This window comes from Dongia deserti, assembly GCF_003574735.1.
Classification (GTDB): Bacteria; Pseudomonadota; Alphaproteobacteria; order Dongiales; family Dongiaceae; genus Dongia_A; species Dongia_A deserti.
Genome location: NZ_QORW01000007.1, coordinates 1 through 110,437 on the forward strand (window position 1 = coordinate 1; position 110,437 = coordinate 110,437).

The following is a 110,437-nucleotide window of genomic DNA, read 5'->3' on the forward strand; positions in this document are numbered from 1 at the left end:
CGATGGAAGTGCACCTGATCGCGCCGATCGCGATGGACGAGGGCCTGCGCTTCGCGATCCGCGAAGGCGGCCGAACCGTCGGCGCCGGCGTCGTCGCCAGCATCATAGAGTAAAGGGCCTAGGGCCGAAGGATCTGAACAATGGATAACCAAAATATCCGCATCCGACTGAAGGCGTTCGACCATCGCGTCCTCGATCAGTCGACCAACGAGATCGTGACGACGGCGAAACGCACCGGCGCTCAGGTCCGCGGCCCGATTCCGCTGCCGACCCGGATCGAGCGGTTCACCGTGAATCGCTCGCCGCACGTCGACAAGAAGAGCCGCGAGCAGTTCGAGATCCGCACCCACAAGCGCCTGCTGGACATCGTCGACCCGACACCGCAGACCGTGGACGCGCTGATGAAGCTCGACCTCGCCGCGGGCGTCGATGTCGAGATCAAACTGAAGAACTAAGGGGCGGCTTCGATGCGTACCGGATTGATCGCCCAGAAGATGGGCATGACCAGGATCTTCGCGGAGGACGGCAGCCACGTGCCCGTCACCGTGCTGAAGGTCGACACCTGCCAAGTCGTCGATGTTCGCACCGAGGACAAGCATGGCTACAACGCCGTGCAGCTCGGAGTCGGCAAGGCGAAGGTGAAGAACGTCTCCAAAGCCGAGCGCGGCCGCTTCGCGAAGTCGAAGGTCGAGCCAAAGGCCAAGGTGGCGGAGTTCCGCGTGTCGAAGGACGCGCTGCTCGAGGTCGGCGCCGAGCTGTCGGTCACGCACTTCGTGCCCGGCCAGTTCGTCGACGTCGTGGGCACCACCATCGGCAAGGGCTTTGCCGGCTCCATGAAGCGTTGGAATTTCCGTGGCTTGCGCGCAACCCACGGCGTCTCGATCTCGCATCGCAGCCACGGTTCGACCGGCAACCGCCAGGATCCCGGCCGCACCTTCCCCGGCAAGAAGATGGCCGGTCACCTGGGTGTCGAGCGCGTGACGACGCAGAACCTGGCTGTCGTTTCGACCGACGAGGCCGAGGGCCTGATCTTGATCAAGGGCGCGGTGCCGGGTCACGACGGCGGCTATGTGCTGATCAGCGATGCGGTGAAGCGCCAAGCGCCGAAGGGCCTGCCGTTCCCGGCGGCGCTCAAGGCCAAGGCTGAAGCGGCGGCCTAAGGACAAGGACGAGCAGTCATGAAACTGAAGGTCACGGACATCAGCAACAAGGCGGTCGGCGAGGTCGAGATCGACGACGCCGTGTTCGCCGACATTTTCGGCCGCACCGTGCGCAAGGACATCCTGGCGCGCGCCGTCAACTGGCAGCTCGCGAAGCGCCGGGCCGGCACGCACAAGACCAAGGAGATCGGCGAGATCTCCGGCACGACCAAGAAGCCGTACAGCCAGAAGGGCACGGGCAACGCCCGCCAGGGTTCGCTGCGCTCGCCGCAGTTCCGCGGCGGTGCGACCATCTTCGGTCCCGTCGTGCGCAGCCACGCGCACGACCTGCCGAAGAAGGTGCGTAAGCTGGCGCTGAAGCACGCGCTCTCGGCCAAGCACAAGGACGGCAAGCTCATCGTTTGGGGCGAGACCAAGGCCAACGGCAAGACCAAGGAGCTGGTCGGCCAGTTCAAGAAGCTGGGCTGGAACTCCGTCCTGGTGATCGACGGCCCCGAGGTGAATGAGCAGTTCGCCAGGGCCGCGCGCAACATCCCGAACGTGGATGTGCTGCCGCAGCAGGGCGCCAATGTGTATGACATCCTCCGCCGCGACACCCTGGTCCTGACCAAGGGCGCGATGGAGCATCTGGTGGAGCGACTGAAATGAGCCGCGCGCGTCCGATGAAGAAGCCGGTCGTCAACCTGAGCCAAGCGGAGATGTACGACATCATCCGCCGGCCGGTGGTGACCGAGAAGAGCACGATGGGCTCCCAGTACAACCAGGTCACGTTCCGGGTTCCGCTCGATGCGACCAAGCCGGAGATCAAGGCGGCGGTCGAGGGCGTGTTCAAGGTGAAGGTGACCGCGGTGAATACCCTGCGCAGCCAAGGCAAAGTCAAGCGTTTCCGCGGCTTTATCGGCAAGCGCAATGACACCAAGAAGGCAGTCGTGACTCTGGCCCAGGGCCAGACCATCGACGTCACGACGGGAGTGTAAGCGATGGCTTTGAAGACTTTTAAGCCGACCTCCGCGGGCATCCGCCACGTCATCATCGTGGACCGGTCGGACCTGCACAAGGGCAAGCCGGTCAAGGAGCTGACCGAGGGCCTGAAGAAGAGCGGCGGCCGCAACAACTACGGCCGGCTGACCGCCTTCCGGAAGGGCGGCGGTCACAAGCGCCGCTATCGCCTGATCGACTTCAAGCGCCGCAAGTTCGACGTGGCGGCGACGGTCGAGCGCCTGGAATACGATCCCAACCGCACGGCCTTCATCGCGCTGGTGAAGTACGAGGATGGCGAGCTCAGCTACATCCTGGCGCCGCAGCGTTTGAAGGCGGGCGACGTGGTCGTCTCCGGCGAGCGTGTGGACGTGAAGCCGGGCAACGCGATGCCTCTGAAGAGCATCCCGGTCGGCACGATCGTGCACAATGTCGAGCTGAAGCCCGGCAAGGGCGGCCAGATGGCCCGCGCCGCCGGCGCCTTCGTCCAGCTCGTGGGCCGCGACCAGGGCAAGGCGCTGCTGCGCATGTCCTCGGGCGAAGTGCGCATGGTGCAGGCGGACTGCATGGCGACAATCGGCGCCGTCAGCAATCCGGACAACCAGAACACCACGCTCGGCAAGGCTGGCCGCGCGCGCTGGTTGGGCATCCGCCCGTCGACCCGCGGCATCGCCATGAACCCGGTCGATCACCCGCACGGTGGCCGCACCAACGGCGGCATGCACTGGGTCACGCCCTGGGGCATTTCGACCAAGGGGAAGAAGACTCGTCGTAACAAGAAGACGGACGGCCAGATCCTGCGCCGCCGTCACGCGAGCAAGTAAGGAGATCACTCGATGGCTCGCTCGGTTTGGAAAGGTCCGTTCGTGGATGGCTATCTGCTGAAGAAGGCGGAAGCTTCGCGCGGTTCGGGCCGCAATGAAGTGATCAAGACCTGGTCGCGGCGCTCGACGATCCTGCCGCAGTTCGTGGGTCTGACGTTCGGCGTGCATAACGGCCAGAAGTTCCTGCCCGTGCTGGTGACCGAGAACATGATCGGCCACAAGTTCGGCGAGTTCGCGCCCACGCGCACGTTCACCGGCCATTCCGCCGACCGCAAGGCGAGGAGGGAGTAGCCATGAGCAAGGCAAAGACGCCGCGCGCGCTCAAGAACACGGAAGCGATGGCCAGCGCTTCGGTCATCCAGGTCAGTCCGCGCAAGGTCAACCTGGTTGCGCAGATGATCCGCGGCCTCGGCGCGCAGCCGGCGCTGTCGGCGCTGACGTTCTCGAAGCGCCGCGCCGCCAACGACGTGAAGAAGGTGCTGCAGGCGGCGATCGCGAATGCGGAGAACAACCATTCGCTCGACGTCGACCGCTTGGTGGTGGCCGAGGCATATGTGGGCCGCAGCCTGAAGCTGAAGCGCTTCCATGCCCGTGCCCGCGGCCGCGGCGCGCGCGTCACCAAGACCTGGAGCAACATCACCGTGGTCGTGCGCGAACGTGCCGATCAGGAGGAGAAGGCGTAATGGGACAGAAGGTCAATCCGATCGGCCTGCGCGTCGGCATCAATCGCACCTGGGATTCACGCTGGTTCGCGGGTCGCGATTTCGCCAACCTGCTGCACGAGGACCTGAAGCTTAAGAAGTATCTGGCGGAGCGTCTGGGACAAGCCGGCGTGTCGCGGATCGTGATCGAGCGTCCGGCCAAGAAGGCGCGCGTCACGATCCACACCGCGCGCCCGGGCGTCGTCATTGGCAAGAAGGGAGCCGACATCGAAAAGCTGCGCGCCGACCTCGCCAAGATGACCGGCTCGGAGGTGAGTCTCAACATCGTCGAGATCCGCAAGCCCGAGATCGACGCCAAGCTGATCGCCGACAACATCGGGCAGCAGCTGGAGCGTCGCGTCGCCTTCCGTCGCGCCATGAAGCGCGCGGTCCAGTCGGCGATGCGCCTCGGCGCCCTCGGCATCCGCATCAACTGCTCCGGCCGGTTGGGCGGGGCGGAAATCGCCCGCATGGAGTGGTACCGCGAAGGCCGCGTGCCGCTGCATACGCTGCGCGCCGAGATCGATTTCGGTGAATCGACGGCCAAGACGACCTACGGCACCTGCGGCGTGAAGGTCTGGGTGTTCAAGGGTGAGATCATGGCTCACGACCCGATGGCCCTCGACAAGCGGGCCATGGAGCATCAGGCGGCGCGCTGAGGCGCATCGCCGAAGAATAAGGACGAAGGAACATGCTTTCGCCAAAGCGAACCAAATTCCGCAAGGCGCACAAGGGCCGCATCCACGGCGATGCCAAGGGCGGCACCACGCTGAACTTCGGCGCCTATGGTCTGAAGGCGGTGGAGCCGGCCCGCATCACCGCGCGCCAGATCGAGGCCGCCCGCCGCGCCATCACGCGTCACATGAAGCGCGTCGGCAAGGTGTGGATCCGGATCTTCCCGGATGTGCCCGTCAGCCGCAAGCCGGCCGAAGTGCGCATGGGCTCGGGCAAGGGCACGCCGGAATACTGGGTCTGCCGCGTGCATCCCGGCCGCATCATGTTCGAGATGGACGGCGTTCCCAAGGCGCTGGCGCACGAGGCGTTCGCGCTGGCGGCCGCCAAGCTGCCGATCAAGACGCGCGTCGTCGGCCGATTGGGCGATGAATAGGGCGCAGGAGAATTGAAGATGGGTGCGGAAGAACTGCGCATGAAGACCGAGGATCAGCTGAAGACTGACCTCGCGAGCCTGAAGAAGGAGGCCTTCAACCTGCGTTTCCAGCAGGCCAACGGCCAGCTTGAGAACACCGCGCGCGTGCGCACGGTGCGGCGCGACATCGCGCGCATCATGACCTTCCTGGGCCAGAAAGCCGCCGCGGCGGCCGGCACCTCGAAGCCGGCGGCCGAGGCCAAGCCGGCGCCGAAGGCGAAGGCCAAGGCCAAGGTGAAGAAAGCGGCGAAGCCGAAGGCTGAAGCCAAGGCGAAGAAGCCGAAGACCGAGACGCCGAAGGCCAAGAAGGCGGCGGCCAAGAAGACCGCGAAGGCGAAGGCCTGAGCGAAGGAAAGGGATTAGGAGCGAGACATGCCTCGGCGAGTGTTGCAAGGCACCGTGGTCAGCGACAAGAACGACAAGACCGTGATCGTCTCGGTCGAGCGTCGCGTCATGCACCCGGTCTATAAGAAGTTCATCCGTCGTTCAAAGCGCTATGCGGCGCACGACGAGGGCAATGTTCACAAGATCGGCGATACGGTTTTCATCCGTGAGTGCGCGCCGATTTCCAAGAGAAAGCGCTGGGAAGTGGTGTCGGAAGACGCTGCTGCCGGCCATTAAAGAAGAAGAAAGGGTCCGGCCATGATCCAGATGCAGACGAACCTGGATGTCGCCGATAATTCGGGCGCGCGCAGGGTGCAGTGCATCAAGGTGCTGGGCGGTTCGAAGCGCCGCACCGCGAGCGTAGGCGACGTCATCGTCGTCTCGATCAAGGAGGCGATCCCGCGCGGCAAGGTGAAGAAGGGCGACGTTCACCAGGCGGTGATCGTCCGCACGGCGAAGGAGATCCGGCGCGCCGACGGCACGTCGATCCGTTTCGACCGCAACGCGGCCGTGCTGATCAACAAGCAGGGCGAGCCGATCGGGACCCGTATTTTCGGCCCCGTGACGCGCGAGCTGCGCGCCAAGAAGTTCATGAAGATCATCTCGCTCGCGCCGGAAGTGCTGTAGGCCGAGACGGGAAAGGACCAGGTCATGGCGACGAAGTTGAAAGTGAAGAAGGGCGACAAGGTGGTTGTGATCACCGGTCGCGACAAGGGCAAGCAGGGCGAGATCCTGAAGGTCTTCCGTGAGGAGAACCGCGTGATCGTGCAGGGCATCAACATGGCCCAGCGGCATCAGCGCCAGACGATGCAGCAGGAAGGCGGCATCGTCCGGAAGGAGCTCCCGATCCACGCCTCGAACGTGGCGCTGATCGACCCCAAGACCGACAGGCCCACGCGTGTCGGCTACAAGATGGACGGCGAGCGCAAGATCCGCGTCGCGCGCCGCTCCGGCGAAGCTTTGGATTGAGGGAGAGGCCGATGGCTGCCCGTTTAAAAGAGCACTACGAAAAGGTCGTGCGTCCCGCGCTGATCGAGGAGTTCAAGTACCAGAACCAGCTCGAGGCACCGCGCCTGGACAAGATCGTGATCAACATGGGTGTCGGCGAGGCGACCTCCGACTCCAAGAAGATCAATGCCGCGGTGGCGGAACTGGCCGCGATCGCCGGCCAGAAGCCGGTGATCACCAAGGCGCGCAAGTCGATTGCCACGTTCAAGCTGCGCGAAGGCATGAATATCGGCTGTAAGGTCACCCTGCGACGCGAGCGGATGTACGAGTTCCTCGATCGCCTGGTCAACATCGCGCTGCCGCGCGTCCGCGACTTCCGCGGCGTCAGCGGCAAGAGCTTCGACGGCCGCGGCAACTATACCCTGGGCCTCAAGGAGCAGCTGGTGTTCCCGGAGATCGACTACGACAAGGTCGACAAGGTTCGCGGCATGGACATCGTGATCTGCACGACTGCAAAGACTGACGCCGAGGCGAAGGCGTTGCTGAAGGGCTTCCAGATGCCCTTCGTGGCCTGAGCCTTAGAGGAGAGGACGAGATGGCAAAGACCAGCTCAATCGAACGCAACAAGAAGCGCGAGCGCCTGGCGAAGCAATACGCCGCCAAGCGCGCGAAGCTGAAGGCGATCGCGGACAATGACAACCTGGCGATGGAGGACCGCTTCGCGGCCCGTCTGAAGCTGGCTGAAATGCCGCGCAATTCGTCGAAGGTGCGCATCAAACATCGCTGTGACCTGACGGGCCGCTCGCGCTCGGTCTACCGCAAGTTCCGCTTGTCGCGCATCGCGCTGCGGGAACTGGCCTCGACCGGCCAGATCCCGGGCATGGTCAAGGCAAGCTGGTAAGGAGGATCGGACCGATGCCATTGAGCGATCCGTTGGGAGATATGCTGACCCGCATCCGGAATGCCCAGAAGGCGGGCATGTCCAGCTGCACGACGCCCGCTTCGAGGCTGCGCGCGAACGTGCTCGAGGTGCTGAAGCGGGAAGGCTATATCCGTCACTACACCGTCGATCAGACCAATCCGGGCGGCGCGATTACTATCGAGCTCAAGTATCACGAGGGCTCGCCGGTGATCCGCGAGATTCATCGCGTGTCGAAGCCGGGCCGCCGGGTCTATTCGAAGATCGCGGACCTTCCGCGCTACTACAACGGGCTTGGTATTTCGATCCTGTCGACCCCGCGGGGCGTGATGTCGGAGAACGACGCGCGTTCGGCGAACGTCGGCGGCGAAGTGCTGTGCCGCGTGTTCTAAGAGGAACGAGATGTCCCGCGTAGGCAAGAACCCGGTCACCATTCCGCAGGGCGTCACAGTCGACGTCGCCGGCGGCGTCGCGACCGTGAAGGGCAAGCTCGGCACGCTGAAGCTGCCGATCACCAAGGAAGTCGATGTCTCGGTCGAGGACGGCAAGGTTTGGGTGAAGCCGGTGGCTGACACCACTCCGTCGCGCGTCCTGTGGGGCACCACCCGCGCCAATCTGCGCAACATGGTCGAGGGCGTCAGCAAGGGCTACAGCAAGAATCTGGAAATCAACGGCGTCGGCTATCGCGCTGCGGTCCAGGGCAAGAACCTGCAGCTCCAGATGGGTTACAGCCACGACGTGAGCTATCCGATTCCGGAGGGCATCACGATCAAGTGCGAGAAGCCGACCGCGATCACGATCAGCGGTTTCGACAAGCAGAAGGTCGGCCAGGTGGCCGCCGAGATCCGTGCCGTGCGTCCGCCGGAGCCGTACAAGGGCAAGGGCATCAAGTACGACACCGAGACCATCCTGCGCAAGGAAGGCAAGAAGAAGTAAGGAATGGCCATGGCTAAGGCAAACAAGCTGTTCGAGCGGCGTCAGAATCGCGTCCGTGCGGCACTCCGGCAGAAGGCCTCGGACCGGCCGCGCCTGTCGGTGTTCCGCTCCTCGATGCACATCTATGTGCAGATTATCGACGACGCGCAGGGCACGACTCTCGCCGCGGCCTCGACGCTCGACAAGGAGCTGAAAGGCAAGCTGAAGACCGGCGCCAATCTCGATGCGGCGAAGGAAGTCGGCAAGCTGATCGCCGCGCGGGCCACTGCGAAGGGCGTCAAAACCGTGGCGTTCGACCGCGGCGGTTACAAGTATCACGGCCGCATCAAGGCGCTGGCCGACGCCGCCCGCGAAGGCGGCTTGGCGTTCTAAGCGCCGATCCAGGAAGGATGTAGCTTTATGGCAAAGGCAGAAAGAAGAGAACGGCGCGGCGATCGGGATCGGGAGCGCGAGCGCTCGGCCGAACCGGAGCTGATCGAGAAGCTGGTCGGCATCAATCGCGTCGCCAAGGTGGTGAAGGGCGGCAAGCGCTTCGGCTTCGCGGCGATCGTGGTGGTCGGCGACGGCAAGGGCCGCGTCGGTCACGGATCCGGCAAGGCGCGCGAAGTGCCCGAGGCCATCCGCAAGGCAACCGAGCACGCCAAGCGGCAGATGATCCGCGTTCCGCTGCGGGAGGGCCGCACCCTCCATCATGACGTGGTCGGCCACTATGGCGCCGGTAATGTGGTGATGCGCGCTGCGGATGCGGGCACCGGCATCATCGCCGGCGGCCCGGTGCGCGCGATCTGCGAGGCGCTCGGCATCCACGACGTGGTGGCGAAGTCCGTCGGCACCTCCAACCCGCACAACATGATCAAGGCGGCGTTCGACGCCCTGTCGCGCAGCAACTCGCCCCGTTCGGTGGCAGCGCGCCGCGGCAAGAAGGTCAGCGAGATTATCGGCAAGCGCGGCGCGGACGCCGAGGTGCGCGAGTAGGATGAGGCGAACATGTCCGGCAAATTGAAGATCACCCAGATCGGCAGCCCGATCGGCCGCAAACCCGGCCAGCGCGACACCCTGAGGGGTCTCGGTCTCGACAAGATGCACCGCAGCAACGAGGTGGACGACACGCCGTCGATCCGCGGCATGCTGCGCAAGGTCGGTCATCTGGTGCGGATCGAACCAGCGAAGTAACGAACCCATGCCGCAGCTGCGGCGTGAGAGGATAAGATCATGAAACTCAATCAGCTTTCCGACAATCCGGGCGCCCGCAAGAGCCGCATTCGCATCGGCCGCGGCATCGGCTCGGGCAAGGGCAAGACCGGCGGCCGCGGCGGCAAGGGCCAGACCGCGCGCAGTGGCGTCGCCATCAAGGGGTTCGAGGGCGGCCAGATGCCGCTCTTCCGGCGCCTGCCGAAGAAGGGCTTCAACAACATCTTCCGCGCCGATCTGGTGGAAGTGAATCTTGGCCGCCTGCAGGCGGCGATCGAAGCCAAGCGCCTCGACGTGAGCAAGACTGTGAGCGGTGCCGATCTGGTCGCCGCCGGCCTCGTCAGCCGGGTGCGGGACGGCGTGCGCCTGCTGGGCAAGGGCGAGCTCAAGACCAAGGTGACCATCGAGGTGGCGGGTGCCTCCAAGTCGGCGGTCGCGGCGGTCGAAAAGCTGGGCGGCTCTGTTATCGTGACGGCGCCCAAGCCCAAGAAGGAAGAAACCAAGGGGAAGGCCAAGGCCTAAGGGCCGCGCGCTAGCGGTTACCCCATAGGTTTACCTGGGCTTGGAGTAGGCGGGCCGGAGATACCATATAGACTGCGGACCGCATTAAAGGAGTTTGCCCAATATGGCATCGGCCGCGGAACAACTGGCCTCCAGTATCAATTTCGGCGCGCTTTCCAAGGCCACCGAGCTCAAGCAGCGGATCTGGTACACGCTCGGCATCCTGATCGTGGCCCGGATCGGCACCTACATCCCGCTGCCGGGCATCGATCCGGTCGCGTTCCAGGCGATCTTCGAGCAGCATTCGGGCGGTGTGCTCGGCATGGTGGACATGTTCGCCGGCGGCGCGATCAGCCGCATGACCGTGTTCGCCCTTGGCATCATGCCCTACATCTCCGCCTCAATTATTATGCAGCTCCTGACCTCCGTCTCGCCGACGCTGGAGCAATGGAAGAAAGAGGGCGAGAGCGGCCGCCGCAAGATCAACCAATGGACCCGCTACGGCACCCTGGCGCTGGCCCTGGCCCAGTCCCTCGGCATCGCTAACGGCCTGCAGAATATGTCAGGCCCGAGCGGCGGCGCCGTGATCGACCCAGGCGTCTTTTTCATTTTCACCACGGTCGTGACGCTGACCTGCGGGACGATGATCCTGATGTGGCTGGGCGAGCAGATCACCGCCCGCGGCATCGGCAACGGCATCTCGCTCATCATCTTCGCGGGCATCGTCGCGCGCCTGCCGAGCGCGTTGGCCCAGGTTTTCGAGCAATTGCGCGCCGGATCGATCAGCCCGATCCTGGTCCTCGCCATCGCGGTGGGTGCGGTCGCGGTCATCACCTTTGTGGTGTTCTTCGAGCGCGCGCAGCGGCGCTTGATCGTCCAGTATCCTAAGCGCCAAGTCGGCAATCGCATGTTCGGCGGCGAATCCTCGCATCTGCCGCTGAAGCTCAACATGTCGGGCGTTATCCCGCCGATCTTCGCATCGTCGATCCTGCTGCTGCCGCTGACAGTCGCCAGCTTCTATTCCAACCAGGCGAACCTGCCGGAGTGGGTGCAGACCCTGATCCGCTGGTTCAGCCACGGCCAGCCGCTCTATATCGGCATGTATATGGCGCTGATCGTATTCTTCGCGTTCTTCTATACGGCCATCGTCTTCAATCCGGACGAAACGGCGGAGAACCTGAAGAAGAACGGCGGCTTCCTGCCGGGCATCCGTCCGGGCAAGAACACCTCGGAATATCTGGATTACGTGCTGACGCGGCTGACGGTCCTGGGCGCGGCCTATCTGTCCTTCGTCTGCGTGTTGCCCGAGATCCTGATCTCGCAATACTCGGTGCCGTTCTATTTCGGCGGCACCTCGCTCCTGATCGTCGTGTCGGTTACGATGGACACCGTGTCGCAAGTGCATTCGCACCTGTTGGCGCATCGGTATGAAGGTCTCATCAAGAAAGCCAGGCTGAAAGGACGTCGGGGGTGAAGCTAATCCTGTTGGGGCCGCCAGGGGCGGGCAAGGGGACACAGGCAAAGCGACTTTATGACCGGCACAAGCTGGTGCAGCTTTCGACCGGCGACATGCTGCGGGCGGAGGTCGCTTCCGGCAGCGAACTGGGCAAAGAGGCCAAGCGGGTGATGGAGGCCGGCCAGCTGGTCTCGGACGAGATCGTCATCAACATCATCGACAAGCGGATTGACGCGCCGGACTGCAAGTCCGGCTTCGTGCTGGATGGTTTCCCGCGCACGGAAAAGCAGGCGATCGCCCTCGACGAGATGCTGACCAGGAAGGGTGGCAAGATCGACGGGGTGATCGAGCTGGCGGTGGATGAGGACGCGCTGGTTGAGCGCATCTCCGGCCGTTTCGCCTGCGCCAAGTGCGGCGCCGGCTACCACGACAAGTTCCAGCGGCCGAAGAAGGAAGGCGTGTGCGATGTGTGCGGCAGCACGGAGTTCACCCGCCGCAAGGACGACAATGCGGAGACGGTGAAGGCGCGGCTCAAGGCCTATCATGAACAGACCGCGCCGATCCTGCCGTACTACCGGAAGAAAGGGCTGCTGCAGCGCGTGGACGGCATGGCCGACCCCGATGCGGTCACCCAGGAGATCGAGAGAGTGCTTTCTCGGATCCGGCCTTAAGCTGCTGATTTTTCAGGCGAAACCGAGCTGGCATGAATTCGGCTTTCGCCATTGACGAGGGGGCGAATCGCAATATAATGCGCGCCTTCTCGATCGCCGGGGGCGACCGGGCCGACTGGCTTTGCCCTGATCGAACAAGAGCTTAGCTTTAAGGAGCAGCATCGTGGCGCGTATTGCGGGCGTCAACATTCCGACGCAGAAGCGGGTGATTATCGCCCTGACCTACATCACCGGCATTGGCCAAGCCAAAGCCAAAGAAATCGTCGCGAAGGTCGGTATTCCGGTCGAGCGGCGCGTGTCGCAACTGACCGACGCCGAGGTGGTTCGCATCCGTGAAGTCATCGACCAGGACTACACGGTTGAAGGCGACCTGCGGCGCGAAACGGCGATGAACATCAAGCGCCTGATGGATCTCGGCTGCTATCGGGGCCTGCGCCACCGCAAGGGCTTGCCGGTCCGCGGGCAGCGCACGCACACCAACGCGCGCACCCGCAAGGGTCCGGCCAAGGCGATCGCTGGCAAGAAGAAGACGGCGTAAGGCCCACTCAAGGAAACGGAACGGATTATGGCGAAGGCACCAGCAGCGGCATCGGGCGCGAGCGCCCCGGCGGGTCGCGTGAAGCGCCGCGAGCGCAAGAACATCAGCTCCGGCGTCGCGCACGTGAACGCGAGCTTCAACAACACGATGATCACCATCACCGACGACCAGGGCAACACCATCGCCTGGTCCTCGGCCGGTGCGCTGGGCTTCAAGGGCTCGCGCAAGTCGACGCCGTACGCCGCTCAGGTTGCCGCCGACGCGGCCGCCAAGAAGGCCTCCGAACACGGCGTGAAGATCCTGGAGGTCGAGGTGAAGGGACCCGGCGCCGGCCGCGAGTCCGCGCTGCGCGCGTTGCAGGCTGCCGGCTTCACTATCACGTCGATCCGCGACGTGACGCCGATCCCGCACAACGGATGCCGTCCGCCCAAGCGGCGCCGCGTCTGATTGGGTTTGCTGCCCGGCCCCGACGGGGCCGGAGCTTTATCCGGCCACCAGCGGGCTCGCGCCCCGCGCATGAATGTAACCGGCTGGCCGGTGCCTGAGTATCGAGGTTGAACCGGGCGAGAGCGATTGAATGGCTGCTCGCCCCTGATGCATGAAAGTCGAAAGCCGTGATTCAGAAGAACTGGACCGAACTGATTAAGGCCAACAAGAAGATCGATGGCGGCCACGACGCGAAGCGTTTCGCGACCGTGGTGGCCGAGCCGCTGGAGCGCGGCTTCGGTCTGACGTTGGGCAACGCCCTGCGCCGCATCCTGCTGTCGTCGCTGCAGGGTGCCGCCGTGACCGCCGTCCACATCGACGGCGTGCTGCACGAGTTCTCGTCGATCCCGGGCGTGCGCGAGGACGTGACGGACATCGTCCTCAACATCAAGCAGATCGCGCTGCGCATGGGCGGCGACGGGCCGAAGCGCATGCGCCTGCGCGCCCAAGGCCCGGGCGAAGTGAAGGCCGGCCAGATCGAGACCGGCCACGACATCGAGATCCTCAATCCGGACCTCGTGCTGTGCACGCTCGACCAGGGCGCGACGCTCAATGTCGAGTTCACGGTCAACAACGGCAAGGGCTATGTCGCGGCCTCGCAGAACCGTCCGGAAGACGCGCCGATCGGCCTCATCCCGGTCGATGCTATCTTCTCGCCGGTGCGCAAGGTTTCGTACAAGGTCGAGAACAGCCGCGTCGGCCAGGTGACCGATTATGACAAGCTGTCGATGCAATTGGAGACCAACGGCGCGGTGACGCCGGAGGATTCGCTTGCCATCGCCTCGCGCATCCTGCAGGAGCAGCTGCAGCTCTTCATCAACTTCGAAGAGCCGTCTGCCGCGAGCGAAGAGGCGAAGACGGTTGAGCCGCCGTTCAACAAGAACCTGCTGCGCAAGGTGGACGAGCTGGAGCTGTCGGTCCGCTCGGCCAACTGCCTCAAGAACGACAACATCGTCTATATCGGCGATCTGGTGCAGAAGACCGAGGCGGAGATGCTGCGCACGCCGAATTTCGGCCGCAAGTCGCTGAACGAGATCAAGGAAGTGCTGGCCCAGATGGGCCTCCATCTCGGCATGGAGATTCCGAACTGGCCGCCTGAGAATATCGAAGAGCTGGCGAAGCGGCTGGACGAGCCGTTCTAAGCCAAGGCGTTTGAACATCGGGCCATGGTGGCCCACCCTGTCGTTCATGGTGCCCGGTCGCTGAGATTGGGCGCTGCGGCGGCGAGGGATCGCAACCGGTTTTTCGCGGACCTGATGATCGGGCGAGCGAAGCCAAGAGGAGAGGAGAGCCGCTATGCGTCACGCCGTTGCCGGCCGCAAGCTGAACCGCACATCATCGCACCGAAAGGCGATGTTCAACAACCTGGCTGCTGCGCTGGTGAAGCACGAGCAGATCAAGACCACGCTTCCCAAGGCGAAGGATCTGCGTCCGATCGTCGAGAAGCTGGTGACGCTGGGCAAGAAGGGCGGGCTTTCAGCCCGCAGGCAGATCCTCGCCTCGATCAAGGACGAGAAGTTGGCGGACAAGCTGCTGACCACGCTCGCCGACCGATATAAGACCCGCGCCGGCGGCTACACCCGCGTGCTGAAGGCGGGCTTCCGCTATGGCGACATGGCCTCGATGGCGATCATCGAGTTCGTCGACCGAGATCCGGCTGCCAAGGGGCAGGATTCCGGCCCGAGCCAGCAGAAGGCGGAAGAGGCCGAGGGCGAGGCTGCTACGGCTTAAGGCCCGGTGGGATAGACCACGCAAAAAGGGGCAGCCTTGTCGGCTGCCCTTTTTGCTACCATGTTGCTGCCATGAGAGCGGTTCTTCTCCCTCCCGCTGTAGGGCGGGTTGCCGCATATGAAGAGCGCGCTGTGATCCCCTCCCCAGTTTGGGGAGGAGAATGATGCTCTGGAGTGACTGAATGCGGTTTTGGATTGCGCGGATCGGTCTCGTTATAGCTGCCTTCATCGCCGCCCCGGCGATGGCGCAGGATGCCGTTCCGACTTCGACCCAGCAAATCAACCTGACGTTCGCGCCCGTGGTGAAGATGGTGGCGCCAGCGGTGGTCAACATCTACACCAAGAAGGTCGTGCGGCAGCAGGCGCTGTCGCCGTTCTTCGATGATCCGTTCTTCAAGCAGTTTTTCGGCGACCAGTTCAATTTTGGCCGCTCGCGCGAGCGCATTGAAAATGCGCTCGGCTCCGGCGTGATCGTGCAGGCGGACGGCCTCGTCGTTACCAACAACCACGTGATCGACGGCGCGGACGAGATTCGCGTCGTGCTCAATGACGGCCGCGAGTTCGAAGCCAAGCTGGTCTCGCAGGAGGAGCAGATGGATCTGGCGCTGCTCCGCATGGAAAGCAAGGGCGCCAAGCTGCCGACGCTGGCCTTCCGCGATTCCGACGACCTCGAGGTCGGCGATCTGGTGCTGGCGATCGGCAATCCGTTCGGCGTGGGACAAACAGTCACCAGCGGGATCGTGTCCGGCCTCGCTCGCACGCGCACCGGCATCAATGATTTCGGCTTCTTCATTCAGACCGACGCCGCGATCAATCCCGGCAATTCCGGGGGCGCGTTGGTGACGACGGACGGCAAGCTGGTCGGCATCAACACGGCGATCTTTTCCAAGACCGGCGGATCGATCGGCATCGGCTTTGCCATTCCCTCCAACATCGTGCGCGCCGTCGTCGATGCGGAAGCCCAGGGCGGCAAGCTGGTGCGGCCGTGGCTCGGCGTGACCGGCGAGGCCTTGAGCGCCGAGATCGCGGAAAGCCTTGGCTTCGATCGGCCGGGCGGCGTGGTGGTGAAGGAACTCTTCCCCGGCGGGCCGGCGGACGAGGCCGGCATCAAGCCGGGCGACGTGCTGCTGGCCATCAACGGCCGCGACGTGTTGGACCCACAGGGCATGGCGTTCCGGCTCGCGACGTTGCGCATCGGCGACGAGGCGACGGTGACAGTCGTCCGTAAGGGCAAGCCGATGGCGTTGGCAGTGCAGCTCACGCCGGCGCCGCGCGAACCGGAGCCGGACGAAACAGTGCTGGACGGAGATCATCCTCTGACCGGCGCGCGCGTTGCCAATCTCTCCCCCGCCCTCGGAGAGGAGCTTTCGGTCAACGGTTGGAGAGGCGTCGTCGTCACAGGACTGAAGCGCGGTTCGTTCGCGCGCAACCTCGGCATCCGGCCGGGTGACATCATCGCGCGCATCAATGGCGTGCAGATCCAAAACGTCAAGCAGTTGCGCCAGCTGGTGTCGGCCGAGCAGGACAAGTGGGCGCTAACGGTCGAGCGCGACGGCAAGGTCAAGACCGTCACGGTGCGATAGGGAGAACCAGGAGAATGTCGGGCCTGTTCGAAGCGCAAGCGCCGCGGCCACTGGCCGACCGCCTGCGTCCGCAGCGCCTGGAGGAGATCGTCGGGCAGGATCACCTGATCGGGCCAAATGCGCCGATTGGGCGCATGGTGGCGGCCGGGCAGATTTCCTCGATGATCCTGTGGGGGCCGCCGGGCTGCGGAAAGACCACGCTCGCGCGGCTGATCGCGGAAAAGGTCGAGCTGCATTTCGAGATGCTGTCGGCGATCTTCTCCGGCGTCGCGGACCTGCGCAAGATCTTCGACGCGGCGAAGCAGCGACGCATGATGGGCCGCGGCACGTTGCTGTTCATCGACGAGATTCATCGCTTCAACCGCAGCCAGCAGGACGGCTTCCTGCCGCATGTCGAGGACGGCACCATCGTGCTGGTCGGCGCGACGACGGAGAATCCATCGTTCGAGCTGAATGCCGCGCTGCTGTCGCGCTGCCAGGTGTTCGTGCTCAACCGGCTGCACGAGACCGACCTCGAGACATTGCTGAAGCGCGCCGAAGAATTGATGGGTTTTGCGCTCCCCCTGAATGGCGAAGCGCGCACTGCACTCATCGCGATGGCGGATGGCGATGGGCGCTATCTGCTCAATATGGCAGAAGAACTGTTCCGTCTGCCGCCTGACTTGATCCTGGATCCTGCTGCCCTCGCCAAGGCCGTGCAGAAGCGCGCGCCGCTCTACGACAAGGCGCAGGAAGGCCACTACAATCTCATCTCCGCGCTACACAAGTCGCTGCGTGGATCCGATACGGACGCCGCGCTCTATTGGCTGGCGCGCATGCTGGTTGGCGGCGAAGACCCGAAATATATCGCGCGCCGGCTGGTGCGCTTCGCGGTCGAGGATGTGGGCTTGGCCGATCCGCAGGCGCTCACGCAAGCTTTGGCGGCGTGGGATGCCTATGATCGCCTGGGCTCGCCGGAGGGTGAGCTAGCGATTGCGCAATGCGTCATCTATCTAGGGACGGCGCCCAAGTCCAATGCCGCCTACGAAGCTTTGAGCGGCGCCAATGAGGCCGCACGCAAGACCGGATCGCTGATGCCGCCGAAGCATATCTTGAATGCGCCGACCCGGCTCATGAAGGAACTGGGTTATAGTAAAGGCTACGCGTACGACCACGACACGGCCGAAGGCTTCTCAGGCCAGAACTACTTCCCGGAGGGAATGGCCCGCCAGCGCTTCTACAGGCCCGTGGAGCGGGGCTTCGAGCGGGACATCCTGAAGCGCATCGAATACTGGGACCGCCTGCGCGCGAAGAAGGGGCACGGGGAGCCCCAGGACTGATTTGGGGCCCGATTTTCGGGCCTATCCGGCTTCTTCTCCGTCATGCGAGAAATGCAGAATTGGCGGCTGTGGCATGCGCCGTTTGGACTTGTCCCGTTACAATGCCCTCGTTAGGGTCGCCGCTTGTGGCTGGACCAAAGCGGATGGGGCCAGTCGCAAACGGAAACCACAATTCAGGGTTCGGGGATGAAGGACTATCTGTCGCCGGAGCGCCAAAAGGCTGCGTTGCTCACCATCGATGCTCAACGCGATTTCATTCTTCCAGGTGCACCGGCCACAGTGAGCGGAAGTAGCGCGGCCGCACCCCAGATGCGCCACCTGGTAGAAGCCTTCCGCGCACACCACGCGCCCATCATTCATATGGTACGGCTCTATCGCTGCAACGGCTCGAACGTCGATCTGTGCCACCGCGCGCTCATCGAAGCCGGCCAGCGTATTGTCATGCCGGGCACCCTCGGCGCCGAACTCATCGACGATCTGAAACCGACATGCGGGCTGCGCTTGCAGCCCGATCTGCTTCTGGACGGCAAGCTGCAGGAGATCGGCCCGAAAGAGTGGATCTGCTACAAGCCGCGACTTTCGGCATTTTTCCAGACCCCGGTCGAAGAGCATTTGAAGTCCCTCGATATTTCCACCATCGTCATTTGCGGCACCGATTTCCCGGCTTCTCCACGCTCCACCGTCTACGCCGCCGCCAATCGTGATTTCCGGCTTGTCCTTGCCACCGACGCCATTTCGGGCGCGACGGACGCAGGGCTCGATGAGATGGCGCAGATCGGCGCCTATCTGATGCCGACCGACCAGTTGTTGGAATGGCTCCCCCGCAACCGGGCCGCGGCTTGATTCCACCCGCCGTTCGTGCTGTCTCACGCCCATGAGCGGCGTGCAGCAAATCGAAGTCAGACAAGAGGATGCCGACCAGCGGCTAGACCGCTGGTTCAAGCGGCACTTCCCGGCGCTTGGCCACGGCCGACTGGAAAAGCTGCTGCGCACGGGGCAGATCCGGCTCGACGGCAAGCGTGCCAAGGCCGCCGACCGCATCGAAGCGGGGCAGGTGGTGCGTGTTCCGCCGCTGGGCGAGGCCACCGAAAGGCCCAAGCAGCCGCAGCAGCGTCGAGCCAGCGCGGCGGATGATCGCTGGGCGAAAACGCTGCAGAAGGCCGTGCTCTACAAAGACGACGACGTGCTGGTAATCGACAAGCCAGCGGGGCTTGCGGTGCAGGGCGGCACCAGTCTTTCCACCAGCGTCGACGACCTCCTGGATGCGTTGCAGTTCGATGCCAAGGAGCGGCCGCGCCTGGTCCACCGCCTCGACCGTGACACCAGCGGTGTGCTGGCACTGGCGCGCAATGCCAAGGCGGCGCAGCGTCTGACCGAATCCTTCCGTCACAAGGATGCGCGCAAGGTCTATTGGGCTGTCGTCGTCGGCGTGCCGGAGGTGCGCGGCGGCCGCATCGACGCGCCGCTGCAGAAGGCCGGCGGCAAGGGCGCCGAGCGCGTGCATGTCGATGAGGAAGGCAAGCGTGCGGTCACCGAATTCGCGGTCATCGAGCGCGCGGGCAAGAAGGCGGCCTGGCTGGCGCTGATGCCGGTGACGGGCCGGACCCACCAGCTGCGCGCCCATTGCGTCGCGCTGGGGACGCCGATCCTGGGCGATGGCAAATATGCGGGTGCCGCTGCGTTTCTCGCGAAAGAGAATCTGGCGCGGCAGCTCCATCTCCACGCGCGGCGGCTGCGCATTCCGCACCCGACCGGCAAGGGCTGGATCGATGTGACCGCGCCCTTGCCGGAGCATATGCGCAAGACCTGGTCCTTCTTCGGCTTCGCCGCGAAGCCGGAGAAGGACCCGTTCGGCGAGCGAAACACGTGACGTGATGCTCAGCGACATCCCACATCGTCTGTTCGTGTTCGACTGCGACGGCACGCTGGTCGACAGCCAGCACAACATCGTCGCGGCGATGGCGGCGGCCTGGGCACGCTATGACCTGCCGGCGCCGGCCGCCGGCGATGTGCGACGCATCGTCGGTCTGACGCTGGAGATCGCGATCGCGCGCCTGCTGCCCGAGGGAGACGACGTCAAGCATCGCGCGCTGGCGGCGACCTACCGCGAGATCGTGCACGAGCTGCGCATGGGCAACGCACAAGGCATCGCCGAGGAGCCGTTGTTCCCCGGCATCCGCGAGCTGATCGAAGCATTGGCCGCGCCGGAGATCTTCCTGGGCGTCGCCACGGGAAAGAACCTGCGGGGGTTGGAGCACACGCTGACGGTGCATGGACTGCGCGATCGGTTCCACACGCTGCAGACCGCTGACGTTTGCCGCAGCAAGCCGGACCCGGAGATGGTGCTGCGCGCGATGCATGAGACCGGCATGCAGGCCGCGGCGACCGTGGTCATCGGCGATACCAGCTTCGACATGGAGATGGCCCGCTCAGCCGGTGCCACAGCCATCGGCGTCGCCTGGGGCTATCACGAGATCGCGGAGCTCACCGAGGCCGGCGCGCACGCCATCATCTACCAGCCGGCCGACTTATTGGCTGAATTGCGGCGGCTGGTGCCTGCGGCGTAGAATGGCCTGGGGACGCCGGAGGTTCGGCGCATGAGATTAAAGATCATCCTGACCGGGATCGGGCTCGCTCTGGTGGCGCTCGTGGCCCTGGCTTTCACGGTCGTGATGGCCACCGATTTCAACGACTATCGCGACCTGGTGCAGCAGCGCGTGAAGGCGGCGACCGGCCGGGACCTGGTGATCGCCGGCAATATCGACGCATCCTTTTCGCTCTCGCCCCGCTTATCTGCCAAGCAGGTGAGCTTTCGCAACGCGCCCTGGAGCGACATACCGCAGATGGCGAGCCTCGACGAAATCGAGGCCGAGATCGCGGTGTTGCCGCTGTTGACCGGGCTGATTCGCATCAAGGAGGTCGTGCTGCGCGGCGGCCAGGTGGTCGTCGAGACCAACAAGGAAGGCGTCGGCAATTGGGTTCTTAATCTCGGGCCGCAGACGAATCCGGAGAGCGCTAGCACCAATGCCAGCGGACTGCCGAAGATAGATCGCATGACGATCGAGGATGTGACGCTGCTCTATCGGGACGGCGAGACCGGCGGCAAGCAGACACTCGCGGTCAAGCGCTTTGCGGCAGAAGATGCGCCCGGTGCTGGAATCAGGATCGCGATGAAGGGCGCCTGGAACGACCGGCCGCTGGAATTGGCGGGCACGATCGGCGCTCCGCGTCAGTTCACCGAGGGGCCGTTGCCCCTCAATCTCGACGGCAAGCTCAGCGACGTCGCGCTGACATTGCGCGGCGAGGTTGGCGACCCGACGACCTTTTCCAATCTCTCGCTGGAGGTGGAGAGCGCTGGCCCATCCCTCGCGGCCCTGGGCGACATCTTCGGAATCGAACTGCCGAACTCCGCGCCCTACACGCTCGAGACGCGCGTCAGCGGCGACGCGGGCAAGTTCACCTTCTCCGATGCCAAGGCGAAGGTGGGCGGTTCCGACGCGGCCGGCAACATCGTTCTCGACACGTCGCTGGACGTCACGGAGTTGACGGCGACGCTGGCGTCGCAGCGCCTCGATTTCAAGGATCTGGGACTCGACGAGGGTGGGGGAACGGCGACCTCCAACAGCGACGGCAGGCTGTTCTCCGCCGAGCCCTGGCCGCTCGACTGGCTCAAGGACATCAATGGTGATGTCACCTGGCCGGTCGGAACGCTGGTGCGTGGCGGGGCCAGTGCGAGCGACGTTGCCTTGGCGCTCGGAGTGAAGGATGGTACGGCGACGCTCAAATACGTGAAGGCACACATCGAAGGCGGCACCATCAACGGCAATGGGACCCTGAAACCGGGAAAGGGCAGCCCCATCCTGGCGATCAAGCTCGGCGCCAATGGCATCCAGTCTGCTCCGCTTCTGAGCATGATGGGATTGGAGGATGTGCTGACGGTCGGGCGCGTCAACATGAACATGGATGTGAATGGCCCTGCCACATCCTTGCGCAGCCTGATGGCGGGGCTGAACGGCAAAGCTTCGTTCGTGACCGGCGAGGGCGAGGTGCGCAACAGCTTTGCGCGCCTGCTGCTCGCCAACCTGTTCGGGTTGCTGACACCTTCCGGAGACAACGGCTCGCGCATCTCCTGCATCGCCGGCAATTTCGACATCAAGCAGGGCATCGCCAGCACGCGTGGCACCGTGGTCGATACGCCCGGCGCAACGGTGGTGGGCGCTGGCAACATCGACCTGCGCAGCGAGCGCATCGACATGCGCGTCGATCCGAAGTCGAAGAACCTGAACCTCAGCGCCATCGCCGTGCCGATGCGCGTGACGGGACCGCTCGCCAGCCCGAACGTGCTTCCCGATCCGGTCGCGACGGTCGGCAACACGGTCAATTTCGCGACCGGCACGGTCAACGTTGTGACCCTCGGCATCTTCGGCGCGATCACCGGGCTGGGAAAGGGCGAGAACCTCGGCGAAAATCCGTGCGCGACCGCGCTCAACAACGCCCTCACCGGCAAGTCGAAGCAATCGACCGGCGAGAAGGTATTGCAAGGCGTGGGCGGGGCGGCTCAGGGCATCGGCGAAGGTGCCGCCGACGTGCTAAAGGGCGTGGGCGAAGGGATTGGTAATCTGTTTGGGCAATAGTTCATGTTGAGTGCGCCGCGCCGGTTCTACAAATCTGCCACTGTCACCCCCGTCGAAGGCGGCTGGAGCATTCTGCTGGACAGCAGACCGCTGCGTTCTCCCGCCAAACGTCCGTTCGTGGTGCCGACGGGGACGCTGGCTGCCGCCATCGCGGAAGAATGGCAGGCGCAAGGCGAGCAAATCGTGCCGCGTTCCATGCCGCTGATGCAATTCGCGGCCACTGCGATCGACAGGTTGGCTGATGATCGCGGCGCGCTGATCGAGGAGACCGCCGGCTACGGGCGCAGCGATGTCGTCTGCTATCGCGCCCATGAGCCGGCGTCCCTGGTGCGGCGGCAAGAGGAATTGTGGCAACCGCTGATCGCTTGGGTTGCGGAGCGCTACGACATCGCGCTCAACGTCACCGCCGGGATCGTCGCGGTGGAGCAACCGCCTCATACGCTGGCGACCTTCCGCCGCGTGCTGGAGGCGTGCGATCTCTTCGCGTTGACTGCGCTGGCCGCAGCGACCAGCGCCGCGGGATCGCTGGTCATCGCGCTGGCACTGGCCGAGGACCGCCTCAGCGCCGAGGAGGCGGCCGATGCCGCGCTGCTCGATGAGCTGTTCCAGGCGGAGAAATGGGGCAGCGACCCCGAGGCCGAGCGGCGCCGCGAGGCAATCCGCGCCGATCTTGCTGCCGCAAAACGATTCCACGCGCTCTCCCGCCGGTAACATATTGAAATGATTGGCTCTTCGGCTTGCTGGTCGATCGCGTGGCTTCGTGCTATGTGAGGCCGCCTTGCAATGCAACAAAAAATGCCGGCTGACGGTCACACGATGGCCGGTCACAACCGGCACCAGAAGATCAGGGACAGGGAGCGGGACGGGGGATGCAGGAAATCCTCAGGCAACTGGAAGAGAAGCGTGCGGCCGCGCGCGCCGGCGGTGGCCAGCGGCGCGTGGATGCCCAGCACGCCAAGGGGCGCCTCACCGCCCGCGAGCGCATCGAGTTGCTGCTGGATCCCGATTCCTTCGAGGAATGGGACATGTTCGTCGAACATCGCAGCAGCGAGTTCGGCATGCAGGACCAGAAGATCCCGGGCGACGGCGTCGTCACCGGCTACGGCACCGTCAACGGCCGGCTCGTCTTCGTCTTCAGCCAGGACTTCACCGTCTTCGGCGGCTCGCTCTCCGAATCCCATGCGGAGAAGATCTGCAAGGTCATGGACCAGGCGATGAAGGTGGGGGCGCCGGTCATCGGCCTCAACGATTCCGGCGGCGCGCGCATCCAGGAGGGCGTCGCCTCGCTCGCCGGCTATGCCGAGGTGTTCCAGCGCAACATCATGGCCTCCGGCGTGGTGCCGCAGATCTCTCTGGTCATGGGTCCCTGCGCTGGCGGCGCGGTCTATTCGCCGGCCATGACCGACTTCATCTTCATGGTGAAGGATAGCTCCTACATGTTCGTCACCGGCCCTGACGTGGTGAAGACGGTGACGCATGAGACCGTCACGCACGAGCAGCTCGGCGGGGCCGTCACCCATTCACAGAAGTCAGGCGTCGCCGACCTCGCCTTCGAGAACGATGTCGAGGCCTTGCTGCAGGTGCGGCGCTTCATCGATTTCATTCCGTCCTCGAACCGCGAGGCCGCGCCGCCACGTCCGACGCCGGATCCGATCGATCGCGACGAGTTCTCGCTCGATACGCTGGTGCCGGCCAATCCCAACAAGCCCTACGACATGCATGAGCTGATCGTGAAGGTGGTCGACGAGGGCGACTTCTTCGAGCTGCAGCCGGAGCATGCCAAGAACATCATCATTGGCTTAGCGCGCATGGGCGGCGACACGGTCGGCATCGTTGCCAACCAGCCGATGGTGCTCGCCGGCTGCCTCGACATCGATTCCAGCCGCAAGGCTGCGCGCTTCGTGCGGTTCTGCGACTGCTTCAATATCCCGATCGTGACCTTCGTCGACGTGCCCGGCTTCCTGCCTGGCACCGCGCAGGAATATGGCGCGATCATCAAGCACGGCGCCAAGCTGCTGTTCGCCTATGGCGAGGCGACGGTGCCGAAGGTCACCGTCATCACGCGCAAGGCCTATGGCGGGGCCTATGACGTCATGAGCTCAAAGCACATCCGCGGCGACGTCAACTTCGCCTGGCCGTCGGCGGAGATCGCGGTCATGGGACCGAAAGGCGCGGTGGAGATCATCTTCCGCGCCGATATCGGCGATCAGCAGAAGATCGCCGAGCGCACCGAGGAATACCGGCAGAGGTTCGCGAACCCGTTCGTCGCCGGTGCCCGCGGCTTCATCGACGACGTGATCCTGCCGCATTCCACCCGCAAGCGCATCTGCCGCTCCCTTGCCATGCTCCGCGACAAGAAGCTCGAAAACCCGTGGAAGAAGCACGACAACATTCCGCTGTGATGATGTTGAACGAAATTGAATCGCCTTACTCTCCTTCGTCATGGTCGGGCTTGGTCCGACCATCCACGAGCTTCGCGGGGCAGCACCGAACGATAGTAGGCAAACTCGTGGATGGTCGTGCCAAGCACGACCGTGACGGGTGGGGGCGTGCTGACAGCGCGCATCAGGGTGGCCATGTTCAGTAAAATCCTGATCGCGAATCGCGGCGAGATTGCCTGCCGGGTCATCCGGACGGCGAAGGCCATGGGCATCAAGACAGTCGCAGTCTATTCCGAGCCCGACGCCGATGCGCTGCATGTGCGCGAGGCGGATGAGGCGGTGGCGATTGGGCCGGCAGCGGCGGCGCAGAGCTATCTTGCGATCGAGAAGATCATCGCCGTCTGCAAACAGACCGGCGCCGAGGCGGTCCATCCCGGCTATGGGTTTCTCTCTGAGAACCGCAAGTTCGCGGCGGCGCTGAAAGAGGCCGGTATCGTTTTCATCGGGCCCGATGCACATGCGATCGCCGCGATGGGCGACAAGATCGAATCCAAGAAGCTGGCCAAGGAAGCGGGCGTCAACTCCGTGCCCGGCTATCTCGGCGTCATCAAGGACGCCGAGGAGGCGGTGAAGATCGCCAAGGAGATCGGCTATCCGGTCATGATCAAAGCCTCGGCCGGCGGCGGCGGCAAGGGTATGCGCATCGCGCGCAACGATCAGGAGACACGCGACGGCTTCCGCTCCGCCAGCAGCGAGGCGCGCTCCAGCTTCGGCGATGATCGCGTGTTCATCGAGAAGTTCGTCGAGGAGCCGCGCCATATCGAGATCCAGGTCCTGGCTGACGGCCACGGCAACTGCATCTATCTCGGCGAGCGCGAATGTTCGATCCAGCGCCGGCACCAGAAGGTGATCGAGGAGGCACCGAGCCCTTTCCTGGATGAAAAGGCGCGCCGCGCGATGGGCGAGCAGGCGGTCGCGTTGGCGAAGGCCGTGCACTACAAGTCGGCCGGCACCGTCGAATTCATCGTCGATGCCAAGCGCAATTTCTATTTCCTGGAAATGAACACGCGCCTGCAAGTCGAGCATCCGGTGACCGAGATGGTGACGGGGCTCGATCTGGTCGAGCAGATGATCCGCATCGCGGGGGGCGAGAAGCTCAAGATCAAGCAGTCGGATGTGAAGCTGAACGGCTGGGCGATCGAGGCGCGGGTCTATGCCGAGGATCCGCTGCGCAACTTCCTGCCCTCTACCGGACGCCTGGTCCGCTACCGCGAGCCCGCGGAGGGACCGGCGGTGCGCGTCGACAGCGGCGTCTACGAAGGCGCCGAGATCAGCATGTTCTACGATCCGATGATCGCCAAGCTGGTGACCCATGGCGAGGACCGGCCCTCCGCCATCGCCGCGATGTGCGAGGCGCTGGATTCCTTCTATATCCGCGGTCTTGGCCACAATATCGGGTTCCTGTCGGCACTCATGGCGCACCCGCGCTTCCGTGCTGGGCGGCTGACCACCGGCTTCATCGCCGAGGAATTCCGCGACGGTTTCCAGGGCGTCCATCTGCCCGAAGAGGCCAGAGGCGACATCGTCGCCGTGGCAGCGGTGGTGCACCAGAGCTATGCCCGCCGGGCGGTCTCGAGCGCGCCGCGCTTCAAGAACGCCGCGCCCGTCGCCAATGGCAAGTGGGTTGTGAAGATCGGCAAGGAGCAGCACGAGGTCACGGTTGTTGAGACCGCGATGGGCCATGCGGTGATCGAAGGCAAGCGCAGCCGGGAGCTGGTGAGTGCCTGGCAGATCGGCGACCCGATCTATCGCGGCCGCGTCGACAACCGGCCCATCATCGTACAGATGGAGCGTGACGGCATCGGCTATCGCATCGCTCATGGCGGCGCGCAACTGAAAGTACTGGTGCTGGCGCCCCGTGCGGCGAAATTGGCCGGCCACATGCTGGAAAAGACGCCGCCCGACATGTCGAAATACCTGCTGTCGCCGATGCCCGGCCTGCTGGTTGCCATCGCGGTGCAGGAGGGACAGGATATCAAGGCGGGGCAGGAACTGGCCGTGGTCGAGGCGATGAAGATGGAAAACCTGCTTAGGGCCGAGCGCGACGGCAAGGTCGCGAAGCTGCACGCCAAGGCTGGCGACAGCCTCTCCGTCGACCAGGTGATCGTCGAGTTTGCGTGAACAACCAATGGCCGACCGCAAGATCGTTCATGTGCTCATTTCTGGCAGCGTCCAGGGCGTCTGGTTCCGCGCTTGGACTGTGCAGGAAGCGAAGGTGCGCGGTCTCGACGGTTGGGTGCGTAACCGGCGCGACGGCAGGGTGGAAGCGGTATTCGCCGGCCCGGCTGCGCGCGTCGACGAAATGCTCCTGGTCTGCCGCAGCGGTCCGCCGGCAGCGGAGGTAGAAGACGTGCATACGACACCGCACAGCGACGATCCCGGTGCGGGCTTCCGGAAGCTGGCGACCTATTGATTCACTCGAAATCACCCAAATATGCGATTCAAGAAGCTCTACCGGCGCCATCTGCGCTATCCGCTCTGGCGATTGCGCCATCCCTTCACGCCATACGAGACCTACTACGCCTGGGTCGTGACCCGAAAGCTGAAGGACGGGCGCGGGCATCCCGCCATCGGTCCGACCGCGAGGGCGGCGCGCGGGCAGCGGGAGATGATCGACGTGCTTCTGCGGCATGGATTGCAGCCGCACCACACCTTCGTCGATTACGGTTGCGGCAGTTTGCGCCTGGGCAAGCCGCTGGTCGAATTTTTGGAGTGCGGAAGATTCTGGGGCCTGGACCTCGCGCAGGAATTCCTCGACGAGGGCATCCGCTATATCGGATCAGACCTCAATCACCTGAAGCAGCCAACTCTTCGCGTCATTGATGATGCCGGCCTTGCCGCAGCAAAATCCGCGCGGCCCGATTTCATCGGTGCATGGCATGTCTGCGGCAAGATCCCGGACCATATCCTCGATGGCTTTTTCCGCAAAGTCCTGGGCCTGATGCATGTAGGCACGCAGGTCTTTCTGCAATTCGAGGACAGCGGCAAGCGCGAGCAGCTGCACGGGCTGGCCTGGTCGCTGCCGGAAGAGACGATGATCGCGGCAGTGAAGGGCATCGATCCGAAGCTGACCGTCGACATCTTTCAGCTCAGCAAGCGCCGCCACCGCAACATGCGCTACCTCTGCGCCCACATCCGCTATTAGGAAGGATCATTGCCTCGATCATCCCAAAAGGAAGCGGATGAGCGTTGGCTCGATCTGCCGCCACATCACGGCCATCATCGTCAAGGCGGTTGCGATTCCCATCATGTAAAGCGTCGGTCGGACAGGCCGAGTTCGTGATCGGAAGCTCTGCCACCCAACCCACACCCAAGCACTGGCCACGATCACGACCGCGAGGGCGGTAACCCAGGCAAGCGCGCCCGCGAGCAAAGCGATGACGCTTCCGAACCCGGCAAGCGCCACGGCGGGGAGCGCAAAAGGTAGAACGCAGCATGCGGCGCACGTCGCCGCTCCTGTCGCGGCGGTCATTGCAAAGGCACTGGCCGCTTTCGCCGGCACTTTTTGCTCTGGCATGAGATGGTCTTCCACGGGCGGCAGGGCTCAGCAGCAGCCGCAGTCGGCGCGAGCTTCAGCCGATGACAGGAACTGGCCGAGCAACATGTCGGCAGCGTCCCGAGCGCGCTCCGGAGCCCTGATCGTGAGCCGGACCTCACCCGGCTGCTCATCGAGGTCGAAGCTCAGGAATGCGCAGCACTCTTGCTCCGTCCGCACCATCTCGCGCACGCGTTGCGCGGCCTCGGCGGCATAGACAAGCTCCAGTTCGAGATCGCGACGCTCGTGGCGCCGCAAGGCGTCGCGGGCGAGGTCGTTGATCCATGCAAGACGGGCCTTGTAGTCGCCCGGTGTCAGCGTACAGGCTATCGGTGTGCTTTCGACATTCGGCATATCAATCACCTCTGTTTGTGCCGGTCACGTCCGTTGGAGGTTGACCGGCCGTGGTTATTGCGTTTGTGTAGCCCTTCAAGTCACTTGAAGTTCAAGAGGCAAATTCGGGAATTTGCACGATGCCCAGCTTGAGGATCGGAGCCTTGGCGGAACGGGCGGGCACAAATGCACCAACCATCCGCTATTACGAGGAGATCGGACTGTTGCGGCCGGCGGATCGGGAGGTAGGCGGTCAACGGGCTTATGGCGAGGAGGACGTAAAAAGGTTGACGTTCATCCGCCGCTGCCGTGATTTCGGCTTTTCGATTGAGCAAGTGAGATCGCTCGTGGCGCTCGTTGAGGATCGCGAGCGGTCCTGCATGGAAGCGCGCGACCTGGCGCAGGAGCATTTGGCCGCCGTGCGCGCGAAATTGGACGAGCTGAAAGGCCTGGAGCGTAGCGTCGTCAGCTTCATCGCGAGCTGCGATGCATCCTGCGCAGGCGGTCCTGGTCCCGACTGCGCGATCCTCGACGACTTGACGAAACCCTGATGGACGCCCTCGCGCTCTCCGGCCTGTTCTCCGTGACGATGACACGAGCAGGTGGTGAAGCAATCGAAGCGCTTACTGCGCGGCGCTCTTGAGATCGCTTTCGAATATTTCCTCGAACGCAGCGCGCAGGGCCATGTCGAACTCGGCCATCGAGATGATGTAGCCCAGCCGCGCGAGGGAAGTGACGCCCAGGTTCTGCTCCTGGACGCCGCAGGGCACGATGCCGGCGAAATGGCTGAGGTCGGGATCGACGTTGATCGCGATGCCGTGGTACGTCACCCAGCGCCGCACGCGAACACCGATGGCGGCGATCTTGTCCTCGCGCCCGTCCTGCGCGACCCAGATACCGACGCGCCCGTCACGCCGCTCGCCCGTCACGTTGAAACGCGCGAGGGTGAGGATGATCCATTCCTCGAGATTGCGCACGAAGCGGCGCACGTCCGGCCCGCGTTCCTTCAGGTCCAGCATCACATAGGCCACGCGCTGGCCCGGTCCGTGATAGGTGTACTGGCCGCCACGCCCGGCCTCATAGACCGGAAACTGGCCGGGCAGCAGCAGGTCGCCGGCCTTGGCGCTGGTGCCGGCCGTGTAGAGGGGAGGGTGCTCGAGCAGCCAGACGAGCTCCGGCGCGCCACGGGTGCGGATGGCCTCCACCCGCGCCTCCATGGCGCCCAACGCTTCCTCATAGGCCACCAGCCCCTCGGAAATCTGCCATTCCATTGATTATCTAAGCCTTTGGGGCCCTTTCCGCGCTTGATCGCTGGGTCCCGATTTGCTATTCCCCCGGTCGGCTTCTGACAAGGACTACGGCCCGCCTTTCGGGGGCTCTGATGCGGTCGTGGCGGAACTGGTAGACGCGCAGCGTTGAGGTCGCTGTGGGGCAACCCGTGGAAGTTCGAGTCTTCTCGACCGCACCAGCCTAAGCACCCTGCCTAGCCATAACGCTCTGAAAGAACTGGGAGAATCCGGCCGGAGCAGCCGGACGGCGACTTTCATTGGCGGCGCCGATGGCTATAATCCGCCGGATTCGGACGGGCAGGGGACCTTATGGCAGACGATTCCAAGAAGGCCGGCGACGATCTGAAGGCCGGCGCACTCGAGTATCACCGCCAGCCGCGGCCCGGTAAGCTGGCCATCGTCGCCACCAAGCCGCTGGCCAGCCAGCGCGACTTGGCCTTGGCCTATTCCCCTGGCGTCGCCGCCGCCTGCGAGGCCATTGTGGCCGACCGCAATGCCGCCGCGGAAGTCACCAGCCGCGGCAACCTGATCGCCGTCATCACAAATGGCACCGCTGTGCTGGGCCTCGGCGCGATCGGCCCGCTGGCCGCCAAGCCGGTCATGGAAGGCAAGGCGGTCCTGTTCAAGAAATTCGCCGATCTCGACGTGTTCGACATCGAGATCAACGAGACCGATCCCGACAAGCTGGTCGATGTAATCGCCAGCCTGGAACCGACCTTCGGCGGCATCAACCTGGAAGACATCAAGGCGCCGGAATGCTTCGAGGTCGAAAGCAAGCTGAAGGCGCGCATGAAGATCCCCGTCATGCACGACGATCAGCATGGCACGGCGATCATCGTGGCGGCGGCCCTGCTGAACGGTCTGGAGGTCGTCGGCAAGCGCATCGACCAGGTGAAGCTGGTGGCATCCGGCGCGGGCGCGGCGGCCCTGGCGTGCCTTGATCTGCTGGTCGATCTCGGGCTCAAGGTCGAGAACATCACCGTCACGGACATTGTCGGCGTGGTCTATGAGGGCCGCACCGAACAGATGGACCCGCGCAAGGCGCGTTATGCTAAGAAGACCAACGCGCGCACCTTGGCCGACGTGATCCCCGGCGCCGACATCTTTCTCGGCCTCTCCGCGCCGCGCGTGCTGACACCGGAGATGGTGCAGCAGATGGCGCAGCGTCCCCTGATCTTCGCGCTCGCCAACCCGACGCCGGAGATTCTGCCGGAAGAGGCGAAGGCGGTGAGACCAGACGCCGTGATCGCGACCGGCCGCTCGGACTATCCGAACCAGGTCAACAATGTGCTGTGCTTCCCCTTCATCTTCCGCGGCGCGATCGATGTCGGCGCGACAGCGATCAATCAGGAAATGAAGATCGCCTGCGTCAAGGCGATCGCCGATCTCGCAAAGGCCGAAGCCTCCGACATTGTCGCCAGCGCCTATGGCGGCGAGACGCCGGCCTTCGGTCCTGACTACCTGATCCCGCGGCCGTTCGATCCGCGCCTCATCGTACAGATCGCGCCGGCAGTCGCCAGGGCGGCGATGGACAGCGGCGTTGCGACGCGGCCGATCACCGACTGGACGGCGTATCACGACCGGCTGAACCAGTTTGTGTTCCGCTCCGGCCTGCTCATGAAGCCCTTGTTCGAGCGCGCGCGGCACGACTGCAAGCGCGTGGTCTATGCCGAGGGCGAGGAAGAGCGCGTACTGCGCGCCGTCCAGACGGTGGTGGACGAGAAGCTGGCTCAGCCGATTTTGATCGGGCGGCGCGGCGTGGTGGAGCGACGGATCGAGAAGCTCGGCCTGCGCATTCGCGAGGGCAAGCATTTCGCCCTGGTCGATCCCGAGAACGATCCACGCTACAACGAATATTGGACGTTCTATCACAGCCTGACCGAGCGCAAAGGCGTGGCGCCGGACGATGCGCGCACCATCGTGCGTACGCGCAACACGGTGATTGGCGCGCTGATGGTGCGCAAGCGCGAGGCCGACGCGCTGCTGTGTGGCACGGTCGGGCGCTTCCACTCGCATCTGGGGCACGTCAGCGACTGCCTGGGCAAGGCGCCGAGCGTGATTGGCTTCTCGACCTTGACCGCACTCATCCTTCAGGCCGGCACGGTCTTCATCACCGATACCGAAGTCAAAGTTGATCCGACCGACGACGAGATCGCGGAAATGACCGTGCTTTCGGCCGAGGCGGTGCGGCGCTTTGGCATTGCACCCAAGGCGGCCTTGCTGTCCCATTCCAATTTCGGCACGTCCAACGAAGCCAGCGCGCGCAAGATGCGGCGCGCCCTTGGCCTCATCCTGCAGCGCGACCCAGAGTTAGAAGTAGAGGGCGAGATGCGGGCCGATAGCGCCTTGTTCGAGGCGTTGCGTGAGCGCCTGTTCCCCAATTCGCGCCTCAAGGGCAAGGCGAACCTGCTCATCATGCCGTCGCTTGACGCTGCCAACATCGCGCTCAACCTGCTGCGCGGGCTGGGCGAGGGTCAGACCATCGGGCCGATGCTGCTGGGCTGCGCGCGGCCGGCGCACATCCTGTCCCCTGCCGTCACAGTGCGCGGCATCATCAACATGACGGCCATCGCCGCGGTTGAGGCCCAGGACCGCAAGCCGCATGGCCGGGCCTGAAACCCTCAAGCCCGAGGACGAGGACCGCCCGCGCGTCGATAAGGCCGACGAGGAAGAGTTCTACGGACCGTCAGAGGAATTGCTGGAGAATGTCTCCGCCGCCCTGGCAGAGAGTGACATTCCCCAGGTCGAGGCGCTGATAGAGGATCTGCACCCGGCAGACGTCGCCGACCTCATCGAGCATCTCGAGCCTGAAGAGCGCAGGCTGTTCGTCGACATCACCCGCCATGTGATCGAGCCGGAGACCATCTCGCATCTCGATGAGACGGTGCGTGAGGAGGTCGTCGATCAACTCGGCCCGCAGGCGCTAGCCCAGGTGGTGAGCGGCCTCGACACAGACGACGCGGTCGAGCTGCTGGAGGATCTGGAGCCGGAGCAGCAAGAGCAGGTGCTGCAGAGTGTTCCCGCCGAGGATCGCGTGCTGCTGCAGCAGAGCCTCACTTTCCCGGAGGACAGCGCCGGTCGCCTGATGCAGCGCGAGCTGGTGGCGGTCCCCGCGCATTGGACGGTCGGCGAGACGATCGATTTCCTGCGCGCCGAGAAGGAGTTGCCGGACGATTTCTATAACCTGTTCGTGGTGGATGCGATGCACAAGCCGGCTGGCTCTGTGCCGCTGTCCCGCGCCATGCGCTCCCCACGCGCGACCAAGCTCACGGACATCATGGAAACGGAGCTGCGCCCGGTGCCGGCGGACATGGACCAGGAGGCGGTCGCCTATCTCTTCCGGCAATATGCTCTGGTCTCGACGCCTGTAGTTGACGAGGCAGGACGGCTGATCGGCGTCGTGACAGTGGACGACGTGGTCCGCGTGATCGACGAAGAAGCGGAGGAGGACCTGATGCACATCGTCGGCGCGTCCGATACGGACTTTCACGCGCCGCCGCTCATCATCGCCTGGCAGCGCGTGCGCTGGCTGGTCGTCACATTGATCAATACCATGATCGCCGCCACGGTCATTTCGCAATTCCAGGAAACGATCCGGCACACCGTCGCGCTGGCGGTACTGATGCCGATCGTGGCTGCGATGGGTGGCAATGCCGGCGTGCAGGTGATCACCGTAACGGTGCGCGCTCTGGCGACGCGAGATATCACGCCGCAAAGCAACCTGCTGCGCATCATTGGCAAGGAGTTGATCGTCGGCTTCCTCAACGCCTTGGTGTTCGCCGCGATCCTTGGCGTGATCGCGGCCTGGTGGTTTGGTCACGTAGAGCTGGGCTATGTCCTGGCCGGCGCCATGATTTTCAACATGGTGTGGGCGGGAATGGCCGGTACGCTCATCCCGCTGGTGATGGATCGCCTGGGGATCGACCCCGCGATCGGGGCGGGACCGTTCCTCACCACCACGACCGACGTGCTCGGCTTCTTCTCCTTCCTGGGTCTCGCCACCTTGTTCCTGGTTTAGAGCATAGTCCGCTTAGCCAGACGCATTCTGACGGAGCGATTTTCGGCCAGGGGAGGAAGAGGCCGCAGATCGTAGTGGGTCTACGGGCAAGGCCTCTGACGCGGCCCTGGCCGAGGGGCGCCCGTCCCTTCGGGTTCGCCGGTGGCGATCCGCGGGCGTCAGGCCGCTTGGCCGTAGTCCCACTACGGCCAAGCGGCCTGACTACCGGCTGCCACCGGCGAACAGAATGCGCCTGGCTGAGTGGACTATGCTCTCGGAGGCGTGGCAGGATGTTGGTCTCCCGTCAGAGATCAGGAATCGACCATGTCCCGCCAGCTCATCTCCTCCGGCTCCAAGTTCGAGGCTGAAGCCTGCTACTCCCGCGCGGTGGTGGACGGCGACTTTGTGTTCGTCTCCGGCACCACGGGGTTCGACTATGCGACCATGACGATCTCCGCCGACGTTGCGGAGCAGACGCGCCAGACTTTCCGCAATATCGAAGCCGCGCTGCAGAAGGCCGGCTCCTCGCTGAAGGACGCGGTGCGGGCAACCTATTACGTCGTCAATGCAGATGATTGGCCGAAGATCTATGCGGTGTTCAAGGAGTTCCTGGCGGACTCGCGCCCCGCCGCGACCGCGATCATCTGCGGCCTGGTCGATCCGCGCATGAAGATCGAGATCGAAATCACTGCACGCAAGAGATTATAGAGATGCATACCGGCACCGTCCTGATCACTGGCGCCAACCGCGGGCTTGGGCTCGAGTTCGCCCGGCAGTATGTTGCGGATGGCTGGCGCGTCATCGCCTGTTGCCGATCGCCCAACGATGCGCCGGAACTCAAGAAGCTGGGCAAGCATGTGGAGGTGCACGCCCTCGACGTTACGTCACAGGAGTCGATCCAGCATCTCGCGAAGGTACTGAAGGGGACGCCGGTCGATGTGCTCATCAATAATGCCGGGCTTCATGGTGATCGGCGCGCGTTCGGCGAAACGGATATCGAACTGTGGAAGCAGATCTTCGCGGTGAACACCATCGCGCCATACCAGGTACTGTCGGCGTTGCTGGACAATGTCGTCGCCAGCACGCAGAAGAAAGTGGTCAACATCACGAGCAAGGTGGGCTCGATTGGCGACGGGCCAAGCGGCGGCTCCTATGCCTATCGCAGCTCGAAGACGGCCCTCAACACCGTGATGGTGAATGCCGCGCACGAGCTGAGGAACCACGGCGTTACCATCCTGTTGCTCCATCCCGGCTGGGTGCAGACCGACATGGGCGGGCCGAGCGCTCCCGTCAGCATCGAGCAGAGCATCGCCGGCATGCGGCGCGTCATCGACAAGGCAACCCAGGCCGAGACCGGGCATTTCTACGATTACACAGGCAGGCAGCTTCCCTGGTGAGGTTATCGCATATGATGCGTGACGAACGGGCAGTCCCCTTCCCCCAAGCTGGGGGAAGGCTGGGGTGGAGGAAGCGAGCGAAGGTTCCTGCCAGCAGAAACGCGGCTTCCCCCTCCCTTACCCTCCCCCGTGTCGGGGGAGGGGATCGCAGCTCGCGGGCGGACGGAGCCGGAGGAGACGTTGCATGATCCTGACCGAAGAGCAGCAGCAGATCGTCGACATGACGCGCGACTTCGCGGAGAGCGAGCTGAAGTCGCATGCGGAGGAGTGGGAAGCGGCGGGCTACATCCCCGACGAGATCGTCAAGAAAATGGGCGAACTCGGCCTCATGGGCATGCTGGTGCCGGAGGAATGGGGCGGCGCCGGCGTCGACTACGGCACCTACGCGCTGGTGGTGGAGGAACTGGCAGCAGGCGATGGGTCGGTCAGCACGTTGATGAGTGTGCATACCTCGGTCGTGTGCCTGCCGATCCTCAATTTCGGCACGCAGGCACAGAAGGAGCGCTTCCTGCGGCCGCTCGCGACCGGCGAGATGGTGGGAGCCTTCTGCCTAACCGAGCCGGGCGCAGGCTCGGACGCCGCGGCGATCAAGACCCGTGCTGTCCGCGAGGGCGAGTCCTACGTGCTGAACGGTAGCAAGCAGTTCATCTCCAACGGCAAGCGGTGCGGCGTCGCGCTGGTGATCGCCGTCACTGATCCCGCGGCGGGCAAGAAGGGCATCAGCGCCTTCCTGGTGCCGCAGGGCACCAAGGGCTTCGACGTCGCGCGTCTGGAGAGCAAGCTCGGCCAGCGCGCCTCCGACACGGCACAGCTGGTCTTCCAGGATTGTCGCATTCCTGCCGACCTGCGCCTCGGCGCGGAAGGCGAGGGCCTGAAGATTGCACTCGCCAATCTGGAGGGCGGGCGCATCGGCATCGCGGCGCAGGCGATCGGCATGGCGCGTGCCGCGTACGAGGCAGCTCTGGCCTACGCCAAGGAGCGCAAGACTTTCGGCAAGACCATCGCCGAGCATCAGGCCGTCGCGTTCCGCCTAGCTGACATGGCAACGCAGATCGAGGCGGCGCGCGCGCTGACCCAGCATGCCTGCGCGATGCGGGCCGGCGGTCAGCGTGCACTGAAACATGCGGCGATGGCGAAGCTGTTCGCGACCGAGATGGCAGAGAGGGTCTGCTCCGACGCCATTCAGATTCATGGCGGATACGGCTATCTCAAGGACTTCGGCGTGGAGCGCATCTATCGCGACGTGCGCGTAACCAAGATCTACGAGGGCACCAGCGATATCCAGAAGATCATCATCTCTCGCGAGCTGCTGGAGCGTGGTGCATGAATGGCGCGCCGATCGAGTTCTATTTCGACTTCTCCTCGCCCTACGGCTATCTCGGCGCCCAGCGCATCGATACGATTGTTGCTGAGTTCGGGCGCACGGTGACTTGGCGGCCGATCCTGCTGGGCGCGATCTTCAAGATCACGGGCCAGGCGCCGTTGGTCAGCCAGGTCATGCGCGGCCCCTATGCCGCGCGCGACATGGCGCGCAGCGCCCGCAAGCTCGGCGTCACGTTCGCCCTGCCCGAGGCGTTTCCGTTCTCATCGGTCTATCCCTGCCGCGTATTCTATTGGCTGAATAGCCACTCGCCGGACGCGGCGAAGAAATACGCGCGCGCCGTCTATCATGCTGCGTTCGCGGAGGGAAAGCCGCCGGCGGAACCGCAAGCGGCAGCCGACGTGGCCGTCGGCCTGGGCCATGATCATGCCGCAGTGCTGGCCGGCATGCAGGATGCCGCTATCAAGGAACGCCTGCGTACGGAAGTGCAGCAGGCCATGGACAAAGGCGTGTTCGGCTCGCCCTTCGTGATCGTCGATGGCGAACCCTTCTGGGGCAATGATCGCCTCGGCGAAGTCCGCGAATGGCTGCAGACGGGCGGGTGGTAGCGGCCGCCGAACCTGGACCTTGGATCAAGTTCGGCTGTTCGCGTTGTTCATACGATCGCGGATCGGGTTACGCTCCTTGCCTCGATAGGCGCAGTGCAAGGGAGCGGAACGATGGCGGTCTATGTAATCGCGGACATCAAGGTGACCGACGAGTCGTGGATTCCGGACTATGCGAAAGCGGTCCACGAGATCGTGCACAAGCATGGCGGCAAGTATCTCGCGCGCAGCGCCAATGTGAAGACGCTGGAAGGCAAGCCGCTGGATACCACGCTGATTGCGATCTTGGAGTTTCCGAACGAGGAAGCGATCAGGCCTTTGCGTCGGATCCGGCCTACGCGCCCTATGCCAAGATGCGGCAGGACGGCAGCGACAGCCGATTCCAAATGATCGACGATACCGACGCGGCGGGGACCATTCCCCACCTGCGCAAGGATTGATTGATTACGCGCCGCTCAGCACCCTGGCATACACATCCGTGTCGACGTTACCGCCGGTCAGGATGAGGCCGACCTTGCCCGCCTTGCGCGCTGTGTCCTTGAGCGCGGCGGCGAGCGGCGTGGCGCCCGCACCTTCGGCGACGTTGTGCGTATCCGCGAAGTAGGCGCGCATGGCGGACTTTATTTCGCCCTCGGTAACGCAGATCACGCGGGATGCGCCGCGCCAGACGATCTCCAGCGCATCCTCGACCGGCACGCGGCACGCAACGCCGTCAGCGATCGTATCGGCGCTGTTGGTCGAGATAGCCTTCCGCGCTTCGAAGGAGAGGGAATATGCGGCGGCATCCTCCGCCACCACGCCCACGATCTCGGTCTTGAGCCCAAGCGCATCACGTGCCTGGATGGTGGAGCAGATGCCGGAGCCCAGGCCGATCGGCACATAGATCGTCGCGAGGTCCGGGACGGCGCGCATCAGCTCCCAGCCGTAGGTCGCGACACCCTCCAGCAGCCAGGGATGGAACGAACGCACGAAATGGAGCTTGCGCTCTTCGGCGATCGCGTGCGTGGCCTCGTAGGTGGCCTGGAAGTCGTGGCCGGTCTCGATCAACTCCGCACCATAGGCGCGCATCGCCGCGTTCTTGGACCGGCTGTTGCCGTACGGCACCGTGATGACGCAGGGCAGTCCGAACTGCCGCGCGGCAAACGCGATGCTCTGGCCGTGGTTGCCGCGGGTGGCCGCGATCACGCCGCGGATGGCGGGCTGCTCCTGCCGGAGCCGGGCGATATAGGTGAGCCCGCCGCGCACCTTGAAGGCGCCGGTCGGCAGGTGGTTCTCGTGCTTGACCCAGGTCTCGGCGCCCACGCGCTCGGACAGCAGGGGCCAGCAAATCTGCGGGCTCGATCCGATCGCACCATGAACCAGGGCGGCGGCCGCCTCGATCTGCTGCGTGGAAGACATGCCTTCTATTCCGGCTGCGGCACGAAACTGCGCGCTTCGGCTAGAGCGGCTTCGATCTGCTGGGCGCTCAGGTGCTTGGCAAGGTCGTCCCGCGCGATGGCGATGCGGGCTGCATCCTTGGAATCCAGGTGCTGGCTGCTGGCCAGGACCAGCCAGCGGTAGGAGGCCGCCTTGTCCTGCGGAACGCCCTGGCCATGGCCATAGATCACCGCCAAGCCCAGCATCGCATCGGCATTGCCCTGCCTCGCCGCCCGTTCATACCACTGGCGAGCCTTGGTGAAGTCCGCCGCGGTGACCTTGCCCCAATGATAGAAACCGGCAAGCTCGTACTGCGCCTCTGCATCCCCGGCCTCGGCCAGTTCCTTGAGATATTGGAATGCGTCGAACGAGCGCTTTTCAGCCATCGCCTGGCGCACGTCGTCCATCGTCACGGCATAGGCCGGCACCGCCACCAACAATGGCGCCGAGGCGCCGCCAAGCAGCGCCAGGCAAATCGCAATACGGACCAACATGACCCTCGACCGTCTCACCCCATCGCCGCGCCAAATCGGCGCGCCGTAGTCTTAATGGCTCCGACGGCCGCTGTCGAACCGGTCAATGCGTCGCGGTCGGTAAATTGAACTCGCCCGTGCGGATGATCTCGACCAGGTCGCGCACAAACTCGGCGGTCGTCTCCTGCCCGTGAGCGGCGACCAGCGCGAACAAGGCCGCGGAGATCGACATGGTGCCGATCGTGTCGAACGGGATGCCGCGGTCGGCCGCGTCCTGCCAGAAGGTGTTGAACATCTCGAAGCAGGCAACGCGCTGTTCAGCGTCCGTCATCGGGCGCTGGTCTTCAAGGGCTTGAGCGAGAGCGGGTAGCATTGGGGTAATCTCCTTGGTTCTTCTAACCAGGGAGCCTCGTCGCAAGCTCTGTGCCATTCCGTCAATGAAAAGATATCTTGTAAAATCAATCTAATAAGTCCGGCGGCTTGAAAACTGGTTCGGCAAATTTTGCCGAGCACTTAGGTCAGAAACGGTGCATCCTCTCGCACCTCGATCAGGGTCGGCCCCCTGGCCGAGAACGCCGCCACGACCGCATCCTTTAGGGCCTGCAGGCTGCCCGGGCGGACCGCGTCCGCACCGAAGGCGCGGGCCAGCGCCAGGTAGTCGGGGTTGCGCTGACGTACGCCGAGCTCCGGGATGTCGCGCGCGTTCATGCCTTGGGCGATCTGGCCGAAGGCGTCGTTGTTCCAGACCAGGACGGGGAGGGGAAGGCCTAGCTCCACGGCGGTTCCCAGTTCTTGCATCGTGAACAGGAACCCGCCATCGCCTACGATCGCGATGGTCGGGCGGTCCGGGCAGGCTATCTTGCCGCCGATCGCCGCAGGCATGGCATAGCCCAGGGTTCCGAAGCCGAGCGGATGGAACCAGCGCCGCGGCACCTCGCAGGGGAAGTAGAAGTTGGCCGTGTAGGCAATCTGGGTCATGTCGGTGAAGACCTGTCCGTCTGCCGGCAGAGCGGCCCGCACGGCGTCGAGCACGGCGACGTGCCTCTTCTCCAGTGGCTGGAGATCCTCTGCATTGGCAGCGCGGATCCGGGCGATGCGTGTCCCGTCCGGCTTGCGGCCCCCGCGGATGCGCTCGGTCAGGGCTGCGAGAGTCGGTCCTGCATCGGCGAGCAACGCGATACTTGGCGGATAGTCGCGCGTGAGGGTCGGGGCATCGATGTCGATGCGGATCAACTTGCCGCGAAAGGTGAGTGATCCGCTCCAATGGTCTGTTTCTGCAAGTTCTGTCCCGACTGCGATCACCAGATCGGAGTCTGCCAGCGCCTGCTGTGTGGCCTCGCTTTGCAGGCTGGAACTCAAGGTCGCCGGATCGGAATCGGCGATCACGCCCTTGCCGGCGGTGGTCGTCACCGCGACCGCGCCGGACTTGCGCAGGAAGGCGCGTGCCTCCGCCTCGCAGTCGGCACAGCCGCCGCCGAAAATGACCATCGACCGCTCCGCCGCGTCGATCAGCTTGGCCGCCGCTTCGATGTCCGGTCCCTTCGGCTGCGGCCGGCTCGCGCGCCGGCGCTGCACATCGGTCACGGCAGCTGGCGCGCGCAGCATATCGAGGGTGAGGTTGAGGACAGCAGGTCGCGCACGGCCGGCCTCGAACAAGCGGAATGCATCCGCCATCGCGTCGGGCAGTTCCGCTGGGTCGCGGATGGTGCGCGTGAGGCCGGTCAGCGGCTGGATCGCGGCCTGCTGGTCCGTGATCTCGTGCAATCGCCCCCGGCCTTTGCCGAGATCGCTGCTGTCATTGACGCTGGCCAGCACCAGGACCGGCACGGAATCCGAGTAGGCCTGGCCGATCGGTGTCGCCGCGTTCATCAGGCCTGGGCCGGTGATCAGGCAGCAAACGCCGGGCCGGCCGGAGGCGCGGGCATAGCCGTCCGCCATGAAGCCCGCGCCCTGTTCATGCCGTACGCCGATATGGCGCATCTTGCGATCGGCGATGCCGCGATAGAGTTCCAAGGTGTGGACGCCCGGAATCCCGAACACCGTGTCCACTCCATATGCCTCCAGCAGGGCGATCGCCGCGTGCCCGCCAACCTGATTGGAACGCATGCACTTTTCCTCGTCGGATTGCCAACTTAGCCAAAGCTGTGTACAGCTTGCTGGCGATTATCGTAGGGCGAATGTCGGGGGTGCGGCAATCGTCCTTCCTGTGCCATAAGCGAGGGGCCTCATCGTGACTCCGGGGGAAAGGGTTCTTGCTCAGTCAATTGAGTGCGGTGGTCCTGCCGGTACTACTGGTTGCCGGCATCGGGTTCACCTGGGCCAAGATGGGACGCCGCTTCGACAGCGTGTTCCTCACCGATATCGCGACGAATATCGGCACGCCGTGCCTGGTGGCCCACGCGCTGATGACACTGGAAATCGCGCCCAAGGCCATCGCGGAGATGGGCGTGGCAGTGTTGACGGCCGTCGCCGGCTTCCTTGTGCTCGGCTTCATCGTGCTGCGCGTCCTCAAGCTCTCGATCAATTCCTATCTGCCGGCACTGACCTTCCCCAATACCGGCAATATGGGCCTGCCGCTCGCCTTGTTCGCGTTCGGGCAGGAAGGGCTGGCCTTGGCCGTGGTCTATTTCAGCTGCACGGTCACGCTGCAGTTCACCCTGGGTATCTCGCTGTCGGCCGGCAACCTGTCGCTCTCGCGCCTCGTTCGCACGCCGACGATCTATGCCGTCGTGATCTCGATCGTTCTGCTGGTGCTGGGCATACAGCTGCCGACCTGGATCGAGAACACGATCGGCGTCCTGGGCGACATCACGATCCCAATGATGCTGCTGATCCTGGGCGTCTCGCTGGCGCAGCTGAAGGTGAACGAACTGGGGCGCAACCTGCTGCTCTCCATCGTGCGGCTGGCGGGTGGGTTCCTGATCGCGCTGGTGGTGGTCAATGTCTACGAGCTGCCGCCCACCGCGGCGGGCGTCCTCATCATCCAGAGCGCGATGCCGGTCGCTGTGTTCAACTTTCTGTTCGCGCAGTATTACGGCCGCGCCCACGCCGACGTAGCGGCTATGGTGGTGATCTCCACCGCGCTCTCGTTCCTGACGCTGCCGCTGCTCGCGTATTTCGTCCTGCACTGAGGGTGCCATGCAGGTGGTGACAGAGTTCCCGCGGCGCATCCGCTGCGTCGACAACCTGTGGATTCCGATGGCCGACGGCGTGCGGCTGGCGGCGCGGATGTGGCTGCCCGAGAATGCCGACGCCGATCCGGTGCCCGCGATCCTCGAATGCTTGCCCTACCGCAAACGGGATGGCCTGAAGACGCGCGATGAGGAGATGCATCCCTATTTCGCCGGGCACGGCTACGCCTGCCTCCGCATCGATCTGCGCGGCACCGGCGATTCCGAGGGGCTGCCCGACGACGAATACACGCCTGCGGAGCAGGCCGATCTGATCGCCGCCATCGCCTGGGTCGCGGAGCAGAGCTGGTGCTCGGGCAAGGTCGGGATGATGGGAATCTCCTGGGGCGGCTTCAATGCGCTCCAGGTGGCGATGCACCGGCCGCCAGCCTTGAAGGCCATCATCACCGTCTGCGCATCGGACGACCGCTACAACGACGATGTGCATTACATGCAGGGCTGCCTGCTGCACGACAATTTCGCCTGGTCCTCGGCGATGTATGCCTTCGTCTCGCAGCCGCCCGATCCGGCGGTGGTCGGCGAACGCTGGCGCGACATGTGGCTCCAGCGCCTCCAGCACTACAAGTATCCGGCGCGCATCTGGTACGCCCACCAGCGCCGCGACGACTATTGGCGCCAGGGCTCGGCCTGCGAGAACTATGACGCGATCGAATGCGCCGTGTTCGCGATCGGCGGCTGGGAAGACGGCTATTCCAACGCGGTCGGGCGCCTGGTGGAGAGGCTGAAGGCGCCCTGTCTCGGTTTGGTCGGGCCATGGGGCCATGCTTATCCCAACAAGGCACTGCCCGGCCCGGCGATCGGCTTCCTGCAGGAGGCGCTGCGCTTCTGGGATCACTGGCTGAAGGGCCGCGACACCGGCCTGATGGCCGAGCCGAAGCTGAAAGCGTGGATGAACACGTCGCATGCGCCGGATCCCTGCGCGGCGTTGCGGCCCGGCCGCTGGATCGCCCATCGCGACTGGCCGGCGCCGCGTATTGCGATGCAGGACTTCTGGCTTGGTCCGCGCGGGCTTGAGGCAACACAGCAATCCGATGCACCCCTTTGCACCAAATCACCCCAGAATACCGGCGCCATGACGGTCGAATGGTGCTCCTATGGCGGCAGCGACGGCGACTTCCCGGACGATCAACGCACCGATGACGGCTGTTCGCTCTGCTTCGATACCCTGCCGCTCGATGCACCGCTGGCATTCTTTGGCACGCCGCGCCTGCACTTGACGTTTTCGGTTGACCGGCCGGTGGCCAAGATCTGCGTCAGGCTCAATGATGTCGCACCAGACGGCACATCGACGCGCATCACCTACACCCTTTTCGGGCTCAACCATGCCTGGGACGAGGCCAATCCGATCGCGCTGGAGCCGAGGAAGATCTATCGCGCCACCATCCCACTCAACACGATCGCCTATGAGGTCTCGGCCGGCCACCGCTTACGCGTGGCGATCTCCACGGCCTGCTGGCCGCAGCTTTGGCCCGGGCCTGAAGCGCTCACGCTCACGGTCCATGTGCATGACAGCCGGCTGGCGCTACCAGTGCGGCCGCCGCATCCGGAGGATTCGGATCTGGGTCCTTTCGATCCGCCTGCCAAATCGGCGCGGGAGCCCTACACCATCACGCGCGCGGATGACTGGCGCCGCACGATTACGCGCGACGTGGCGACTGGCGCGACCGAGCTGGTGATGGTGAAGGACAGCGGCGGGATCCGTTATGACGATATCGACTGGCGGCTGGATTGCGGCGCCATCGAGCGCTATCGCATCCGACCCAACGATCCGCTGTCGGCCGAAGCGGATTGCGTCTATCACCACGAACTGTCGCGAGGCGACTGGGTTGCGCGCAGCGTCACGCGGACGACCCTGAAGGGCGACGCGACGCATTTCCATTTCACCGCGACGGTGGACGCCTATCTCAACGGCGAGCGAATCTTTTCCGACCAGGATGTCTTTTCCATCCCGCGGGATTTCATGTAGGGCGGAAAGCTACTTCAGGGGAACGGCGGTCGCCGGCAAGGACTCGCCGAAATGGGCGAGCAGGGCAGGCACCATCTGCTGCATCGATGAATCGACGTTGACTTGCAGGCTGTCACGTTCGATCTGCCCGCGCCAGACATAGAGGCCGGACTTGCGGTCATAAACCGACAGGCTGACGCGCAGCAGATGACCGCCACGTTGAACCTCGACCGGTGACAGGAACGCGCCTCTCGTATTGTCGAAGAAGTTGCCTTGTGTCAGCGGATCGCCGGCCGCGCTCTTTTCGGAGTTGGTGTACTGGTCACCGCGGACCGACCCTTGCGTCGCGCGCGGCGCGTTCTGCTCCTGCCCGACACCACGTACGAGCACGGCGGTAACGTCGAGTGCATAGGGCGCGTCGCGCGAAATGGTGTAGCCGCCCTGCTTCAGCGTGCCGCTGGTCAACTCGACGGCATCACTTGCGAGCTCGGTGCTTAGGCCGGTCGAGACGTCCAAGGCAGTGCCGGCGGGGATTTGCGTGTAGCTGGTTGCGGTCGCGATCGCGATGGCATTGGAGTCAATCGACGCCTGCTCCAGGTCCAACGGCGCGTCCTGCGCCAACGCCGGCTGCCACAGCAGCAGCGCCAATGCCGAACAGGCCAGAAGGGTCCGCGTCAGTCGCATGCTCATAAACCTAAATGTAGGTACCTTAACCGTCGATTACCAAGGGTAACGTACGGCCACATCAATATCGTCCATAACGATACAGGCGGGTGTCGAGTTCCGTCGCCCTGCCCATCATTTGATCAGCGAGCAGGCGCGCCGAGCCGCAGCACATGGTCCAGCCGAGATAGCCGTGACCGGTGTTAAGCCACAGATTGCGCACAGAAGTTGGCCCGATATAGGGCGGCCCATCGGGTGTGGCCGGACGGAGACATGCCCAATGTTCCGCACGATCGAGGACGATGCCGTCGCGAAACAATTCGCGGCCGGTCGCTAGAATTTTCGTGAAATTCTCGGGGCTATAGCTCGTGTCGTAGCCGCCGACCTCGGCAACCGACGTCATGCGGACGCGATCGCCCAGCCGCGCGAACGCGACCAGAGTGCCCTCGTCGAGCCCGCCGGTACGCGGCGCTTGCTCCGGATCACCGACTGGCGCCGTGATGGAATAACCTTTGACCGGATAGATGGGCAGATGCAGACCGGCGCGGCGCGCCAGTTGCGGCGAATAACTGCCGGCTGCCAGAACAAAGGCATCGGCCTTGATGGGCCCGCTGGCAGTCTTCAAGGCTGTCACGCGATCGCCTTCGAGGTCGAGCCCGTCGATCGTGGTGGAGAGGCGAAAGGTGACGCCGCGCGCCTTGCAGACCTCGGCCAGAGCCTCGGTAAAGCGCCGGGCGTCGCCCACCTCGTCCGACGTGCCGTGCATGGCACCGACGAACTTGGAGCAGGCGTGCGCGAGGCCGGGCTCGATTGCCACCACCTCGTCCCAGGAGATCGGCTTGATCGCCGCGCCGACTTCGCGCAGCAGCGCTAGGTTCCTGTCGTTCAGCTCCAACTCATGGCGGTCGCGGAACAGGTAGAGGACCCCTTGGGAGCCACGCTGCCAGCTGATGCCAGTTTCGCGCGTAACCTTGTCAGTTTCCGCCATGCTGTAGAAACACAGCCTGGTCTTGGCGAGGGTGTTGGCGCGGTGCCGGCCGGGCGTGCAATGGCGCAGGAAGCGCAGGCCCCAGTCGAGCAACTGGCTGTTCATGTGCGGCTTGAAACGCAAGCCGCTGTCGGCCTGCCACAGCGACTTCAGCAGCAGCCAGGGCGCGCTGGGCGCTGCCCAGGAGAACGAATGATTCGGGGTCAGCAGGCTGGCATTGGCAAAACTGGTTTCCCGCGCCGGGCCTGATTGCCGGTCGAGCACCAGGATTTCGTGGCCTTCCTTGGCCAGGTAATAGGCGGACGCCACGCCTAGCAGGCCGGCGCCGATGATCGCGATGCGCATGGGGTGAAGACGGTCGGCAGTTGAGCAGGTTGTTGAACGCGGCGCAAGACTGCCATAATCGGGGTGGAACCGATATGGGAATCACAATCACGCTGGAGCCGCCATGCACTGTCTTCGTGCTACCCGCCCGCTTTTGCCATCCGCTTTGCTCGCCGCCGTGATCTTCGGAGCCTGGGTGACCGGATGGTCTCCCGCGGCCAATGCGCAATCCCAGGCGCCGGCCGGCCCAGCAATGACACCGGACGAGATTGCGGCGTGCCTGTGCCAGAAAGAGGTGCTGGATCAGCAGCAATCGAACGTGGACACGCAGGGCGCACTGCTGCAGGAGCGCCAGCGGGAGCTGACCAACCTGGACACCCAGATCAAGCAGCAGGCGGCGCGGACACCCTCGACCGACGTTGTCGGCCAGCAGGTGCTGCAGGACCTGATCGCGCAGCAGATCGCGCTCAGGAACCTGATCCAGCTCCAGATCCGGCCGGCCTACAATCAGCAGCTCAACCAACTGCGGCAGACGATCGAGACCTACAACGTCCAGTGCACCACGCGGCCGCGTTATGTACTCGACGTGGAAAAGGCGCAGCAGAACCTGGTCTGCCCGAAGCCCTAACGGTCCCAATCGTGCTCCCTCCCCCGCAAAGGGGGAAGGGAAGCCTCTTGGGAATGTGGGAGCTACACCTGCTCCCAGCGGCAGGAGAGGTTCATCTGGCCGGCGGTGTTGGCGACGGTTGCCATGCAGACGGCTTCCTTGCCCTTGGGCACGGAGATCGACATCCGCAGCAGGAAGCGCGCTCCGCTCGCGCCCGGCACGCTCTCGGAATTGAGCTCTACGATGTTCGCGCCGATCTGTCGGAGGGCCTCACTGAGCCGCGCGATCAGGCCGGGCGAATCATCGCCGGTGATCTCGATCCGGTGCGTGATGTAGGCGGACGGGTCGTGTGTCTCGCGGTAGACGAAGGGCGCGACGGAAAGCTCGGCGCCCCGCAGCACCGGCATCGATCGAAGGTCTTCCTCCACGTCAGGGATGGTGACGTCCGGCGGCAGCTTCGCGACCAGAGTGAACTTCGCGCCGCTGCCCAGCACAGCAAAGGTCGTGTCACCCAGGTTGATGCCGAGCTCATAGAGCCGCCCGGTGACATCCGCGATCAGGCCGGCGCGATCTTCGCACATGATGGAGACAAGGGCGGTTTGGGTCGCCATGGCTAGATCTCCTTTGCTCACACGACATTGGCCTCGCGGATCGCCTGGCCGTTCAGTACTCGATCATAGCCGAAGCGCCGCAGATCCAATGTGCGATACTCCCCGAAGGTCACGAGCTCGCTGAGCGCGCGCCCGATCGCGGGTGATTGCTGAAGCCCATGGCCGGAGAACCCGTTCGCCATCAGAAAGTTCGGCACGTGCGGCGCCGTGCCGATAATGACGTTCTGATCGAGGGTGTTGTAGTCGTAGTGACCGGCCCAGGCGCGGATCAGCTTGATCGCCTCGAAGGCCGGCACGCGGTGGGCAAGGGTGGGCCAGATCACCTCCTCGAACAGGCTGTAGTCGAGTTCGAAGTCCGTGCTGTCGGGATCGTTGGCTTCTTCCGGCGAGACGCCGCAGACGAAGTTGGCGCCCTCAGGCCGCACCCACACGCCGGTCGGATCGATGGTGAGCGGAACGTCGGTCAGCTCTTCGCGGCAATCGAACACATAGACCAGGCGCTTGCGCGGCCTGACCGGCAGATCAAGGCCGATCCACGCCGCGATGCGCCAGGCATTGATACCCCCGCAATTGATGACCGCGCCGCATCCGATCGTCTCGCCGGAGCGCAGCGAAACCGAAGTCACGCGGTTCTGCGAGACGTTGATGCCCGCGACCTCTTCCTGGATATAAGTCACGCCGAGTGAACGCGCCTTGCGCCGGAACGCCTGCAGCAGGCTGTAGGGATCGAGCCAGCCCTCGTTGCGTGGGCCGAAGCTGCCGCCCGCCAGATCGCTGCAGTTGAGCCAAGGGAAGGTGGCGGCTAGTTCGTTGGGCGTCAGCAAACGTGTCTCGGCGCCGAGTTGATGCTGCAGCTGCTGGTTGGCAATCAAGGTGCGCAGGCCCGCGCCGGTCGCCAGGAAGAGATATCCGCCTTCATGGAACTGCAGGCTCGGCGCCTCGCCTGCGACCGTCAGGTACTCGGCAGCCGACTTTATGAAGGAGGCGCCGAACGACGAAATCAGCACGTTCTCGGGCGTCGAGAATTGCTGCCGGATACCGCCGGCCGAGCGTGGCGTGGCGGCTTCGGCATACGTGGGATCCCGCTCGACAACAGCTATACTTCCGCCAAACGCTTCCTCTGCAGCCAGGAAATAGGCCGCTGAGGAGCCGATGACGCCGCCGCCGACGATCACTACGTCGAATTTTCTCGACATTCCATAACCCAGCTTTAGCCGATTGGTTTCATTGGATTGTTGTGCCCCGTCGTCCACCTGGGCCGCGTGGGTGGCAGCACAGGAACTGCCACCGGATTCCTTTGACCCGCAACCAAATCTGATGGAGTGTATTGGGATATGAGGTCCGCAACATTGGGTCAAGCATGAGCCGCGCTTTCGTCAAGGAAAACGACGAGCAGGGCAATGAGCTTCCGGAACGGCCGCAAAGTCCGTATCCGAACCACATTACGCCTGCCGGTTTCGACGCGCTCCACCAGCAGCTTCAAGCGCTGGAGGAGGCGCATAAGCGCATGGTCGAGCCGGTCGGCAACGAGCTGATCGACCAGGATGCGAAGCATGCGCTGGAGCGCGATATCCGCTACGTCCAGGATCGCATCGCACGGGCGATCGTGATCGACCCGGCGGCGCAGCCGAAGGGTCGCGTGGCCTTCGGGGCCACCGTCGAGACCGAGGATGAGGAAGGCACTCGCCGCAAGTTCCAGATTGTGGGTGAGGATGAGGCGGATGCCGCAGTCGGCAAGCTCTCGTGGGTTTCGCCGCTGGCTCGCGCCTTGACCGATGCCAAGGTAGGGGATGTCGTCATCTGGAAGCGGCCGGCGGGCGATCTGGAACTCGAGATTCTCTCGATCGCCTTTCCGACTTAGCGCACGCAAAAATGCCGGCGCGCCAGAGAGCGCGCCATTGCGCTCGTGAATTTCATGACAAGGCAGGCCACCCCGTGCTGTCCGATCCCCAATCGGACAGCGTGACTGCCTCCCCGCCGTGACTTCCATTCGTCGCTAAGGTCGCGCCCGGCTGCCCGCCGGGACAGTCTTAGCGCGGCTCGTATCCGCCGCGCGGGCCCCCGCCGCCCGGACCACGACCACCACCGCCGAACGGACGGCGCTGGGGAGGACGGCGCGGTGTTGCGGTGCTGGTGTCGAGCGTAATCACGCGCGTCACCTGAACGCCCTTGCGGCCTTGGCCAACTTCGCAATGGATCGTTGCGCCTTCCGGAGCGTCCTGCAGGCCGGCATCCTTCAACGCCGAGATATGAAGGAAGACGTCAGGTGCACCGTCGGCGGGCGTAACGAAACCAAAACCCTTTTCCGGATTGAACCACTTGATGCGGCCCCGCAACTCACTCGCGGAACCGCCTTGATTTTGATCGGACATGTCCAACTCTCAGTCGAAGAACCCCACGCGAGCGCTCCAACACCCCGGCCCACCGCAGACGATCGGCCCCTTAGCTGCAACGCCATGGTTAGCATGGGGCCGATTTGCGACAAAAAGCAAGCCCGATTGGGGGGCAAAACAGGAACTGGAAGGCCAATTCGAGGTTTAGGAGCCGCTCTTCATGCGTTGTGTTCGCCGGTTTTGGCGAGCATCGGCAACCACATAGCCCCTGCACGCGATTGGCTCGAATGCACGCTAAATGCGGCTGGCGCTTGGCGGATCAAGTCGGTTCTGGCAAGCATGGGCAGGCCCCGATCCGACGCTCAGGCAGGCGGACGGCGGGGCGAACTGGAGCGGCAGGCGACCGATCGTGAGGGGGAAAGGCATTTTGGGTTCCGTGCTGAGCGTTCTCATCGCCGTCGGAGCGATGTATCTGACGGTCCTCGGCTATCTATGGGTCACCCAGCGCAGCCACGTCTTCCGCCCCGGGATCGGGCCGCTCGACCTCATCAACTCCACCGTGGCCTCCTACATGAGCGAGGAGACGATCCGCACCACCGACGGACTGGCCCTGACTGCGTGGTACGCGCAGGCCCAGCCTGGGCAACGGACCATCGTCTATATCCACGGCAATGCCGGAACGCTCGGCGATCGGCATGGGCGCGTGCAGCCCTATCTCGAACGGGGCTTCGGTTTGCTGCTGGTCGGCTACCGCGGCTATGGCGGCAATCCGGGTGAGCCGACGGAGACCGGCCTCTACGAGGATGGCCGCGCGCACCTGGACTGGCTGGCGCAGCAGGGCGTCAAGGACGATCAGCTGGTCCTCTATGGGGAGTCTCTCGGCGCCGCCGTCGCCACCCAAATGGCGATCGAGCGCAGGGTTGGGGCCCTCGTGCTGGAAGCACCGTTCGCTTCGATCCTGCTGTCGGCGCGTGCACGCTTTCCCATGTTCGCGTTCGACTGGCTGATCAAGGACAAGTTCGCCAACATCGAAAAGATCGACAAGGTCAATGCGCCGCTGTTCGTGATCCATGGCGCGCGTGACTGGGTCACGCCGCAGCGCTTCGGCCGCATGGTGTTCGAGCGCGCGCGAGAGCCGAAATCGGCGCTGTGGCTGGAAGAAGCGGGCCACAACAACCTGGTGCAGTTCGGCATGATCGAGGCGGTGATGCGGTTCCTCGACGGGCTTCCGCCGCCGGGGTCAAAAGGCAGCTGAGGCCGCGCGTTTCAAGGCCTCGAACGGCAACAGCACGCAATCACGCCGGCTCTTGGCGCCGTGCACGGGGCGGAAGATCTCGAGACATTGCCAGCGCGGCTCCAGCCCACCGCCCTCTGCCATCAGCTTGCGCGCGGCCTGGGTGATGGCGTCCAGCTCGTCCTTGCTGTTGCCGCGGCAGAACTCGGCGATGGTGGCTGCTGCCGCTTCGCACAGTAGGCAGCCGCGCACATGGTGGGTGATGGTCTCGATATGCCCGTCTTTCACCGCCAGATCGAGCGTGACGCGGTCGCCGCATAGCGGGTTGTCCACCGTCGCGCTGCTCGTGGCATCGGGCAGGCGGCCCTTGCCGAAGGCGGCGCGTGCCCGGTCGACCAGGGCCTTGTGATAGAGCGCTTCACTCACCGGATTGATCCCGCTTCAAGGTGCGATACGCCTCTGGCGTGTCGATATCGAGAAAGATGCCGGCATCCTCGGATTCGATCTCCGTCACCAGCTCCGCGTGCTCACCGATCAGATGACGCGCGCCGACATCGCCGTGCAAGTCCATCATCTCGCCGAAGAAGCTGCGATCCCAAAGGACCGGGTTGCCGCGCTTGCCCTGGAAGGACGGAACGATGATGGCGCGTCCTTCGGTCGGATTGAAGGCGGCGATCATGCGGCGGATAAGGGTGCCGCCGACCCGCGGCATGTCGCCCAGCAGAATGAGCGCAGCATCGATGTCGGCGGACAGGGCCTTGAGGCCACAGCGCAACGAAGCGCTCATGCCATCCGCATAATCGGGGCAGGGGACGACGCGCACCGTCTGCTCGGCGAGCGCGGCGCGCACCTCTGTCTCCTGATGACCAGTGACCACGACAATTTCCGCGAGGTCCGCGGCCAACGCATGCTCCACGACCCGCGTCACGATCGGCTTGCCATCGTCGTCCATCAGCAGCTTGTTGGCGCCCATGCGGCTGGAGCGGCCGGCTGCCATGACGAGGCCGGCAACGCGCGGGCGCCGCGCCTCTGGACGAGGGCGGGATTCCCGCGGCTGCGGCCGGGCCGGAATCTCGTTGAGCAGGCCGCCCGCTCCCATGCGGCGCAGGTCGCGCGCGGTCACCGGGATATCGGCCATCAGGCGCTGCAACACCCAGTCGAACCCGTTCAGCTTCGGCGTGCGCGCGCAGCCGGGCAGGCCGATCACCGGCTTGCCGCCGATCTCGCCCAGCAGGATGAGATTGCCGGGATCGACCGGCATGCCGAACTGCAGCACCGTGCCGCCGCCCTGTTCGATCGCGCTGGGAATGACATCGCGCCGGTCGATGATGGCGGAGCCACCCATCACCAGCACGATGCTGGCGCCGTCTGCGAGCGCGCTCTTGATGACCGAGCTCAAGGCTGCGGGCTCATGCGGTGCGCGCAGGTCGGCGGCTTCGCCGGTACCCATCGCGGCAAGGCGACGGTTCGTGATGGCGACCGTCTTGTCGAGCAAGCTCGGCTTCAGCGCCGCCAGCTCAGTCTGGATCAACGCGACCTTGCGCGGCCGGAAAGCGTGGAATGTCAGGACCGGCTTGTGCCGCGCGACGGCAAGGCAAGCGTCCAGCTGCGCGCGCTTCACCGCGAAGGGGATGATCTTGACGGTTGCCGCCATCTGATCCGGCTCCGTCGCGGCATAGTCCGCGAGGGTTGCCAGCGTGATGGCCTCATCCACTTCGTTGATCGCATCGACTTGTGCCGCATCGACGCGCAGGATGCCGCGCTCCCGCGCATAGATGTTCACGCGCCCTGTGAACGGCGCCTCCACGCGCAAGCCATCCGTCGCAAGCAGTGTGCCGAGCGCCGCCGCCGCCGCATCTTCGCCGATATCGTCAGCCTCGAGCCGCGCGACGGTGATCGTGCGGCGGCCGGACCTCTTTAGCACGTCGATATCGGCAGCGCTGAGCACCCGGCCTTTCTTGAAGGCGACCTCGCCGTTGCGCACCGCATGCGCCAGGATGGCGCCGGTGCAGTCCGCGACGGGCAGATCGGCGAAGATCATCGGGTGGACTGGCCGTGGCGCGCAGCGGTCAGTTGCGCCAGGACGGAGATGGCGATCTCGGCCGGCGATTTCGCGCCGATGGCAAGGCCTGCAGGGCCGTGGATGCGGGCAAGCGTGGCCTGATCGAACCCAGCCTCGGTGAGGCGCTGCAGCCGCGCCGCATGGGTCTTCTTGCTGCCGAGCGCGCCGATATAGAAAGCCCTTGAGCGCAAGGCGCGATCGAGCGCGGGGTCGTCGATCTTGGGGTCGTGTGTCAGTGTCACGACGGCGCTACGCTCATCGAGCCTGATCGCATCGAGCGCCTCGTCCGGCCAATCGTGCCGCAGCGTCACGCTGGGAAAACGCTCGCCGGTCGCGAATGCGCGGCGCGGATCTACCACGATGACTTCGTAGCCGGCCAGTGCCGCCATCGGCGCCAATGCCTGAGTGATATGGACCGCGCCAACAACGACGAGGCGCGGGTCAGGCACGCGCGCCTGCACGAACAGGGGGCGGCCTTCGATCTCGATCTCGCCGGACCGGTTGGCGGCGAGCGCCTCCGCGACGGCGGCCTGTTGGGCCGGAGAAAGGCTGAGGGATGGGGCTTCGTTGCCGGCTTCGAACAGGGCCTGCTGATGGCTGCCGAGATCCGTGACCAATGCGATCGGCCGCCGTTCGGTCTTGGCCGTAACGAGGCGCGAAAGGTCGCTGGCCTTCATTCCAGCCGCTCGACATAGACCTGCAGCTTGCCGCCGCAGGCAAGGCCGACTTCCCAGGCCTGCTCGTTCGTCACGCCGAAATCGAGCAGGCGCGGCTTGCCGTCGGCAATCGCATCCAGCGCCTCGCGCACCACCGCGCCTTCGATACAGCCGCCGGAGACGGAGCCGACCATCGCGCCGCTGCCGTCGACCACCAGCTGGCTGCCCGCCGGTCTGGGTGAGGAGCCCCAGGTGCTGGTGACCGTGGCGATCGCCACGTCGCGGCCGTCCTTTTTCCAGTTAAGTGCGGTTTGCAGAACGTCTTCTTCCTGATGCGTCATGCCGCCACCTTTGAACGCGATTCCTGGCCGCGCGAGCCCAGTTCGCTCAGCGCCGCCGCCAGATCCTGCATGCTTTGAAGATTGTGGATCGGCCTGAAATCGTCAACGTGCTTGATCATGGCTTTTGCGCCCTGGGCCTGGGGACGATAAGCCTCATAACGAAGAAGGGGATTAAGCCAGATCAGCCGTCGGCAGCTCTTGTGCAGCCGCTCGATCCCCTCCTCGAGGCCCACGGCCCCCTCCCGGTCCAGCCCGTCGCTGATCAAAAGGACCAGCGCCCCCTGGCCCAACACTCGCCGGGACCAGCGCCGGTTGAACTCCGCCAGGCAATGGCCGATGCGGGTGCCGCCGGACCAGTCCGGAACGTTTTCGGAGATCCGGTCCAGCGCCACGTCGACGTCGCGGTGGCGCAGATGGCGCGTGACGTTGGTGAGGCGCGTACCGAACAGGAAGGAGTGGACGCGGTCGCGGTCGGTCGTCAGCGCGTGAATGAAGTGCAGCGCCAGGCGCGAATAGCGGCTCATGGAGCCGGAGATATCGCACAGCACGACCAAAGGCGGGCGCCTGCGGCGGCGCGACTTGAACTGCAAGGGGATGATGTCGGGATCACGCAGCCCGGCGCGGAGTGTCGCGCGCATATCGACGCGATGGCCGCGCGTATCATGCTTGAAGCGGCGGGTCGCCACATTCTCGACCGGCAGGCGCATGCGCGCGATCGCCTTCTTTGCCGCCTCGATTTCGGCGAGGCTCATCTTCTCGAAATCCATCTTCTGCAGCAACTCGCGGCTGGAGAAGGTGAGGGCGGCATCGACCTCCACCTGTTCCTGATCTGGCTCGCGCGCTTCGCCTTCCTGGCCCGCCTGGTTGCCGCGTAGGGCGTCGGCGACGCGCGGGCTGATCTCCTGATGGCTCGCGTCGATCTCCTCGCCGCGGAAGGAGGGCAGCATTAGCGTCATCATGCGTTGCAGGAACTGCGGGTTGCGCCAGAAGATGTGGAACGCCTGGTCGAAGATCTCGCGCTGCTCGCGCCGCTGCACGAACACAGCGTGCAGCGTCCAATAGAAGTCCTCGCGATCGCCGATGCCGACTGCCTTGACGGCTTCCACGGCGTCGATCGCCTTGCCGGGGCCGACCGGCAGGCCGGCGGCGCGCAAGGCGCGCGCGAATTGCATGATGTTCTCGGATAGGCGGCTAGTCGCTTCGGGCCCGGCAACCATCTGCTGCCCTAGCGCCGCGCGGCGGCCATCTCCGCGCGCACTTCTTCCAAGATCTTGGCGGCCTCGCTACCGCGGATGCGCGCGATGTCGTCCTGGTACTTGAGGAGGGCGCCGAGCGAATGGTCGATCGAATCCGGCGTCAGGGTCACTTGATCCAGCTGCACCAGGGCGTCGGTCCAATCGATGGTCTCCGCCACGCCAGGCAGCTTGAAGAGATCTCGCCCGCGCAGCTTCTGCACGAAGGCCACGACCTCGCGCGACAGATCCATGCTGGCGGCCGGCAGGCGCGCGCGCAGAATTTCCAGTTCGCGTTCCGCATTCGGATAATCGACCCAGTAGTAGAAGCAGCGGCGCTTCAGCGCGTCGTGGATCTCGCGCGTGCGGTTGGAGGTGATGACGACGATCGGCGGCTCGCCCGCCTTGATGACGCCGAGCTCGGGGATGGTCACCTGGAAGTCGCTGAGCAGCTCCAGCAGGAACGCCTCGAACGGCTCGTCGGTCCGGTCCAGTTCATCAATCAGCAGCACCTTCGGCCCGCTGGCTTCGCTTTCCAGCGCCTGGAGCAAAGGGCGCTTGATCAGGAAGCGCTCGGAAAAGATGTCCGCCGCGATCCGCTCCTTGGAGTCGATGTGCGCCGCCTCGGCGAGGCGGATCTCTAGCATCTGCCTGGGATAGTCCCACTCATAGACGGCACTCGCGACGTCGAGGCCCTCGTAGCATTGCAGGCGCACCAATGTCCGGCCGAGCGTGGTGCTGAGCACCTTCGCGATCTCGGTCTTGCCGACGCCCGCCTCGCCCTCGAGGAATAAGGGCCGCTTCAGCTTCAAGGAAAGAAAGACGGCAGTCGCTAGGCTGCGATCGGCGATGTAGTGGCCTTGCCGTAGAAGGGTGAGGGTCTCCTCGATGTTCCGCGGGATCGCCGCCATCCATCCGTCCTTACTTCTTCACCCAATTGCCAGAGGAATCCATGTAGTACCAGCCCGGCTTCACGCGCTCCTTGATCGTCTTCTCGCCGGCGATCGCGCCCACCTGCTCCGCCGGCACGTTCTCCTTCTTGGCGAGTTCCTGGTATTTTAGCAGGCGTTGCGCGTTGATGGATTGAACGAGTGATTTGACGCTCGCCGGCGCATTGGGGTCGACCAGGCCAAGGAGCCCATCCGGCCGCTCGCCGACCAGACCGGCGGCGCGCGCCTGGTCCAGGGACTCGGCCATGGCCGGCGCCGAGAACAGCATCGCCAGTGCCATGAGCAACCCGCCCAGCAGCGATTTGATCTTGAAGCTCGTCATCGCGGTGCTCCGTTAGAACAGATCGGGATTATTTTGCAACAACGTCTCGACGTCGCGGTCCACTTTGACGCGGACCTCCTGCTCGATCTTGACATTGAGGTTGATCACGATCGGCTTGTCCGGGGCCTCGACCTTCACGGTCGGGGTGCAACCCGCCAGGGTTGCGGCGGCCATGCCGCCGATCAGGCAGGGGAGCAGGACGCGCGTTCGGCGTGGATGAAGTAGTCGCACAGCGGGGCCCTCTATTGCAGCTCGTTCAACCGTTCTTCGATGATAGAAGGCAGGCGGTACCCCGCCAAGCCCTTGCGCAGAACCTCATCCAGTTTCCCGGATAAGTTGAGATTAAATTCGACTGGATAGCCGTTGTAGAAACTAGGGTTGCTGCCGGCTATGTGCAAGCCCAGCTCGGCATCGCCGGTCAGCTTTCGGTTCAGGCTCACGATCAATTCCTTGTAATGGAAGTTTGACAAAGCCTGCAACGCCAGTCCGACCGAATCGCCTGCGCTGCTCAAGGCCGCCGGCGCTTGGGCAGGATCGTAGCGCAGAATTCCCGGCGCTTCCGCCGCGAACTTCGCGTTGTCGACGATAATGCCGTTGGGAAACAAAGTGATGGGTGCCGTGCCGGAAATCGCGCCTTCGCCGCTGAGCCCCGCCACGCCTGTGATCTTGAACAGCTCGCTGACGGAAAGTTGATCGATGTTGAGAGTCATTCTCTGTCCAGCCGCGTTCAGCGCGATCGTGGTCGGCGCGATGCTGGCACGGCCACCCGCCATTTGCAGACGGCCCTCGGCAATCTGCAGCTGTGGCCCGTGCAATTCGAATCGGAGCAGGGCGTTGGTCATTGGCAAGCCGGTAACGAGCTGCTCGATCGCCAGGACCTGATTTGGCCGGGTCGAAACCGGCCAAGGCTCGTCAATCTCGATCACGCCGTTCAGGTTCTGAAACAGCACGGGGCCGCCCTGTCCCGTCAGCCCTTCGAGACCCAGCTTCACGTCGGCCTTCGCCTTGCCCTTCGACCAGGTGACCGGGCCTGCCAACCGCACGCTGCCTGAGAAATCGCGGAGATAGCTCTTCGCACGCGGGAACAGGTCCGCCGGCTGCAGCCCGTCCGGCTTGAAGGTGATCGGCCCCATATCGAGATTGGCGACATAGTCGCGCGTGTTGAAGTTGCCGGTCAGCTTGATGCCGCCGAGCTTCACGCCGCCGCCGGCGCCGGTGATAGCGTTGAGCTGCGCCGCAAGCTTGCCCGCATTGATGCGCCCGGTCCCGTTGAGCGTGAAGGTCGGTAGGCCGTAGCCCGCGTCCAACGAGCTGACACGCAGCTCGCCTTCGATCGCCTCACCCTTGCCGGACAGCTTGATAAGCGCATTGGTGGCCGAGACACCGCGCGCCTTGTTTGCAAGGGAGATCTTGGAGCTGGCCATGTGCCACGTGAGGCCGGCTTCGTTGCTCTCGACCACCGCGTCGAGTGCCGGAATGCGCAGATCGACAGTCTCGCCCCAGGACTTGGCGCTGAGTGCGATGGCGCCGGTGATTGCAGCTGCGTTCCAGGTGCCCGTCCGTGTATCCATGCGGAACGCGGTGCTGTCGCTCGTCAGCTTCACCGAGCCGCCGCCGATCGTCGTGCTCTTCGCCGTGTCGGAAATTCCCTTGTGCGCGATCTGGCCCTCGGCGGACAGCGCGGTGGCCAGCACGCCGTTCACTAGCGTCATATGCACGGGCGCGGTGATCTGCGGCTGGCGCACCTGCCAGCCAGAAAGCGCGAAGCTCTCATCCGACGCGCTGATCGCGGCGTTCAGGTCCAGCGCCAGCTTGCCGGCCGACAAGGCGACCGTGGCCGCGCCGTTCGCCTGCGCCGTCGCCTTGGGCGACAAGCCGCCACTGAGCTCCAGCACGATGTTGTCGATGTCGAGCGGCAGATGCGTGGAGCGGATCTCCGCAGACAATGTGCCGGAGAGCGGCGCCGCAAGCAGGCCGTTTCGGATCTGGTTGAGGCGCAGCGAGAAAGACAGAGGCTTGGTTCCGGGCGTTGGCTCGATGCCGGCGGTGACCTCGTCGAGACGCAGGCTGGCTTCGACGGTTCCCTCCTGCGGCGCGATCTCCGGGGCGAAGGCCCACAGCGGCGATTGCGGGGCGAGCGCGATCTGCACATCGCCGGTCATGATCGGCTCGTCGAACGCGCTCGATATATCGATCTTCGCCGCGGCCTTCGTATGTCCGGCTGGATCGGTCGCCGTCAGATCGAGCGCCAACGCGCCTTGGCCCAAACGTGCCGAACCGCCGATGGCCACTCCACCCATCGGCGTCTCCAGCGCCAGATCGAGCCGGTCAACGGAAATGACCTCCGGCAACGCGGTGTCGGATGCCGCCGCGCCTTCATCGCCACGTTCCATCAGCGGCTGCAGGTCGCCCAGCGTGACGGTGCCGCCTTCAATCCGGCCGTGGGCGTATGCTGTCCCGACGCTAACCGCCTTGAGGTGACCCGGGAGGTCGTATTCCAACCGGATGTCGCTGGCTTCGAACGGCGCGTTCCGGCCCACCCTGACATGGGCGATGCTCGCTGACGATGTATCGATCTCGCTCACGGCGATGGTCAGCGGCACGCCGTAGGTGCGCTCGACATAGGTGGAGATGACGGCTTCGGCTAGCGGATTGCGCCAGATGACTGCCGCGCCCGCCGCTACGACTAGCAGGATGAGCAAACCGAACAGCCCGAGGCTGACGACAGTGCGGCGGCGCATGCAGGATGGACCCTCGTCGCGACGGGCGCAGTCTAGCGGGCTCACGCTCCGCCGCAAAGGAGGCTTGCCGGCTCGGTGCGCGGCCAGCAAGATGAGCCGTTCCGTTGAATCGAGGCGAGCGGCTGCAACGCATGAAACTGGGAATTTGGGTCGGAGCGCTGGGCCTTGCGTGCCTCGCCGGCCTTTCGGGAGCGGACCATGCGCAGGCCGACCCTGGCAAGCTGGCGCGAGCCGATTGCTGGTTCAAAGCGCCGGACAAGATCACCACCCGATGCTATCGCTTGCGCGTTCCGGAAAGCCGTGCGGGACGCAGCGAGGTGACCCTCGAGCTGCCGGTGGTTGTCATCTCGGTTGCCGAAACGCGAAGGCGGGAAGATCCTGTCGTCTACCTCGCCGGCGGACCGGGTGACGGCGCGTGGCTGGATTCTGACCGAATTGATTTCTGGTGGCAGTTTGTCGCCGACAATGCCTGGGTGAATGAGCGCGATCTGGTGCTGATGGATCAGCGCGGGACAGGGCTCACCGCCCCGCGCATGGATTGCCCGGAGCAGGAAATTGTGCAGATCCGCTCCCTGAGCTTTGGGCTCAACCGCAACGCAGCGCGCGAGGCATGGGTCAAGGCGGCTGCGGATTGCCGCGTGCGTATAGAGAAGGAGGGGCACGATCCGCTTTCGTATACCAGCAGAGATAGCGCCACCGATCTGCACGATCTGATGGGTGCGCTGAAGTTGCAGCAATGGAACGTCTATGGCCTGTCATACGGCACACGCCTGGCGCTGACCTATGCGCGCGACTATCCGCACGATGTGCGCAGCCTGATTCTGGATTCGGTCTATCTGCCGGAATCCGCCTTCCTGGAGGATGACGCCTGGCGCACGGATCGCGCCTTCCGCGTGCTGTTCGAAGGCTGTCGCCGCTCGCTCAACTGCGATCGCTGGTATCCGAACCTCGAGCAGCGCTTGCGGGCACTCGTCGACAAGCTCAACAAGACGCCGATCGAGCGCGAGGTGGAGCTGGAAAGCGGAAAGAAAGCCAAGGTGGTGGTGACGGGGGAGCTACTGCTGAACTACCTGTTCCAGAACATGTACAACCGGTCCGGCATCGAGACCGTCCCGCAGATCATTGACCTGTTCGAGAAGGGATCCCCTGCCGCCGTCACCAACGAAATCGGCTATCTCGCGGATCTCTATGTCGACCGGCCCGACTGGGGAGATGCGCTAAGCCTGTCGATCGATTGCCACGAGGAGGTGCCGTTCAATGACTTGGCGAAGTTACGGCGGGACTATCTGCGCTATCCGCTGCTGAAGAGCTTTGCGGATGATGGTTCCTGGGGCGTCGCCTGCGTCAAATGGCCGATGGGTCCCCTCGATCCAGTGGAGAATCAGCCGATCTATTCAGACGTGCCCACCTTGTTGCTGACCGGCCTCTATGACCCCATCACGCCGCCGCAATACGCCCGGCTGGCAGGCAGCCGCCTCATCAACAGCTTCTATTTCGAGTTCCTGAGCGTCGGCCATGACGTGTTGAGCAACGAGACCTGCGCCGGCGAGCTGGCCAAGCAGTTCCTGGATGACCCCACGCGCATGCCGGGCCATGCCTGCCTCGGACGCCTGAAACCGCCCGAGTTCCGGCCGCCGGCCCGATAACTACGCCTGCTTCAGCTCGTCCGTAGTGATCACGCGGTTCCGACCGCGGCGCTTGCCGACGTACATCACCTCGTCTGCGGCATGCAGCAGGCCATTGGCGCTCGTGGCATCCTGAGGGCAGAGGGCAATGCCGATCGTGGCGCCGATGGCGAGGTCGGTGCCCGGAGCGGAAACCGTGAGTTGGAGCTCCTGCCGGACCCGCTCGGCGACAGTGATCGCAACTTCGCGCGCCTCTTCCGGCGGGATCTCCACGATCACCGCGAATTCATCGCCGCCGAGACGGGCGGCGAAATCGTCGTGCCGCATCGCCGCACCGAAAGTGCCGGCGACCTGCTGCAGCAGGCGATCGCCCGCCTCATGGCCGAGCGTGTCGTTCACATCCTTGAAGCGGTCGAGATCGATGAACAGCAAGGCGATGGTCGATCCGCTGCTCGCGGCGTACTCGACCCGCCGCTTCAGCTCCCCCTGGAAGGCGAGCCGGTTCGGCAGCCCGGTCAGCATGTCGTGGCTGGCGAGATAATCGCTGTGCTGCTTCTGCTCGGCCAATTCCTCGGCCAACTCGACCGATTGCGAGGCTTGGCCTTCCAGCGCCGAATGTGTCATTTCCAGATCGGCGAGGAAGCGCTTCAGCTCCTCTTCGCGCGCCTCGGCGTCTCTTTTGAAGGCCTCGTGCATCGTGCGCTCGCAAGCCAGCTCCGTCTCCAGAGCATGGAGGCGCACCTCGCGCGGATCAGGGGCGGCGAGGTCCAAGTCGGCGATGGAACTGCGACGCAGCAGCAGGACGCCAGCCGCTGCGCCGGCAAAGGCGCCAGTAACGCCGGCCATCACCGGAAACGTGTCATGCATCGCCACTGCCAGCACAGCGCTGACAATGGCGCTGACCACGGGGACCAGCGTCTCGCGCGTACTTGCAGATGAGGCGAAGTCTGTTTTCGAGATGACCATGTTTCCCCAAAACACAGTACGACCGAACGACGCGATCATACTAACCCATAAGTATTAAGGAAAGACGTAACGGCTATCTTCGGGTGTGAGAAAATAAAAAAGGGCGACTTCTCTCGAAGCCGCCCTAATTACGAGGAAAATTGTCTTTAATTCTACGAAGCGGCTGCCACAGCGCGCGATGCCATTACGGAGATGAGATGCGCGCGATACTCGGCCGTGGCGTGCAGATCGCTATTCAGTCCGTCGGCACTCAGCTTCACCGCCTTCACCGCGTCCGGCGTGAAGTTCGCGCTGAGCGCGCCCTCCAATTCCTTAGAGCGATAGGCGCACGGACCGGCTCCCGTCACCGCGACACGTATGCCGCCGCTCGTCCTGGCAACGAACACGCCGACGATAGCGTAGCGCGAGGCTGGGTTCGCGAACTTGGAATAGCCTGCTTTCTCCGGCTTCGGAAAATGGATGGCGGTGATGATCTCGCCATCCTGCAACGCCGTCTCGAACATGCCCTTGAAGAAGTCGTCGGCCTTGATCTCCCGCTTGTTGGTGCGGACTGTTGCGCCCAAGCCGAGCACGGCGGCCGGGTAGTCCGCAGCCGGATCGCTGTTGGCGACCGAGCCGCCCATGGTGCCGCGATTGCGCACCAGCGGATCGCCGATCCCGCTGGCCAGTACAGCTAGGGCGGGGATCGTTTTCCGCACGTCCGTCGAACGCTCGACGTCTGCATGCGTGGTCATGGCGCCGATGGTGATGCCGCCGCTCTCGACTTTTATGCCCTTGAGTTCGGCAATGCCGCCCAGGTCGATAAGGTCGCTCGGCTGCGCCAGCCGCTGCTTCAAGGTCGGGATCAGGGTCATCCCGCCCGCGACGATCTTCGCTTCGTTTTTGCCCGCGAGCAGCCCGGCGGCGTCCGCCGCGGAGGCCGGCCGGTGATATCCGAAATCATGCATGATCCGTCCTCCCCTTATTCCGCCGCCACCTTGGCGGATGCGCTGTGGATCGCCTGCCAGACCTTGAGCGGTGTTGCCGGCATCGAGATGTCCTCAACGCCGAGCGGCGAGAGGGCATCAAGCACCGCATTGATGACCGCCGGCGGTGAGCCGATGGCGCCTACTTCGCCGACGCCTTTGGCGCCGAGCGGATTGTGCGTGCACATCGTGGATTGCGTCGCCACCTTGAAATTCGGCAAATCGTCCGCGCGCGGCATGCAGTAGTCCATCAGCGAGCCCGTCAGGAGCTGGCCCGATTCCTCGTCATAGACGCAGTTCTCGAGCAGCGCTTGGCCTATGCCTTGTGCGACGCCGCCATGGACCTGGCCCTCGACGATCATCGGGTTGATGACGCGGCCGATGTCATCGACCGCGGTGAAGTTCACGATCTGGGTGACGCCGGTGTCGGGATCGACCTCCACCTCGCAGATGTGACAGCCGCCCGGATAGGTGAAGTTGAGCGGATCATAGAACGCCGTCTCTTCGAGGCCCGGCTCCAGCTCGGTAATCGGATAGTTGTGCGGTACATACGCAGTGAGGGCAACGGTGCCCCACGGCACGTTCTTGTCGGTGCCGGCCACGGTGAAGGTGCCGTTCTTGAACTCGACATCCGCAACCGATGCTTCCATCAGGTGCGCCGCGATCCGCTTGGCCTTGGCGACGATCTTGTCCATTGCCTTGACCAGGGCGGAGCCGCCGACCGCCAGCGAGCGTGAGCCATAGGTGCCCATGCCGAAGGGGATCTTATTGGTGTCGCCATGCGACACTTCGACATTCTCGATGGGGATGCCGAGGGTGTCGGAGACAAGCTGAGAGAAGGTGGTCTCGTGGCCCTGTCCGTGGCTGTGCGTACCAGTGAACACGGTGACGGAGCCCGTCGGATGCACGCGGATCGAGCCGCACTCGTAGAGGCCGGCACGGGCGCCGAGGCTGCCCACTACCGCCGACGGCGCGATGCCGCAAGCCTCGATGTAGGTGGAGATGCCGATGCCGCGCAGCTTGCCGCGCTTTTTCGCGTCCGCCCTGCGGCTCTCGAAGCCCGCCCAGTCGGAGGCCTTCAGCGCCGCCTCCAGCGTGGCGAAATAGTCGCCGCTGTCGTACTGCAGGGCGACCGGCGTCTGGTAGGGGAACGCGTCTCGCGGAATGAAGTTCTTCCGGCGGATTTCCACCCGGTCCATCTTCATCTCGCGCGCCGCTTTGTCGACCAGCCGCTCGAGCAGATAGGTCGCTTCGGGACGGCCGGCACCGCGATAGGCGTCGACCACGACGGTGTTTGTGAACACCGCTTTCACTTCGGCATAGATTGCCGGTGTGGTGTAAACGCCTGCCAACAGCGTGGCATAGAGATAGGTCGGCACACAGGGCGCAAAGGTCGAAAGGTATGCGCCCATGTTCGCGACGGTGCTGACCCTCAGCCCCAGGAACTTGCCGTCCTTGTCCATCGCCAGCTCGGCATGGGAGACGTGGTCGCGGCCTTGCGCATCGGTCAGGAAGGATTCGCCGCGCTCGGCCGTCCATTTGACCGGGCGACGCAGCTTGCCCGCGGCCCACGTCACCAAGGCCTCTTCCGCATAGTGGAAGATCTTGGACCCGAAGCCTCCGCCGACATCCGGCGCGACGACGCGCAGCTTGTGCTCCGGGATCTGCAGCACGAACGCGCCCATCAGCAGACGGATCACGTGCGGGTTCTGGCTGGTGGTGTAGAGGGTGTATTCGCCCGTGGCGCGATCGTAATCGCCAACCGCCGCGCGCGGCTCCATCGCGTTCGGCACCAGGCGCTGGTTGACGAGGTCGATCTTGGTCACGTGATGCGCCTTGGCGAAAGCCGCGTCGGTCGCTGCCTTGTCGCCGAGGTGCCAGTCGAAGCAGGTGTTGTTCTTGGCGTCGGCCCACACCTGCGGCTTGCCGGGCTTGTCGGCATCGGCGGTCGAGATGATTGCCGGCAGCTCCTTGTAGGTGACGTCGATCTGCTCGGCGGCGTCCTTCGCCTGGGCATAGGTTTCCGCGATCACCAGCGCGACCTGGTCACCAACATGGCGCACCCGGTCCTTGCACAGCGGCAGGTGCGGCGGCTCGATCATCGGCGAGCCGTCCTTGCTGTGGATCTGCCAGCCGGCGGGCAGCCCTCCCTTGTCATAGTCCGCGCCGGTGAAAATCGCGATGACACCCGGCGCCGACTCAGCAGCCGACGTGTCGATTTTCGCGATCTCCGCATGCGCATGCGGCGAGCGCAGAATGTAGGCATAGACCTGACCATGACGATTGATGTCGTCGGTGTAGCTCCCCTGGCCGGTCAAAAAACGGTAGTCTTCCTTGCGCTTGACGGACGCGCCGATCCCTGTGGCTGTCATGGCATCACCCCTTCATCGCAGCGGCGCCGGCCTTAACGGCCTTGACGATGTTGTGGTAGCCCGTGCAACGGCAGATGTTGCCTTCAAGGCCGTGACGGATCTCTTCCTCGCTCGGGGCTGGGTTGTTCTTCACGAGGTCGATGGCGGTCATCACCATGCCCGGCGTGCAGAAGCCGCACTGCAGGCCGTGATTGTCGCGGAAGGCTTCCTGCATCGGGTGCAGCTTTTCGCCGTTCGCCAACCCTTCGATCGTCATCACGGAGGCCCCGTTCGCCTGTACCGCCAACATGGTGCAGGACTTCACGGCACGCCCATCGATGTGCACGACGCAGGCCCCGCACTGGCTGGTATCGCAGCCGATGTGGGTGCCAGTCAGGCCAAGTTTTTCACGCAAGAACTGAACGAGCAGAGTGCGGCCCTCGACTTGTGCCGAAGCGCGCTTGCCATTCACCGTCATTTCCACGGTCGGCATCGATTCCTCCCAGAATTCAAGCGACGGCGGGCGCCGTCGCTGGCGTTGGCCGGTTAGGACCGGCCTTCACTCCCAGCACAACATTCTAACGACCGCGCTCGAGCATGTGTCAAGCGCAGGCCAAGATGTGAACGTGTTTTGCGTCCGATAGCGTAGAAAGATGTCTCTCCGCAGCGGTCGCGAGCGTCATCGCAATGCAACGAAACCTAGGATGATGGCGATGATGACGACCAGCCCGACGATCCAAACGACAGGGGAGAGGCCACGGCTTGGGGCTTCTACGGGCTGCGCGACCGGTGGCGATGGCGGCGCTGGTTCTGCCGCAGCCGGTGCCACCTCAGCCGCCGCGGGGGCAATGGCTGCTGCCTGGACGGCGAAAGCAGCGAAGAACTCGTCCGCCAGCTTGCGCGCGGTTCCCTCCACCAGGCGCGATCCGATCTGCGCCAGCTTGCCGCCGATCTGTGCGTCTGCGGCGTAGTACAGGACGGTGGCCGCTCCCCCATCGACTGTTTCCAGCCGCACCTTGGCGCCGCCTTTGGCGAAGCCTGCCGCCCCGCCTTGGCCCTCGCCGGTGATGGTATAGCCAGCTGGCGGGTCGAGGTCGCTCAGCCTCACCTTGCCGTTGAATCCGGCCTTCACCGGCCCAATCTTGGCGATCACGCGCGCAACGAATTCGCTGTCCGAGGTCTTGTTCAGCTCCTCGCAGCCGGGAATGCACGCCCTCAGGATGTCCGGATTGTTGAGCGCTGCCCACACGGTCTCGCGCGGGGCAGGAATGCGGTACTCGCCGGTCAAATCCATCGTGCTCTCCCAGAGTCCAGGGCAGGATGCCATCGAAGCGAATCTTGACATGTTGTCAAGCAACGTCGGAGTTTGGCGACATGATCCAAAGGCTAGTATTCATCTGCGCGCTGCTGCTGGCGGCGCTCCCAGGATTCGCGGCGGAACTGCCGCGCGACGTGGTGCTGCTCGAGGTCGGAGCCAGCCAATATCGCTTCGAGGTCGAAGTGGCCGACGATCCCAGCGAGCGTGCGGAGGGGCTGATGTACCGCACCAGCCTCGCCGATAATGCCGGCATGCTGTTTCTCTATCCCAAACCCCAGCCGGTGGAATTCTGGATGAAGAATACGCCGCTCTCGCTGGACATCGTCTTCGTGCGCGAGGACGGCACGATCGCACGCATCGCCGAGAGCACGCAGCCGATGTCCGAAGAGCTGATTTCCTCCGGAGAGCCGGTGCGGGCCGTGCTGGAGGTCAAGGCCGGCACCATGCGCCAGCTCGGCGTCACCGTCGGCGCCCGCCTGCGGAATGCGAGTTATTTTCCATGAGCGAGCTACGCTCCGAGCCGATCCGCCAGCTCTGCGAAATCCTTCACCACGAAATCCCAGTCCTGTTCAGGCGCAAGGTCCTTGGTCTGACCCGGCCCGTGTTCCGTTGGGCGCGGAACGAACGCCGTGCGTAGGCCGCAGCCGCGGGCGGCAGCAAGGTCGCTGTTGTGGGCAGCGACCATGCACACTTCGTCCGGGCGCATGGCCAGGCTGTCGAGGGTGCGCAGATAGGCTTCGGGCGCCGGCTTATAGGCCCGCGCCAGCTCCGCGCCCAGGATCGCATCCCAAGGCAGACCGGCGCGCTTCGCCATGTCGAGCATCAGGATAACGTTACCGTTGGAGAGCGGCGCAATGATGTAGCGCGCTTTCAGCCGCGTCAGGCCCGGCACTACGTCGGGCCAGGGATCCAGGCGGTGCCAGGCGAGGTTCAGCTGGTCCAGCTCCGCTGCCGGAACGCCCGCGGGCTGGATACCGAAATCCGGCAAGATTGCTTGCAGGTTCTCCCGGTGCAGGACGTCCAGACGCACGAAAAGACGTCGGCCGCTGCGCACCTCCTCCATCGCCGGTTCATAGCGTTTGCGCCAGGTATCGGCAAAGGCGGCTGAATCCGTGTTGCTTGCACCGTACTGCAGCAGAAACGGCGCGGCTGCGCGTGCCACGCCGCTGCGCCAGTCGACTACCGTGCCGAACACATCGAAGACCAGGGCGCGGACGCGTTCCACTGTCATCGCGCTCGAGATGGACGCGATCTATTCCTCGTCCGGCGCCGGAACGTATTGCGCGCCGGATTCGAGCGAGCTTTGCGCCACGGTCTTGCGGCGGGTTGGATCATTCACCGCCACGATATGGGCATAGGGCGTGCCGTCGATGCCTTCGAACAAAGTGACGACTTCCCAAACCATATAGGGCAGGCCCGCCGTATAATATCTCGAGCCCACCGAGACCGTGGAATGCTTCTCTCTCCTAAAGAGCTTGAACATCGCTTACCAAATGCCCCGTATCATCCAAGGCAACCTAGCACGACAGCTGTCCTGTCTCAACAGAACCTCAGTATAGCGAACGAAGTAATTCAGTCTAAGAATTCCTCAAATACCAATCGTAATCGAGTTCCGTCACCCGCGAGAAAAATCGATTCTGTTCCGCGCGCTTGACCGCAATGAACACCCGGTGAAAGTCGGGCCCGAAGTAATCTTTCATCCGCTCCGACGCCTCAAAGAGGTCGAGCGCCTTGAACCAGTTGTCCGGTAGCTTGACGCCCATCTCGGCCGCCTGGGCGTAGCCGTTGCCGACGATCGGCGCGCCCGGGTCGAGCCGATGCTTGACCCCGTGATGTATCGCCGCCAGCAAGGCGGCGACCGCGAGGTAGGGATTGGCGTCGGCGCCGCACACGCGGTGCTCGATATGCCGGGTCGGTGCCGGACCGGCCGGCACCCGGAAGCTGACGGTCCGGTTGTTGATGCCCCAGGTCGGCGCCACCGGCGCATAGGAGTTGGCACGGAAGCGGCGGTAGGAGTTGGCGTTCGGCGCAAACACCGCCATGGAGTCCTCGAGCAGCGCCTGCATCCCGCCCACTGAGAATTTCAGCAGCTCAGTGCCCTCCGGCGCTTCGCTGGCGAAGGCGTTCTTGCCATTGCGATCCGCCAGGCTGACGTGCAGGTGCATGCCGCTGCCGGCCACGTCGGAGAAGGGCTTTGCCATGAACGTCGCCTCGACGCCATGCTGGACAGCGACGCCCTTGATCGCGCGCTTGTACATGATCGCATCGTCGGCGGCGCGCAGCGCGTCCGGCCGGTGGCGTAGCGTCATTTCGAGCTGGCCGGGCGCATATTCCGAGATCGCGGATTCGACTGGGATGCCCTGCACGTCGCAGGCCGCATAGAGATCGCGGAAGAACGGGTCGAAATCGTCCAGCTCGCGCAGTCCATAGACCTGGATATCCCACGGCCGGTTGCCCGTAACGGGCGATGCCGGCACCCTGAGCTCGCCGTTCGGTCCGCGCTCGTGATCGACCAGGAAGAACTCGAGCTCGCAGGCGACGACTGGCGTCAGGTCGAACTCCTTGAACCGGTCGATCACGCGTCTGAGGACATGGCGCGGATCGTACACACATGGGGTGCCGTCGAGCTCATAGACGCTGAGGAGCACCTGCGCGAAGGTGGAGCCGAGCCACGGCGCGCGCACCAGGGTTCCCGGGACCGGCCTGCCCAGGTAGTCGGCGTCACCATTGGCCCAGACCAAGCCGCTCTCATCCACGTCCTCGCCGGTGATGTCGAGGGCGAGCATGGTACCGGGCAGGTACCGCGCATGCTGATAGATCGCCAGCAGCTCGTGGCGGCGCAGGTTCTTGCCACGCCCCACGCCGCTCTGGTTGGTAAAGACGATCTGGATGGTGTCGATGTCCGGGTTCTTGGCCAGGAATTCCTCGGCCTCGGCGACATCGGCAACAAGCACACTCATGATTTCTCCCTCGAAGAGTTTCTACGTGACCAGCTCGGCTAGGCAACCGTCGATGGTCGCGACCAGCCGGTCGACCTGATCCGCGGTCGTGGCCGGGCTCACCAATGTCATGTTGTGGAACGGCGCGATGATGAAGCCGCGATTGAGCAGATAGAGATGAATCGCCAGCTCCACGCGCGGATGCATGGCGGCCTGCGCTTCCGTGCCATTCTTCGGCTGCTCCGGCGCACAGACGAATTCGGCGCGTGCGCCGACATTCGAGACGTGCCAGGGCAGATTGCGTGCCTTGATCTTGGCCTCGGCCCCGCGTGCGAGCCGCTGCGACATCGGCAGCATGTGCTCGTACGCGGCGGGCGTAACCACCTGCTCCAGATTGGCACGCATCGCATGCAGTGCCATGGCGTTGGCGCTGAGCGTCGTGCCCATGCCGGAATAGCCGGATGGATTCTCCGCTTCCGCCTTACGCATGCGCGCCTCGACCTCCGCCGTGAAGCCGAAGACGGAGCAGGAGATGCCGCCGGCGATCGGTTTTCCGACCGTCAGGAAATCCGGCTCCAGGCTATGCGTACGCGTATAGCCGCCGTAACCCGTCGAGATCGTATGCGTCTCGTCGATCACCAGCAGCACGCCGTGTTTGCGCGTGACGGCGCGCAACGCATCAAGGAATCCTGGCTGCGGCAGTACCATGCCGATGTTGGTCAGCGCAGGTTCGGTCAGCACGCAGGCGACGTCGCCCGGCGCCAAGGCTGCTTCCAAGGCGGGTATGTCATTGAACTCCACCACCTTGGTCAATTGCGTCAAGTCGTAAACCTGCCCGAGTAATCCCGGCCGATGGATCGGCTTGCCGTCCTTCAAACGCACGAAGGTATCGTCGGCCGCGCCGTGATAGCAGCCGTGGAATACCAGGATCTTTGGACGCTTGGTGATCGCGCGGCACCAGCGGATGACGAAGCGGTTCGCGTCCGTCGCCGTTGTCGCCGCTTGCCAGAACGGCAGGCCGAACATCTTCGCCAACAGTTCGCCGACGATCGCCACGTCTTCGGTGGGCAGCATGTAGGTGAGGCCGCGCGCCGCCTGTTCCGCGATCGCGCGCGCGATCGGCTCCGGCGAATGGCCGAACATCGAGCCGGTGTCGCCGAAGCAGAAGTCGTCATAGGAATGGCCGTCTACGTCCTCCAGGCGCGCCCCCTTGGCGCTAGCGACATGGATGGGAAAGGGCGTGCCCCAGTCCAGCATCCAGTGCATCGGGACACCGTGCGCCCAATGCGCCTTGGCGCGCTCTGCGAGCTCGCGGGACTTCGGGTGACGCTGGACGAAAAGATCCTTCTCGCGCTGCAACATGGCGTCGACGTTCGCGGGGGCAACGCCGGCTTCCAGCTTTTGCATTTTGAGGGCTACTCCTGGTGATGCGCCGCGAGAGTGATACTCGGGCATCCAGGGAGATCGCAAGGGGGAGCCGATGAGCAGGGCTAAGGGACGCCTGGCATCGGTGACCGGCGCATTCCGTGCAAGTTTAGTCGTAGTCCAGCGGTCCCCGAAGCGTACCGCTTGCTGACCGATGCTCCAGCTCGACCAAGCGGGAGAACAGCAGCGGGCCGAGCGAGCTGTCGCCAATCGCGCATTGATGCGCGCGCTGGAGGAAGTCCACATCGGGATAGGAATTACCCTCTAACAGCAACGCACCGTTCGTCCCGACCGCAATGTCCCACCCGACCAGCAATCGATCCGCGCAAGCGGAATGGGCCGCCAGCGCGATAGATTGGACTTCGTTCCAGCAGGGCACGACACGGCCGAGCACTCTCGCGCGCGTGATGGGATGATCCTCGGACCACTCCAGCCACATGTCGGCCTTGTCCCCCGTCATCATGCCAAGAGCGCCGGTTTCCAGATCGATCGCCGCTCCGAACTCGATATCTGTCGGCCAGTTAGTCTCCAGCTTGCAAAGGTTGCTCAGCACCGCGTGCGTGATAACTGGCTTTCCCGCGTCATCAAGGCAGGTGATGACCCGAATGCGCATCAGAGCTTGATCGGCCAGATCCGCCAGACCTGCGTGGTTCTTGATCAGCGGCTGTACCAGGATGGGCTCTCGCTTGGATAGTCGCGCAATGAACTCCGCGAGACCTTCATGGTCCAATGTCGCACCGCTTTCAGTCGTGAATTTTCCTCCGGAGTAGCGAATGACCTCGGTTCCCCTTGAGCCCTTCAGCTGCCGCGGCTTGATGAACAGGTCCTGCTCCAAGCCCGCCGGATGTTCGCATCGGTTTTGCAGCTGGCCATCCTCGGCGATAATGAGGATGGGAATCGTCGGGATGCCATTCTCCTCGCAGATGCGGTACATCCCGAGCTTATCGCCGAGCATGATGCGCCGCTTGGTCTTCGGCACTTGCCAAGTCAGCACCTTGTACAGCCCGTTCTTCATTTCGTACCGCGTGAGATAGCCGGACGTGCGGGCACGGTACTCGCTGCGATATAGCTCGAACATGTAATAGACTTGCGCATCGAGGCCATGGCGGATCGCGACGATGCAGAGCTCGCGGAACTGGCGCCACATGCCGACCCCGAACTTGTCGCGCACGCGCGGCGCGATCAGCGGGAACCACGTGAGCAAGCGGACCAGAACGAACGCGAGCTTGTGGCCCGGCACTGTATAGTTGCCAATGCGAGGGTGGCGGACCTTCTTGAATAGGCGCGAGGTCGCATACAAGTAGCGGGCATAGTCCCCCACGTCCGAAGCGCGACGTTGGACAACGAACAGTTCGCGACGCACCGACGCTACCAACAATACCGTGCCCAGCAGATAGAGCTGCATCGAGATCAGGGCCAGGAAATCCCCCGCAACAACCCACCCCGCCTGATCCTCAAGCAGGCCGGGCCTTTCGCTCAACAGGGGAGCAGCGGTTCCTGCAACCTGGACTGCAAAGGCCAGCCAGAGCACGCGTCGCGTGGCGGCCGGCACGAGATCGAATCGAACGATCAACCAGAGTAATGCAAGGATCCCCACCAACAAGCCGACTCCCGCACCGCCGATGGCGAGATAAGTCGATATGCGTTGGTCGAAAGGCGCGGCAAGCTGGCTGACGCAGACTAGCCCGGAGAGGGCGAGCGCTGCCTGCCAGGTTCGGCGAGCCGCCAGATTTGGAGTGCCGAGAGCCAGCCTGACGCAGGCCATGAATGCTGTAGCGGCCGCGACAACCCCCGTCAGCAGATTCAATAGGCTGATGTTGGCAGGCCCCGGTCTGAGGATCGTGTAGAGCGCGATGAGCGTCGTAACACTCAGAAAGATCAAAACCGAGCGTTGAGAGTCGACGAATTTTGGTGCTCCGGCTCTGCCCATCTTGCCTCGAGACTCCTCTATCCACATTCGCTGCGGCTATTCAAACTGGCCGGGCCTGCTCCGCCCGCTTCGATAAAATCTCGACTCAATATGAATCTGTGATCGTCGCGCTGCGGGCCGACCACGGCTACCGACCCGGCCACAAACGCGAAGGACCGCATTGGAGGCCTTTAATCTTGGTCAGGAGCCGGTCGGTCCGACGCCAAGGTCTATTGCATATGCTGTGCTAGCGCCTGATCCGTACTGGTTGCGATGCCTCGGAGAGGACCGCTTCCTTGTGCTCCATCAGTTCGGGGAATGCCTCGCCAGCGGTGCCGTCGAGCAAGGTCGGCATGCCGAACTGCTTGGGCCCTTCGTTTGCTCGCTCGATGATGTCGATACCGGCGTTGCTCTGGTTCTTGATCCAGGGCTCCAGCTTCTGGTCAATCTCCGGATTAACGAACATCAGAAGGGCCGAGCGCGGATCGCGCCGACGGGTGTTGCGCACCTGGTGATACATCGGCTTGATCTTGTACCCAGTCATAAGCGATAGCAGGCTGCCTGGCATGAACACGATGTCATTGCCGTCCGATTCGGCGGAGACATAGGTACCATCGACCTCGATCTCCAGGCCTGGCGCGTTCGCCTTCGCCAGGGTCAACAGGTGCGCGTCCTCGTGGGGATCCTGCAGCAGTTCTGCGCTGTGCTGCGCCGGCTCGTAATAGTTCACTTGCACATACGTGCCGTTGTAAAAGCGCAGCTCCGGGCTGCCAGGCGCCCAAGCATCCGCCATGGCGCGGAAGATGCCACGCACCATTACCGAGAATTGGTCCGATACCTCGCGCAGCGCGCGGTGCAACTCGAGACCCCCGACCACCTCTTCGACCTCCGGCCTGCCGCGGTTGCGGTTCCAAGCGGAGAAGGATTCGGTCAGGTCTGGCCGCTCCGGCACCTGGGAGTATTCCGGACCCAGTTCGCGATAGCCCTCGACGAAGGACTGCATCGAGTACCGTTGCTTGTCCGCTTCCGAGCGCACGAAGAACTCCTCTCCGAGGCGGTAGATCCGGTCGATGTCGCGAGCTAGCGCATCGGACACGGGGATGCGGGCGAAACCCGCTTGTTCGAACTGCTGCAAGAACGGGGCATAGTCGAGATCATCGTAAACCGAGCGGATCATCAGGCTGTCCTTCAAGGGATTTCTCTGGGAATGGGAGATGGAGCGGCGACTGATCCCCAAATACCGGGAAACCAGCAAAAATACCACGGATTAACTCTGACTGATGGCTGACGGCGCAAGGGCTTAGCAGAAGAGGCGGGCAAATCAAGGCGCATCACTCGGCCTCGGCGGAAAATCGGAGCAGGAACAGGCGATTGGCCCTCGCGGGCGGCGGCAATACGGAAATCCATGCAATCGTCGATGCTAAAGGCCTTCTTTCAGTCCTGTTGACCTGTGGCGAGCGCACGAACTTTCGCTCGCCTCGCGCCTGATTCGCCGAACAGGAACTCCTCGGCGACGGATGGAACGCCGGCTTCCAGCTCTCGCATTTTGCGGCTACTTCTGGTGATTCGCGCGAGAGCGATACTTGGGCAAACGAGGCATTCGCGAGGGGGGCCGATGAGCGGTGTGAAGAGACGCGTGGCGCTGGTAACCGGTGCGGGCAGCGACAGCGGGATCGGCTTTGCCTGCGCCAAGGTATTGGCCGCTGCCGGCGCGCGCGTGGCGATCACCTCGACCACCAAGCGGATTCATTCCCGCTGGGATGAATTGCCGTGCAAGGAGGGCGACAAACTCGCGGTCGTCGCTGACTTAACCAAACCGGCGGATGTGAAACGAGTGCTCGATGAAGCCAAGCGGCAGCTGGGCCCCATCGATATCCTGGTGAACAATGCCGGAATGGTGCAGACCGGCCGGCGCATGCCACATGGTCGTGCCCACGACATGAGCGATAAAGAGTTCCAGCATCATCTCGATCTCAATCTGAAGACCTGTTTCGCGATGACGCGCGGCGTGCTCCCGGCGATGATACGCCGGCGCTACGGCCGCATCGTCAATATCGCCTCGGTGACGGGACCGCTGGTGATCAATCCCGAATCGAGTGGCTATGGCACGGCGAAGGCAGCGATGGTCGGCTACACCCGCGCGGTCGCAATCGAGGTCGCAAGCAAGGGCATCACCTGCAACGCCGTCGCGCCGGGCTGGATCGCCAGCGGCTCCGCTTCCAAGAAGGAAGTTCTCGCCGGTCGGCAGACGCCGGTCGGCCGCTCCGGCACGCCGGACGAAGTGGCCGCGCTCGCACTGTTCCTGGCCGGCGAGGAGGCGAGCTACGTCACCGGCCAGATGATGGTGGTGGATGGCGGCAATTCGATCCAGGAATTCAAAGGCAACCGCGAGGCGTGGTACTGATCAATAGAACGGTCAATATGGTTATTAACCAAGGACTTCCGGTGGTTCTATGCTAGTCTCTACGCGCCGCGACCGCTGATCGGCTCCTGGGGAAGTGCGGGCGAGGATTGGGTCCGATGAGTGACAAAGAGGGCAAGGATCAAAGACGCCAGCCGCGCTTTGATTTTGGCGGCACGGCGATGCTCGTGTTCGACGACATCAACAAGCGCCGTACGCTGGCGATCACCAACTATCGCAACATCTCGAAGGGCGGGGCCTGCATCATCACGCCGGACTCGCAGAGCTTCCAGATCGGCGATCACCTGTTCCTGATGCCGGAGCGTTACCGCAAGAAGCGCGAGGCGGTCGTAGTCGATCTCGGCACCGGCCGGCTGCATCTGCACATTCCGGCAAGCGAAGAGTTCACCGACTTCGAGCTGGCCGAAGTGTTGCAGCGCTTCCAGGCTGCCTTGGATAAATGATCAGGCGTTGACTGTCTGACCGTAGAGTTTGCTGACGACCAGCAGCCCGCGAAAGCTGACGGCGACGTGCGAGGGTGTCAGGCGGACGACCGTCCCGATGGTCGGGCCGCAGTGCGGCAGGTCGACGGAAATGCGGTCCCCGACGCCCAATCGACGGTCGGTGCGGAGCAGGGCACCGCTGGCCGAGACGTCCACCAGATGGCACGCGGCCGACATGCCATTGATCGACAGATGCGCCGGCAGATCGACGGCGTAGCGCGGAAAGGCGCGCCGATCGGATTTCGAACGCCGGTCGAACGGTCTGGGCGGGTTCATGGGGCCGAATCCTGAGAGTGTCTTTGTCGGCCTCAGTTTCGGAGGCGCGAATTAATAAACCTTTACGCGAGTACTGACGTAAGCCTACCTAGCCTTTTGGCGGGTCAGGTGCTGAAACCGCCAGGCCAGGGCGGCGGATGCCGCGGCCAGGGCCGCCAGTAGGGACCATGTCAGTGCATTCGGTCCTAGGCCATGGTGATAGCCCCACCAATAACCAGCCGGCACACCGATGATCCAGAAACTGACGCCATAGATGATGGTCGGGATCAGCGTATCGGCGCAGCCGCGCAACGCGCCCATCAGCACGCCTTGCACGGCGTCCACCACGACTAGGAAACTCACTACACCGGCCAGGACCGGCACCAACATCGCCAGCACGTCGGGATCATCTGTCAGGATGGCGGCTGCTTCTTCCGCGAACAGCACGGTCAGCAATCCGGCAATCAGCATGAGCGCGCCCGCAAGCCCGACCGCGATCCAGCCTGCGCGTTGCGCGGCGCGCCAATCGCCGCTGCCGACCGCGTTGCCGACCCGGACAGCAGCAGCGGTCGCAACGCCGATGGTCAGCATGTAGACGAAGCTGGTGTAGTTGACCGTCGCATGCATGGTGGCGAGCGAGACCAGACCGAGCCAGCCCGACATGTTGACGATCATATTGAAGCACGCCGTCTCCAGGCCGATGGCAGCAGCCAGCGGAATGCCCAAGCGGAGCAGGGCAACAAGCCCGCTCCATCCTTCGACATGGCGTAGAGTGATGCCATAGCGGTGCCGATCGATGGTCAGCAGCACCAGCAGGACGCCGCCGATCCCCAGGCCCCAACGCACGATCGTGGTCGCGAGTGCCACGCCCATTACGCCTGAAGCGGGTAACCCGAACGCGCCGGTGCCGAGGCCATAGGCCAGAATGGCATTGAGGATGTTGCCGACCAGCATGAGCAGCATCGGCGGTACCGGCCGGTTGATTCCCTCCAGGAAGTGCGCGCAGGCGATAAAAACCAGCATGCCGGGCATGCCCCAGCCGAAGATGCGCAGCACTGCACCGCCGCCCTCCGCCACCTCCGGCGGCTGGCCAAGCAACTCAAGAATAGCCGGCCCATAGGCAAAGAGCAGCGTGTACATCCCGCCAAGCAGCAGCCCGAGCATGAGACCGAGACGCCAGACTTCGCCGCAGGCTTGTGGTCTGCCCGCGCCCTCAAGCTGCGCCGTCCGCACGATGATACCGATCAACAGACCGATTGCGGCCGTCTGCAGAACGCCCACGGGAATAATGGCCGCCCCGAGCGCGGCTAGCTGCTGTTGCTTGGCAAAAGCAAGGTGCCCGACGATCATCGTGTCTACGGTCAGCATTACGACCATGCCGGCGCGCGAGAGCATAACCGGCAACGCCAACCGTACGGTACGGTTGAGATGGTGGGGCAGACTATTCCCGTTCCCGTTGTCGGCCGGGGCGAGTGGCACTTGGGTCGCCGATTGTTCGCCCGGCGGGAAGGATTTGCGTTTCATTTGGACTGAGGTGGTGATATCAGGCGTTTGAGTGCTTATTAACCACTCTATTTTCAGTATATTGCTGAAGTCTTGGCAAGCCTGACTGCGCGGGCGGGGACCAAAGGACGAACGCGAGTGCTGAAGGCGATGGGGTTGCTGAAGAGGAAACCGCCGAACAGAGCGCCAAAAGCGCCATTTAAGCAGCGCTTTCTCGCCTGGTGGGAAGGCGTCGAGTTGCCGCCCGTGGAGGCGGCACCGCCGCGCGCCCACGAGCCGGAATCCGAACCGCCGCCACCCCCGATCAGGCTCGAGCCGTGGGAAAACGCCAGTATCCGCGTGCGCCACGCAATCTGGGGCGAGGGGTTTCGGGGACCGGGGGGCGTCCCCTTCGCGCTGGAACTGGTGAAGCCCTTCGCGATCAACAATTCCATGTCGGTGCTGGATTTCGGTTGTGGCGCGGGTGGATCTGCGCGCGCCATTGCCAAGGAATTCGACGTCTGGATCACCGGCATCGAACGCGAGCGCGACCAGGTGGAACTGGGCAAGCTGCTCTCCACCAAGGCGGGACTCGAGCGGCGGGCCGAGATCATTGCCTATGATCCGGAGAACTTTGTGGCCCGCTCCGGTGGATTCGACTGCATCCTGTCGGTCGACACCATGTTCCGCTTCGAAGCACGGGAGGTCATCCTGGCACGGCTGGAGAACTGCCTGAAGACGCGCGGTCAGCTGACGGTCTGCGACTATGTGCGGGCCGGCGATGCCGTCCCCGACGATCCGTTGCTCATCGCCGCGCTCGGCGCGCAGACGCCCCCGCTCTGGACCAAGTCCGAATACGAGAAGCGCTTCACCGACCTGAAATTCGACCTCAGGGTCAGCGAGGACATCACCGACAAGTTCCGGCTGATGGCGCTGATTGCGCTGGATCAAGTGACCAAGGTGCCCGAGGGTAAGGCCGTCATCCGCACCTTTCCCGACGCCTTCATGGCGGAGGTGAGCGACTGGGAGCGCAAGCTCAGCGCGATCGAGACCGGCGTGCTCAAAATCTTCCGGTTCTACGGAATCAAGATGGGAACCGCGACCTTGATGTCGAACTGGTCATGAAATGTCGCCTTTTCAGTGATTTAAGCGAATACGGGGCGGGTTGACAGGATTCGCCGCGGTCTCTATGTTCCGCGCCCGACCCTAAAGACCGGATTTCGAGGACCGACCCATGAAGATCATCAATTCGCTGAAGTCGGCGAAGGTGCGCCACAAGGACTGCCGCATCGTGCGCCGCAAGGGCCGGGTCTATGTGATTAACAAGACCAACCCGCGCTACAAGGCGCGCCAGGGCTAACAGCCCAGTCGCAAGCCGCCAGTTTCGAACCGCGCCGATCGCAAGATCGGCGCGGTTTCGTTTTGGGCGCCACTCTTCCTATATTACTGCTGAGAGAGACGCCGAGGCGATCATGTTGACCATGCCGGCATTGGATGAGGAAGCCATCTCAGCCCGCGAGCAGGTCGCGGCGGATCTGGCGCGGCTGGTCGCGCCGGCTTCGGTAATCGCCGCGCCGGCGGCGCTCAAAGCCTATGAGAGCGACGGACTGACCGCCTATCGCCAGCCGCCTTTGGTCGCGGCCCTGCCGGGCAACACCGCGGAGGTTGCTGCCGTGCTGCGCTACTGCCATGAGCGCAAGCTGAAGGTGGTGCCGCGCGGGTCCGGCACGTCCTTGTCCGGCGGCGCGCTGCCTTTGGCGGACGGCGTGCTGCTGGGCCTGGGCAAGCTCAACCGCATTTTGGAGATCGACTACGACAATCGCTGCGCTATCGTGCAGCCAGGCGTTCCCAATCTCGCGATCTCCCACGCGGTCGCCGAACGCGGCTTCTATTACGCACCCGATCCCTCCAGCCAGATCGCCTGCTCCATCGGGGGCAACGTGGCGGAGAATTCCGGTGGCGTGCACTGCCTGAAATACGGCCTCACCACCAACAATCTGCTGGGGCTCGAAGTCGTGCTGATGGATGGCGACGTGATGCGCGTCGGCGGACGGCATTTCGATGCAGCGGGCTATGACCTGATGGGCATCCTGACCGGATCGGAAGGCCTGCTCGGCGTCGTCACGGAAGTGACCGTGCGATTGCTGCGCCGGCCGCCGACGGCGCGCGCTTTACTCGCAGGGTTTGCGAGCAATGAAGCGGCAGGCGAGGCGGTCGCGGCGATCATTGCCGCCGGCATCATTCCGGCCGGCATGGAGATGATGGACCGCCCGGCGGTCGCGGCGGTGGAGGATTTCGTACATGCCGGTTATCCGCTGGAAGCGGAGGGGCTGCTGATCGTCGAGCTGGACGGAACGGTGGCCGAAGTCGACGAGCTGATGGGTCACGTGCAGGCGATCGCGCAGCAGAAGGGCGCGACCTCGCTGCGTGTCAGCCAATCGGAGCAGGAGCGGCTGACATTCTGGGCCGGGCGCAAGGCGGCCTTTCCCGCGGTCGGCCGGATCTCGCCGGACTATTACTGCATGGACGGCACGATCCCGCGCAGCAAGTTGCCGCTGGTGCTGAACCGCATGGCGGAGATGTCGCAGCGCTTTGGCCTCCGGGTCGCCAACGTGTTCCACGCCGGCGATGGCAACCTGCACCCGCTCATTCTCTATGACGCCAACAAGGCCGGTGACTTGGAGCGTGCCGAGCAGTTCGGCGCGGAGATCCTGAAATTGTGCGTCGAGGTCGGCGGCGTATTGACGGGCGAGCATGGCGTCGGGGTGGAGAAGCGCGACCTGATGCCGACCATGTTCAGCGAGGTCGATCTCGCGCAGCAGATGCGCCTCAAATGCGCGTTCGATCCGGAACAGCTGCTCAATCCCGGCAAGGTGTTTCCGACCCTGCACCGCTGCGCCGAGCTGGGCGCCATGCACGTGAGCGGCGGAAAGCTGCCGTTCCCAGACCTGCCGAGGTTCTGAGTTCGTGCAGCGCATCCAACCTGAGAGCATCAGCGAGATCGTTGAAACCGTGCGCTCCTGTGCTGAGGCGCGCCGGCCGCTCGCGATCGAAGGGTCGGGCAGCAAGAGCGGGCTGGGGCGTCCGGTTGATGCCGAAGCAATGCTGTCGCTGCGGGGTTTGAGCGGGATCCGGGTCTATCAACCGGACGAGCTGGTGCTGACCGCGTGGAGCGGTACGCCGATGCGCGAGATCTGGGACGCACTGGCGGAGAAGCGTCAGCACTTGGCCTTCGAGCCAGCGGCAAGCACGCTCTACGGCAGCGGCAACGACGCCGGCACGATCGGCGGCGTGCTGGCGGGCAACCTGTCCGGGCCACGCCGACCGAGCGCAGGCGCGGCGCGCGATCACTTTCTCGGCTTCAGCGCGGTGAACGGCCTGGGCGAGGAGTTCAAGGCGGGCGGGAAGGTGGTGAAGAACGTCACCGGCTATGATCTCCCGAAGCTGTTGGCGGGATCGATGGGCACGCTGGCCGTGATGCTGGAGGTGACGGTGAAAGTGCTGCCGGCGCCGGAGAAGCAGCGTACGGTGATGATGCCTGTCTCCGACGTCGTGGCGGGTCATCGCTGCCTCATCACCCAACTGCAGGAGGCGTTCGAGATCGACGGCGCAGCGTTCCTGCCGGCTTCGGTTGCGGCGCGCTCCAGCGTCGACCTGGTGCGCGCACGGGGTAGCGCGCTCGCGCTGATGCGCCTCACGGGATCGCCGGTGTCGGTCGCCGATCGCTGTGCCGCCTTGCGTGCTGCGGTTGGGTCTCCGACCGAGGAACTGCACAGCGCGCGCTCGCAAGCGCTCTGGAGCGAGATCAACGAAGTCGCGGCGCTGCTGCCGGCGGAGCTGACTGCTCTGTGGCGTTTGTCGGTGCCGCCGGCCTCGGGTGCGAAGATTGCCGCTGAACTGGGCGAGGGCGGGGACTGGCTAATGGATTGGGGCGGTGGCCGCCTGTGGATCGCACGCCGCAACGCCACCGTTGAGGACACGGCCCTGGTGCGGAAGGTGGTCGAGGCGCTCGGCGGCCACGCCACGCTCGTGCGCGGGCCTGAGCACCTGCGCAAGGCGATCGATGTATTTCCGATGGAGGCGCCGCCTTCTTTGCTGCAGCGGATGAAGGCGGCCTTCGATCCGCACGGGATATTGAATCCCGGCCGTTTGTATCGGGACTGGTAGGCATGCAGACGAGTTTCTCACTGGCGCAGCTCGCCAACCCCAACATCGCAGAAGCCGATAAGATCCTGCGCGCCTGCGTGCATTGCGGATTCTGCACCGCGACTTGCCCGACCTATGTGCTATTGGGCGATGAATTGGATTCGCCGCGGGGGCGCATCTACCTGATCAAGGACATGCTGGAGCAGGATCGCGCCGCCGGCGAGGTCGAGGTGAAGCACATCGACCGCTGCCTGTCGTGCCTGTCCTGTATGACGACCTGTCCGTCCGGCGTGCATTACATGCACCTGGTTGACCAGGCGCGGGTCCATATCGAGAACACCTACGCCCGGCCGACGTCGGACTACTGGCTGCGCCGATTGCTGGCGACGATCCTGCCAAGCCCGTTCCTGTTCCGCCTGGCCTTGACGGGCGGGCGCCTGGCGCGGTCCGTCGGTGCGCATCGCTGGCTGCCGCAGCGCTTGCGCGCGATGGTGGGGTTGGCAAAGGACTGGCCGGCAACGCCGCGCCCGACGGATCACCCCGGCATTTTCCCGGCGCAAGGAGAGAGGCGCGGCCGTGTCGCCATCCTGGCGGGCTGCGCGCAGCCTGTGCTCCGGCCGGAGATCAACGAGGCGGCGATCCGTCTGCTGAACCGCCTCGGCATCGAAGTCGTGGTGGCGGAGGGGGTAGGGTGCTGCGGCGCGCTCACCCATCACATGGGACTGGAAGAGGCGGCGCACGAAACCGCCAAGGAGACGATCGCCGCCTGGCATCGCGAGATCGCGGGCAAGGGGCTTGATGCGATCGTCATCACGACCTCCGGCTGCGGCACGGTCATCAAGGATTACGGCTATCTCTTCCGCAACGATCCGGAGTGGCGGGACCGCGCGCGGGCCGTCTCTGAACGGGCTCTCGACATCAGCGAGTATCTGGCGGGACTTGGGCCGCTGCCGCGGACGGAGAATGCGAAGCCGCGCCTGGCCTATCACGCCGCCTGTTCGCTCCAGCACGGCCAGACGGTGACCGCCGCGCCGAAAGAACTGCTGCGGCAGGCGGGATTCGAGGTCGCCGATGTGCCCGAGGGGCATCTGTGCTGCGGCTCGGCAGGCACCTACAACATGCTGCAGCCGGAGCTATCCGCCATGCTCCGCGATCGGAAGGCCGCCAACATCAACGGCCTCGCGCCGCAAGCGATTGCGACCGGCAATATCGGCTGCATGCAGCAGCTTGAGGACGCCGTGCAGGTGCCGATCGTGCACACGGTCGAACTGTTGGATTGGGCGACAGGGGGGCCGGTGCCGGAGAAGCTGCGCGGCCGGCTCTAGCTTTCGCCAAGGCAGCGCAGCATGCGCTTCATGACATAGTGGCCGCGTTCGAGCACCATGTCTTTCCAGTCGTCCTTCTCCTGGTAGAAGGCGGCGCGGATCTGGGCCTTGATGTCACGGCCTTTCGGCGAGTTGACGTCGCCATAAAGATAGAGCCAGTTGTCGGCGCGCACAGCATTCATCATGTCCCTTTTTTCTGGAATCGTGCCGTATTCCAGCGTGATGCCGGCGATCTGCGCGTGGGGCAGGCTCTGGTTCACAGCGAACTGCGTGTCGCCTACCACGTAATAGGATGACGATGTGCCGTCGTCGAAGTAGGTCGCTTCGCTACCCCACCATTGTTGCATGATCATGTGGCCGGGATCGCGCGCGGCGTGATTCGACATGATCTCCCCGAACCCATAGGGCCCGATACCGGTGTGCAGATCGATGAACGCCGCGTGCTTCACCGTGGCTGCGAAGGGCGCCAGGATCGCGCGCAGCGTGCGGTTTGACCAGGTCGGCTGCAGGCCGCCAAAGAACACGCCTTGCGGGTCGACGTACTGACCGGAGGCGATCGCGGTCTCTAAAGCGTCCATGCCGTGAACCAGCGCATAGGTGTGCAGCGCGGCCAGGTTCCGTTGCTCGCTTTCCTCCGTCCACTCTTTGGGACAGATGAAGTCGCGCAGCTCCATGTAGCCGGGGTTCTCCGGCTTGGCGCAGGCGTGGTCCACGAAATTGCGGTTGAGATCCACATTGTCTTCGGTCACGCGGCGGACATGGGAGAAGCCATAGGGATTGATCGCGTGGACCATCAGGATCGCGGTGTCAGCCGGCAGACGCTCGGCAGCCGCGACCCAGCCGACCTGGATGCCGGAGCCGCAGAAACCTTCCGCGCCGTGGGTGCCGGAGAGCACGATCATCAGCCGGCGCGCCTCCTCGGGGCCGATCAGGGCGACGTCGGTGGTCAACCCTTCGCCCTCTGCTCCTTTGGCGGGGTTTCGATGGCTCTGCAGTTTCAGCCCGCGCGCGGCTGCGGCCTGGCGGAAGGCTTCGCGCGCGGTGGCATAGGTGTGACGGAAATACTGGCTGGCATTCATGGTTCGCGGCCGTTCAGTGCGATTCGATGTGCATTATGCATAGCTGAGGCCGGCCGCCGAGTGCTATCCTTTCGATATGCGATATGCACTTGCGATCCTCATTGCCATCTTCGGCCTTGGGCTCGCGGATGCGCAGTCGGACCAGACCGACCCGCGTCTCAAGGGTTTGTTCGAACAATTGCGGACGGCGCAGTCGCCCGAGGCGGCAGCGGCCATCGAGAGCCAGATCTGGGTGATCTGGTCCAAGACGGGCGATGCCGAACTGGACCAGGTGCTACAGATCGGCAGCCGCGCCATGGCGATCGGCGATACCCGCACTGCGCTCAAGATCTTCGATACCATCGTCCGCAAGGCGCCCAACTTCGCCGAGGGCTGGAACAAGCGCGCGACCGTCCATTACATGATCGGCGACTACGAAGCATCGCTGGCCGACATCGACCGGACGCTCGAGCTGGAACCACATCATTTCGGCGCGCTCGCCGGCCTTGGCCTTATCAACGTCGAGCTCGAGCGCGACGAGGCCGCTCTCGATGCATTCGAGCGGGTCCTGAAGGTTACCCCGCAAAGCGAAAGCGCCAAGCAGAACATCGAGTTCGTCAAGCAACGCATCAAGGACAAGTCGATCTGATTTCGGCGGCACGATCGAAAAAACATCCAATCCCCTTTGCGGGGCAGGGCAATCGCACATGAAGAACGCGCCGCAATCCCCTCGCCCAAGCTGGGGGAGGTTAGGGAGGGGGAAGCCGCGTTTGGGTGCGAGACAATCGTCGCTCGCTTCCCCCACCCCGACCCTCCCCAGTTTGGGGGAGGGGGAACGATACTGTTGGCCAAATGCCATAGCCCTCCCGCAAAGGGGAAGAGGTGCTTTATCAAACAACCGACTTTGGCCGACGGCCGGTAAGCGCGTCGGCCAATAAGTAACGAACCGTTAAGCGAGTGAGCTTCACTCTCGCGACTCATCTTGACAATGGGTGTGCCGGACCTTGGACTGGCCGTCCGGCCGCTTCGGGGGAAAAAGATGTACGACCGCAGCTATTGGCGTCTGATTCGCGATCCGGGCTTCGCGTGGCTGCTGGCTGCGCAATTCCTGGGCGCGCTCAACGACAACATCTATCGCTGGGCCATCACCTTCTTCGCCCTGGATCTGGCGCGCCAGCCTGGCGGCGGATGGGATGCCGACGTGCTGGTCGCCGTCATCACCGCCACCTTGATGGTGCCGTTCCTGATCTTCTCCAACTATGCTGGACAACTGGCCGATCGTTTCTCCAAGCGCTCCGTCCTGATCGCGACCAAGAGCCTGGAGATCGTCGCGATGTTCGCCGCGCTCGGCGCCTTCTTCATCGGTGACATCACGGCCATGATCGTCGCGCTGTTCCTCATGGGCGCGCAGTCGGCGCTCTACAGCCCGGCGAAGTATGGCAGCCTGCCGGAACTGCTGCCGGACCGGGATCTGTCGCGTGGCAATGCGCTCATCGAGATGAGTACGTTCCTGGCCATCATCCTGGGCGGCGTGCTGGGCGGTACCATCTACGAAGCATTCCGCGACAATCTGCCGATGATCGGCGTGATCGCCGTCGGCATCGCGATCGTCGGCACGCTCTGCTCCTTCGGCGTCGGACGCACGCCGCCGGGCCGCAGCACCAAGCGGTTTACCTGGAATCCGCTGGGGGACGTCTCGATCGGGCTGCGCGAGCTCCATGCCAATCGCCGGCTTTGGCTGACGGTGCTGGGCCTCAGCTACTTCTGGTTCGTCGGCGCGCTGGTGCAGCAGCTCATTCCTCTGTTCGGCGACCAGGTCCTGAAGACCGCGCCGACCGAGACGCAATTGCTGGGCGCCGTCATCGCCATCGGCATTGCGATCGGCAGCCTGGCGGCCGGTCGCCTGTCCGGCCACAAGGTCGAGCTCGGGCTGGTGCCGATCGGGGCTGTCGGCATGGGTATCGGCGCCTTCGTGCTGGCGGGCGTCGACCAGAGCTACACGGCGGCGGCGATCTGCCTCGCCGTTCTCGGTTTCTTCGGCGGCATGTATAGCGTGCCCTTGAACGCCATGCTGCAGCAGAAGGCGGATGAGGGCAAGCGCGGCCGCTTCATCGCCGCCAACAACGTGATGAACACCTTCGGCATCATGCTGGCGTCCGGGTTCCTGGCAGTGAGCGGCGGACTGTTTGACCTGTCGCCCAGCGTGAACATTGCGCTCGCCGGGGTGACGGCGCTCCTCGTCATTGCCTATCTGTTGATCCTGCTGCCGGATTTCCTGATCCGCTTCTGCCTCTGGATGCTGACCCACAGCATCTATCGCATTCGCATCGTTGGGCCGGAGAACGTGCCGCTGAACGGCCCTGCACTGTTGGTGGCCAATCACCTGTCTTTCATCGATGGACTGCTGATCGGCGCGTGCGTGCAGCGCTTTGTGCGCTTCATGGTCTATGCGCCGTTCTTCGAAATTCCGCTGCTAGGCAAGCTGTTCACCCTCATGCGCGCGATTCCGACCGGAGGCGGCGGTGCGCGCGGCGCCGTCGGCGCGATCCGGCGCGCGCGCGAGGAACTGGCGGCCGGTCACGTCGTCTGCATCTTCGCCGAGGGGGCGATCAGCCGCACCGGCAACATGCTGCCCTTCAAGCGCGGCTTCGAGAAGATCACGGAGGGGCTCGACGTGCCCGTGATCCCCGTCCATCTCGATCAGGTGTGGGGCAGCATATTCAGCTTCAAGGACGGCCGCTTCTTCTGGAAATGGCCGAGCCGGCTGCTCTATCCGGTCACCATCACCTTCGGTCGGAAGCTGCCGGCGACGGCGCGCGCATGGGACGTGCGGCAGAAGCTGCTGGAGATGGGCGGCGATGCGTTCCGGCACCGGCGCAAGAAGGTGGACCTCGTACATCGGCGCTTCGTGGCGCAGGCCAAGCGCTCGTGGCGGCGCTTCGCGATGACCGATTCCCTTGGTCAGACCGTGACCTTCGGCAAGGCCTTGACCGGTGCGTTCCTGCTGGCGCGCAAGCTCGACCAGGTGCTGCCCGATAATCGCCATGTCGGCGTGCTGCTGCCGGCTTCCGTCGGCGGTGCCCTGGTCAACATGGCTCTGCTGCTCGGCGGCAAGGTGCCGGTCAACCTCAACTTCACCATCGGGCCCGAAGCGATGCAGGCCGCAATCGACAAGGCTGGCATCGAACACATCATCGCGGCGCGGCCGTTCCTGGCGAAGGCCAAGCTGGACGAGCGCCCTGGAATGGTCTTTGTCGAAGACATCATGAAGAGCATCGGCAAGTTCGAGCGCGTGTTCTACTACGTCGCGCTACGCCTGCTACCGGTGGCGTGGATAGAGCGGATGGCGGGCGGCGGGAAGAGCACGCCCGACGACCTCTGCACCATCATGTTCTCCTCCGGCTCGACCGGGACGCCCAAGGGCGTGATGCTGTCCCATCACAACATCATGTCGAACCTGGAGGCGATCGCGCAGATCCTGTGGATCCAGCCGGACGACCGCATGATGGGCGTGCTGCCCTTCTTCCATTCCTTTGGATTCACGGGAACCCTATGCGTGCCGCTGGTCTGCGGCATCGGGGCCGTCTATCACCCCAATCCGCTGGATGCCAAGACCATCGGGAAGCTGGCGCGGGAAAACAAGGCGACCATTCTCATTTCCACGCCCACCTTCTGCCAGGCCTACTATCGCACCTGTGGGCCGGAGGATTTCGAGTCGCTGCGCCACGTGGTGGTCGGCGCGGAGCGGCTGCGTCCGGATTTCGCCGTGCAGTTCAAGGAGAAGTTCGGCCTCGAGATGCTGGAAGGCTACGGCTGCACGGAGATGGGGCCGGTCGTCTCAGTCAATGTGCCGAACGTCGTGCATGGCAAGGAGAAGCAGGTCGGCCACAAGCCCGGTACCGTTGGGCATCCTCTGCCGGGCGTTACGGCAAAAGTGGTGGATCCCGAGAATGGCCATGACCTAGCGGAAGGGCAGGAGGGATTGCTGCTGCTCAAGGGACCGGGGCGTATGGTCGGCTATCTCGCCGACGACAATGCGACCGCGGCGGCCTTGCGCGACGGCTGGTATGTGACGGGCGATATCGCGGTCCTCGACGAGGACGGCTTCATCCGCATCACCGACCGGCTATCGCGCTTCTCCAAGATCGGCGGGGAGATGGTGCCGCATCTCAAGGTCGAAGAGGCCATGCTGCGTACTCCGGGCGTGGAGGCGGCCTGCGTCACTGCCGTTCCCGACGCACAGCGCGGCGAGCGGCTGGTCGGCTTCTACGTCGCGAACGAGGCGATGGCGCCGCAGCTGATCTGGCAGGCGCTCGGCGAGTCCGACCTGCCGAAGATCTGGATCCCGAAGGCCACGGACCTACGCCGCATCGAAGCCCTGCCGGTGCTCGGTACCGGCAAGATCGATCTCAGGGCGGTGAAAACGCTAGCGGCCGCGGCTGAATAGCCGGAACACGAGCGGCGCCGCCAGCACGATGATGAAGATGCGCACGATGTGATGGCTGGAGACGTAGGCTGCATCGACGTCGAGCGACAGGGCGATGAGGCTCATCTCCGCCAGGCCGCCAGGCGCGAACGCCAGCAGGGCGGCGGAGAAGGGGATGCCGAGCGTCGTCTCCACCGCCTCCCCGAATAGTGCAGCAAGGATCAGCAGGATGGCCGTCGCGAAGATCGCCAGCAGGAGCGCTTGGCCGACCACGCGCGGCGCGACGCCATCGAACCGCGAGCCGACCATCGCGCCGACCACGATCTGCGCGGCGGCGATCAACCACACCGGGGGACGCGAGTGGGTCATGCCGGTCGCGTGCACAATGGCGCTTAGCAGCATCGGCCCGACCAACGCATAGGCCGGGATGCGCAAAGCCCTTGCGATGCCGAAGCCGACGACGCCGCAGCCGCCGAGCAGCAGCCAGTCGACCCAATTCATTGGGTTGCTGCTGGCGGCAGCACCGGTGCCCGTGGGCGTATAGCCGCCGAACCAGCGATAGCCGAAGGAGAGCACGAAGATCGCAATCAGGATGCGCGTGGCATGGCTCATCGAGATGCGCCGCTCATCGCCGCCGAGCGCGCCACCCGCCAGGATCATCTCGTTGAGGCCGCCCGGCGCGGCCGCGAAATAGGCCGTGGTTGTGTCGTATTTCGCCAGCCTGCCATAGAACAGCCATATGCCGGCAGTCGCCACCACGACGTAGAGACCAAGCCAGGCGAAGCTGCCGAGCCAGATCGCAAAGCCCTGGACTACCTCCGGCGTGAAAGCGCTCCCCAGCATAATGCCCAGGATCGCGACGAAGACCAGGCGCAGGCGCGGCATCAACGCAATCCGAACGCCTGAAATCGCCGCGACGGTGGTCGCCGCCATGGCTCCCAGCATCCAGGGCAGCGGCAGGTTCAAGACATAGAACAGCGTTCCACCCGGGATGCCGATCGCCAAGGTCATCAACTTGGCGCGAGTCAGGGATGGGGCGTGCATGGCAGATCAAAGGACGTCGAAGGCTCAAACCTAAATTCCCTCCCCCAACTTGGGGGAGGGAGAAAAGGTGATGCGTCCGGTCTTGCGCTAGAGAGCGGAAGGCGTTTGCGCCGCATCCCGCTCACGCCTTCAGCCGCGCAAGAAGGCGGTCCATGAAGGCTTCGCATTGGGCGAGCTGGGAGAGGGCGACGAATTCGTTCGGCTTGTGTGCCTGATCGATGCTGCCGGGTCCGCACACGATCGCGGGAATGCCGGCCTCCTGGATCAGGCCGGCCTCCGTGCCGAACGCGACCTTGACGGTTGCGTTGGCCTGGGCGAGCGCCTTGGCCAGCACGACGATCTCGGTATCGTCCGGCGTATCGAGGCCGGGAAACGCCGAGATCTCCTCCCACGAGAATCCGGAATCGACCGTAACGGCCTTCATCTCGGGCAGCAGCTTGGATTCCGCGAACCTGCGGACCTCCTCGTAGAGGGTTTCCGGATCAACGCCGGGCAGATAGCGGAACTCGAAATCAAAGCGGCAATCCTTGGGCACGATATTGAGCGCGGTGCCGCCATGGACGATCCCCGTATGCACGGTCGTCCAGGGTACGTCGTACTCGTGATCGAACGGCCCCTCCGCTGCGAAGCGCCGCGCCATCGACTTGAGATAAGCGATGACCTCCGCTGCATATTCGATGGCGTTGACGCCTTTGGGCGCCAGGGAGGAATGGCATTCATGGCCGTGCACGTGACAGCGCACGCTCTTCTTGCCCTTGTGCGCGGTGGTGACGCGCATTTCGGTCGGCTCGCCGATGATGCAGCCCTTGGGCCTGACCGGCATGTGCTTCAGCTTTTCCAATGCGCCGCGCACACCGAGACAGCCGACCTCTTCATCATAGGACAACAGCAGGTGAACCGGCGTCCTGAGATTGCCGCGCGCGAATTGCTCGATCCAGGTCAACGCGACCGCGACGAAGCCCTTCATGTCGCAGGTCCCGCGGCCATGCAGCAGGCCGTCTTTCTCGGTCAGGATCCAGGGATCGGTCGACCAATCCTGTCCGTCGATCGGTACCACGTCGGTGTGGCCGGAGAGACAGATGCCCGGCAGGTCGGTAGGACCGATGGTGGCGTAGAGGTTGGCTTTCTTGCCGGTCGCGTCCGGGACCAATTCGCTGGCGATGCCGAAATGGTCCAAATGATCGCGCACGAAGTCGATCAATTCGAGATTGGAGTTCCGGCTGGTTGTGTCGATGGAGACCAGACGGCGCAGCATTTCCGTGCTGCGCGGATATTCAGCCACGATCCGCTTCCTGTTGACGTGAAAGGCAATAAAGCAAGAATAGCGCCTGACTCCACAATAACAAGCCGAACCAAGTCATGCTGCCGTTGGCCGATACCGATCGCGCAACCCTGGGGCGTCATGTGCCGGGGGTCTTGTTGAGCCGGGGACCGCTGGGCCTGGCGTTGCCGCTGGTCTTCGATTCACCCCACAGCGGGCGCGACTATCCGAAGGATTTCGGCCATGCCGTTCCGGTTGAGCTGCTCCGCCGCGCCGAGGACGCCTTTGTCGACGAGCTGATCGAAAGCGGGCCGAGCCATGGGGCGACCGTGCTCACCGCTTTGTTCCCGCGCGCCTACATCGATCCCAACCGGCACGAGCATGAAATCGACTTGACCATGCTGGGCGAGCCCTGGCCGCATCCCATCATCGCCAGCGAGAAATCGGAAATGGGGCTTGGCTTGGTCCGGCGCATGATCAAGGGCAATGTCGACATCTATGATCGGCCCTTGATGGTGGCAGAGATCCTGGCGCGCATCGAAGGGTTCCATAGGCCCTACGTCCTGGAACTTGCGAGGCTGCTGGACAGCGCGCACGAGGCTCATGGTGCAGCCTGGCACGTGAACTGCCATTCCATGCGTTCGGCCGGGCGCAAGCGCGGGAAGAGCATTCCGCGCGCCGACATCGTGCTGGGCGACCGCGACGGCACCAGCTGCGATGCCGACTTCACCGCGTTCGTGGCCGAGGTGGCGTGCGATCTCGGCTATCGCGTCGCGCTGAACGATCCCTTCAAGGGCGCGGAGCTGGTCGCACGGTTCGGCCGGCCGCACGAAGAGCGCCACTCGCTGCAGATCGAGATCAACCGAGCCCTCTACATGGACGAGGACCGCATCGAGAAGCGCGCGGACTTCGCCGCGTTCAAGCAGGACATGGACCGTTTGATCGGCGCCATCGCGGATTATGTGCGGGATAGAGAATAAGCTTTCACCATTGCCAGGAAACTTTGCATGATTCACGTCCTCGCCATCATCACCGCCAAGCCCGGTCAACGCGGTACCCTGTTGCAGGCCTTCAAATCGATCGTGCCCACCGTGCATGCGGAGATCGGCTGCATCGAATATGGCCCAGTCGTCGACGTGGACGGCGCCGATCCGGCCTTTGGTCCCGATACATTCGTTGTGGTGGAAAAGTGGGAGAGCCTAGCGGCACTCAAGGCCCATGCGGTCGCCCCGCACATGAAGGCTTACGGCGAGAGAACCAAGAACCTGGTGGCCAAGCGGGCAGTGCATGTTCTCACCGACGCTTGAACGGAGAGAAGGATGCCAAAGGCAAAACCGACCCTTGGCCAGTTGAATCTCGTCAGCGGCGACCCGGCAGCGTCGATCGCGTTCTATCGTCGGCTGGGCGTGGAAATCGCCGATGCCGCGGTCTGGCGGACGGCCACCGGCACGCATCACGTCAACGCGCGCAGCGGCGAGGTCGATTTCGAACTCGACAGCACGGCCTTTGCGCAGATCTGGAACGAAGGCTGGCGCGGCCGCGGCGATCTCAAAGGGCGCATCGTCCTTGGATTTCGCATGGTGTCACGCGAAGCGGTCGATGAGGTCTACGCCGATCTCACTACCGCCGGCTATGCCGGGCTCCAGGCGCCCTACGACGCATTCTGGGGCGCGCGATATGCCGTCGTCGAAGACCCAGATGGCATCGCGGTCGGCCTGATGAGTCCGATCTCGCCGGATTTCAAGTCGCTGCCGCCCGAGATCTGAGCCCTCTTCCACGTTATCGACCGGAATAGATCGGCGGCCGCCGTTCCTTCCAGGCCCCGAGGCCTTCACCGAGATCACAGGTGGGCACCATCCGTGCGAATTGCTCGCTTTCGACCTGCAGACCCTCACCAATGCTCATGTTGAGGCCGCGCGTGACTGCGGTGATGATACTGCCGATCGCCAGCGGTGAGTGCCGTATGATGCGCTCTGCTAGCCTGCGTGCCGCGGGGATCAGCGTTTCGGGTGGGACGACCATATTGACCAATCCCATGTCCAGCGCCTGCGCCGGTGAAAACGGATCTCCGGTCAGCAGTAGCTCCAGGGCGCGCTTGCGCCCGGCCAGACGCGGCAGGCGCTGGGTGCCGCCAAACGTCGGCGGCATTCCGAGATTGATCTCCGGCTTGGCGAACAGAGCCCGGTCGCTGGCAACCGCCAAGTGGACCGCCTCGGTGATCTCGCAGCCGCCGCCGAACGCGATGCCGTTGACCGCGGCGATCACCGGTTTCCTGAAAGCTTCCAGCCGTGAAGTCATCGCTTGTCCGCGCCGGACAAAATCGCGCACTGCCGCGTCAGCTCCTTTGTCGACGCTGACCGCGAATTCGTGGATGTCGCCGCCGGCGGAGAAGGCCCGCTCGCCGGCGCCGGTCAGAATGACCGCCCGCACATCGGACAAGAGTTCGATGCGGTCGAGATGCGCCAGCAGTTGGTCGATCGTCTCGTAGTTCAGCGCATTTAGCTTGTGTGGCCTATTAAGGGTCAGCAGTGCGATATCGTCCTCGATTGCGAGAAGCACGGTGTCGGACATCAGCTCGTCTCCTTCGGCAAGTACGTTGCGGCAGAGGCTAGAGGGCATGGCCGATTGTGTATATTCACTAGACGGTATACATTGGAGCGATGCCACGTACCTCTGAACCCACTCGCGAGCGCATCCTGTCGGCCGCCGCCAAGTTATTCTACGCCGAGGGCATCCGGAGCGTCAGCGTTGATGCTGTGGCCGCGAAGGCTGGGGTCACCAAGCGCACGCTCTATTATCACTTCAAAAGCAAGGACGATCTTATGGCGGCCTATCTCGAAGGGCGCGATCAGCCGAACCTCGCATTGTTCCAGCGCTGGTTCGCCGAGACGACGGGTGGCGTCGCCGACAAGGTGCGGGGCGTGTTCCGCAATCTCGCAGTGTCGGCGCGCCATCCGAAATGGAAGGGGTGCGGGTTCCTGCGCACCTCGGTGGAGCTAGCGACCATGCCAGGTCATCCGGCCATGAAGGCTGGGGTGGCGCACAAGAAGAGGGTGGAGGACTGGCTGCGCGCCACGCTCGAGGCGGAGAGGATCGGAAATGCGGCGACGCTCGCCCGTCAGATCATTCTCCTGATGGACGGCTCCTTTGCGGTCGTCCTGTTGCACCGCGATCCGTCCTACATGGAGACGGCCGGAGACGCCGCGGCTGCCTTGATCCGGGCAACAGCGGCCCGGCGCGTCTAGGCCTGGAACTGCTCGCGCAGGATGCGTTCTTCGAGGTGATGCTCTGGATCGAAGAGCAGGGTCAGGCTGATGCCGCTGTCTTCGGTCACCGTCACGTCGCGCACGTCGCGGATCTCGCGGAAGTCGGCGGTGGCGCTGACCGGCCTCTTGTCACGTTCGCTGATCACGAAGCGCACTTCCGCGCGGTGCGGCAGAATCGCGCCGCGCCAGCGTCGCGGCCGGAACGCGCTGATCGGCGTCAGAGCGAGAACACCGGCGCCCAGCGGCAGGATTGGCCCATGGGCCGAGAGGTTATAGGCGGTGCTGCCGGCGGGCGTTGCCATGATGATGCCGTCGCAGATCAGTTCCGGCAGCCGTTCGATGCCGTCAATGTAGATCCCGAGCTTCGCCGCTTGCGCGGTCTGGCGCAGCAGCGAGACCTCGTTGAACGCGAGCGCGCGCTCCTCGCGGCCGTTGCGGTCCCTGGCGCGCATCAGCAGCGGATGGATGATGCTGCGCTTGGCATGGCTGAGGCGGCGGGGCAGATCGTCGATGTCGAACCGGTTCATCAGGAACCCGACCGTACCGCAATGCATGCCGAAGATCGGCTTCGGGTCGTTGATCACGCGGTGCATGACCCTGAGTATGGTGCCGTCGCCACCCAGCACGACCAGGATGTCCGCGCTCTGCCAGTCCACGACGCCGTAGCGCTGGGTCAAGGCAGCTTCGGCCTCCTTGGCCTCGACGCTATCGCCTGCGATGAAAGCGAGCTTGGGCGTGGACAAAGGGCGGACTCCCCTAATGCGAGGGCCGGAGTATACTGACGCCATCCGCGCGCGGGAAGCGCGGCGTGATTGGGGGATGAACATGGGTTTGAGCCTGCGCAGCCTTGTCTTGGTCGGTGCCGTTTTGGCCGGCTTTCTTTTCGTCGCGCTGAGCGCTCAGGCTCAGGACAGCAAAAGTGGGACCGCAACGGCGCAGCCCGCCGCGATGATGCCTGAGAACCAGGTCGAAGCGGACGAAGGCGACCATCACGAAGGCTATTACTATCCGAAACCCGGCAGCTTCGAGCACTATCCCGCGCGGGTCTACACGCTGCCGGATAGCGATCGCGTGCGCCGGCAGGCCTTCGTCATCGGCCTCACCAAGCAGCTGGTCGGCGGGCACTACGCCCCGAGCTACGCGATCTTCGCCAAGGGCAATGGTTCGGGCAAGCTGATCATCGTCGCGCTCGCGGATGGGCAGCTGAACACGATCTATCGCGCCCGCGCGCTGCTTGCGACCTTCACATCGGTCGCACGCTCGACCCCGTTCTTTCAGCAGAACACCCAGCCGGATGAATCCACGTTCCTTGATCTGCTGAAGCTGCTCGGTTTCAAGCAGGTCACCGTCAGCGACGGCCGCGCCTTCGCGCATCAGATTATTATCGATTGAGGCGCCGCGGATACTCGCACTCTCTACTCCCTCATGGTCGGACCAAGCGCGACCATGACGAATACGGAGAGTTACTATCCGCCCGTGACGCTCATGTGGCGTTGCACGGCGGGGCCCTTGTGGCGGCGGTCGATGATGAAATCGTGGCCCTTGGGCTTGCGGCTGATGGCTTCGTCGATGGCTTCCATCAGCAGCGCGTCGTCGTCGCTGGCGCGCAAGGGCGCGCGGAGGTCCGCGGAATCATCCTGGCCCAGGCACATGTAGAGCATGCCGGTGCAGGTCAGGCGCACGCGGTTGCAGCTTTCACAGAAATTGTGGGTGAGGGGCGTGATGAAACCGACGCGCTGTCCCGTCTCCGCGATCCGCACGTAGCGGGCGGGGCCGCCGGTGCGGTAGTCGATCTCATCCAGCGTGTAGCGCGTCTTCAGCTTCGCACGCAGCAGCGAGATCGGCAGATACTGGTCGAGCCGGTTCTCGCCGCCGATGTCGCCCATCGGCATCACTTCGATGAAGGTGATGTCGTACCCTTCGCGCGCGCACCAGTCGATCAGGTCGAAGGCCTCGTCGTCGTTCACGCCCTTGAGCGCGACGGTGTTGATCTTGACCCGGATGCCGGCTTCGTTCGCGGCCTTGATGCTGTCGAGCACGGGGCCGAGCTTGCCCCAGCGCGTGATGGCGGTGAACTTGTGCGGATCAAGCGTATCGATCGAGACGTTGACGCGCTTCACGCCGCATGCGGCGAGTTCCGCGGCATATTTGCCGAGCTGGCTGCCATTGGTGGTGAGGGTCAGCTCATCGAGCGCACCGCTCTCGAGGTGCCGCGACAGGCGCCGGATCAGCCACATCACGTTCTTGCGCACCAGCGGCTCGCCGCCGGTCAGGCGCAGCTTGCGCACGCCCTTCTGGACGAACGCGCTGCAGAGGCGATCCATCTCCTCGAGCGTCAGCAGCTCGGCCTTGGGCAGGAAGGTCATGTCCTCCGCCATGCAGTAAACACAGCGGAAGTCGCAGCGGTCCGTCACCGACACGCGCAGATAGGAAATGTGCCGCCCGAATGGATCGATCATGCCATCACCGTCATATCCCAGTGAATATAGCGATCCCCTGCGCGGATTTCCTCCTCAAAAAACGTAGGGATTCGATGCATTTGCGTCGGAACGGCGCTTAAGCGACAGTTCTGGCAGGATAGGAGGAACAATGCCGGACAGCAAAATCGGCCCGATTGTCGGCGTCATCCTGGCGGGCGGGCGTGCCGAGCGCATGGGCGGCGGCGACAAATGCCTGCTGGAGGTGGCCGGTAAGCCCATCCTCGCACGCGTTACTGAGCGTGTGCGGCCGCAGGTGGATGCGCTGGTACTGAACGCGAATGGCGATCCGGTGCGGTTTGGGCCGTACGGGCTGCCCATGGCGCCGGACAGTGTTCCGGACTTCGCCGGGCCGCTCGCCGGCGTGTTGGCGGGACTTGAATGGGCCGAGGCCCATCACCCGCACGCGCGGCATATCGTGACGGTGCCCGCGGATGGGCCGTTCGTGCCGCGCGATCTGGTGAAGCGGCTCGCCGAGACTCTCGTGGCTGACGATGCCGAGCTGGTCACGGCCGCGAGCGGCGTGCAGACCTATCCGGTCGTCGGCCTCTGGCCCGTGAGACTGCGGCAGGCGCTGCGCGATGCACTGGTGAGGGAGGATCTGCACAAGGTCGATGCCTGGACCAGGCGCTTCCGACGTGCCATCGCTGCCTTCCCCGCCAACCCCATCGATCCGTTCTTCAACGCCAACACGCCCGAGCAGCTGGCGGAGGCAGACCGCTTGGCGGCGCTCTATCCCGACATCTGAGCAATCGCTTTCCGCCAGGACTTCATGTAAGACCCATTCACATGGGATGGTCGAAAGATGGATCCGAGGGCCGTAAGGGCTACCACCACGGCAATCTGCGCGAGGCGCTGATCCGGGCGGCGCTCAATCTTATCGGCGAGAAGGGGCCGGCCGGCTTCACCTTTGCCGACGCGGCGCGGGCGGCCGGCGTGAGTTCCGCGGCCCCCTATCGCCACTTCCGGGATCGCGACGCGCTGATGGCGGACATCGCCAAGCGCGGTTTCGAGCTGTTCCGCGATTCCTTGCAGAAGGCCTGGAACGACGGCAAGCCCAACCCCTATGTCGCGTTCGAAGCGGTGGGGCGGGCCTATCTTGCTTTTGCGCGCAGCGAGCCGGCGCACTACTCGGCGATGTTCGAAGCCGGCATTGCCATGGATTCGACGCCCGGGCTGCAACAGGCGGCGGACGACGCGTTCGCCGTCTTGCGCAGCGCGGCCGAGGCGCTCAGCGCCCACATGCCCAAGGAGAGCCGGCCGCCGGCCCTCATGATGAGCCTCCACATCTGGGCATTGGCGCACGGAATCGCGTCGCTCTTCGCGCGCGGCGATCCCGGGCGCCGCAAGCTGCCGATGCTGCCGGAGGACCTGCTTGAGGCGGCCATCCTGGTCTATCTGCGCGGGCTCGGGCTCACCGGCGGGAAGTAGGCTGGGCGGACAAAGCGGATCACAATTTTCGATTTTCGGGCCGCACCGCTTGACAGAAAGCCTTGCTGGTGCCATTTATGTTAATGTAATTAACATTCACATCCACGTGGTGTAAGAGGATATCCTGATGGGCTTTGCTGCTCGGATGGACGAGATGGGCAAGCCGGCTTGGATTGCCCTGCTGGTCCTGACCTTCATCATCGCTTGGCCGATCGGCCTGGCATTGTTGGCTTACTTGATATGGAGCGGACGCATGGGCTGCGGTGGTCACGGCCGTTGGTACGGCCGACAGGAACGGATGGAGCGTTGGCGCGAAAACTGGCGGCGGAGCCCCTGGAGCGGGTCGAGCGGCAATGCGGCCTTCGATGAGTATCGCGCCGAAACGCTCAAGCGGCTGGAAGAGGAAGAGAAGGAGTTTCGCGGCTTCCTCGACCGCCTGCGCAAAGCCAAGGACAAGGCCGAGTTCGACCAGTTCATGGCCGAGCGCAAGAACCGTCCCCAAGGTCCGACCGAAGGCGAGCAGCCCGCGTAACCGAAGCCTCGTTTTTCACTTCTCTCGAGGAAACTGCCGCTCGGCTTACCAGCCGGGCGGTGCCCCTCATATACGGTCTCTCCGCGACAGCTGGGTGGGCGTACGCCGATTACCCGGCATCGATCTGGAAGCCGATCTTCCGCAGCCCGTCGCGCAGATGCTCATTGGCAGCATCAGATAGATAGGGCCGCCAGTTGGTCCGGCCCGCGATAAATCCGGGGTGAAGGGCACTGCACCGGTCCAGGGCGGCACGCGCATCAGCCGCCCGGCCGAGGTGTCCGAGGGCAATAGCGAGGACGAACTGGGCGTGAGGATAGCTCGGCTGCCGCTCGATCGCGGCCCGGGCGCACGCCACCGCCTCCTCGTAGCGGCGGGCATTTACGTAGGCGCGGGCCAGAAAGCAGAGATGGGAGTGCCTGTCGGGATCCTGCGGGTTGAGCTTTTGCGCCTGCTCCATCGCCGGCAGGCCTTCGGGGTCACCGGCGAGGTCCGCCTTGTTGCCCCACGCGTGAAGGACCTGGGCGTCGCTCGGATTGAGTTCGAGCGCGCGCCGCGCCTCGTCGAGCGAGAGCGCGTGCTCGTTGCGCCAGAGGTATGCTGTGGCAAGTGCCGCATGTGCGTTGGACGAAGCTGGATCCAACGCGACCGCGCGGTGAGAAGCCGAGGCTGACTTCTCGATAGCAGCATTTCGGTCGGCGGCGCACTCCAGCAGCAGATCGCGATGATAGCTGACAGCGAGGCCGGCATATGCGTCGGCATATTCGGAATCAAGCGCGATAGCCCGTTCGAACATATCTCTCGCCTGAGCGTTGCCTTCGCGCGTGAAGGACTGCAGGAAGGATAGTCCGCGGAGATAGAGGTCCCACGCGTCAAGATCAGCAGGGCGCTTGTGACAGGCGCGCTTGATCTCCAGTCGTTCCAGCTCCGGCACGATCGTGGCGGCGATACGATGTGCCAGCTGATCCTGAAGCGCGAAAATGTCATCCGGAACGCAGTCGTACCGGGCGGCCCAAACGTGGTGGCCTGACCGGCCATCGATCATCTGCGCCGTGACACGAATCTGGCCGCTGGACCGGCGAACGCTTCCCTCGACGATATATCGCGCGCCCAGTTCACGGGCAATGCGCGTCACGTCGATCGCCTTGCCCTTGTATGTGAAGGTCGAACTGCGGGCGATCACGGGAAATGACCGCCAGAATGCGAGTGAAGTGATAAGTTCTTCGGTGATGCCGTCGCTGAAATATTCCTGTTCGGGGTCGCCGCTCAGATTCACAAACGGCATGACGGCGATGGAAGGCTTGCCGATCGTCGGATGGCGAGCCGCGACATTCGCGCCACCAACATCCGCCACGCGGTAGAGGCGCACGGGCTCGACGAGATTCCTGAGGTTGGCAGCGCCGAGATCGTCGAACGCCACGTTAATCTTGCCTCTGACATAGTCGTGTACGGTGGCGGAGAGAAGAATTGCGCCCGGCTGCGCGAGCCCTTGCAGCCGGGCGGCGACATTGACGGTGTCGCCATATAGATCGCTGCCCTCGATCATAATGTCGCCCAAGCTGATGCCGATGCGGAGCACGATCCGACGATCCTCGGGAAGTGCGTCATTGGCAACGGTCATAGCGCGCTGCAGCGCAATTGCGCATTCCACCGCGTGTACCGCGCTGCCGAACTCGACCAGCACACCATCCCCCATGAGCTTGAAGATGCGGCCGTGATGTTCGGCCACGAGAGGCTCAAGGATCTGATTTCGCCGTGCCTTGAGAGCGGCGAGCGTGCCGCGCTCGTCCTGTTCCATGAGCCGGCAATAGCCGACAACATCGGCCGCAAGAATGGCGGCCAAGCGGCGTGGGATGTGCTGCTCGATCATGCGGTCGAGTTCCCGACCCGTACCCCGCAGAATACTATCGGCGGTCCAACCGCGCGTCTATCCGACACCACCTATTCAACCATTGCACCATACGCATGCGAACCGAGGCGATGGCAGGCCACGTTTCTATAGGCCTGTCTCGTGGAATTAAATCATATCGACGCCGCCCGGGTGGGGGGAGCCCGGGCGGCCTCGTCTTAGGGGAGGGAGGGTACGCGTGAGAGCGGGCCTTGGGGATCAGGGACAGGAGAGCCCGTTTCACGCATCAGAAGATGCGCCTTCCCGCGCCAGAACAAAAATGCCGATGGGCTATTGTGGCGATGCCCGTGCGTTATCGCGTGGGCTGAAGGTCGGGGAAGAGTGCGACAAGGCCAGCGACCAGATCCTCGATCATCGCTTCCAGAATGAATTGGCCTTTCGCTGTGCTCGCCAACGTCGGATCGCCGAAAGCGCCGGTTTCACTGTAATCGGCGGCACTCGGGTCCGTGCTCTGCATCGTCGTCGGCGTTGTAAAAACGCCTGCCGGCGGCCCCTTGCCGTAGTCGGCGCGCGCCTGATCCATGCGCACCAGTTCGGGCGCGATCGCGAGCATCACCGACGTCTCGCGCTCATCGGCATGGCTGCCGACCTTCTGCTGAAGCAAATGGTCCGCCTTGCGGCCGAGGCGGCGGATGTCGGCAACTCCGATCGCGATGCCACGACGCTCGAGAATGCCGCGCGTCGCCAGCCCGACCGGCCCTTCGGTCGAGACTCCGGTATTCATGATTGCGATGCGTCGTGCACCCTGATCGATCAATCCCTCGAGCAACTCCGTCAGCAGCCGCACGAAGGTGTCGGCTGTTACATGCTGGCTGCCGGGATAGGCGCGGAAGACCGGGTAGTAGCCGAACGGCACGATGGGGGCGATCAGAACGGGCAACCGTCCCGCGATGCCTTCTATCAGGGCGCGGGCCAGCAGCCAATCGGCCTTCATCGGCAGATGGCGCCCATGCTCCTTGGACGCCGCGCCGATCGGGAGGACGACCGGCACATCCGCCTTGAAGGCTTCAGCGACCTCCGGCCAAGTCAGGTCCTCGATGAACCGTCCCGTCGCCGCCATGGGAACCATTCCCTCCGCTACCTGTTGCCGGTTTCTGAACCTGGAGTATCCACCACAATTAACGGGGCGGCGGCGAGGTTCAGCACCAGCTTGCCGCGGTGCTCAAAATTGACTGTGACCTTGTCGCCGATAGCAGACTGCACCTGGCCCAGCCCCCAATCCGGATTGGCTGGAGAGCGGACGAAGGTTCCAGGCGCCAGCCGGTCAACGGATTCATTCATGTCACGTTCATTTCCCTGTGTCCCGGCGGACCCAGCCTTGCCCCAAAACCGCCAATGTGTAACGAAGCATATACGCTTTCCCGCCAGGATCGGGACTAGATACTCAAAGGCCGGCCGTCTTATTACGGCCTAACGAAAACAAGGGCTTTGGCATGGATATCCACCTGCGTGCACTGGAACTGGCCTGCTCCAAGCTTTGTCATGACGTGATCAGCCCGATCGGGGCCGTCAATAACGGTCTAGAACTGCTGGAGGAGGAGGAAGACGCGGCGCTAAGGGAGGAGGCGGCCGCCCTGGCACAGCGCAGCGCCAAGCGGGCCAGCGTGCTCCTGCAGGTCTATCGCAGCGCCCTGGGGAACGCCGGCAACCAGCAGACCTTCGGGCCGCGCGAAGCCGTCGCGCTGGCTAAGGAATTCCTGCAGAACGGAAAAGCCCAATTGTCCACGGGCGAGCTGCCGGAGTCGAACTCTGTTCCCGCAGGCTATGGCAAGCTCACCCTCAATCTCATCATCCTGGGTGCCGAGAGCCTGCCGCGCGGCGGCACGATCAACCTGCAAGTTCGTTCGCCCCAGTTGGGGAACGGGACGATCGAGCTGGACTGCATGGGCCAGCAGATCGCTTGGTCGGAAGAGTTCGGGCGCGCGATCAATCGCAATCTTCAGCCGGAAGACCTGACGGCTCACAATATCCTTCCGTATGTATCGGCGGCCTTCGCACAACGCCTGGGTATGACCCTCGCGATCACTCAGTCGGCGCCAGGAATCCTAGGGATTCTCGCTACTTCCCGGTAGTCGGGTCCGCCATCCGGCATAGGCCGGGTTCACCTTAAATTAATCGTTTTCGGTAACGCTGCAGGCAGTGTCGCGCGCCTGTCTGCTCACGTGTGGGCGAGCGAAACAACCAACCAGCTCAAGAGCCTGCACTATGGATGATCTGCTGAGTGAGTTCCTGACGGAAACCTCTGAGAACCTCGCCGTTCTGGATGTCGAGCTGGTGAAGCTCGAGCAGAACCCGAACGACATGGAACTGCTCGGCAACATCTTTCGGCTGGTTCACACGGTGAAGGGCACCTGCGGTTTCCTCGGCCTGCCGCGGCTCGAATCGGTGGCGCACGCGGGCGAGAACATCCTGGGCAAGCTGCGCGACGGCGAACTGGTGGCGAGCCCGGAAGCAATCACCGCCGTGCTCGAGTGCCTCGATCGCATCCGGTCCATCATGGGTGATCTGGAAGCGAACGGCAGCGAGCCCGAGGGCGACGACTCCGCGCTGATCCAGCGCCTCAATCTCATTGCCGAAGGCGGCGCGGCGCCGGTGGCGTCGGCAGCACCGTCGGCTCCCAAATCGCAACCGAAGGCAGAAACCGTGGCAACGAAGTCAGGCAAGACACCGTCGATCTACGACCAGATCGGCGGCATGGGCACGATCGATGCGGTGGTGGAGGTCTTGTTCTCCCGCGTCATGGGCGACCTGCGCCTCAAGCACTTCTTCGAAGGCGTCAACATGGACCGGCTGCAGGGCCGCATGCGCGAGTATCTCGCAATGGTCTGCGGCGGCCCCAACGCGTTCGGCAAGGTCGACCTCAAGTGCCCGCACGCCGCCGCCGTCGGCAAGGGCATGGACGATTCGCACTTCGACGCGTTCGCCGGCCACATGCAGGCCGCGCTGAATGCGCTTGAAGTGCCCGCGCATCTGGCAGCGATGATCATGGCAATCGTCTATGCCAGCCGCGATGAAATCATGGGCCGGGCCGAAGCCGGCTCCAGTCCGACCAATGCCGCCGCGCACGCCGCTGCCGAGCCGTCTGCGGTCGAAGCCGCGGCCGCACCGGAAGCCGAGCCAGCGCCCGCTCCGAGCAAGGCTGCTGCCGCTGCCGTGATGGCGGCTGCCGCGCCGGCGAAAAGCGAAGTCTCCGAAGCGAAGGACAGCGCGGTCGCCAACCAGAGCATCCGCGTCAACGTCGAGCTGCTCGAGAACCTGATGACGATGGTGAGCGAGCTGGTGCTCACCCGCAACCAGGTGCTGCAGATCCTACGCAAGCAAAAGGACAGCGAATTCGCCGGCCCGCTGCAGCGTCTCAACCACGTTACGTCGGAGCTGCAGGAAGGCGTCATGAAGACGCGCATGCAGCCGATCGGCAATGCGTGGTCGAAGCTGCCGCGCCTGGTGCGCGATCTCAGCCACGAACTGAAGAAGAAGATCGAGCTGGTCATGATCGGCCAGGATACCGAGCTCGATCGCCAGGTCCTCGAGATGATCAAGGACCCGCTGACCCACATGGTGCGCAACTCGGCCGACCACGGGCTGGAGGGTCCGGAAGACCGGCGCCGCGCGGGCAAGCCAGAAACTGGCAAGGTCACGCTCAACGCCTATCACGAGGGCGGCCATATCATCATCGAGATCAGCGACGACGGCCGCGGTCTCGCGATCGACAGGATCAAGGCGAAGATCCTGCAGAACGGCCTGGCCAGCGAGTCCGAGCTGGAGCAGATGAGCGAGCAGCAGATCCAGCAATATGTGTTCAAGGCCGGATTCTCGACCGCCGCGAAGGTGACCAGCGTCTCTGGCCGCGGCGTCGGCATGGACGTGGTCAAGACCAATATCGAGAAGATCGGCGGCACCGTCGAGATGCGCTCGACGGCTGGCAGGGGCACGACCTTCATCATCAAGATCCCGCTCACCCTGGCGATCGTTTCGGCCCTCATCGTCGAGTGTGCGGGCGAGCGCTTCGCGATCCCGCAGATCAGCGTGGTCGAGCTGGTTCGCGCCACCACCAACGGCGAGCTGAAGGTCGAGCGTATCAAGGACACGCCGGTGCTGCGCCTGCGTAACCGCCTGCTGCCGCTGGTGTCGCTGCGCAAGCTGCTGCGGCTCGATACCAATGAAGTGAAGTCGGAGGACGATACGTTCATCGTCGTGACCCAGGTCGGCACCTATAGCTTCGGCATCATGGTCGACCGGGTGTTCGATACCGAGGAAATCGTCGTGAAGCCGGTCGCGCCGATCCTGCGCGACATCGAGATGTTCTCCGGCAACACAATCCTGGGCGACGGCAGCGTCATTATGATCCTAGATCCAAACGGCATCGCGTCGCACTCCGGCCAGACCGGCGTTGCCGAGAACAGCGGTGCCGATACGATGGCGACCAAGTCCCGCGGCCACAGCGACGAAAAAGTTCCACTGCTCCTGTTCCGCGCCGGCGGCGGCGCGCCGAAGGCGGTTCCGCTGGCCCTGGTGGCACGCCTCGAGGAGATCGAGCGCAAGTCGATCGAGACCTCCAACGGGCGCTGGGTCGTGCAGTATCGCGGCCAGCTGATGCCACTGATCCACATGGATCCGAGCCAGGAGATGGCGGCCGAAGGCCAGCGCCAGCCGGTGCTGGTGTTCCAGGACGATGAGCACTCGATGGGCCTGATGGTCGATCAGATCGTCGACATCGTCGAAGCGCGGCTCAATGTCGAGCTCGGCGCCGAACTGCCCGGCCGCATCGGCAGCGCAGTGGTGGCCGGCCAGGCGACCGAGATCATCGACACCGGCTACTATCTGCGTCAGGCCTACGCCGACTGGTTCGGCTCGCACGACCGCGACCAAACCGGCAAGTTGCACAAGCGCCTGCTGCTGGTGGACGACAGCGCCTTCTTCCGCAACCTGCTGGCCCCGCAGCTTTCCGCCGCCGGCTTCGAGGTGACGGCAGTCGACAGCCCGGATCGCGCCCTGATGCTGTGCGAAGCGGGCGAAGAGTTCGACATCATCGTCAGCGACATCGAGATGCCCGGCATGTCCGGCTTCGAGTTCTGCGAGATGGTGAAGCGCAGCGGCCGGTGGCACAACGTCCCGATCGTCGCTCTGTCCTCTCATGCCTCGCCGCACAACCTCGAGAAGGGCCGCTCGGTCGGGTTCGACGATTACGTCGCCAAGTATGACCGCGACGGCCTGGTCCACACGCTCAATTCCACCCTGTCCGAGATGAGGGGCGCAGCATGAGTTCAACCACCACCTTGACCGAGGGCGCCACGACCATCGGGTCCGAGGACCATCGCGACTACGTGACGATGTCGATCGGGTCGCAGATGTTCGGCATCCCGGTGCTCAACGTTCAGGACGTGCTGGGCTCGCAGCAGATCACGCGCGTGCCGCTGGCGCCGCCGGAGGTCGCAGGCTCACTCAACCTGCGCGGTCGGATCGTGACCGCCATTGACGTGCGGCTGCGCCTCGGCATGCCAAAGAAGGAAGACGGCAAGCCGCCGATGTCGGTGGTGGTCGAATACGAAGGCGAGCTTTACAGCCTGCTGGTCGATTCGGTGGGCGAGGTGCTCAGTCTCAACATGAAGGATTATCAGCGCAATCCGCCGACCTTGAACGCGCGCCTGCGCGAGTTCTCGGACGGCATTTACCGCCTCAACGGCGCATTGCTGGTCGTGTTGTCGGTCGGCTCGCTGCTGAATTTCGGTGGCCACAAGGACGTTGCATAGCACGGCCGGGGATATGTACGGAGCAGAACGATGAAGAGCTGTCTTGTCGTCGACGATTCGAAGGTCGTTCGAATGGTCGCGCGTAAGATCCTCGAAGGTCTCAACTTCGAGATCGAGGAAGCCGAAGATGGTCGCAAGGCCATGGATGTGTGCCTCAGGCGCATGCCGGACGCCATCCTGCTCGACTGGAATATGCCGGTGATGAGCGGCATCGACTTCCTGCGCGAGCTGCGCAAGGCGGAAGGCGGGCAGACTCCGATCGTGGTGTTCTGCACGACCGAGAATGACATCGCCCACATCCAGGAAGCGATCGGCGCGGGCGCCAACGAATACATCATGAAGCCGTTCGATAGCGAAATCATCGAATCCAAGTTCACCCAGGTCGGCCTGATCTGACCGAGTGCGGCTGGGACAGGGCACGAAGTGCGTATTGCCGGGAGACAGGCGTGAGGGAGATTGGCGTACCAAGGACTGCGACGACCGGACCGGCGCCCATTCGCGTTTTGGTCGTGGATGACTCCCATGTCATTCGCGGTCTGGTGTCGCGGTCGCTCGACAGCGATCCCGGGATCAAGGTTGTCGCCACTGCCGCGAACGGCAAGATGGCAATCGACGAAGTCACCCGCAACGACATCGAAGTCGTGGTACTCGACATCGAGATGCCGGTGATGGACGGTATGACGGCGCTGCCGCAACTGCTGGCGGCGCGGCCAGGCATGCAGGTCATCATGGCCTCCACCCTGACGCTCAAGGGTGCCTCCATCAGCATGAAGGCGCTGTCCAAGGGCGCCGCAGACTACGTGCCGAAGCCGAGCTCGACCGGCGAAATACATTCTGCCGAGGATTTCAAGCGCGAGCTCATCTCCAAGGTGAAGAGCTGGGGCGCGGTGGCGCGCCGGCGGCGCGGCTCTGCAGCTCGCCAAGGCACGGACGCACCGAGCGCGCCGGCGGCGCGGCGTTTCCCGGTGGGTCCGATCAAGCTGCGCGAGGTGCCGACCTTGTTCCGGCCGGACTGCATCGCGATCGGCTCTTCGACCGGCGGGCCGCAGGCCTTGTTCAAGGTCTTCCAGATGATGGGCAAGGTGACGAACCTGCCGGTTTTCGTGACGCAGCACATGCCGGCCACCTTCACCACGATTCTGGCCGAGCATCTTGGCCAGGCAAGCGGCATGCCTGCCGCTGAGGCGAAGGACAGCGAGCCGGTGATGCCCGGCCGCATCTATGTCGCACCCGGCGATTTCCACATGACGGTTCACGCCGAAGGCGGCCGCAAGGTGCTGCGGCTCGACAAGAACCCGCCGGAGAACTTCTGCCGGCCGGCGGTGGATCCGATGCTGCGTTCGCTCGCGAAGGCGTACAACGGCAAAGTGCTGGCGGTGATCCTGACCGGCATGGGCCAAGACGGATTGAAAGGCGGCCAGGAACTCGCGGCGGCCGGCGGCGTCATCGCCGCTCAGGATGAAGCGACCAGTGTGGTGTGGGGCATGCCGGGTTCCGTCGCTAGCAGCGGCCTGTGCAGCGCCGTGCTGCCGCTTTCCGATATCGGGCCTTATGTCCGCAAGGCCATTTCGAGGATGGCTGCATGACCGTGACCGATTTTGAATTCATCTGCCAGATCCTCCGGGAACGCTCCGGGCTGGTCCTTACAAACGACAAGGCTTACCTGCTCGAAAGCCGGCTGCTGCCGGTCGCGCGCAAGTGGAAGCTGCCGACGTTCGACGATCTGGTGCGCGTCATCCGGACCAAGATGGACGAGGCGGTGATCCGTGACGTGGTCGAGGCGATGACCACGAACGAGTCCTTCTTCTTCCGCGACACCAAGCCGTTCGATCAGTTCAAGCAGCTGGTGCTGCCGGCTCTCATGAAGAGTCGCGCCGCCAGCCGCACCATCCGGATCTGGAGCGCCGCCTGCTCGAGCGGTCAGGAGCCCTATTCGCTGGCCATGATCCTCTCGGAAATGGCAGCGCAGATGAACGGCTGGAAGATCGAGATCGTCGGCACCGACCTGTCGACTGAGATCCTGGCGCGCGCCAAGGAAGGCCTGTACTCGCAGTTCGAGGTGCAACGCGGCCTGCCCATCACCATGCTGGTGAAGTATTTCGCCCAGATCGGCGACCGCTGGCAGATCAATGCCAAGCTGCGCAGCATGGTACAGTATCGCGAGTTCAACCTGCTGCACGATCCGATGCAGCTCGGCCGGTTCGACGTGGTGTTCTGCCGCAACGTGCTCATCTATTTCGACCAGCCGACCAAGACGCGCGTGCTCAACAGTGTCGCCAAGGTCATGCCGGAGGACGGGTTCCTCTTCCTCGGCGGCGCGGAGACCGTGCTCGGCATCACCGACAAGTTCCAGATGGTGCCGGGCCAGCGCGGCGTCTATGGCGTTGCCTCCGCCGCCGCCAGCGGCGCGCGCCAGCCGATGCCGAGCTTCCCGATCGCAGCCGCCGCCGGCGCGCCTCGGTAAGACCTCTCGACATCGCAAACAAAATCGCCGGGCGAAAGCCCGGCGATTTGCATTTTGATCCTTTGCTCTCTGGTTTTGATCGGAGCAAGGCGAAAGCAGCCTCCCCGGCGGGATCGATGTGCCAGAAGAAGGTATGGTTCTGTCTCGTCCCGTCAGCCAATTGCTCGGTGAAGAAATCGTAGATCAGCGGAAACTTTCCGCCGGCAGGAAGGTCCATGAAAGTGGGGGCGATAGCCTGACTGCGCCGTGAGACGATTGTTCCAGCCGCCTTCGCCGCCGGACCATCGATTGGAGGTCGACCGGGCATCGACCGGATGCAGAGGCCGGTTCCGTCGGCCCCGGCCGCCCCAGCATCCAGATTGAGAACGAGGACAATCAGCAGGTATCGAAGCGATGCTCTCATGCGGACTACATCAGTCTGCGAAATAGGTGGAAGTATGGCTATCGAGCGAAATCATCTGTACGGAGCGGCAGTTCGCCATGAATAGGCCATAAAATGGCATCGCCGGGCGAAAGCCCGGCGATTTGTCTTGATCGGTTGGACGAGCTAAGCGCTGGCGCCTTCGACCTTCTTGGCGCCGTTGCCGGTTCGGGCCTCTTCGGGATCCCGCAGCACGTAGCCGCGGCCCCAGACCGTCTCGATGTAGTTCTCGCCGCCGGTAGCATTGCTGAGCTTCTTGCGAAGCTTGCAGACGAACACATCGATGATCTTCAGCTCCGGCTCGTCCATCCCACCATAGAGGTGGTTGAGGAACATCTCCTTGGTCAGGGTCGTGCCCTTGCGCAGGGAGAGGAGCTCGAGGATTCCGTATTCCTTTCCGGTCAGATGCAGCGGCTGGTTCTCCACCTCGACGGTGCGCGTGTCGAGGTTAACCGTCAGCTTGCCGGTCTTGATCACCGATTCCGAATGGCCCTTGGAGCGACGCACGATCGCCTGGATGCGCGCCAGCAGCTCGCGCCGGTCGAAGGGCTTCGTCAGGTAATCGTCGGCGCCGAAGCCGAGACCTTTGATCTTATTGTCCAGCTCCGATAGACCGGACAAGATCAGGATTGGCGTATTGACACGCGAGGAGCGCAGGCGGCGCAACACCTCGTACCCGTCGATATCCGGCAGCATCAAATCCAGGATGATGATGTCGTAATCGTAAAGCTTGCCGATCTCGAGCCCGTCTTCGCCGAGGTCGGTCGTGTCAACAATGTAGCCCTCAGACTTGAGGATCAGTTCGATGCTCTGAGCGGTGTTGGCATCGTCTTCAACTAGCAACACTCGCATGGCCCCAAACTCCCAGCGATAGCTCACGACGACATTAATACAGATAAATGTTAACCATTTATCCCCAGGAAAGTAAAGCAATGATCGCAGAAAGCCGCAGATTTCCGTGGGTGGCGCACCAATTATCCACAGCCCGCCAGTTCGGTCTACATCTCATTTTCGGTAGTTAACTCATTGATAACTCTCCGGGAATTTGTAGCACGCCTGAGCTTAACTTTAACCGCTGGTTAATCACGTTTGGCTAGAGTCGCAGGCGAGGGTCACACTTACTGGGGCAACTTGGGCAATTTGGGGCATGGCGCACGCGCTCCCAATCGAAGACATCCTGCACGACATTGAGCGAATCCCCGACCGACGCGTCTACGGCCGCGTCGCGGCGATCCTTGGCATGCTGGTGGAGATCGCCGGCATCGATGGATCGCTCGCCATCGGGGCGCGCTGCGACCTGCTTGACCGGGCCAATCGCCGGATCGGTTGCGAGGTGGTCGGTTTCCGGAACGGCCGTGCCCTGGCTCTGGCCTTCGGCGCGCTGGAAGGCGTCGGGCTGGGCAGCAAGGCCATCGTGGTCGAGAACGATCCGGTGGCGTGGCCGAGTCGCGCCTGGCTCGGCCGGGTGATCAACGCGCTGGGCGAGCCGATCGACGGCAAGGGGCCGCTGCCTGCCGGTAAGATCCCGATGCGGATCCGCAATGTCCCACCGCCAGCGCATGCTCGTGGCCGGGTCGGCGAGAAGATCGATCTCGGCGTCCGCTCGATCAACACGTTCGCGACGTGCTGCCGCGGGCAGCGCATGGGCATCTTCGCCGCCTCGGGCGTCGGCAAGTCG

120 protein-coding genes, 1 tRNA gene and 1 pseudogene (1 of these 122 cut by a window edge) are annotated in these 110,437 nt (G+C 64.0%); 79 read left to right on the forward strand and 43 right to left on the reverse strand.

The features are described from left to right. The 39 genes and pseudogenes from DTX69_RS11985 to DTX69_RS12175 all read left to right on the forward strand — a co-directional run. Positions 1 to 113, forward strand: a 113-nt coding sequence (locus tag DTX69_RS11985) for an EF-Tu C-terminal domain-related protein (RefSeq protein ID WP_284735752.1), incomplete at its 5' end; no start/stop codon positions are given. Between the two features lie 27 nt (positions 114 to 140). Next, a complete protein-coding gene (rpsJ, locus tag DTX69_RS11990; protein WP_119277802.1) occupies positions 141 to 455 on the forward strand; it encodes a 30S ribosomal protein S10 in 315 nt (104 codons plus the stop codon). 12 nt (positions 456 to 467) lie between these two features. After that, positions 468 to 1,160, forward strand: a complete 693-nt coding sequence (gene rplC / locus DTX69_RS11995) for a 50S ribosomal protein L3 (protein WP_119301789.1) — start codon at positions 468 to 470, stop codon at positions 1,158 to 1,160. Positions 1,161 to 1,178: 18 nt separating this feature from the next. Continuing rightward, on the forward strand, positions 1,179 to 1,808 hold the full coding sequence (gene rplD / locus DTX69_RS12000) for a 50S ribosomal protein L4 (RefSeq protein ID WP_119301790.1): 630 nt from the start codon (positions 1,179 to 1,181) through the stop codon (positions 1,806 to 1,808). Positions 1,809 to 1,822: 14 nt separating this feature from the next. Then, entirely contained in the window at positions 1,823 to 2,137 is a 315-nt protein-coding gene (locus DTX69_RS12005; RefSeq protein WP_119302066.1) for a 50S ribosomal protein L23, read from the forward strand. A 3-nt stretch (positions 2,138 to 2,140) separates the two neighbouring features. Continuing rightward, on the forward strand, positions 2,141 to 2,962 hold the full coding sequence (gene rplB, locus DTX69_RS12010) for a 50S ribosomal protein L2 (RefSeq protein WP_119301791.1): 822 nt from the start codon (positions 2,141 to 2,143) through the stop codon (positions 2,960 to 2,962). A 12-nt stretch (positions 2,963 to 2,974) separates the two neighbouring features. Next, a complete protein-coding gene (gene rpsS, locus DTX69_RS12015; protein ID WP_119301792.1) occupies positions 2,975 to 3,253 on the forward strand; it encodes a 30S ribosomal protein S19 in 279 nt (92 codons plus the stop codon). 2 nt (positions 3,254 to 3,255) lie between these two features. Next, on the forward strand, positions 3,256 to 3,645 hold the full coding sequence (gene rplV, locus DTX69_RS12020) for a 50S ribosomal protein L22 (protein WP_119301793.1): 390 nt from the start codon (positions 3,256 to 3,258) through the stop codon (positions 3,643 to 3,645). Beyond that, positions 3,645 to 4,322: a 30S ribosomal protein S3 gene (gene rpsC, locus DTX69_RS12025; protein WP_119301794.1), complete on the forward strand. Its 678-nt coding sequence runs from the start codon at positions 3,645 to 3,647 to the stop codon at positions 4,320 to 4,322. The genes rplV and rpsC overlap by 1 nt, the downstream gene beginning before the upstream one ends. A gap of 32 nt (positions 4,323 to 4,354) precedes the next feature. After that, positions 4,355 to 4,771 carry a 50S ribosomal protein L16 gene (gene rplP / locus DTX69_RS12030; RefSeq protein ID WP_119301795.1) on the forward strand — a complete coding sequence of 139 codons (417 nt, stop codon included), beginning with the start codon at positions 4,355 to 4,357 and terminating at the stop codon, positions 4,769 to 4,771. 18 nt (positions 4,772 to 4,789) lie between these two features. After that, positions 4,790 to 4,978 (forward strand): annotated as a pseudogene (gene rpmC, locus DTX69_RS12035) (50S ribosomal protein L29); the annotation flags it as partial. A 204-nt stretch (positions 4,979 to 5,182) separates the two neighbouring features. After that, on the forward strand, positions 5,183 to 5,431 hold the full coding sequence (gene rpsQ / locus DTX69_RS12040) for a 30S ribosomal protein S17 (RefSeq protein WP_119301796.1): 249 nt from the start codon (positions 5,183 to 5,185) through the stop codon (positions 5,429 to 5,431). Between the two features lie 21 nt (positions 5,432 to 5,452). Beyond that, on the forward strand, positions 5,453 to 5,821 hold the full coding sequence (gene rplN, locus DTX69_RS12045; protein ID WP_119277822.1) for a 50S ribosomal protein L14: 369 nt from the start codon (positions 5,453 to 5,455) through the stop codon (positions 5,819 to 5,821). A gap of 24 nt (positions 5,822 to 5,845) precedes the next feature. Next, positions 5,846 to 6,163, forward strand: a complete 318-nt coding sequence (gene rplX, locus DTX69_RS12050; protein ID WP_119301797.1) for a 50S ribosomal protein L24 — start codon at positions 5,846 to 5,848, stop codon at positions 6,161 to 6,163. Positions 6,164 to 6,174: 11 nt separating this feature from the next. Beyond that, positions 6,175 to 6,717, forward strand: coding sequence for a 50S ribosomal protein L5 (rplE, locus tag DTX69_RS12055; protein WP_119301798.1), 543 nt, complete (start codon positions 6,175 to 6,177; stop codon positions 6,715 to 6,717). Between the two features lie 20 nt (positions 6,718 to 6,737). Further along, positions 6,738 to 7,043 carry a 30S ribosomal protein S14 gene (rpsN, locus tag DTX69_RS12060; protein ID WP_119301799.1) on the forward strand — a complete coding sequence of 102 codons (306 nt, stop codon included), beginning with the start codon at positions 6,738 to 6,740 and terminating at the stop codon, positions 7,041 to 7,043. Between the two features lie 14 nt (positions 7,044 to 7,057). Beyond that, positions 7,058 to 7,453 (forward strand): 30S ribosomal protein S8, encoded by a 396-nt coding sequence (gene rpsH, locus DTX69_RS12065; RefSeq protein WP_119301800.1) that lies wholly within the window; start codon positions 7,058 to 7,060, stop codon positions 7,451 to 7,453. Between the two features lie 10 nt (positions 7,454 to 7,463). Continuing rightward, positions 7,464 to 7,997, forward strand: coding sequence for a 50S ribosomal protein L6 (rplF, locus tag DTX69_RS12070; RefSeq protein WP_119301801.1), 534 nt, complete (start codon positions 7,464 to 7,466; stop codon positions 7,995 to 7,997). A 9-nt stretch (positions 7,998 to 8,006) separates the two neighbouring features. Next, entirely contained in the window at positions 8,007 to 8,369 is a 363-nt protein-coding gene (gene rplR / locus DTX69_RS12075; RefSeq protein ID WP_119302067.1) for a 50S ribosomal protein L18, read from the forward strand. A gap of 27 nt (positions 8,370 to 8,396) precedes the next feature. After that, entirely contained in the window at positions 8,397 to 8,972 is a 576-nt protein-coding gene (gene rpsE, locus DTX69_RS12080; protein ID WP_119301802.1) for a 30S ribosomal protein S5, read from the forward strand. A 12-nt stretch (positions 8,973 to 8,984) separates the two neighbouring features. Next, positions 8,985 to 9,170: a 50S ribosomal protein L30 gene (rpmD, locus tag DTX69_RS12085; RefSeq protein WP_119301803.1), complete on the forward strand. Its 186-nt coding sequence runs from the start codon at positions 8,985 to 8,987 to the stop codon at positions 9,168 to 9,170. Positions 9,171 to 9,209: 39 nt separating this feature from the next. Further along, positions 9,210 to 9,710, forward strand: a complete 501-nt coding sequence (gene rplO, locus DTX69_RS12090) for a 50S ribosomal protein L15 (protein WP_119301804.1) — start codon at positions 9,210 to 9,212, stop codon at positions 9,708 to 9,710. 103 nt (positions 9,711 to 9,813) lie between these two features. Continuing rightward, positions 9,814 to 11,163 carry a preprotein translocase subunit SecY gene (gene secY, locus DTX69_RS12095; protein ID WP_119301805.1) on the forward strand — a complete coding sequence of 450 codons (1,350 nt, stop codon included), beginning with the start codon at positions 9,814 to 9,816 and terminating at the stop codon, positions 11,161 to 11,163. Then, a complete protein-coding gene (locus DTX69_RS12100; protein WP_119301806.1) occupies positions 11,160 to 11,816 on the forward strand; it encodes an adenylate kinase in 657 nt (218 codons plus the stop codon). The genes secY and DTX69_RS12100 overlap by 4 nt, the downstream gene beginning before the upstream one ends. A 163-nt stretch (positions 11,817 to 11,979) precedes the next feature. Beyond that, positions 11,980 to 12,354, forward strand: coding sequence for a 30S ribosomal protein S13 (gene rpsM, locus DTX69_RS12105; protein ID WP_119301807.1), 375 nt, complete (start codon positions 11,980 to 11,982; stop codon positions 12,352 to 12,354). A 27-nt stretch (positions 12,355 to 12,381) separates the two neighbouring features. Continuing rightward, positions 12,382 to 12,801, forward strand: coding sequence for a 30S ribosomal protein S11 (gene rpsK, locus DTX69_RS12110; RefSeq protein ID WP_119301808.1), 420 nt, complete (start codon positions 12,382 to 12,384; stop codon positions 12,799 to 12,801). Between the two features lie 167 nt (positions 12,802 to 12,968). After that, positions 12,969 to 13,982, forward strand: coding sequence for a DNA-directed RNA polymerase subunit alpha (locus tag DTX69_RS12115; RefSeq protein ID WP_119301809.1), 1,014 nt, complete (start codon positions 12,969 to 12,971; stop codon positions 13,980 to 13,982). 154 nt (positions 13,983 to 14,136) lie between these two features. Continuing rightward, positions 14,137 to 14,571, forward strand: coding sequence for a 50S ribosomal protein L17 (gene rplQ, locus DTX69_RS12120; RefSeq protein WP_119301810.1), 435 nt, complete (start codon positions 14,137 to 14,139; stop codon positions 14,569 to 14,571). 181 nt (positions 14,572 to 14,752) lie between these two features. Then, the gene (locus tag DTX69_RS12125; protein WP_119301811.1) at positions 14,753 to 16,153 is read left to right on the forward strand and encodes a DegQ family serine endoprotease; all 1,401 of its coding nucleotides are present in this window, start codon (positions 14,753 to 14,755) and stop codon (positions 16,151 to 16,153) included. 14 nt (positions 16,154 to 16,167) lie between these two features. Further along, complete coding sequence (locus tag DTX69_RS12130) at positions 16,168 to 17,472, forward strand: replication-associated recombination protein A (RefSeq protein ID WP_119301812.1); 1,305 nt, start codon at positions 16,168 to 16,170, stop codon at positions 17,470 to 17,472. Positions 17,473 to 17,658: 186 nt separating this feature from the next. Then, on the forward strand, positions 17,659 to 18,315 hold the full coding sequence (locus DTX69_RS12135) for a cysteine hydrolase family protein (protein ID WP_119301813.1): 657 nt from the start codon (positions 17,659 to 17,661) through the stop codon (positions 18,313 to 18,315). A gap of 31 nt (positions 18,316 to 18,346) precedes the next feature. After that, entirely contained in the window at positions 18,347 to 19,342 is a 996-nt protein-coding gene (locus DTX69_RS12140) for an RluA family pseudouridine synthase (protein ID WP_119301814.1), read from the forward strand. Between the two features lie 4 nt (positions 19,343 to 19,346). Beyond that, complete coding sequence (locus DTX69_RS12145; RefSeq protein ID WP_119301815.1) at positions 19,347 to 20,039, forward strand: HAD-IA family hydrolase; 693 nt, start codon at positions 19,347 to 19,349, stop codon at positions 20,037 to 20,039. Between the two features lie 30 nt (positions 20,040 to 20,069). Next, entirely contained in the window at positions 20,070 to 22,106 is a 2,037-nt protein-coding gene (locus tag DTX69_RS12150; RefSeq protein WP_119301816.1) for an AsmA family protein, read from the forward strand. A gap of 3 nt (positions 22,107 to 22,109) precedes the next feature. Beyond that, positions 22,110 to 22,817 (forward strand): ATP12 family chaperone protein, encoded by a 708-nt coding sequence (locus tag DTX69_RS12155; protein WP_119301817.1) that lies wholly within the window; start codon positions 22,110 to 22,112, stop codon positions 22,815 to 22,817. A gap of 158 nt (positions 22,818 to 22,975) precedes the next feature. Beyond that, positions 22,976 to 24,508 (forward strand): acyl-CoA carboxylase subunit beta, encoded by a 1,533-nt coding sequence (locus DTX69_RS12160; RefSeq protein WP_119301818.1) that lies wholly within the window; start codon positions 22,976 to 22,978, stop codon positions 24,506 to 24,508. A 174-nt stretch (positions 24,509 to 24,682) separates the two neighbouring features. Then, the gene (gene accC, locus DTX69_RS12165) at positions 24,683 to 26,668 is read left to right on the forward strand and encodes an acetyl-CoA carboxylase biotin carboxylase subunit (protein WP_119302068.1); all 1,986 of its coding nucleotides are present in this window, start codon (positions 24,683 to 24,685) and stop codon (positions 26,666 to 26,668) included. Between the two features lie 7 nt (positions 26,669 to 26,675). Next, positions 26,676 to 26,960, forward strand: a complete 285-nt coding sequence (locus tag DTX69_RS12170) for an acylphosphatase (RefSeq protein ID WP_119301819.1) — start codon at positions 26,676 to 26,678, stop codon at positions 26,958 to 26,960. 21 nt (positions 26,961 to 26,981) lie between these two features. After that, positions 26,982 to 27,692 carry a methyltransferase domain-containing protein gene (locus tag DTX69_RS12175; RefSeq protein WP_119301820.1) on the forward strand — a complete coding sequence of 237 codons (711 nt, stop codon included), beginning with the start codon at positions 26,982 to 26,984 and terminating at the stop codon, positions 27,690 to 27,692. 399 nt (positions 27,693 to 28,091) lie between these two features. Here DTX69_RS12175 and DTX69_RS12185 read toward each other — a convergent pair whose 3' ends face one another. Beyond that, the gene (locus tag DTX69_RS12185) at positions 28,092 to 28,436 is read right to left on the reverse strand and encodes a hypothetical protein (protein WP_119301822.1); all 345 of its coding nucleotides are present in this window, start codon (positions 28,434 to 28,436) and stop codon (positions 28,092 to 28,094) included. Between the two features lie 119 nt (positions 28,437 to 28,555). Between DTX69_RS12185 and DTX69_RS12190 the strand changes: the two genes are divergently transcribed. Beyond that, positions 28,556 to 28,966 (forward strand): MerR family transcriptional regulator, encoded by a 411-nt coding sequence (locus DTX69_RS12190; protein WP_119301823.1) that lies wholly within the window; start codon positions 28,556 to 28,558, stop codon positions 28,964 to 28,966. Between the two features lie 72 nt (positions 28,967 to 29,038). Here DTX69_RS12190 and lipB read toward each other — a convergent pair whose 3' ends face one another. After that, positions 29,039 to 29,686: a lipoyl(octanoyl) transferase LipB gene (lipB, locus tag DTX69_RS12195; RefSeq protein ID WP_119301824.1), complete on the reverse strand. Its 648-nt coding sequence runs from the start codon at positions 29,684 to 29,686 to the stop codon at positions 29,039 to 29,041. Positions 29,687 to 29,798: 112 nt separating this feature from the next. Between lipB and DTX69_RS12200 the strand changes: the two genes are divergently transcribed. The 8 genes from DTX69_RS12200 (at position 29,799) to DTX69_RS12235 (ending at position 37,414) form a co-directional block, all read left to right on the forward strand. Then, a tRNA-Leu gene (locus DTX69_RS12200) sits at positions 29,799 to 29,883 on the forward strand. 130 nt (positions 29,884 to 30,013) lie between these two features. Then, entirely contained in the window at positions 30,014 to 32,320 is a 2,307-nt protein-coding gene (locus DTX69_RS12205; protein WP_119301825.1) for an NADP-dependent malic enzyme, read from the forward strand. Further along, on the forward strand, positions 32,307 to 33,722 hold the full coding sequence (mgtE, locus tag DTX69_RS12210; protein ID WP_119301826.1) for a magnesium transporter: 1,416 nt from the start codon (positions 32,307 to 32,309) through the stop codon (positions 33,720 to 33,722). The genes DTX69_RS12205 and mgtE overlap by 14 nt, the downstream gene beginning before the upstream one ends. Before the next feature lie 303 nt (positions 33,723 to 34,025). Then, complete coding sequence (locus DTX69_RS12215) at positions 34,026 to 34,409, forward strand: RidA family protein (RefSeq protein ID WP_119301827.1); 384 nt, start codon at positions 34,026 to 34,028, stop codon at positions 34,407 to 34,409. 2 nt (positions 34,410 to 34,411) lie between these two features. Continuing rightward, positions 34,412 to 35,098: an SDR family oxidoreductase gene (locus DTX69_RS12220; protein ID WP_119301828.1), complete on the forward strand. Its 687-nt coding sequence runs from the start codon at positions 34,412 to 34,414 to the stop codon at positions 35,096 to 35,098. A gap of 184 nt (positions 35,099 to 35,282) precedes the next feature. Then, positions 35,283 to 36,425: an acyl-CoA dehydrogenase family protein gene (locus DTX69_RS12225; protein WP_284735717.1), complete on the forward strand. Its 1,143-nt coding sequence runs from the start codon at positions 35,283 to 35,285 to the stop codon at positions 36,423 to 36,425. Further along, positions 36,422 to 37,027 carry a 2-hydroxychromene-2-carboxylate isomerase gene (locus DTX69_RS12230; protein WP_119301829.1) on the forward strand — a complete coding sequence of 202 codons (606 nt, stop codon included), beginning with the start codon at positions 36,422 to 36,424 and terminating at the stop codon, positions 37,025 to 37,027. The genes DTX69_RS12225 and DTX69_RS12230 overlap by 4 nt, the downstream gene beginning before the upstream one ends. Before the next feature lie 111 nt (positions 37,028 to 37,138). After that, positions 37,139 to 37,414 (forward strand): DUF1330 domain-containing protein, encoded by a 276-nt coding sequence (locus tag DTX69_RS12235; protein WP_284735718.1) that lies wholly within the window; start codon positions 37,139 to 37,141, stop codon positions 37,412 to 37,414. Between the two features lie 54 nt (positions 37,415 to 37,468). Here the strand turns inward: DTX69_RS12235 and DTX69_RS12240 are convergent, their stop codons facing one another. From DTX69_RS12240 to DTX69_RS12255, 4 genes are all read right to left on the reverse strand, one after another. Further along, positions 37,469 to 38,422 carry a threonine dehydratase gene (locus DTX69_RS12240; RefSeq protein WP_119301830.1) on the reverse strand — a complete coding sequence of 318 codons (954 nt, stop codon included), beginning with the start codon at positions 38,420 to 38,422 and terminating at the stop codon, positions 37,469 to 37,471. A gap of 5 nt (positions 38,423 to 38,427) precedes the next feature. Next, a complete protein-coding gene (locus DTX69_RS12245) occupies positions 38,428 to 38,934 on the reverse strand; it encodes a tetratricopeptide repeat protein (protein ID WP_119301831.1) in 507 nt (168 codons plus the stop codon). Between the two features lie 82 nt (positions 38,935 to 39,016). Then, the gene (locus DTX69_RS12250) at positions 39,017 to 39,244 is read right to left on the reverse strand and encodes a hypothetical protein (protein ID WP_162917110.1); all 228 of its coding nucleotides are present in this window, start codon (positions 39,242 to 39,244) and stop codon (positions 39,017 to 39,019) included. 182 nt (positions 39,245 to 39,426) lie between these two features. Continuing rightward, entirely contained in the window at positions 39,427 to 41,019 is a 1,593-nt protein-coding gene (locus DTX69_RS12255) for a 5-guanidino-2-oxopentanoate decarboxylase (RefSeq protein ID WP_119301833.1), read from the reverse strand. A 146-nt stretch (positions 41,020 to 41,165) separates the two neighbouring features. On the opposite strand from DTX69_RS12255, the gene DTX69_RS12260 reads away from it, so the two are divergent. After that, complete coding sequence (locus tag DTX69_RS12260) at positions 41,166 to 42,044, forward strand: AEC family transporter (protein ID WP_284735719.1); 879 nt, start codon at positions 41,166 to 41,168, stop codon at positions 42,042 to 42,044. 7 nt (positions 42,045 to 42,051) lie between these two features. Then, positions 42,052 to 44,070: a CocE/NonD family hydrolase gene (locus tag DTX69_RS12265; protein WP_119301834.1), complete on the forward strand. Its 2,019-nt coding sequence runs from the start codon at positions 42,052 to 42,054 to the stop codon at positions 44,068 to 44,070. Positions 44,071 to 44,079: 9 nt separating this feature from the next. Here the strand turns inward: DTX69_RS12265 and DTX69_RS12270 are convergent, their stop codons facing one another. Both DTX69_RS12270 and DTX69_RS12275 read right to left on the reverse strand, forming a co-directional pair. After that, positions 44,080 to 44,697 (reverse strand): hypothetical protein, encoded by a 618-nt coding sequence (locus DTX69_RS12270; protein ID WP_284735720.1) that lies wholly within the window; start codon positions 44,695 to 44,697, stop codon positions 44,080 to 44,082. A gap of 97 nt (positions 44,698 to 44,794) precedes the next feature. Continuing rightward, positions 44,795 to 46,045: a D-amino acid dehydrogenase gene (locus tag DTX69_RS12275; RefSeq protein WP_119301836.1), complete on the reverse strand. Its 1,251-nt coding sequence runs from the start codon at positions 46,043 to 46,045 to the stop codon at positions 44,795 to 44,797. Between the two features lie 175 nt (positions 46,046 to 46,220). On the opposite strand from DTX69_RS12275, the gene DTX69_RS12280 reads away from it, so the two are divergent. Beyond that, positions 46,221 to 46,652: a hypothetical protein gene (locus DTX69_RS12280; protein WP_162917112.1), complete on the forward strand. Its 432-nt coding sequence runs from the start codon at positions 46,221 to 46,223 to the stop codon at positions 46,650 to 46,652. 62 nt (positions 46,653 to 46,714) lie between these two features. On the opposite strand, the gene DTX69_RS12285 is transcribed toward DTX69_RS12280, so the two are convergent. Both DTX69_RS12285 and DTX69_RS12290 read right to left on the reverse strand, forming a co-directional pair. After that, a complete protein-coding gene (locus DTX69_RS12285; protein ID WP_119301838.1) occupies positions 46,715 to 47,242 on the reverse strand; it encodes a glycine cleavage system protein R in 528 nt (175 codons plus the stop codon). 17 nt (positions 47,243 to 47,259) lie between these two features. Beyond that, on the reverse strand, positions 47,260 to 48,438 hold the full coding sequence (locus tag DTX69_RS12290; protein WP_119301839.1) for an NAD(P)/FAD-dependent oxidoreductase: 1,179 nt from the start codon (positions 48,436 to 48,438) through the stop codon (positions 47,260 to 47,262). A gap of 164 nt (positions 48,439 to 48,602) precedes the next feature. Between DTX69_RS12290 and DTX69_RS12295 the strand changes: the two genes are divergently transcribed. Beyond that, positions 48,603 to 49,103, forward strand: a complete 501-nt coding sequence (locus DTX69_RS12295) for a GreA/GreB family elongation factor (RefSeq protein WP_119301840.1) — start codon at positions 48,603 to 48,605, stop codon at positions 49,101 to 49,103. 169 nt (positions 49,104 to 49,272) lie between these two features. Here the strand turns inward: DTX69_RS12295 and DTX69_RS12300 are convergent, their stop codons facing one another. Further along, complete coding sequence (locus DTX69_RS12300) at positions 49,273 to 49,614, reverse strand: cold-shock protein (protein WP_119301841.1); 342 nt, start codon at positions 49,612 to 49,614, stop codon at positions 49,273 to 49,275. Positions 49,615 to 49,873: 259 nt separating this feature from the next. On the opposite strand from DTX69_RS12300, the gene DTX69_RS12305 reads away from it, so the two are divergent. Continuing rightward, a complete protein-coding gene (locus tag DTX69_RS12305) occupies positions 49,874 to 50,830 on the forward strand; it encodes an alpha/beta hydrolase (protein WP_119301842.1) in 957 nt (318 codons plus the stop codon). On the opposite strand, the gene DTX69_RS12310 is transcribed toward DTX69_RS12305, so the two are convergent. The 9 genes from DTX69_RS12310 to DTX69_RS12350 form a co-directional block, all read right to left on the reverse strand. After that, positions 50,816 to 51,235: an iron-sulfur cluster assembly scaffold protein gene (locus tag DTX69_RS12310; RefSeq protein ID WP_119301843.1), complete on the reverse strand. Its 420-nt coding sequence runs from the start codon at positions 51,233 to 51,235 to the stop codon at positions 50,816 to 50,818. The two genes, DTX69_RS12305 and DTX69_RS12310, sit on opposite strands and share 15 nt — an antisense overlap. Next, a complete protein-coding gene (locus tag DTX69_RS12315) occupies positions 51,228 to 52,850 on the reverse strand; it encodes an NTP transferase domain-containing protein (RefSeq protein WP_119301844.1) in 1,623 nt (540 codons plus the stop codon). Before DTX69_RS12315 ends, DTX69_RS12310 begins: the two co-directional genes overlap by 8 nt. Beyond that, on the reverse strand, positions 52,847 to 53,548 hold the full coding sequence (locus DTX69_RS12320; protein WP_119301845.1) for an XdhC family protein: 702 nt from the start codon (positions 53,546 to 53,548) through the stop codon (positions 52,847 to 52,849). The genes DTX69_RS12315 and DTX69_RS12320 overlap by 4 nt, the downstream gene beginning before the upstream one ends. Further along, on the reverse strand, positions 53,545 to 53,868 hold the full coding sequence (locus DTX69_RS12325) for an XdhC family protein (protein WP_119301846.1): 324 nt from the start codon (positions 53,866 to 53,868) through the stop codon (positions 53,545 to 53,547). The genes DTX69_RS12320 and DTX69_RS12325 overlap by 4 nt, the downstream gene beginning before the upstream one ends. Further along, the gene (locus DTX69_RS12330) at positions 53,865 to 55,040 is read right to left on the reverse strand and encodes a vWA domain-containing protein (protein ID WP_284735721.1); all 1,176 of its coding nucleotides are present in this window, start codon (positions 55,038 to 55,040) and stop codon (positions 53,865 to 53,867) included. Before DTX69_RS12330 ends, DTX69_RS12325 begins: the two co-directional genes overlap by 4 nt. A 53-nt stretch (positions 55,041 to 55,093) precedes the next feature. Then, positions 55,094 to 56,011 carry an AAA family ATPase gene (locus DTX69_RS12335; protein WP_119301848.1) on the reverse strand — a complete coding sequence of 306 codons (918 nt, stop codon included), beginning with the start codon at positions 56,009 to 56,011 and terminating at the stop codon, positions 55,094 to 55,096. 10 nt (positions 56,012 to 56,021) lie between these two features. Then, complete coding sequence (locus DTX69_RS12340) at positions 56,022 to 56,372, reverse strand: YdbL family protein (RefSeq protein WP_119301849.1); 351 nt, start codon at positions 56,370 to 56,372, stop codon at positions 56,022 to 56,024. Between the two features lie 12 nt (positions 56,373 to 56,384). Continuing rightward, positions 56,385 to 56,546: a YnbE family lipoprotein gene (locus DTX69_RS12345; protein WP_119301850.1), complete on the reverse strand. Its 162-nt coding sequence runs from the start codon at positions 56,544 to 56,546 to the stop codon at positions 56,385 to 56,387. Positions 56,547 to 56,614: 68 nt separating this feature from the next. Beyond that, the gene (locus DTX69_RS12350; protein WP_119301851.1) at positions 56,615 to 59,113 is read right to left on the reverse strand and encodes an intermembrane phospholipid transport protein YdbH family protein; all 2,499 of its coding nucleotides are present in this window, start codon (positions 59,111 to 59,113) and stop codon (positions 56,615 to 56,617) included. 131 nt (positions 59,114 to 59,244) lie between these two features. Between DTX69_RS12350 and DTX69_RS12355 the strand changes: the two genes are divergently transcribed. Then, entirely contained in the window at positions 59,245 to 60,759 is a 1,515-nt protein-coding gene (locus DTX69_RS12355) for an alpha/beta hydrolase (RefSeq protein WP_119301852.1), read from the forward strand. Here DTX69_RS12355 and DTX69_RS12360 read toward each other — a convergent pair whose 3' ends face one another. The 5 genes from DTX69_RS12360 to DTX69_RS12380 form a co-directional block, all read right to left on the reverse strand. Beyond that, on the reverse strand, positions 60,760 to 61,704 hold the full coding sequence (locus tag DTX69_RS12360) for a GGDEF domain-containing protein (RefSeq protein WP_162917113.1): 945 nt from the start codon (positions 61,702 to 61,704) through the stop codon (positions 60,760 to 60,762). It lies immediately after the preceding gene. Between the two features lie 152 nt (positions 61,705 to 61,856). Next, positions 61,857 to 62,651, reverse strand: coding sequence for an FAD binding domain-containing protein (locus tag DTX69_RS12365; protein WP_119301854.1), 795 nt, complete (start codon positions 62,649 to 62,651; stop codon positions 61,857 to 61,859). A 14-nt stretch (positions 62,652 to 62,665) separates the two neighbouring features. Further along, positions 62,666 to 65,041, reverse strand: a complete 2,376-nt coding sequence (locus tag DTX69_RS12370) for a xanthine dehydrogenase family protein molybdopterin-binding subunit (RefSeq protein WP_119301855.1) — start codon at positions 65,039 to 65,041, stop codon at positions 62,666 to 62,668. A gap of 4 nt (positions 65,042 to 65,045) precedes the next feature. Continuing rightward, positions 65,046 to 65,513 (reverse strand): (2Fe-2S)-binding protein, encoded by a 468-nt coding sequence (locus DTX69_RS12375; RefSeq protein ID WP_119301856.1) that lies wholly within the window; start codon positions 65,511 to 65,513, stop codon positions 65,046 to 65,048. A 186-nt stretch (positions 65,514 to 65,699) separates the two neighbouring features. Beyond that, positions 65,700 to 66,314, reverse strand: a complete 615-nt coding sequence (locus DTX69_RS12380) for an SRPBCC family protein (protein WP_119301857.1) — start codon at positions 66,312 to 66,314, stop codon at positions 65,700 to 65,702. 80 nt (positions 66,315 to 66,394) lie between these two features. Here DTX69_RS12380 and DTX69_RS12385 point away from each other — a divergent pair, with 80 nt between their 5' ends. After that, complete coding sequence (locus tag DTX69_RS12385) at positions 66,395 to 66,841, forward strand: DUF192 domain-containing protein (RefSeq protein WP_284735722.1); 447 nt, start codon at positions 66,395 to 66,397, stop codon at positions 66,839 to 66,841. A 5-nt stretch (positions 66,842 to 66,846) separates the two neighbouring features. Here the strand turns inward: DTX69_RS12385 and DTX69_RS12390 are convergent, their stop codons facing one another. From DTX69_RS12390 to DTX69_RS12415, 6 genes are all read right to left on the reverse strand, one after another. After that, positions 66,847 to 67,569 (reverse strand): haloacid dehalogenase type II, encoded by a 723-nt coding sequence (locus DTX69_RS12390; protein WP_119301859.1) that lies wholly within the window; start codon positions 67,567 to 67,569, stop codon positions 66,847 to 66,849. A 21-nt stretch (positions 67,570 to 67,590) separates the two neighbouring features. Then, positions 67,591 to 67,821, reverse strand: coding sequence for a hypothetical protein (locus tag DTX69_RS12395; protein ID WP_119301860.1), 231 nt, complete (start codon positions 67,819 to 67,821; stop codon positions 67,591 to 67,593). A gap of 94 nt (positions 67,822 to 67,915) precedes the next feature. Further along, entirely contained in the window at positions 67,916 to 69,298 is a 1,383-nt protein-coding gene (locus tag DTX69_RS12400) for a glutamine synthetase family protein (protein WP_119301861.1), read from the reverse strand. 21 nt (positions 69,299 to 69,319) lie between these two features. After that, positions 69,320 to 70,684 carry an aspartate aminotransferase family protein gene (locus DTX69_RS12405; RefSeq protein WP_119301862.1) on the reverse strand — a complete coding sequence of 455 codons (1,365 nt, stop codon included), beginning with the start codon at positions 70,682 to 70,684 and terminating at the stop codon, positions 69,320 to 69,322. Between the two features lie 127 nt (positions 70,685 to 70,811). Then, complete coding sequence (locus DTX69_RS12410; RefSeq protein WP_162917114.1) at positions 70,812 to 72,632, reverse strand: sugar-transfer associated ATP-grasp domain-containing protein; 1,821 nt, start codon at positions 72,630 to 72,632, stop codon at positions 70,812 to 70,814. A gap of 226 nt (positions 72,633 to 72,858) precedes the next feature. Beyond that, positions 72,859 to 73,788, reverse strand: coding sequence for a 2OG-Fe(II) oxygenase family protein (locus DTX69_RS12415; protein WP_162917115.1), 930 nt, complete (start codon positions 73,786 to 73,788; stop codon positions 72,859 to 72,861). Positions 73,789 to 74,226: 438 nt separating this feature from the next. On the opposite strand from DTX69_RS12415, the gene DTX69_RS12420 reads away from it, so the two are divergent. Next, positions 74,227 to 75,015 (forward strand): SDR family NAD(P)-dependent oxidoreductase, encoded by a 789-nt coding sequence (locus DTX69_RS12420; protein ID WP_119301865.1) that lies wholly within the window; start codon positions 74,227 to 74,229, stop codon positions 75,013 to 75,015. 116 nt (positions 75,016 to 75,131) lie between these two features. Next, entirely contained in the window at positions 75,132 to 75,476 is a 345-nt protein-coding gene (locus DTX69_RS12425; RefSeq protein WP_119301866.1) for a PilZ domain-containing protein, read from the forward strand. Here DTX69_RS12425 and DTX69_RS12430 read toward each other — a convergent pair whose 3' ends face one another. Continuing rightward, positions 75,477 to 75,791, reverse strand: a complete 315-nt coding sequence (locus DTX69_RS12430) for a PilZ domain-containing protein (RefSeq protein WP_119301867.1) — start codon at positions 75,789 to 75,791, stop codon at positions 75,477 to 75,479. An 84-nt stretch (positions 75,792 to 75,875) separates the two neighbouring features. Continuing rightward, positions 75,876 to 77,294, reverse strand: coding sequence for an MATE family efflux transporter (locus tag DTX69_RS12435; protein WP_119301868.1), 1,419 nt, complete (start codon positions 77,292 to 77,294; stop codon positions 75,876 to 75,878). A gap of 117 nt (positions 77,295 to 77,411) precedes the next feature. Here DTX69_RS12435 and DTX69_RS12440 point away from each other — a divergent pair, with 117 nt between their 5' ends. From DTX69_RS12440 to glcF, 5 genes are all read left to right on the forward strand, one after another. Then, on the forward strand, positions 77,412 to 78,377 hold the full coding sequence (locus DTX69_RS12440) for a methyltransferase domain-containing protein (protein ID WP_119301869.1): 966 nt from the start codon (positions 77,412 to 77,414) through the stop codon (positions 78,375 to 78,377). 109 nt (positions 78,378 to 78,486) lie between these two features. Further along, complete coding sequence (gene ykgO, locus DTX69_RS12445) at positions 78,487 to 78,612, forward strand: type B 50S ribosomal protein L36 (protein WP_119301870.1); 126 nt, start codon at positions 78,487 to 78,489, stop codon at positions 78,610 to 78,612. A gap of 121 nt (positions 78,613 to 78,733) precedes the next feature. Next, complete coding sequence (locus tag DTX69_RS12450) at positions 78,734 to 80,215, forward strand: FAD-linked oxidase C-terminal domain-containing protein (protein ID WP_407643985.1); 1,482 nt, start codon at positions 78,734 to 78,736, stop codon at positions 80,213 to 80,215. Positions 80,216 to 80,219: 4 nt separating this feature from the next. Continuing rightward, entirely contained in the window at positions 80,220 to 81,419 is a 1,200-nt protein-coding gene (gene glcE / locus DTX69_RS12455) for a glycolate oxidase subunit GlcE (protein WP_119301872.1), read from the forward strand. A gap of 2 nt (positions 81,420 to 81,421) precedes the next feature. After that, positions 81,422 to 82,723: a glycolate oxidase subunit GlcF gene (glcF, locus tag DTX69_RS12460; RefSeq protein ID WP_119301873.1), complete on the forward strand. Its 1,302-nt coding sequence runs from the start codon at positions 81,422 to 81,424 to the stop codon at positions 82,721 to 82,723. Here glcF and DTX69_RS12465 read toward each other — a convergent pair. Continuing rightward, the gene (locus tag DTX69_RS12465) at positions 82,720 to 83,802 is read right to left on the reverse strand and encodes a M14 family metallopeptidase (protein WP_119301874.1); all 1,083 of its coding nucleotides are present in this window, start codon (positions 83,800 to 83,802) and stop codon (positions 82,720 to 82,722) included. The genes glcF and DTX69_RS12465 overlap by 4 nt on opposite strands. Positions 83,803 to 83,878: 76 nt before the next feature. Between DTX69_RS12465 and DTX69_RS12470 the strand changes: the two genes are divergently transcribed. Beyond that, positions 83,879 to 84,430, forward strand: a complete 552-nt coding sequence (locus DTX69_RS12470; protein WP_119301875.1) for a tetratricopeptide repeat protein — start codon at positions 83,879 to 83,881, stop codon at positions 84,428 to 84,430. A gap of 390 nt (positions 84,431 to 84,820) precedes the next feature. Beyond that, positions 84,821 to 88,228: an acyl-[ACP]--phospholipid O-acyltransferase gene (locus tag DTX69_RS12475; RefSeq protein WP_162917116.1), complete on the forward strand. Its 3,408-nt coding sequence runs from the start codon at positions 84,821 to 84,823 to the stop codon at positions 88,226 to 88,228. Here the strand turns inward: DTX69_RS12475 and DTX69_RS12480 are convergent. Together DTX69_RS12480 and argE are read right to left on the reverse strand one after the other, a co-directional pair. Beyond that, positions 88,208 to 89,251 (reverse strand): AbrB family transcriptional regulator, encoded by a 1,044-nt coding sequence (locus DTX69_RS12480; RefSeq protein WP_119301877.1) that lies wholly within the window; start codon positions 89,249 to 89,251, stop codon positions 88,208 to 88,210. The genes DTX69_RS12475 and DTX69_RS12480 overlap by 21 nt on opposite strands. 121 nt (positions 89,252 to 89,372) lie before the next feature. Then, on the reverse strand, positions 89,373 to 90,533 hold the full coding sequence (argE, locus tag DTX69_RS12485) for an acetylornithine deacetylase (RefSeq protein ID WP_119301878.1): 1,161 nt from the start codon (positions 90,531 to 90,533) through the stop codon (positions 89,373 to 89,375). A 77-nt stretch (positions 90,534 to 90,610) separates the two neighbouring features. Here argE and DTX69_RS12490 point away from each other — a divergent pair, with 77 nt between their 5' ends. The 3 genes from DTX69_RS12490 to DTX69_RS12500 are packed head-to-tail and all read left to right on the forward strand — an operon-like array spanning position 90,611 to position 92,278. Next, complete coding sequence (locus DTX69_RS12490) at positions 90,611 to 91,492, forward strand: N-formylglutamate amidohydrolase (protein ID WP_119301879.1); 882 nt, start codon at positions 90,611 to 90,613, stop codon at positions 91,490 to 91,492. 27 nt (positions 91,493 to 91,519) lie between these two features. Next, positions 91,520 to 91,819 carry a putative quinol monooxygenase gene (locus DTX69_RS12495; RefSeq protein ID WP_119301880.1) on the forward strand — a complete coding sequence of 100 codons (300 nt, stop codon included), beginning with the start codon at positions 91,520 to 91,522 and terminating at the stop codon, positions 91,817 to 91,819. Positions 91,820 to 91,831: 12 nt separating this feature from the next. Next, positions 91,832 to 92,278 (forward strand): VOC family protein, encoded by a 447-nt coding sequence (locus DTX69_RS12500; RefSeq protein WP_119301881.1) that lies wholly within the window; start codon positions 91,832 to 91,834, stop codon positions 92,276 to 92,278. A 13-nt stretch (positions 92,279 to 92,291) separates the two neighbouring features. On the opposite strand, the gene DTX69_RS12505 is transcribed toward DTX69_RS12500, so the two are convergent. Further along, positions 92,292 to 93,083: a crotonase/enoyl-CoA hydratase family protein gene (locus tag DTX69_RS12505; RefSeq protein WP_119302071.1), complete on the reverse strand. Its 792-nt coding sequence runs from the start codon at positions 93,081 to 93,083 to the stop codon at positions 92,292 to 92,294. Between the two features lie 89 nt (positions 93,084 to 93,172). Here DTX69_RS12505 and DTX69_RS12510 point away from each other — a divergent pair, with 89 nt between their 5' ends. Further along, complete coding sequence (locus tag DTX69_RS12510) at positions 93,173 to 93,757, forward strand: TetR/AcrR family transcriptional regulator (RefSeq protein ID WP_119301882.1); 585 nt, start codon at positions 93,173 to 93,175, stop codon at positions 93,755 to 93,757. On the opposite strand, the gene DTX69_RS12515 is transcribed toward DTX69_RS12510, so the two are convergent. After that, positions 93,754 to 94,521, reverse strand: a complete 768-nt coding sequence (locus tag DTX69_RS12515; RefSeq protein ID WP_284735723.1) for an NAD kinase — start codon at positions 94,519 to 94,521, stop codon at positions 93,754 to 93,756. The genes DTX69_RS12510 and DTX69_RS12515 overlap by 4 nt on opposite strands. A gap of 76 nt (positions 94,522 to 94,597) precedes the next feature. On the opposite strand from DTX69_RS12515, the gene DTX69_RS30615 reads away from it, so the two are divergent. Then, complete coding sequence (locus DTX69_RS30615; protein WP_284735724.1) at positions 94,598 to 95,170, forward strand: molybdopterin-guanine dinucleotide biosynthesis protein A; 573 nt, start codon at positions 94,598 to 94,600, stop codon at positions 95,168 to 95,170. A gap of 74 nt (positions 95,171 to 95,244) precedes the next feature. Here the strand turns inward: DTX69_RS30615 and moaA are convergent, their stop codons facing one another. Beyond that, a complete protein-coding gene (gene moaA / locus DTX69_RS12525; protein ID WP_119301884.1) occupies positions 95,245 to 96,237 on the reverse strand; it encodes a GTP 3',8-cyclase MoaA in 993 nt (330 codons plus the stop codon). A gap of 130 nt (positions 96,238 to 96,367) precedes the next feature. Here moaA and mobA point away from each other — a divergent pair, with 130 nt between their 5' ends. From mobA to DTX69_RS12540, 3 genes are all read left to right on the forward strand, one after another. Then, a complete protein-coding gene (gene mobA, locus DTX69_RS12530; RefSeq protein WP_119301885.1) occupies positions 96,368 to 97,003 on the forward strand; it encodes a molybdenum cofactor guanylyltransferase MobA in 636 nt (211 codons plus the stop codon). A 41-nt stretch (positions 97,004 to 97,044) separates the two neighbouring features. Then, positions 97,045 to 97,686: a TetR/AcrR family transcriptional regulator gene (locus tag DTX69_RS12535; RefSeq protein WP_119301886.1), complete on the forward strand. Its 642-nt coding sequence runs from the start codon at positions 97,045 to 97,047 to the stop codon at positions 97,684 to 97,686. A gap of 127 nt (positions 97,687 to 97,813) precedes the next feature. After that, positions 97,814 to 98,218 carry a DUF2852 domain-containing protein gene (locus DTX69_RS12540; RefSeq protein WP_119301887.1) on the forward strand — a complete coding sequence of 135 codons (405 nt, stop codon included), beginning with the start codon at positions 97,814 to 97,816 and terminating at the stop codon, positions 98,216 to 98,218. Positions 98,219 to 98,327: 109 nt separating this feature from the next. On the opposite strand, the gene DTX69_RS12545 is transcribed toward DTX69_RS12540, so the two are convergent. The 3 genes from DTX69_RS12545 to DTX69_RS12555 all read right to left on the reverse strand — a co-directional run bounded on the left by DTX69_RS12545 (position 98,328) and on the right by DTX69_RS12555 (position 101,405). After that, a complete protein-coding gene (locus tag DTX69_RS12545; protein ID WP_119301888.1) occupies positions 98,328 to 100,085 on the reverse strand; it encodes an adenylate/guanylate cyclase domain-containing protein in 1,758 nt (585 codons plus the stop codon). Positions 100,086 to 100,416: 331 nt separating this feature from the next. Then, a complete protein-coding gene (locus tag DTX69_RS12550) occupies positions 100,417 to 101,184 on the reverse strand; it encodes a creatininase family protein (protein WP_162917117.1) in 768 nt (255 codons plus the stop codon). Between the two features lie 17 nt (positions 101,185 to 101,201). Next, positions 101,202 to 101,405, reverse strand: coding sequence for a DUF3553 domain-containing protein (locus tag DTX69_RS12555; protein WP_119301890.1), 204 nt, complete (start codon positions 101,403 to 101,405; stop codon positions 101,202 to 101,204). Positions 101,406 to 101,557: 152 nt separating this feature from the next. Between DTX69_RS12555 and DTX69_RS12560 the strand changes: the two genes are divergently transcribed. From DTX69_RS12560 to DTX69_RS12585, 6 genes are all read left to right on the forward strand, one after another. After that, complete coding sequence (locus tag DTX69_RS12560) at positions 101,558 to 102,196, forward strand: histidine phosphotransferase family protein (RefSeq protein ID WP_119301891.1); 639 nt, start codon at positions 101,558 to 101,560, stop codon at positions 102,194 to 102,196. 133 nt (positions 102,197 to 102,329) lie between these two features. Further along, entirely contained in the window at positions 102,330 to 105,386 is a 3,057-nt protein-coding gene (locus DTX69_RS12565; RefSeq protein ID WP_119301892.1) for a chemotaxis protein CheW, read from the forward strand. After that, a complete protein-coding gene (locus DTX69_RS12570; protein WP_119301893.1) occupies positions 105,383 to 105,874 on the forward strand; it encodes a chemotaxis protein CheW in 492 nt (163 codons plus the stop codon). The genes DTX69_RS12565 and DTX69_RS12570 overlap by 4 nt, the downstream gene beginning before the upstream one ends. A gap of 30 nt (positions 105,875 to 105,904) precedes the next feature. After that, entirely contained in the window at positions 105,905 to 106,270 is a 366-nt protein-coding gene (locus tag DTX69_RS12575; protein WP_119301894.1) for a response regulator, read from the forward strand. A 50-nt stretch (positions 106,271 to 106,320) separates the two neighbouring features. Next, a complete protein-coding gene (locus DTX69_RS12580) occupies positions 106,321 to 107,460 on the forward strand; it encodes a protein-glutamate methylesterase/protein-glutamine glutaminase (RefSeq protein WP_284735725.1) in 1,140 nt (379 codons plus the stop codon). Further along, complete coding sequence (locus DTX69_RS12585) at positions 107,457 to 108,338, forward strand: CheR family methyltransferase (protein WP_119301896.1); 882 nt, start codon at positions 107,457 to 107,459, stop codon at positions 108,336 to 108,338. The genes DTX69_RS12580 and DTX69_RS12585 overlap by 4 nt, the downstream gene beginning before the upstream one ends. 547 nt (positions 108,339 to 108,885) lie before the next feature. Here DTX69_RS12585 and ctrA read toward each other — a convergent pair. Next, a complete protein-coding gene (ctrA, locus tag DTX69_RS12590; protein ID WP_119301897.1) occupies positions 108,886 to 109,611 on the reverse strand; it encodes a response regulator transcription factor CtrA in 726 nt (241 codons plus the stop codon). A 295-nt stretch (positions 109,612 to 109,906) separates the two neighbouring features. On the opposite strand from ctrA, the gene fliI reads away from it, so the two are divergent. Then, positions 109,907 to 110,437, forward strand: the 5' portion of a protein-coding gene (gene fliI / locus DTX69_RS12595) for a flagellar protein export ATPase FliI (protein WP_119301898.1). It continues 861 nt past the right edge of the window; only the first 531 of its 1,392 coding nucleotides appear in the window; it begins with the start codon at positions 109,907 to 109,909; its stop codon lies off the right edge, out of view.

Coding starts and splice junctions, on each gene's coding strand:
- rpsJ (WP_119277802.1), top strand. CDS start 141: ATGGATAACCAAAATATCCGCATCCGACTGAAGGCGTTCGACCATCGC.
- rplC (WP_119301789.1), top strand. CDS start 468: ATGCGTACCGGATTGATCGCCCAGAAGATGGGCATGACCAGGATCTTC.
- rplD (WP_119301790.1), top strand. CDS start 1,179: ATGAAACTGAAGGTCACGGACATCAGCAACAAGGCGGTCGGCGAGGTC.
- DTX69_RS12005 (WP_119302066.1), top strand. CDS start 1,823: ATGAAGAAGCCGGTCGTCAACCTGAGCCAAGCGGAGATGTACGACATC.
- rplB (WP_119301791.1), top strand. CDS start 2,141: ATGGCTTTGAAGACTTTTAAGCCGACCTCCGCGGGCATCCGCCACGTC.
- rpsS (WP_119301792.1), top strand. CDS start 2,975: ATGGCTCGCTCGGTTTGGAAAGGTCCGTTCGTGGATGGCTATCTGCTG.
- rplV (WP_119301793.1), top strand. CDS start 3,256: ATGAGCAAGGCAAAGACGCCGCGCGCGCTCAAGAACACGGAAGCGATG.
- rpsC (WP_119301794.1), top strand. CDS start 3,645: ATGGGACAGAAGGTCAATCCGATCGGCCTGCGCGTCGGCATCAATCGC.
- rplP (WP_119301795.1), top strand. CDS start 4,355: ATGCTTTCGCCAAAGCGAACCAAATTCCGCAAGGCGCACAAGGGCCGC.
- rpsQ (WP_119301796.1), top strand. CDS start 5,183: ATGCCTCGGCGAGTGTTGCAAGGCACCGTGGTCAGCGACAAGAACGAC.
- rplN (WP_119277822.1), top strand. CDS start 5,453: ATGATCCAGATGCAGACGAACCTGGATGTCGCCGATAATTCGGGCGCG.
- rplX (WP_119301797.1), top strand. CDS start 5,846: ATGGCGACGAAGTTGAAAGTGAAGAAGGGCGACAAGGTGGTTGTGATC.
- rplE (WP_119301798.1), top strand. CDS start 6,175: ATGGCTGCCCGTTTAAAAGAGCACTACGAAAAGGTCGTGCGTCCCGCG.
- rpsN (WP_119301799.1), top strand. CDS start 6,738: ATGGCAAAGACCAGCTCAATCGAACGCAACAAGAAGCGCGAGCGCCTG.
- rpsH (WP_119301800.1), top strand. CDS start 7,058: ATGCCATTGAGCGATCCGTTGGGAGATATGCTGACCCGCATCCGGAAT.
- rplF (WP_119301801.1), top strand. CDS start 7,464: ATGTCCCGCGTAGGCAAGAACCCGGTCACCATTCCGCAGGGCGTCACA.
- rplR (WP_119302067.1), top strand. CDS start 8,007: ATGGCTAAGGCAAACAAGCTGTTCGAGCGGCGTCAGAATCGCGTCCGT.
- rpsE (WP_119301802.1), top strand. CDS start 8,397: ATGGCAAAGGCAGAAAGAAGAGAACGGCGCGGCGATCGGGATCGGGAG.
- rpmD (WP_119301803.1), top strand. CDS start 8,985: ATGTCCGGCAAATTGAAGATCACCCAGATCGGCAGCCCGATCGGCCGC.
- rplO (WP_119301804.1), top strand. CDS start 9,210: ATGAAACTCAATCAGCTTTCCGACAATCCGGGCGCCCGCAAGAGCCGC.
- secY (WP_119301805.1), top strand. CDS start 9,814: ATGGCATCGGCCGCGGAACAACTGGCCTCCAGTATCAATTTCGGCGCG.
- rpsK (WP_119301808.1), top strand. CDS start 12,382: ATGGCGAAGGCACCAGCAGCGGCATCGGGCGCGAGCGCCCCGGCGGGT.
- rplQ (WP_119301810.1), top strand. CDS start 14,137: ATGCGTCACGCCGTTGCCGGCCGCAAGCTGAACCGCACATCATCGCAC.
- DTX69_RS12125 (WP_119301811.1), top strand. CDS start 14,753: ATGCGGTTTTGGATTGCGCGGATCGGTCTCGTTATAGCTGCCTTCATC.
- DTX69_RS12130 (WP_119301812.1), top strand. CDS start 16,168: ATGTCGGGCCTGTTCGAAGCGCAAGCGCCGCGGCCACTGGCCGACCGC.
- DTX69_RS12135 (WP_119301813.1), top strand. CDS start 17,659: ATGAAGGACTATCTGTCGCCGGAGCGCCAAAAGGCTGCGTTGCTCACC.
- DTX69_RS12140 (WP_119301814.1), top strand. CDS start 18,347: ATGAGCGGCGTGCAGCAAATCGAAGTCAGACAAGAGGATGCCGACCAG.
- DTX69_RS12145 (WP_119301815.1), top strand. CDS start 19,347: ATGCTCAGCGACATCCCACATCGTCTGTTCGTGTTCGACTGCGACGGC.
- DTX69_RS12150 (WP_119301816.1), top strand. CDS start 20,070: ATGAGATTAAAGATCATCCTGACCGGGATCGGGCTCGCTCTGGTGGCG.
- DTX69_RS12155 (WP_119301817.1), top strand. CDS start 22,110: ATGTTGAGTGCGCCGCGCCGGTTCTACAAATCTGCCACTGTCACCCCC.
- DTX69_RS12160 (WP_119301818.1), top strand. CDS start 22,976: ATGCAGGAAATCCTCAGGCAACTGGAAGAGAAGCGTGCGGCCGCGCGC.
- accC (WP_119302068.1), top strand. CDS start 24,683: ATGTTCAGTAAAATCCTGATCGCGAATCGCGGCGAGATTGCCTGCCGG.
- DTX69_RS12170 (WP_119301819.1), top strand. CDS start 26,676: ATGGCCGACCGCAAGATCGTTCATGTGCTCATTTCTGGCAGCGTCCAG.
- DTX69_RS12175 (WP_119301820.1), top strand. CDS start 26,982: ATGCGATTCAAGAAGCTCTACCGGCGCCATCTGCGCTATCCGCTCTGG.
- DTX69_RS12185 (WP_119301822.1), bottom strand. CDS start 28,436: ATGCCGAATGTCGAAAGCACACCGATAGCCTGTACGCTGACACCGGGC.
- DTX69_RS12190 (WP_119301823.1), top strand. CDS start 28,556: ATGCCCAGCTTGAGGATCGGAGCCTTGGCGGAACGGGCGGGCACAAAT.
- lipB (WP_119301824.1), bottom strand. CDS start 29,686: ATGGAATGGCAGATTTCCGAGGGGCTGGTGGCCTATGAGGAAGCGTTG.
- DTX69_RS12205 (WP_119301825.1), top strand. CDS start 30,014: ATGGCAGACGATTCCAAGAAGGCCGGCGACGATCTGAAGGCCGGCGCA.
- mgtE (WP_119301826.1), top strand. CDS start 32,307: ATGGCCGGGCCTGAAACCCTCAAGCCCGAGGACGAGGACCGCCCGCGC.
- DTX69_RS12215 (WP_119301827.1), top strand. CDS start 34,026: ATGTCCCGCCAGCTCATCTCCTCCGGCTCCAAGTTCGAGGCTGAAGCC.
- DTX69_RS12220 (WP_119301828.1), top strand. CDS start 34,412: ATGCATACCGGCACCGTCCTGATCACTGGCGCCAACCGCGGGCTTGGG.
- DTX69_RS12225 (WP_284735717.1), top strand. CDS start 35,283: ATGATCCTGACCGAAGAGCAGCAGCAGATCGTCGACATGACGCGCGAC.
- DTX69_RS12230 (WP_119301829.1), top strand. CDS start 36,422: ATGAATGGCGCGCCGATCGAGTTCTATTTCGACTTCTCCTCGCCCTAC.
- DTX69_RS12235 (WP_284735718.1), top strand. CDS start 37,139: ATGGCGGTCTATGTAATCGCGGACATCAAGGTGACCGACGAGTCGTGG.
- DTX69_RS12240 (WP_119301830.1), bottom strand. CDS start 38,422: ATGTCTTCCACGCAGCAGATCGAGGCGGCCGCCGCCCTGGTTCATGGT.
- DTX69_RS12245 (WP_119301831.1), bottom strand. CDS start 38,934: ATGTTGGTCCGTATTGCGATTTGCCTGGCGCTGCTTGGCGGCGCCTCG.
- DTX69_RS12250 (WP_162917110.1), bottom strand. CDS start 39,244: ATGACGGACGCTGAACAGCGCGTTGCCTGCTTCGAGATGTTCAACACC.
- DTX69_RS12255 (WP_119301833.1), bottom strand. CDS start 41,019: ATGCGTTCCAATCAGGTTGGCGGGCACGCGGCGATCGCCCTGCTGGAG.
- DTX69_RS12265 (WP_119301834.1), top strand. CDS start 42,052: ATGCAGGTGGTGACAGAGTTCCCGCGGCGCATCCGCTGCGTCGACAAC.
- DTX69_RS12275 (WP_119301836.1), bottom strand. CDS start 46,045: ATGCGCATCGCGATCATCGGCGCCGGCCTGCTAGGCGTGGCGTCCGCC.
- DTX69_RS12285 (WP_119301838.1), bottom strand. CDS start 47,242: ATGGCGACCCAAACCGCCCTTGTCTCCATCATGTGCGAAGATCGCGCC.
- DTX69_RS12290 (WP_119301839.1), bottom strand. CDS start 48,438: ATGTCGAGAAAATTCGACGTAGTGATCGTCGGCGGCGGCGTCATCGGC.
- DTX69_RS12295 (WP_119301840.1), top strand. CDS start 48,603: ATGAGCCGCGCTTTCGTCAAGGAAAACGACGAGCAGGGCAATGAGCTT.
- DTX69_RS12300 (WP_119301841.1), bottom strand. CDS start 49,614: ATGTCCGATCAAAATCAAGGCGGTTCCGCGAGTGAGTTGCGGGGCCGC.
- DTX69_RS12305 (WP_119301842.1), top strand. CDS start 49,874: ATGCGGCTGGCGCTTGGCGGATCAAGTCGGTTCTGGCAAGCATGGGCA.
- DTX69_RS12315 (WP_119301844.1), bottom strand. CDS start 52,850: ATGATCTTCGCCGATCTGCCCGTCGCGGACTGCACCGGCGCCATCCTG.
- DTX69_RS12320 (WP_119301845.1), bottom strand. CDS start 53,548: ATGAAGGCCAGCGACCTTTCGCGCCTCGTTACGGCCAAGACCGAACGG.
- DTX69_RS12325 (WP_119301846.1), bottom strand. CDS start 53,868: ATGACGCATCAGGAAGAAGACGTTCTGCAAACCGCACTTAACTGGAAA.
- DTX69_RS12330 (WP_284735721.1), bottom strand. CDS start 55,040: ATGCAATTCGCGCGCGCCTTGCGCGCCGCCGGCCTGCCGGTCGGCCCC.
- DTX69_RS12335 (WP_119301848.1), bottom strand. CDS start 56,011: ATGGCGGCGATCCCGCGGAACATCGAGGAGACCCTCACCCTTCTACGG.
- DTX69_RS12340 (WP_119301849.1), bottom strand. CDS start 56,372: ATGACGAGCTTCAAGATCAAATCGCTGCTGGGCGGGTTGCTCATGGCA.
- DTX69_RS12345 (WP_119301850.1), bottom strand. CDS start 56,546: ATGGCCGCCGCAACCCTGGCGGGTTGCACCCCGACCGTGAAGGTCGAG.
- DTX69_RS12350 (WP_119301851.1), bottom strand. CDS start 59,113: ATGCGCCGCCGCACTGTCGTCAGCCTCGGGCTGTTCGGTTTGCTCATC.
- DTX69_RS12355 (WP_119301852.1), top strand. CDS start 59,245: ATGAAACTGGGAATTTGGGTCGGAGCGCTGGGCCTTGCGTGCCTCGCC.
- DTX69_RS12360 (WP_162917113.1), bottom strand. CDS start 61,704: ATGGTCATCTCGAAAACAGACTTCGCCTCATCTGCAAGTACGCGCGAG.
- DTX69_RS12365 (WP_119301854.1), bottom strand. CDS start 62,651: ATGCATGATTTCGGATATCACCGGCCGGCCTCCGCGGCGGACGCCGCC.
- DTX69_RS12370 (WP_119301855.1), bottom strand. CDS start 65,041: ATGACAGCCACAGGGATCGGCGCGTCCGTCAAGCGCAAGGAAGACTAC.
- DTX69_RS12375 (WP_119301856.1), bottom strand. CDS start 65,513: ATGCCGACCGTGGAAATGACGGTGAATGGCAAGCGCGCTTCGGCACAA.
- DTX69_RS12380 (WP_119301857.1), bottom strand. CDS start 66,314: ATGGATTTGACCGGCGAGTACCGCATTCCTGCCCCGCGCGAGACCGTG.
- DTX69_RS12385 (WP_284735722.1), top strand. CDS start 66,395: ATGATCCAAAGGCTAGTATTCATCTGCGCGCTGCTGCTGGCGGCGCTC.
- DTX69_RS12390 (WP_119301859.1), bottom strand. CDS start 67,569: ATGACAGTGGAACGCGTCCGCGCCCTGGTCTTCGATGTGTTCGGCACG.
- DTX69_RS12395 (WP_119301860.1), bottom strand. CDS start 67,821: ATGTTCAAGCTCTTTAGGAGAGAGAAGCATTCCACGGTCTCGGTGGGC.
- DTX69_RS12400 (WP_119301861.1), bottom strand. CDS start 69,298: ATGAGTGTGCTTGTTGCCGATGTCGCCGAGGCCGAGGAATTCCTGGCC.
- DTX69_RS12405 (WP_119301862.1), bottom strand. CDS start 70,684: ATGCAAAAGCTGGAAGCCGGCGTTGCCCCCGCGAACGTCGACGCCATG.
- DTX69_RS12410 (WP_162917114.1), bottom strand. CDS start 72,632: ATGGGCAGAGCCGGAGCACCAAAATTCGTCGACTCTCAACGCTCGGTT.
- DTX69_RS12415 (WP_162917115.1), bottom strand. CDS start 73,788: ATGATCCGCTCGGTTTACGATGATCTCGACTATGCCCCGTTCTTGCAG.
- DTX69_RS12420 (WP_119301865.1), top strand. CDS start 74,227: ATGAGCGGTGTGAAGAGACGCGTGGCGCTGGTAACCGGTGCGGGCAGC.
- DTX69_RS12425 (WP_119301866.1), top strand. CDS start 75,132: ATGAGTGACAAAGAGGGCAAGGATCAAAGACGCCAGCCGCGCTTTGAT.
- DTX69_RS12430 (WP_119301867.1), bottom strand. CDS start 75,791: ATGAACCCGCCCAGACCGTTCGACCGGCGTTCGAAATCCGATCGGCGC.
- DTX69_RS12435 (WP_119301868.1), bottom strand. CDS start 77,294: ATGAAACGCAAATCCTTCCCGCCGGGCGAACAATCGGCGACCCAAGTG.
- ykgO (WP_119301870.1), top strand. CDS start 78,487: ATGAAGATCATCAATTCGCTGAAGTCGGCGAAGGTGCGCCACAAGGAC.
- DTX69_RS12450 (WP_407643985.1), top strand. CDS start 78,734: ATGCCGGCATTGGATGAGGAAGCCATCTCAGCCCGCGAGCAGGTCGCG.
- glcF (WP_119301873.1), top strand. CDS start 81,422: ATGCAGACGAGTTTCTCACTGGCGCAGCTCGCCAACCCCAACATCGCA.
- DTX69_RS12465 (WP_119301874.1), bottom strand. CDS start 83,802: ATGAATGCCAGCCAGTATTTCCGTCACACCTATGCCACCGCGCGCGAA.
- DTX69_RS12470 (WP_119301875.1), top strand. CDS start 83,879: ATGCGATATGCACTTGCGATCCTCATTGCCATCTTCGGCCTTGGGCTC.
- DTX69_RS12475 (WP_162917116.1), top strand. CDS start 84,821: ATGTACGACCGCAGCTATTGGCGTCTGATTCGCGATCCGGGCTTCGCG.
- DTX69_RS12480 (WP_119301877.1), bottom strand. CDS start 89,251: ATGCACGCCCCATCCCTGACTCGCGCCAAGTTGATGACCTTGGCGATC.
- DTX69_RS12490 (WP_119301879.1), top strand. CDS start 90,611: ATGCTGCCGTTGGCCGATACCGATCGCGCAACCCTGGGGCGTCATGTG.
- DTX69_RS12495 (WP_119301880.1), top strand. CDS start 91,520: ATGATTCACGTCCTCGCCATCATCACCGCCAAGCCCGGTCAACGCGGT.
- DTX69_RS12500 (WP_119301881.1), top strand. CDS start 91,832: ATGCCAAAGGCAAAACCGACCCTTGGCCAGTTGAATCTCGTCAGCGGC.
- DTX69_RS12505 (WP_119302071.1), bottom strand. CDS start 93,083: ATGTCCGACACCGTGCTTCTCGCAATCGAGGACGATATCGCACTGCTG.
- DTX69_RS12510 (WP_119301882.1), top strand. CDS start 93,173: ATGCCACGTACCTCTGAACCCACTCGCGAGCGCATCCTGTCGGCCGCC.
- DTX69_RS30615 (WP_284735724.1), top strand. CDS start 94,598: ATGAACATGGGTTTGAGCCTGCGCAGCCTTGTCTTGGTCGGTGCCGTT.
- moaA (WP_119301884.1), bottom strand. CDS start 96,237: ATGATCGATCCATTCGGGCGGCACATTTCCTATCTGCGCGTGTCGGTG.
- mobA (WP_119301885.1), top strand. CDS start 96,368: ATGCCGGACAGCAAAATCGGCCCGATTGTCGGCGTCATCCTGGCGGGC.
- DTX69_RS12535 (WP_119301886.1), top strand. CDS start 97,045: ATGGGATGGTCGAAAGATGGATCCGAGGGCCGTAAGGGCTACCACCAC.
- DTX69_RS12540 (WP_119301887.1), top strand. CDS start 97,814: ATGGGCTTTGCTGCTCGGATGGACGAGATGGGCAAGCCGGCTTGGATT.
- DTX69_RS12545 (WP_119301888.1), bottom strand. CDS start 100,085: ATGATCGAGCAGCACATCCCACGCCGCTTGGCCGCCATTCTTGCGGCC.
- DTX69_RS12550 (WP_162917117.1), bottom strand. CDS start 101,184: ATGGCGGCGACGGGACGGTTCATCGAGGACCTGACTTGGCCGGAGGTC.
- DTX69_RS12555 (WP_119301890.1), bottom strand. CDS start 101,405: ATGAATGAATCCGTTGACCGGCTGGCGCCTGGAACCTTCGTCCGCTCT.
- DTX69_RS12560 (WP_119301891.1), top strand. CDS start 101,558: ATGGATATCCACCTGCGTGCACTGGAACTGGCCTGCTCCAAGCTTTGT.
- DTX69_RS12565 (WP_119301892.1), top strand. CDS start 102,330: ATGGATGATCTGCTGAGTGAGTTCCTGACGGAAACCTCTGAGAACCTC.
- DTX69_RS12570 (WP_119301893.1), top strand. CDS start 105,383: ATGAGTTCAACCACCACCTTGACCGAGGGCGCCACGACCATCGGGTCC.
- DTX69_RS12575 (WP_119301894.1), top strand. CDS start 105,905: ATGAAGAGCTGTCTTGTCGTCGACGATTCGAAGGTCGTTCGAATGGTC.
- DTX69_RS12585 (WP_119301896.1), top strand. CDS start 107,457: ATGACCGTGACCGATTTTGAATTCATCTGCCAGATCCTCCGGGAACGC.
- ctrA (WP_119301897.1), bottom strand. CDS start 109,611: ATGCGAGTGTTGCTAGTTGAAGACGATGCCAACACCGCTCAGAGCATC.